Annotated in this window: 93 protein-coding genes and 1 tRNA gene; 46 read left to right on the top strand and 48 right to left on the bottom strand. The window is 66.6% G+C overall.

Going from position 1 to position 102986, the window contains the following annotated elements:
* Positions 1–2132: beta strand repeat-containing protein (locus tag L880_RS0119200; protein ID WP_425389201.1), on the bottom strand; the 2132-nt coding region annotated here is incomplete at its 3' end.
* Positions 2133–4339: 2207 nt separating this feature from the next.
* Entirely contained in the window at positions 4340–4501 is a 162-nt protein-coding gene (locus L880_RS0119180; RefSeq protein WP_157462986.1) for a hypothetical protein, read from the bottom strand.
* A 401-nt stretch (positions 4502–4902) separates the two neighbouring features.
* Here L880_RS0119180 and L880_RS32890 point away from each other — a divergent pair, with 401 nt between their 5' ends.
* The 5 genes from L880_RS32890 (at position 4903) to L880_RS0119150 (ending at position 8926) form a co-directional block, all read left to right on the top strand.
* A complete protein-coding gene (locus L880_RS32890; protein ID WP_051443429.1) occupies positions 4903–5436 on the top strand; it encodes a DUF6622 family protein in 534 nt (177 codons plus the stop codon).
* 105 nt (positions 5437–5541) lie between these two features.
* Positions 5542–5853 carry a 2TM domain-containing protein gene (locus L880_RS0119165; protein WP_027477045.1) on the top strand — a complete coding sequence of 104 codons (312 nt, stop codon included), beginning with the start codon at positions 5542–5544 and terminating at the stop codon, positions 5851–5853.
* A 13-nt stretch (positions 5854–5866) separates the two neighbouring features.
* A complete protein-coding gene (locus L880_RS0119160) occupies positions 5867–6916 on the top strand; it encodes an alpha/beta hydrolase family protein (protein WP_084461448.1) in 1050 nt (349 codons plus the stop codon).
* On the top strand, positions 6913–8055 hold the full coding sequence (locus tag L880_RS0119155) for a sensor histidine kinase (RefSeq protein WP_027477043.1): 1143 nt from the start codon (positions 6913–6915) through the stop codon (positions 8053–8055). The genes L880_RS0119160 and L880_RS0119155 overlap by 4 nt, the downstream gene beginning before the upstream one ends.
* Positions 8048–8926, top strand: coding sequence for a LytR/AlgR family response regulator transcription factor (locus tag L880_RS0119150; protein WP_027477042.1), 879 nt, complete (start codon positions 8048–8050; stop codon positions 8924–8926). Before L880_RS0119155 ends, L880_RS0119150 begins: the two co-directional genes overlap by 8 nt.
* A 30-nt stretch (positions 8927–8956) precedes the next feature.
* Here the strand turns inward: L880_RS0119150 and L880_RS0119145 are convergent, their stop codons facing one another.
* The 3 genes from L880_RS0119145 to L880_RS0119135 form a co-directional block, all read right to left on the bottom strand.
* Positions 8957–10492 carry a SpoVR family protein gene (locus L880_RS0119145; protein ID WP_027477041.1) on the bottom strand — a complete coding sequence of 512 codons (1536 nt, stop codon included), beginning with the start codon at positions 10490–10492 and terminating at the stop codon, positions 8957–8959.
* The gene (locus L880_RS0119140) at positions 10489–11763 is read right to left on the bottom strand and encodes a YeaH/YhbH family protein (RefSeq protein WP_027477040.1); all 1275 of its coding nucleotides are present in this window, start codon (positions 11761–11763) and stop codon (positions 10489–10491) included. The genes L880_RS0119145 and L880_RS0119140 overlap by 4 nt, the downstream gene beginning before the upstream one ends.
* Before the next feature lie 79 nt (positions 11764–11842).
* Positions 11843–13765 carry a PrkA family serine protein kinase gene (locus L880_RS0119135; protein ID WP_027477039.1) on the bottom strand — a complete coding sequence of 641 codons (1923 nt, stop codon included), beginning with the start codon at positions 13763–13765 and terminating at the stop codon, positions 11843–11845.
* Between the two features lie 467 nt (positions 13766–14232).
* Here L880_RS0119135 and L880_RS0119130 point away from each other — a divergent pair, with 467 nt between their 5' ends.
* Positions 14233–14457, top strand: a complete 225-nt coding sequence (locus tag L880_RS0119130; RefSeq protein ID WP_027477038.1) for a hypothetical protein — start codon at positions 14233–14235, stop codon at positions 14455–14457.
* A gap of 98 nt (positions 14458–14555) precedes the next feature.
* On the opposite strand, the gene L880_RS0119125 is transcribed toward L880_RS0119130, so the two are convergent.
* The 7 genes from L880_RS0119125 to L880_RS0119095 all read right to left on the bottom strand — a co-directional run bounded on the left by L880_RS0119125 (position 14556) and on the right by L880_RS0119095 (position 22256).
* Positions 14556–15647, bottom strand: a complete 1092-nt coding sequence (locus L880_RS0119125) for an XdhC family protein (protein WP_027477037.1) — start codon at positions 15645–15647, stop codon at positions 14556–14558.
* 52 nt (positions 15648–15699) lie between these two features.
* Positions 15700–16293 carry an SRPBCC family protein gene (locus L880_RS0119120; RefSeq protein ID WP_027477036.1) on the bottom strand — a complete coding sequence of 198 codons (594 nt, stop codon included), beginning with the start codon at positions 16291–16293 and terminating at the stop codon, positions 15700–15702.
* 49 nt (positions 16294–16342) lie between these two features.
* Complete coding sequence (locus L880_RS0119115) at positions 16343–17533, bottom strand: vWA domain-containing protein (protein ID WP_027477035.1); 1191 nt, start codon at positions 17531–17533, stop codon at positions 16343–16345.
* 12 nt (positions 17534–17545) lie between these two features.
* Positions 17546–18448, bottom strand: coding sequence for an AAA family ATPase (locus L880_RS0119110; protein ID WP_027477034.1), 903 nt, complete (start codon positions 18446–18448; stop codon positions 17546–17548).
* A 27-nt stretch (positions 18449–18475) separates the two neighbouring features.
* Positions 18476–19270, bottom strand: coding sequence for an FAD binding domain-containing protein (locus L880_RS0119105; protein ID WP_027477033.1), 795 nt, complete (start codon positions 19268–19270; stop codon positions 18476–18478).
* Positions 19271–19314: 44 nt separating this feature from the next.
* Entirely contained in the window at positions 19315–21690 is a 2376-nt protein-coding gene (locus tag L880_RS0119100) for a xanthine dehydrogenase family protein molybdopterin-binding subunit (protein ID WP_027477032.1), read from the bottom strand.
* Positions 21691–21782: 92 nt separating this feature from the next.
* Positions 21783–22256: a (2Fe-2S)-binding protein gene (locus L880_RS0119095; protein WP_027477031.1), complete on the bottom strand. Its 474-nt coding sequence runs from the start codon at positions 22254–22256 to the stop codon at positions 21783–21785.
* Between the two features lie 236 nt (positions 22257–22492).
* Here L880_RS0119095 and L880_RS0119090 point away from each other — a divergent pair, with 236 nt between their 5' ends.
* Entirely contained in the window at positions 22493–23674 is a 1182-nt protein-coding gene (locus L880_RS0119090) for a helix-turn-helix domain-containing protein (protein WP_027477030.1), read from the top strand.
* 15 nt (positions 23675–23689) lie between these two features.
* Here the strand turns inward: L880_RS0119090 and L880_RS0119085 are convergent, their stop codons facing one another.
* Entirely contained in the window at positions 23690–24496 is an 807-nt protein-coding gene (locus L880_RS0119085) for a TOBE domain-containing protein (RefSeq protein WP_027477029.1), read from the bottom strand.
* 122 nt (positions 24497–24618) lie between these two features.
* Here L880_RS0119085 and modB point away from each other — a divergent pair, with 122 nt between their 5' ends.
* Positions 24619–25284 carry a molybdate ABC transporter permease subunit gene (modB, locus tag L880_RS0119080; RefSeq protein ID WP_027477028.1) on the top strand — a complete coding sequence of 222 codons (666 nt, stop codon included), beginning with the start codon at positions 24619–24621 and terminating at the stop codon, positions 25282–25284.
* Positions 25285–25327: 43 nt separating this feature from the next.
* Entirely contained in the window at positions 25328–26035 is a 708-nt protein-coding gene (locus L880_RS32885) for a sulfate/molybdate ABC transporter ATP-binding protein (protein ID WP_211245340.1), read from the top strand.
* 22 nt (positions 26036–26057) lie between these two features.
* On the opposite strand, the gene L880_RS0119070 is transcribed toward L880_RS32885, so the two are convergent.
* Complete coding sequence (locus L880_RS0119070) at positions 26058–27311, bottom strand: SUMF1/EgtB/PvdO family nonheme iron enzyme (RefSeq protein WP_027477027.1); 1254 nt, start codon at positions 27309–27311, stop codon at positions 26058–26060.
* Between the two features lie 28 nt (positions 27312–27339).
* Positions 27340–28578: a putative Na+/H+ antiporter gene (locus L880_RS0119065; RefSeq protein WP_043329947.1), complete on the bottom strand. Its 1239-nt coding sequence runs from the start codon at positions 28576–28578 to the stop codon at positions 27340–27342.
* A 247-nt stretch (positions 28579–28825) separates the two neighbouring features.
* Between L880_RS0119065 and L880_RS0119060 the strand changes: the two genes are divergently transcribed.
* From L880_RS0119060 to L880_RS0119050, 3 genes are read left to right on the top strand one after another with little or no spacing between them, the layout of a single operon-like run.
* Positions 28826–29365, top strand: coding sequence for a TRAP transporter small permease subunit (locus tag L880_RS0119060; protein ID WP_027477025.1), 540 nt, complete (start codon positions 28826–28828; stop codon positions 29363–29365).
* A gap of 57 nt (positions 29366–29422) precedes the next feature.
* Positions 29423–30937, top strand: a complete 1515-nt coding sequence (locus L880_RS32880; RefSeq protein ID WP_043329943.1) for a TRAP transporter large permease — start codon at positions 29423–29425, stop codon at positions 30935–30937.
* Between the two features lie 58 nt (positions 30938–30995).
* A complete protein-coding gene (locus L880_RS0119050) occupies positions 30996–31529 on the top strand; it encodes a hypothetical protein (RefSeq protein ID WP_027477024.1) in 534 nt (177 codons plus the stop codon).
* A gap of 81 nt (positions 31530–31610) precedes the next feature.
* Here the strand turns inward: L880_RS0119050 and L880_RS0119045 are convergent, their stop codons facing one another.
* From L880_RS0119045 to L880_RS0119035, 3 genes are all read right to left on the bottom strand, one after another.
* Entirely contained in the window at positions 31611–32690 is a 1080-nt protein-coding gene (locus L880_RS0119045; RefSeq protein ID WP_027477023.1) for a TRAP transporter substrate-binding protein, read from the bottom strand.
* 205 nt (positions 32691–32895) lie between these two features.
* A complete protein-coding gene (gene dxs, locus L880_RS0119040) occupies positions 32896–34773 on the bottom strand; it encodes a 1-deoxy-D-xylulose-5-phosphate synthase (RefSeq protein ID WP_027477022.1) in 1878 nt (625 codons plus the stop codon).
* Positions 34774–34845: 72 nt separating this feature from the next.
* Positions 34846–35754 (bottom strand): polyprenyl synthetase family protein, encoded by a 909-nt coding sequence (locus tag L880_RS0119035; RefSeq protein ID WP_027477021.1) that lies wholly within the window; start codon positions 35752–35754, stop codon positions 34846–34848.
* A gap of 453 nt (positions 35755–36207) precedes the next feature.
* Between L880_RS0119035 and L880_RS0119030 the strand changes: the two genes are divergently transcribed.
* The 6 genes from L880_RS0119030 (at position 36208) to flhC (ending at position 42598) form a co-directional block, all read left to right on the top strand.
* Positions 36208–37344, top strand: a complete 1137-nt coding sequence (locus L880_RS0119030; protein ID WP_027477020.1) for an aromatic ring-hydroxylating oxygenase subunit alpha — start codon at positions 36208–36210, stop codon at positions 37342–37344.
* Between the two features lie 118 nt (positions 37345–37462).
* On the top strand, positions 37463–38374 hold the full coding sequence (locus L880_RS0119025) for a DMT family transporter (protein WP_027477019.1): 912 nt from the start codon (positions 37463–37465) through the stop codon (positions 38372–38374).
* A 365-nt stretch (positions 38375–38739) separates the two neighbouring features.
* On the top strand, positions 38740–40329 hold the full coding sequence (locus L880_RS34475; protein WP_051443427.1) for a hypothetical protein: 1590 nt from the start codon (positions 38740–38742) through the stop codon (positions 40327–40329).
* Between the two features lie 71 nt (positions 40330–40400).
* Positions 40401–41258 (top strand): sulfurtransferase, encoded by an 858-nt coding sequence (locus L880_RS0119015; RefSeq protein WP_027477018.1) that lies wholly within the window; start codon positions 40401–40403, stop codon positions 41256–41258.
* Positions 41259–41534: 276 nt separating this feature from the next.
* Complete coding sequence (gene flhD, locus L880_RS0119010; RefSeq protein ID WP_019574875.1) at positions 41535–41864, top strand: flagellar transcriptional regulator FlhD; 330 nt, start codon at positions 41535–41537, stop codon at positions 41862–41864.
* A 125-nt stretch (positions 41865–41989) separates the two neighbouring features.
* The gene (gene flhC, locus L880_RS0119005) at positions 41990–42598 is read left to right on the top strand and encodes a flagellar transcriptional regulator FlhC (RefSeq protein ID WP_084461446.1); all 609 of its coding nucleotides are present in this window, start codon (positions 41990–41992) and stop codon (positions 42596–42598) included.
* A gap of 204 nt (positions 42599–42802) precedes the next feature.
* On the opposite strand, the gene L880_RS0119000 is transcribed toward flhC, so the two are convergent.
* The 3 genes from L880_RS0119000 to L880_RS0118990 all read right to left on the bottom strand — a co-directional run bounded on the left by L880_RS0119000 (position 42803) and on the right by L880_RS0118990 (position 44675).
* A complete protein-coding gene (locus L880_RS0119000) occupies positions 42803–43342 on the bottom strand; it encodes a FlgO family outer membrane protein (RefSeq protein WP_027477016.1) in 540 nt (179 codons plus the stop codon).
* Complete coding sequence (locus L880_RS0118995; protein ID WP_245615251.1) at positions 43339–44055, bottom strand: hypothetical protein; 717 nt, start codon at positions 44053–44055, stop codon at positions 43339–43341. Before L880_RS0118995 ends, L880_RS0119000 begins: the two co-directional genes overlap by 4 nt.
* 95 nt (positions 44056–44150) lie before the next feature.
* Positions 44151–44675, bottom strand: coding sequence for an Lrp/AsnC family transcriptional regulator (locus L880_RS0118990; protein ID WP_027477014.1), 525 nt, complete (start codon positions 44673–44675; stop codon positions 44151–44153).
* Between the two features lie 203 nt (positions 44676–44878).
* Here L880_RS0118990 and L880_RS0118985 point away from each other — a divergent pair, with 203 nt between their 5' ends.
* Together L880_RS0118985 and L880_RS0118980 are read left to right on the top strand one after the other, a co-directional pair.
* On the top strand, positions 44879–45895 hold the full coding sequence (locus tag L880_RS0118985) for a 1-aminocyclopropane-1-carboxylate deaminase (protein WP_027477013.1): 1017 nt from the start codon (positions 44879–44881) through the stop codon (positions 45893–45895).
* A gap of 189 nt (positions 45896–46084) precedes the next feature.
* Positions 46085–47059, top strand: a complete 975-nt coding sequence (locus L880_RS0118980) for a Bug family tripartite tricarboxylate transporter substrate binding protein (protein ID WP_027477012.1) — start codon at positions 46085–46087, stop codon at positions 47057–47059.
* Between the two features lie 34 nt (positions 47060–47093).
* On the opposite strand, the gene yccS is transcribed toward L880_RS0118980, so the two are convergent.
* Both yccS and ppc read right to left on the bottom strand, forming a co-directional pair.
* Positions 47094–49295, bottom strand: a complete 2202-nt coding sequence (yccS, locus tag L880_RS0118975; RefSeq protein WP_043329941.1) for a YccS family putative transporter — start codon at positions 49293–49295, stop codon at positions 47094–47096.
* 161 nt (positions 49296–49456) lie between these two features.
* Positions 49457–52279: a phosphoenolpyruvate carboxylase gene (ppc, locus tag L880_RS0118970; RefSeq protein ID WP_027477010.1), complete on the bottom strand. Its 2823-nt coding sequence runs from the start codon at positions 52277–52279 to the stop codon at positions 49457–49459.
* A 132-nt stretch (positions 52280–52411) separates the two neighbouring features.
* On the opposite strand from ppc, the gene hemC reads away from it, so the two are divergent.
* From hemC to L880_RS0118935, 7 genes are all read left to right on the top strand, one after another.
* On the top strand, positions 52412–53380 hold the full coding sequence (hemC, locus tag L880_RS0118965) for a hydroxymethylbilane synthase (protein WP_027477009.1): 969 nt from the start codon (positions 52412–52414) through the stop codon (positions 53378–53380).
* Between the two features lie 24 nt (positions 53381–53404).
* A complete protein-coding gene (locus L880_RS0118960) occupies positions 53405–54202 on the top strand; it encodes a uroporphyrinogen-III synthase (RefSeq protein ID WP_027477008.1) in 798 nt (265 codons plus the stop codon).
* Positions 54199–55305: a uroporphyrinogen-III C-methyltransferase gene (locus L880_RS0118955; protein WP_027477007.1), complete on the top strand. Its 1107-nt coding sequence runs from the start codon at positions 54199–54201 to the stop codon at positions 55303–55305. The genes L880_RS0118960 and L880_RS0118955 overlap by 4 nt, the downstream gene beginning before the upstream one ends.
* A 16-nt stretch (positions 55306–55321) precedes the next feature.
* The gene (locus tag L880_RS0118950; RefSeq protein ID WP_027477006.1) at positions 55322–56599 is read left to right on the top strand and encodes a heme biosynthesis protein HemY; all 1278 of its coding nucleotides are present in this window, start codon (positions 55322–55324) and stop codon (positions 56597–56599) included.
* 170 nt (positions 56600–56769) lie between these two features.
* Positions 56770–57336, top strand: coding sequence for a cytochrome b (locus L880_RS0118945; protein ID WP_027477005.1), 567 nt, complete (start codon positions 56770–56772; stop codon positions 57334–57336).
* Between the two features lie 80 nt (positions 57337–57416).
* The gene (locus tag L880_RS0118940; RefSeq protein WP_425389200.1) at positions 57417–57995 is read left to right on the top strand and encodes a YceI family protein; all 579 of its coding nucleotides are present in this window, start codon (positions 57417–57419) and stop codon (positions 57993–57995) included.
* Positions 57996–58063: 68 nt separating this feature from the next.
* The gene (locus L880_RS0118935) at positions 58064–58639 is read left to right on the top strand and encodes a YceI family protein (RefSeq protein ID WP_027477003.1); all 576 of its coding nucleotides are present in this window, start codon (positions 58064–58066) and stop codon (positions 58637–58639) included.
* A gap of 96 nt (positions 58640–58735) precedes the next feature.
* Here the strand turns inward: L880_RS0118935 and L880_RS0118930 are convergent, their stop codons facing one another.
* Together L880_RS0118930 and L880_RS0118925 are read right to left on the bottom strand one after the other, a co-directional pair.
* Positions 58736–59815 (bottom strand): adenylate/guanylate cyclase domain-containing protein, encoded by a 1080-nt coding sequence (locus L880_RS0118930; RefSeq protein WP_027477002.1) that lies wholly within the window; start codon positions 59813–59815, stop codon positions 58736–58738.
* A gap of 13 nt (positions 59816–59828) precedes the next feature.
* The gene (locus L880_RS0118925; protein WP_245615249.1) at positions 59829–60704 is read right to left on the bottom strand and encodes a hypothetical protein; all 876 of its coding nucleotides are present in this window, start codon (positions 60702–60704) and stop codon (positions 59829–59831) included.
* Between the two features lie 192 nt (positions 60705–60896).
* Between L880_RS0118925 and L880_RS0118920 the strand changes: the two genes are divergently transcribed.
* The gene (locus L880_RS0118920; RefSeq protein WP_027477000.1) at positions 60897–63788 is read left to right on the top strand and encodes a valine--tRNA ligase; all 2892 of its coding nucleotides are present in this window, start codon (positions 60897–60899) and stop codon (positions 63786–63788) included.
* Positions 63789–64676, top strand: coding sequence for a UTP--glucose-1-phosphate uridylyltransferase GalU (gene galU, locus L880_RS0118915; RefSeq protein ID WP_027476999.1), 888 nt, complete (start codon positions 63789–63791; stop codon positions 64674–64676).
* Between the two features lie 112 nt (positions 64677–64788).
* Here the strand turns inward: galU and L880_RS0118910 are convergent, their stop codons facing one another.
* The 3 genes from L880_RS0118910 to cysM all read right to left on the bottom strand — a co-directional run bounded on the left by L880_RS0118910 (position 64789) and on the right by cysM (position 66613).
* Positions 64789–65016, bottom strand: coding sequence for a sulfurtransferase TusA family protein (locus L880_RS0118910; protein ID WP_019578212.1), 228 nt, complete (start codon positions 65014–65016; stop codon positions 64789–64791).
* 65 nt (positions 65017–65081) lie between these two features.
* Positions 65082–65615, bottom strand: coding sequence for an NUDIX hydrolase (locus L880_RS0118905; protein ID WP_027476998.1), 534 nt, complete (start codon positions 65613–65615; stop codon positions 65082–65084).
* Between the two features lie 95 nt (positions 65616–65710).
* Positions 65711–66613 carry a cysteine synthase CysM gene (cysM, locus tag L880_RS0118900; protein WP_027476997.1) on the bottom strand — a complete coding sequence of 301 codons (903 nt, stop codon included), beginning with the start codon at positions 66611–66613 and terminating at the stop codon, positions 65711–65713.
* Positions 66614–66652: 39 nt separating this feature from the next.
* Here cysM and L880_RS0118895 point away from each other — a divergent pair.
* From L880_RS0118895 to L880_RS35770, 4 genes are all read left to right on the top strand, one after another.
* Positions 66653–66737, top strand: a tRNA-Leu gene (locus L880_RS0118895).
* Positions 66738–66948: 211 nt separating this feature from the next.
* Entirely contained in the window at positions 66949–67326 is a 378-nt protein-coding gene (locus L880_RS36460; RefSeq protein WP_245615248.1) for a hypothetical protein, read from the top strand.
* Between the two features lie 78 nt (positions 67327–67404).
* Entirely contained in the window at positions 67405–67683 is a 279-nt protein-coding gene (locus L880_RS36455; RefSeq protein WP_245615247.1) for a hypothetical protein, read from the top strand.
* The gene (locus tag L880_RS35770) at positions 67684–69348 is read left to right on the top strand and encodes a hypothetical protein (protein WP_157462985.1); all 1665 of its coding nucleotides are present in this window, start codon (positions 67684–67686) and stop codon (positions 69346–69348) included.
* Between the two features lie 79 nt (positions 69349–69427).
* Here the strand turns inward: L880_RS35770 and L880_RS35115 are convergent, their stop codons facing one another.
* The 4 genes from L880_RS35115 to L880_RS35765 all read right to left on the bottom strand — a co-directional run bounded on the left by L880_RS35115 (position 69428) and on the right by L880_RS35765 (position 71763).
* Positions 69428–70453 carry a reverse transcriptase family protein gene (locus tag L880_RS35115; protein ID WP_084461444.1) on the bottom strand — a complete coding sequence of 342 codons (1026 nt, stop codon included), beginning with the start codon at positions 70451–70453 and terminating at the stop codon, positions 69428–69430.
* Positions 70416–70724, bottom strand: coding sequence for a helix-turn-helix domain-containing protein (locus L880_RS35110; protein ID WP_084461442.1), 309 nt, complete (start codon positions 70722–70724; stop codon positions 70416–70418). Before L880_RS35110 ends, L880_RS35115 begins: the two co-directional genes overlap by 38 nt.
* A 48-nt stretch (positions 70725–70772) precedes the next feature.
* The gene (locus L880_RS0118860; protein ID WP_027476994.1) at positions 70773–71006 is read right to left on the bottom strand and encodes a hypothetical protein; all 234 of its coding nucleotides are present in this window, start codon (positions 71004–71006) and stop codon (positions 70773–70775) included.
* 427 nt (positions 71007–71433) lie between these two features.
* Complete coding sequence (locus L880_RS35765) at positions 71434–71763, bottom strand: hypothetical protein (protein WP_157462984.1); 330 nt, start codon at positions 71761–71763, stop codon at positions 71434–71436.
* A gap of 298 nt (positions 71764–72061) precedes the next feature.
* Between L880_RS35765 and L880_RS0118855 the strand changes: the two genes are divergently transcribed.
* Positions 72062–74230, top strand: a complete 2169-nt coding sequence (locus tag L880_RS0118855; RefSeq protein WP_157462983.1) for a hypothetical protein — start codon at positions 72062–72064, stop codon at positions 74228–74230.
* Positions 74227–74922: a hypothetical protein gene (locus tag L880_RS0118850; RefSeq protein WP_157462982.1), complete on the top strand. Its 696-nt coding sequence runs from the start codon at positions 74227–74229 to the stop codon at positions 74920–74922. Before L880_RS0118855 ends, L880_RS0118850 begins: the two co-directional genes overlap by 4 nt.
* 442 nt (positions 74923–75364) lie before the next feature.
* On the opposite strand, the gene L880_RS0118845 is transcribed toward L880_RS0118850, so the two are convergent.
* Together L880_RS0118845 and L880_RS0118840 are read right to left on the bottom strand one after the other, a co-directional pair.
* Positions 75365–76489 (bottom strand): Acg family FMN-binding oxidoreductase, encoded by a 1125-nt coding sequence (locus L880_RS0118845; protein WP_245615245.1) that lies wholly within the window; start codon positions 76487–76489, stop codon positions 75365–75367.
* Between the two features lie 112 nt (positions 76490–76601).
* Positions 76602–77063, bottom strand: a complete 462-nt coding sequence (locus L880_RS0118840) for a DUF1569 domain-containing protein (protein WP_245615243.1) — start codon at positions 77061–77063, stop codon at positions 76602–76604.
* Positions 77064–77347: 284 nt separating this feature from the next.
* Here L880_RS0118840 and L880_RS0118835 point away from each other — a divergent pair, with 284 nt between their 5' ends.
* A complete protein-coding gene (locus tag L880_RS0118835; RefSeq protein ID WP_027476989.1) occupies positions 77348–78925 on the top strand; it encodes a methyl-accepting chemotaxis protein in 1578 nt (525 codons plus the stop codon).
* A 51-nt stretch (positions 78926–78976) separates the two neighbouring features.
* On the opposite strand, the gene L880_RS0118830 is transcribed toward L880_RS0118835, so the two are convergent.
* Complete coding sequence (locus L880_RS0118830; protein WP_169737783.1) at positions 78977–80068, bottom strand: GGDEF domain-containing protein; 1092 nt, start codon at positions 80066–80068, stop codon at positions 78977–78979.
* A 658-nt stretch (positions 80069–80726) separates the two neighbouring features.
* Here L880_RS0118830 and L880_RS0118825 point away from each other — a divergent pair.
* Positions 80727–81584, top strand: coding sequence for a ParB N-terminal domain-containing protein (locus L880_RS0118825; RefSeq protein ID WP_027476987.1), 858 nt, complete (start codon positions 80727–80729; stop codon positions 81582–81584).
* 17 nt (positions 81585–81601) lie between these two features.
* Here L880_RS0118825 and L880_RS0118820 read toward each other — a convergent pair whose 3' ends face one another.
* The gene (locus L880_RS0118820) at positions 81602–82162 is read right to left on the bottom strand and encodes a DUF2889 domain-containing protein (RefSeq protein WP_342669182.1); all 561 of its coding nucleotides are present in this window, start codon (positions 82160–82162) and stop codon (positions 81602–81604) included.
* A gap of 196 nt (positions 82163–82358) precedes the next feature.
* Between L880_RS0118820 and L880_RS36065 the strand changes: the two genes are divergently transcribed.
* Positions 82359–82529, top strand: a complete 171-nt coding sequence (locus tag L880_RS36065) for a hypothetical protein (protein WP_169737782.1) — start codon at positions 82359–82361, stop codon at positions 82527–82529.
* Positions 82530–83078: 549 nt separating this feature from the next.
* On the opposite strand, the gene L880_RS32865 is transcribed toward L880_RS36065, so the two are convergent.
* Positions 83079–84026, bottom strand: a complete 948-nt coding sequence (locus L880_RS32865) for a dioxygenase family protein (RefSeq protein WP_245615241.1) — start codon at positions 84024–84026, stop codon at positions 83079–83081.
* 104 nt (positions 84027–84130) lie between these two features.
* On the bottom strand, positions 84131–85084 hold the full coding sequence (locus L880_RS0118800; RefSeq protein WP_027476984.1) for a LysR family transcriptional regulator: 954 nt from the start codon (positions 85082–85084) through the stop codon (positions 84131–84133).
* A gap of 172 nt (positions 85085–85256) precedes the next feature.
* On the opposite strand from L880_RS0118800, the gene L880_RS0118790 reads away from it, so the two are divergent.
* On the top strand, positions 85257–86453 hold the full coding sequence (locus L880_RS0118790) for an acyl-CoA dehydrogenase (RefSeq protein WP_027476983.1): 1197 nt from the start codon (positions 85257–85259) through the stop codon (positions 86451–86453).
* A gap of 191 nt (positions 86454–86644) precedes the next feature.
* The gene (locus L880_RS0118785) at positions 86645–87895 is read left to right on the top strand and encodes a CaiB/BaiF CoA transferase family protein (protein ID WP_027476982.1); all 1251 of its coding nucleotides are present in this window, start codon (positions 86645–86647) and stop codon (positions 87893–87895) included.
* 29 nt (positions 87896–87924) lie between these two features.
* Here the strand turns inward: L880_RS0118785 and L880_RS0118780 are convergent, their stop codons facing one another.
* Together L880_RS0118780 and ppk2 are read right to left on the bottom strand one after the other, a co-directional pair.
* Positions 87925–89484, bottom strand: coding sequence for an AMP-binding protein (locus tag L880_RS0118780; protein WP_027476981.1), 1560 nt, complete (start codon positions 89482–89484; stop codon positions 87925–87927).
* Between the two features lie 181 nt (positions 89485–89665).
* Complete coding sequence (gene ppk2 / locus L880_RS0118775) at positions 89666–90907, bottom strand: polyphosphate kinase 2 (protein ID WP_027476980.1); 1242 nt, start codon at positions 90905–90907, stop codon at positions 89666–89668.
* Between the two features lie 244 nt (positions 90908–91151).
* On the opposite strand from ppk2, the gene L880_RS0118770 reads away from it, so the two are divergent.
* Entirely contained in the window at positions 91152–91892 is a 741-nt protein-coding gene (locus L880_RS0118770; protein WP_027476979.1) for a TerC family protein, read from the top strand.
* 42 nt (positions 91893–91934) lie between these two features.
* Here L880_RS0118770 and L880_RS0118765 read toward each other — a convergent pair whose 3' ends face one another.
* On the bottom strand, positions 91935–92852 hold the full coding sequence (locus L880_RS0118765; RefSeq protein ID WP_027476978.1) for an SDR family oxidoreductase: 918 nt from the start codon (positions 92850–92852) through the stop codon (positions 91935–91937).
* A gap of 48 nt (positions 92853–92900) precedes the next feature.
* On the opposite strand from L880_RS0118765, the gene L880_RS0118760 reads away from it, so the two are divergent.
* The 3 genes from L880_RS0118760 to L880_RS0118750 all read left to right on the top strand — a co-directional run bounded on the left by L880_RS0118760 (position 92901) and on the right by L880_RS0118750 (position 95131).
* Entirely contained in the window at positions 92901–93941 is a 1041-nt protein-coding gene (locus L880_RS0118760) for a CDP-6-deoxy-delta-3,4-glucoseen reductase (protein ID WP_027476977.1), read from the top strand.
* A gap of 187 nt (positions 93942–94128) precedes the next feature.
* Positions 94129–94713, top strand: coding sequence for a nucleotidyltransferase domain-containing protein (locus L880_RS0118755; protein ID WP_084461437.1), 585 nt, complete (start codon positions 94129–94131; stop codon positions 94711–94713).
* Positions 94697–95131: a hypothetical protein gene (locus L880_RS0118750; protein WP_027476975.1), complete on the top strand. Its 435-nt coding sequence runs from the start codon at positions 94697–94699 to the stop codon at positions 95129–95131. The genes L880_RS0118755 and L880_RS0118750 overlap by 17 nt, the downstream gene beginning before the upstream one ends.
* 104 nt (positions 95132–95235) lie before the next feature.
* On the opposite strand, the gene L880_RS0118745 is transcribed toward L880_RS0118750, so the two are convergent.
* Entirely contained in the window at positions 95236–95535 is a 300-nt protein-coding gene (locus L880_RS0118745) for a hypothetical protein (protein ID WP_027476974.1), read from the bottom strand.
* Between the two features lie 136 nt (positions 95536–95671).
* On the opposite strand from L880_RS0118745, the gene L880_RS0118740 reads away from it, so the two are divergent.
* The gene (locus L880_RS0118740; RefSeq protein ID WP_019574616.1) at positions 95672–96655 is read left to right on the top strand and encodes a Bug family tripartite tricarboxylate transporter substrate binding protein; all 984 of its coding nucleotides are present in this window, start codon (positions 95672–95674) and stop codon (positions 96653–96655) included.
* Positions 96656–96716: 61 nt separating this feature from the next.
* On the opposite strand, the gene folK is transcribed toward L880_RS0118740, so the two are convergent.
* Genes folK through L880_RS0118715 form a run of 5 tightly spaced genes read right to left on the bottom strand, consistent with a single transcriptional unit; the run spans position 96717 to position 101365 of the window.
* Positions 96717–97193 carry a 2-amino-4-hydroxy-6-hydroxymethyldihydropteridine diphosphokinase gene (gene folK / locus L880_RS0118735; RefSeq protein WP_027476973.1) on the bottom strand — a complete coding sequence of 159 codons (477 nt, stop codon included), beginning with the start codon at positions 97191–97193 and terminating at the stop codon, positions 96717–96719.
* Positions 97194–97219: 26 nt separating this feature from the next.
* A complete protein-coding gene (gene pcnB, locus L880_RS0118730) occupies positions 97220–98863 on the bottom strand; it encodes a polynucleotide adenylyltransferase PcnB (protein WP_027476972.1) in 1644 nt (547 codons plus the stop codon).
* Positions 98860–99534, bottom strand: a complete 675-nt coding sequence (locus tag L880_RS0118725) for a histidinol-phosphatase (RefSeq protein ID WP_245615239.1) — start codon at positions 99532–99534, stop codon at positions 98860–98862. The genes pcnB and L880_RS0118725 overlap by 4 nt, the downstream gene beginning before the upstream one ends.
* A 47-nt stretch (positions 99535–99581) precedes the next feature.
* A complete protein-coding gene (gene hda, locus L880_RS0118720; RefSeq protein ID WP_027476970.1) occupies positions 99582–100268 on the bottom strand; it encodes a DnaA regulatory inactivator Hda in 687 nt (228 codons plus the stop codon).
* 26 nt (positions 100269–100294) lie between these two features.
* Positions 100295–101365: an AI-2E family transporter gene (locus tag L880_RS0118715; protein WP_027476969.1), complete on the bottom strand. Its 1071-nt coding sequence runs from the start codon at positions 101363–101365 to the stop codon at positions 100295–100297.
* Positions 101366–101460: 95 nt separating this feature from the next.
* On the opposite strand from L880_RS0118715, the gene purM reads away from it, so the two are divergent.
* Positions 101461–102507, top strand: a complete 1047-nt coding sequence (purM, locus tag L880_RS0118710) for a phosphoribosylformylglycinamidine cyclo-ligase (protein WP_027476968.1) — start codon at positions 101461–101463, stop codon at positions 102505–102507.
* Between the two features lie 73 nt (positions 102508–102580).
* Here purM and L880_RS0118705 read toward each other — a convergent pair whose 3' ends face one another.
* Positions 102581–102841 carry a MarR family winged helix-turn-helix transcriptional regulator gene (locus L880_RS0118705; RefSeq protein WP_342669181.1) on the bottom strand — a complete coding sequence of 87 codons (261 nt, stop codon included), beginning with the start codon at positions 102839–102841 and terminating at the stop codon, positions 102581–102583.
* Positions 102842–102986: the final 145 nt, after the last annotated feature.

Genomic DNA, 102986 nt, shown 5'->3' with positions numbered 1-102986 from the left:
GCAGCACTCAGAGCCGCGCCCGTGCCCGGTGCGCTGAAGCTGAAGGTGCTGGCCGCGCTGGTGTTCAGGTTGCCGTTGGCATCCAGCGCACTGGCTGTGATCGTATAGGCATCAGAACCGTTGGCGATCTTCGGGCCAGCGCTGATGGCCACACGAGAGCCGCCCGCCGTGACGGCGCCGGCCGTGAAGGTGCCCGTCACAGGGTTGGTGCCGCCCACGTTGGTGCCGCCCAAAGTGGCCGTGACCGAGTAGCTGCCTGCAGTCGTTGCTGTCAAGGTGACCGAGCACGTGCCTGCGCTGCCGCCCGTGGTCGCTGTCGTGCAAGTCGCGGCGCTCAATGCTGCGCCCGTGCCGGGCGCGCTGAAGCTGAAGGTGCTGGCTGTGCTGGTGTTCAGGTTGCCGTTGGCATCCAGGGCGCTGGCCGTGATCGTGTAGGCATCCGAGCCGTTGGCCACCTTCGGGCCAGTGCTGATGGCCACACGAGAGCCGCCCGCCGTGACAGCACCGGCCGTGAAGGTGCCGGTCACAGGATTAGTACCACCCACGTTGGTACCGCCCAGGGTGGCCGTCACGCTGTAGGTACCCGCCGTGGTCGCCGTCAGGGTGATCGAGCACGTGCCGGCGCTGCCGCCCGTGGTCGCTGTCGTGCAAGTCGCGGCGCTCAGAGCCGCGCCCGTGCCGGGCGCGCTGAAGCTGAAGGTGCTGGCCGCACTGGTGTTCAGGTTGCCGTTGGCATCCAGTGCGCTGGCTGTGATCGTATAAGCGTCGGTTCCATTGGCCGTCTTAGGGCCACTGCTGATGGCCACGCGCGCCGTGCCCGCCGTGACGGCACCTGCGGTGAAGGTGCCCACAACCGGGTTGGTGCCGCCCACGTTGGTACCGCCCAGGGTGGCCGTCACGCTGTAGGTACCTGCCGTAGTCGCCGTCAAGGTGACCGAGCAAGTGCCTGCGCTTCCACCCGTAGTAGCCGTAGTGCAGGTCGCGGCACTCAGCGCCGCACCCGTGCCAGGCGCGCTGAAGCTGAAGGTGCTGGCCGCACTGGTGTTCAGGTTGCCGTTGGCATCCAGTGCGCTGGCTGTGATCGTATAAGCGTCGGTGCCATTGGCCGTCTTAGGGCCACTGCTGATGGCCACGCGCGCCGTGCCCGCCGTGACAGCACCCGCCACATACACCGCACTGGCCGGGCTGCCAGAAATCGCCGTGCCGCCCAGGGTGGCGCTCACGCTGAAGGTGCCCGCCAAGGTCGAACTCAGCGTGACAGAGCAAGTGCCCGCGCTGCCACCGCTGGTGGCTGTGCTGCAGCTGGCCGCACTGAGGCTGCCGCCGGAGGTACTGAAGTTGTAGGTGTAAGCGCTGCTGGTGATCGGGGCGCCGTTCACATCCCGCGCCGTGGCGGTCACCGTGTAGCTGGCCGCGCCGGCCACCAGGGGCCCGGCTGGCGCCACCGTGAGCGTGGACTGGGCGGCCGAGGCCGGCAGCAGATAGGGCACGACGCAATTGATCTGCGCCCCTGCCAGCACATTGGTGGAGGCGATTTGGAACGACCCTGCAGCCGGCGTCGAAGGCGTGAACGCGCCCGAGGGGTTGCCACTGACGGCGTAGTTGGCGTCCGTGCAGGTGACAACGCCCATGCTGTAGGTCGCTGGAGAGGGTGTGATCTGGTTCAGGCGTGTGGCTGCACCCACAGCACTCAGTGTTTGCGCTGCCAAGGTCTGCGAGGTGGCCCCGCCACTCGAAAACGTGGCGGAACTGGCCGTCCAGCCATTGCCGAGGGTCGCATCAGGATTCAGCCCCAAGGTCACATTGCCACTGCTGGGCAAGGTGAAGGTCACGCTGAGCTTAGGCAAGCGGGTCAAGGTGACCGAGCACCTGACAAAATTGCCCGCGGACATGGCAGCCGCATTCAAGACAATGCTGCTGCTGGTATTCGAAACCGTGCCACTGCCCATATTTGTGCAACTGGCGGCACTGATGATGTAGCCAGAAGGGGAAGCGAGGCTCAAAGTGACGCTATTCCCAGAGGAGAGCGCCTGGGGAGTGCCAGAAACTGACACACCCGGTGCCGATGTCGTGAGGGTCTGGGAAGACCAGCCGTTGTTGCCCGTGAAGGTGAAGGCATCACTCCCCCCCACGCTCAGCACGGTCAAGCCCAATTGCACATCAGGCAAAACGTAGGGGCCTGGGGTCGATGATCCGTTCACCTGTCCGGCGTGATTGAAAATGGCTGCAGAGTTCGCCGTGCCAGATGCGCCATCACGCCCGCCACTCCCCGTCCCACCGACGCCACCGGACGCTGACAAGCCGGATGCCGCTGAATCCGTGATGACCAAGGTCCCGGCATTCACAAACACCGCCGGGCCGGCCGCTGCACCGCCGCCGCCGCCGCCAGGGGCGCCTGAGCCCCCCGCATTGCCCCCCTGCACCCCCGAACCCACTGAACCCAGTAAACCACCCGATCCACCGGCCCCGCCGCCGCTGCCACCTCCGCCGCCGCCCGGGCCACCGGCGCCGCCCAACGCGTTGTTGACACCAGTGCCACCACCACCGCCGCCGAAGCCACCAGCCCCGCCATCGAGGTAACTTCCGCCCCCGCCGCCACCGCCAAAGCCGCCGTTGCCACCCGCGCGGGTGCCAGACGTACCAGGGGCCGCACCGTTGCCACCGGGGTTTCCCCCGGAGTTGCCAGCGTAGGCAGAACCTCCGACGCCAACGACACCCGTGCCGGATCCGTAATATTTGCCGCCACCGCCACCACCGCCGGCGCCACCATCACCCCCACCGTTGTTACTGACATCGACACCATGGGCTACGACACCGCCGCCGCCGCCGCCGCCTGCTGCACCGCTCGAGCCACCCCCTCGAAATGCCAAGCCGCCGCCACCACCACCTGAGGGGACGGTGGACCCACCGAAATTGGCGCCCGCTCCACCCTGCACCGAATGGTTCAGGAACCGCATGCTGCTCAAGGTGACCGCAGCCCCTGCCTGGTTGACAAACACCCCAGCGCCAAGGCCGGCGCCACCGCCGCCACCGCCATTGCCCACGCCGCCCGCACCGCCCACAGCCTTGGCGTTCTGGACAGTCATGTTCTTCAAAGCCACGGTCCCCGTGTCCACAAAGAACACGCGGTAGCTGCTCGCCCCGTCGATGACGATGCTACCGAGCTGGCCACCGTCGATGGTCAGGCTGTCGGTGATGGGCGGCAGAGGGCCTCCCAGCGTGATGGTGCAAGGGGCCGAGGCACACGCGAAGTTGATGACATCCGCGCCGGCTGAGGCGTTGGCAGCCAGGATCTGTGCCCGCAAATCACCGGCGTTGCCGACGCCAGTGCCAGCAGCACCGCCGGATGCGGTGTCTGTGAAGGTGGTCACGGTGAATGTGGCGGCCTGACTGCCCGACGCGGCCAAGCCCATCATCAGGCCGGCCACAGCGGCAATGCCCCAGTGCCGGATCTGCACTGGGGCGCTGCTCAGCCGAGCCAGGAGCCGACGGACATTGCCGAGCCTCGCCGGCTGGCAAACAGCAGATATCACATTCACCATAAAACTACTCAAAACAAATTTAAACGATAAAAATGATCTCTTCCCCGAACTGATCCGATCCAAGAGAACCCTGAGAAACAGACAAACGGCAGCTCGTGTGCTCAAGGTCAAATGCCCGTACCCAGTCCAATCAGCCCTGGATGGCTTTCGCTGCTCGGCATGGACGAGTCACCAATCTGGACACTTCTGCCCGTTCAGCCTCCAAAACCCCACCTATAGCAACGAATAGCACGCGTTCATCCGCATGTCGCAGGCCACTGCGGAAATCTCTCCTGCCATGCAGCACACCATCACTTATGACTCTAATGATCATTAAATGTCATTATTCACATACATATCACGGCATGCGATTTTCAAACGAAAAAACGTCACAACGGTAGATATGATTGTAAAAAAATGGAACAATGTCAATTAAGTTATTTTTATCGTTTAACGGCATTCATTTCAAGCCACGGGCCCACCGACGTGCAGTCGGATGGGGGCTGGCCAGGCGAGGGGCCGTCCCAGGCCGGCAGCACACAATTCGCGCGGGATGGGGGGCATGTCGTCGCAAGGGGCTGTGGCTTGGCAAGCCCGGCGCAGTGGGTGGGTGCAGCGCAGGCCAAAACCAGGGGAATCGCCCGTTCTTGCTGAACCGGCATGGGCCCACCAGGCAAGGCAAGCGACGCGCTGTGCGACTCGAATGGCGCAGGGCGTCAAGGTGGGCGCCGCGGTGAGCGCAGCCGCAGGCATCAGCCACCCGCCTCGCACCGGGTTGTTGCCCACGGTCTGGCCACGCCCAGGCTGCCCGACACCAGTTAGCGCCCTGGCGTGGTCGCCCTCAGCGTCACCGGGCAACTGCCGGCCTGCGCACCACGGGTGACCGTGGTGCCGATGCCAGCGCTCCAGGCCGTCCGTGGGTTCGCCGACCTGGGGCTCACCACCTGCTTCAACACCTGGGTGCCCAGAAAGCGGCTCATGCCCCCTCGCGCCAGCAGAACCAAAGGCCAGTGGCAGGCAGGTATTCAGGTTGTCAATGGCATCCAGCTGTCATTGGCATCCAGCGTCCTGGCTGCGATCGGCCCATGATCTTGCTCGAATGACACGGGGCAGAAATCCCCCTGGGCGGCGGCCATTGGAGCGCTGAACGGGTCACGCGGACTGTTCATAGAAATTGAATTTGCAGTTTCAGAAAGGCATGACCTCGCAGGGCGAACCTGAACGGGTGTCAACGAAACACCTGATCGACCGTCATCTCGCGCCCCCAGCGCGCAGTTCGCGGCAGGCCTCTGGCGTTTCGTCGCAAGTGGATTTCAGTTCGATCCATCGGGGGGCACAGTGCGGATCCAAGCCCTCCCCTTGAACTCAACGGAGCCATTCCATGTTTTTGCAAATCCTTCAAAACACCCCACGCTGGGTATTCGCCTTGTTCATCGCCTTGCTGTGGCTGGGCCTGCGCCAGACCCTGACCCGGCAGATGGGGCTCAAGCGCGTGCTGCTACCCGCCCTGGGGCTGACGGCCTTCTCGCTGTATGGCGTGCTCAGCGCCTGGCCCACGCAAACCCTGACGCTGCTGTGCTGGCTGCTGGCCGCCGGCAGCACCGGCTGGTGGGTGCAGCGCCAGCCCCTGCCGGCAGGCACCCGCTACGACCCGGATCAGCAACGCTTCACAGTGCCCGGCAGTTGGGTGCCGCTGGCCACGATGTTGGGCCTGTTCATGACCAAGTACGTGGTGGGCGTGGCCCTGGCCGTGCAGGCCGGGTGGGTACATGAGGCCGGGTTTCCCATCGTGTGCAGCGCCGTGTACGGCGGCTTCAGCGGCCTGTTCATGGGCCGGGTCGCACGCCTTTGGGCCCTGGCCCTGCGCACCGACCGCGCCGCCCGGCAATGGGACGCCAGCAGCCCCGTGGCCTGACCGTCACATGCCAACCGGTAGAGCCCACCCAGGGCCCCGCCTTGATCGACAATGCAAGGGCTGCCCTGATCCAACCCAACCCGGCGTGTTGTACGCCCATTGACCATGAGACCTGACCGCCCCCCCGAAGACCTGGAACGCCTGGCCCAGCGCCGTGCCAGCGCCAAGATGGGCTGGTTCATCCACCTGGGGGTCTACCTGGTGGTGAATGCCGCACTGTTCATCCTGTCCACCCAGTTCGGCATGCACCGGTGGTCCATCTTCCCGGCGGCCGGCTGGGGCCTGGGCGTGCTGCTGCACGGGGTGTCGGTGTTTGTCCTGGGCTCGGGCAGCGGCCTGCGTGAAAAGCTGGTGGAGCGCGAGCGAGAGCGCCTGCGCCGCCAGTTCAACAACAACGACAACCCTCCCCAAGCCTGAGCGGAGCCTAGACATGCGACTGAAACCACTCCTGTGCCGCAGCCTGGCCGCCTCCGCCTTCTTTCTGAGCCCCTGGGCCCTGGCTTCGGTGGGGCTGAACGTGCTGCCAGGCCAGGGGGACGAAGGCCCGGTGACGGTGTTCTACCCGGCCCAGGCCGCCCCCGCGCCGCTCAAGCGCGGCAGCTTCACCCTCGATGTGGCCTGGCAGGCGGCCCCGGTGCCGGGCAATCACCGCCTGGTGGTGTTGTCGCACGGCTCAGGCGGCTCGCCCTGGCCGCAGGCCGATCTGGCCAGCGCCTTGGCCCAGGCGGGCTATGTGGTGGCCCTGCCCGAGCACCGAGGTGACAACTGGCACGACCACCGCCGGGTGGGCCCGCCGAGCTGGAAGATCCGGCCCCAGGAAGTGTCGGAGGCCATCGACCGGGTGAGCGCAGACGGCCGCTTTGGCCCCTTGTTCGATGCTCAGCGCGTGGGGGTGTACGGCATGTCGGCCGGCGGTTTGACGGCGCTGACGCTGGCCGGTGCGCGCTGGTCGCCAGCCCGCTTCGCCCAGCATTGCGACCAGCACGCCGACGACGATGCCGTGGCCTGCACCGGTGGCCTGGTGCACCGCAATGGCTGGGATGGCCTCAAGATCACGCTGGCGCGCTGGTATGTGAACCTGCGTTACGGCCACGACACCCAAGCCGAATCGCACACCGATGCCCGGGTGCAGGCCGTGGTGGCCGCGGTGCCCATGGCGGCCGCCATCGACATGGACTCGATCAGCCACCCCACCCTGCCCCACCCACCCGCGCTGGGCCTGGTCGAGGCGCGCCGGGACGAATGGCTGGTGCCGCGCTTTCACATCGACCGGGTGCGCGAGGCCTGTGGCGCCCGCTGCGAACTGGTGGCCGACCTGACCGAAGGCGGGCATGGGGCCGTGCTGTCGCCCTGGTCCAACGAACGGGCAGCGGAAGTCGATCGCTACCTGATGGACCCGCCCGGCTTCCGCCGCGCCAGCGAGGTGCCGGCCACGTTTGACAAGATCGTGACCTTTTTCAACCGCCACCTGCTGCCATGAAGCCCGATCTGCTGCACACCACACGACACCTGGTGCAGGTGCTGGCGTTTTGCCTGGTGATCTCGGCGCTGCAGTACCTGTTTCACCCTGAGCGCCCGTACGAGGTGCCGCTGGTCTATTCGCTGAGCATCGGCCTGTGCACCTGGTTCATCACCGACATGGGGCGCTTTGTGGTGGGCATGGACCCGATGACCTCCTGGCCACGCGGCTGGCGCGGGCCAGCCCTGGTGGCTTTTGGCATGGTCACGGGCTACACCGGGGGCACCTTGCTCTCGGACTACTGGTTTGGCTGGTCGACCTGGCACTCCGCAGCGTCCGGCGACCTGCGCGGCTCAGTGATCGTCACCGTGGTGGCCGGGGTGGTGATCAGCAGCTACTTCTACCTGCAGGGCAAGAGCATGACCCTGCAGCGCCGCATGAAAGTGGCTGAAAGCCAGGCCACCGAGGCCCAGCTGCGCCTGCTGTTGACCCAGCTGGAGCCCCACATGCTGTTCAACACCCTGGCCAATCTGCGGGTGCTGGTGGGCATTGACCCGGCACGCGCCCAGCACATGCTGGACCACCTGATCGCCTACCTGCGCGCCACCTTGAGCGCATCGCGCGCCACCGAGCACGGGCTGCAGGCCGAGTTTGACCGCCTGCGCGACTACCTGGCCCTGATGGAGGTGCGCATGGGCCCACGCCTGAGTTACACCCTGACGCTGCCCGACGCGCTGCGCCAGGCCAGCGTGCCCCCCCTGCTGCTGCAGCCGCTGGTGGAGAACAGCATCCGCCACGGCCTGGAGCCCAAGGTGGAGGGCGGCCACATCACCGTTGAGGCCCAAAGCCTGCCTGGCGCCGATGGGGCCCCGGCCCTGCTGCAGATCACGGTCAGCGACACCGGGGTGGGCCTGCGCAGCGATGCCCCGGCCCCACCTGCAATGCCCCACCAGACACCCCACCAGACGCCCGACCTGGGCCGGGGCTTCGGCCTGACCCAGGTGCGCGAGCGCCTGCGCACCCTGTACGGGCCGCAGGCCAGCCTGAGCCTGCAACATGGCCCGGGCGGCGGCACCGTGGTGCTGCTGCGCTATGCCCTGCAGGCCCTGCCCGAGAGCCCCACCACCCACCGCCTTGCCGACACCGCAGACCATGCCTGACATCACCGCCCTGATCGCCGAAGACGAACCGCTGCTGGCCCTGGCCCTGCAGACCGAATTGCAACGCCAATGGCCCGAATTGCGCCTGCTGGCCACCGTGGGTGACGGCCTGAGCGCCGTGCGCCAGGCGCTGCAGCTGCGCCCTGATGTGTTGTTTCTGGACATCCGCATGCCTGGGCAGAGCGGCATCGAGGCGGCGGCCGAGCTGGCCGAGCAATGGCCCACCGGGGCCGGTTCTCCGCCCTTCCCGGCGCTGGTGTTCGTGACGGCTTACGACCAATACGCGGTGCAGGCCTTCGAAGCCCAGGCGGTCGACTACGTGCTCAAGCCGGTGCAGGGCCCGCGCCTGCTCAAGACCCTGCAACGGGTGCAGCAGGTGCTGGCGGGCCGGCAGCCGATCGCCCCCCAGCCGCAGACCGTACCGGCCGACCTGGAGCCCGCCCTGGCCCAGTTGCGCCAGCTGCTGGCAGCCCAAATCGGCCAGCACGGTGCGCAAGCCCCAAGCGTGCAGGCGCAAGCGCCAGCAGCCCCCCCCGCAGGGGGGCTCAAGGTGATCCAGGCCAGCCTGAGCGGGGGCAGCAGCATCCGCCTGGTGCCCATCGAAGAGGTGGTGTATTTCGAAGCGGCCGACAAGTACGTGCGGGTGCTGACCGCCACCGACGAATACCTGATCCGCACCCCGCTGAAGGACTTGATCGGCCAGCTCGATGACGAGGTGTTCTGGCAGATCCACCGCGGCACCCTGGTGCGCGCCAGCGCCATCGACACCGTGACGCGCGACGAGGCCGGCAAGCTGCGCATCAGCCTGCGCGGGCGCGCCGAGCGCCTGGGGGTGAGCCGCCTGTACGCCCACCTGTTCAAGGCGATGTAGAGGCCCGGCCTGCCCCCCAAGACCCGCGCCCTAGCGCCGGCGTTCCATCACATGCTCGCCCAGCAGGGTGACATGCCCGTCGGCGGCCTGCTGCTCCAGGCGCACCTTGAAGCCCCACAGCGTGGCCAGGTGGCGCAGCAGCACGGGGGTCTGTTCTGACAAGGGGCGGCGCTGGTAGGGGAAGTAGCGCAGGGTCAGCGTGCGGTCACCGCGACGGTCCACGTTCCAGACCTGGATGTTGGGCTCCTGGCTGCCCAGGTTGTACTGGTCGGCCAGCTTGCGCCGCAGTTCGCGGTAGCCGGGTTCGTCATGGATGGCGCTGACCGCGAGCTTGCTGCTGCGGTCATCGTCGAGCACAGCAAACAGGCGCAGCTCGCGCATCAGCCGCGGCGACAGAAACTGGGCCACAAAGCTCTCGTCCTTGAACTCGCGCATGGCAAAGTCAAAGGTCTCGCGCCAGGGCTTGCCGGCGATGTCCGGAAACCACTCCCGGTCTTCACGGGTGGGTGACTCGCAGATGCGGCGGATGTCACGCCACATGGCAAAGCCCAGCGCATAGGGGTTGATGCCCGAATACCAGGGGCTGTTGTAGGCCGGCTGGTGGACCACATTGGTGTGCGACTGCAGAAACTCGAGCATGAAGCCATCGCCCAGCCGGCCCTGGTCGTACAGGGTGTTGAGCAGGGTGTAGTGCCAGAAGGTGGCCCAGCCTTCGTTCATCACCTGGGTCTGGCGCTGCGGGTAGAAGTACTGGCTGATCTTGCGCACGATGCGCACGATCTCGCGCTGCCAGGGCTCCAGCAGGGGCGCATGCTTTTCGATGAAGTACAGCAGGTTCTCCTCGGGCTCGGCCGGAAAGCGCGGCTCGGGGGTGATGGCGGTTTCCAGCGGGCGCGGCGGCAGGGTGCGCCACAGGTCGTTGACCTGGCTTTGCAGGTACTGCTCGCGCTCCTGCTGGCGAGCGCGCTCCTTGTCGAGTGACAGCGAGCCTGCGCGGCGGTAGCGGTCCACGCCCAGGTTGCTCAGCGCATGGCAGGCATCCAGCAGGCGCTCCACCTCATCGAGCCCATGGCGCTCTTCGCATTCGGTGATGTAGTTGCGCGCGAACACCAGGTAGTCGACGATGCTGTCGGCGCTGGTCCACTGCCGGAACAGGTGGTTGCCCTTGAAGAAGGAGTTGTGCCCGTAGGCCGCATGGGCGATCACCAGGGCCTGCATGGCCATGGAGTTCTCCTCCATGAGGTAGGCGATGCAGGGGTCGGAGTTGATCACGATCTCGTAGGCCAGGCCCATCTGGCCGCGCTTGTAGCGGTTCTCGGTTTCGAGAAAGTGCTTGCCGAAGGACCAGTGGTGGTAATACACCGGCATGCCGATGGCGGCATAGGCGTCCATCATCTGCTCGGCCGTGATGATCTCGAGCTGATGGCGATAGCCGTCCAGCCCATACTCGCGCGCCACGCGACCGATCTCGGCATCGCAGCGGTCCAGTTCCTCGAAGGTCCAGTCGCTGCCCTGGGCCAGCAGCGGGGGGGCGGGCATGGGGGAGGATTTGCGCGGGCGGCTCATGTCAGACGCTTTCTGAAAAGTTCGCGGAACACCGGGTAGATGTCGGCCGGCGTGCGGATGCGCTGCAGCGCGAAATGCCCGGGGTGGGCGCGGGCCAGCTTCTCGTACTCCTCCCACAGGTTCTGGGGTTCACCGTCGGTGATCTCGACGTAGGCGTGGTACTGCACCACGGGCAGGATGTGCTGCTCGACCCAATCGCGACACAGCTCCGAGTCGCCGCCCCAGTTGTCGCCATCCGAGGCCTGGGCCACGTAGATGTTCCATTGGCTGCCCGAGTAGCGGGCCTGCTGGATCTCGGTCATCAGCTTCAGCGCGCTCGACACGATGGTGCCGCCAGTGTCACGCGAATGGAAGAAGGCCTCCTCGTCCACCTCTTCGGCCGCGGTGTGGTGGCGGATGAACACCACCTCGATGTGCTCATAGCTGCGGTTCAGGAACAGGTACAGCAGCATGAAGAAGCGCTTGGCCATCTGCTTGCGCGCCTCGTCCATCGAGCCCGACACATCCATCAGACAGAACATCACCGCCTGGGTGGACGGCTCGGGCACCCGGATGCGGTTGCTGTAGCGCAGGTCGATCGGGTCGATGAAGGGGGCGGCACGGCGGCGCAGGCGCAGCGACTCGATCTCGCTGCGCAGCTGCTGCAGCACGGCCTCGTCCGGCGGGCTCTGGGCCAGGGCCAGGGCCAGCGCCTCTTCCAGCTCACGCAATCGGCTGTTGTAGGGGGCGGCGGCAGCCACGCGCCGCGCCGCGCTGCTGCGCAGGGTGCGCAGCAGGTGGATGTTGGTGGGCACGCCGCTCTGGGTGTAGCCGGCCCGCACCAGCTTGTAGTCGTTGATGCGCGCAAGCTGCCGCTTGACCATGCGGGGCAGCTCCAGTTCGTCGAAGAACAGCTCGAAGAACTCGTCGCGACTCAGGGTGAAGAGGAACTCATCCACGCCCTGCCCATCGGGGCTGGCTTGCCCACGGCCACTGCCCTGCCCGCCCCCGCTGGGCGGGCGGTCCATCTGGTCGCCATGGCTGAAACGGTCGTTGCCGGGGTGCACCGATTCGCGCACGCCGCCCCGGCCGTGGTGGAACTGGGGCTCGCCGATGTCCTGCCCCGGCACACCGATCTTCTCGCCGCTGTCCAGATCCCGGATGCTGCGTTTGTCGATCGCGTCCGACACGGCACGCCGCACCTGGGTCTTGAAGCGGCGCAGAAAGCGGCTGCGGTTGACGGAACTCTTGTTCCGGCTGTCCAGCCTGCGGTCAACGATTCGAACCGTCATGAGGCCTCTCCGGCAAGGGTGGGCCTACCAGCCATTGGGCCGTTTGGCCTCTGGGCCGCTCGGCCGCCCACCCGTGGGTTCACGAAGACTTGCGCACACGCATGTACCAGTCGCACAGCAGGCGCACCTGCTTTTCGGTGTAGCCCTTGTCGATCATGCGATCGACAAAGTTCTGGTGCTTCTTCTGGTCCTCGGCACTGGCCTTGGCGTTGAAAGAGATCACCGGCAGCAGGTCTTCGGTGTTGGAGAACATCTTCTTCTCGATCACCGCGCGCAGTTTCTCGTAGCTGGTCCACGAGGGGTTGTGCCCGTCGTGCTTGGCGCGGGCGCGCAGCACGAAGTTGACCACCTCGTTGCGGAAGTCCTTGGGGTTGCTGATGCCGGCCGGCTTCTCGATCTTCTCCAGCTCGTCGTTCAAGGCCCCGCGGTCCAGGATCTCGCCGGTGTTGGGGTCGCGGAACTCCTGGTCCTGGATCCAGAAATCGGCGTAGGTCACGTAGCGGTCGAAGATGTTCTGGCCATACTCGGAGTAGCTCTCCAGGTAGGCGGTCTGGATCTCCTTGCCGATGAACTCGGCATAGCGCGGGCTGAGGAACTCCTTCAAGTGGCGGCGGTAACGCTCCTCGACCTCGGTGGGGAACTGCTCGGCCTCGATCTGCTGCTCCAGCACATACATCAGGTGCACCGGGTTGGCAGCCAGTTCGCGGTGGTCGAAGTTGAAGACACGCGACAGGATCTTGAAAGCGAAGCGGGTCGACAGACCGGTCATGCCCTCATCCACCCCGGCAAAGTCGCGGTACTCGGGGAAGCTCTTGGCCTTGGGATCGGTGTCCTTGAGGTTCTCGCCATCGTAGACGCGCATCTTGCTGTAGATGCTCGAGTTCTCCGGGTCCTTCAGGCGCGACAGCACCGAGAACTGGGCCATCATGCGCAGCGTGTCGGGCGCGCAGGGGGCCTGGGTGAGCGAGGAGTTGGCCAGCAGCTTCTCGTAGATGTGCATCTCGTCAGTGACACGCAGGCAGTACGGCACCTTGACGATGTAGATGCGGTCGAGAAAGGCCTCGTTGTTGCGGTTGGTCTTGAAGGTGGTCCACTCGGCCTCGTTCGAGTGGGCCAGCACCAGGCCATCGAAGGGGATGGCGCCAAAGCCTTCGGTGCCTTTGTAGTTCTGCTCCTGGGTGGCGGTGAGCAGCGGATGCAGCACCTTGATCGGCGCCTTGAACATCTCCACAAACTCCAGCACCCCGCGGTTGGCCAGGCACAGGCCGCCCGAATAGGAGTAGGCGTCGGGGTCGTTCTGCGAGTAGTGTTCGAGCTTGCGGATGTCCACCTTGCCCACCAGGGAGGAGATGTCCTGGTTGTTCTCGTCGCCCGGCTCGGTCTTGGACACCGCGATCTGCGACAGCACCGAGGGCCGCATCTTCACCACCCGGAAGCGGCTGATGTCGCCACCGTACTCACGCAGCCGCTTCACGGCCCAGGGGCTCATGATGCCGCCCAGGTAGCGCCGGCCGATGCCGTAGTCCTGCTCCAGGATGTGGCCGTCTTCGTTCACGTTGAACAGCGACAGTGGCGACTCATGCACCGGCGAATCCTTGATGGCATAGAACGGCACCTTCTCGATCAGCAGCTTGAGCCTTTCGGCCAACGAGGATTTGCCGCCGCCCACCGGGCCGAGCAGGTAGAGGATCTGTTTTTTCTCCTCCAGGCCCTGGGCCGCATGACGGAAGTACGAGACCACATGCTCGATCACCTCCTCCATGCCATAGAACTCCTTGAAGGCCGGGTAGATGCGCAGCATCTTGTTGGCAAAGATGCGCGACAGACGCGGGTCCAGCCGCGTGTCCACCAGCTCAGGCTCGCCGATGGCCATCAGCATGCGTTCAGCCACGCTGGCGTAGGCCATTTTGTCGGCCTTGCACAGCTCCAGGTAATCCTGAAGAGACATCTCTTCCTCTTGCGCCGCCAGGTAAGCACTTTGGTATCGGGCCAGCAATGACATGGCACACCTCCATGGAGAACGAAATGGACAAGCTAGGGATTCAACGGCTGTCAGGCAGGGGGGGATGACAGTGGGATGGCGGACGACAACAGCTCGCACAGAGCGCCGGCGTGTCGGACGGGCGCCAGGCCCGCCATGGGCGCGGCCCTTGGGCAGACCGCATGAGGGGCTTCATCGACATCGGGTCAGGGCAGCAACTACGCATGGCGTCACTCCTTTGCCACCAGCAGCGGGATGGCTGTGCCTGCTTGGACTCCGGGCCGCTGGATTGGTTTCAGTTTGTATTGCAGCGCAAGCAGGTGTCAATGACTTTGCTACCAGTGGCCCTTGAAGCGTCACTCTGACGACACAGCCCGTGTGAAGCAGATCACTGAAGGGGGCTCTGCCTGCGACAGGATTTGGCAGGCCACCGGCCCAGCGTCACACAGGCGGTGCATACTGCTATCTTTCGGAGCAGGATGGCATCGATGACGCAAGCGACGAAGATTTGCCAGCATCAGAACTACGAGTTGAAGTGCAGCGCCAAAGTGCTGGACAACGGCGAGTACGTTCCCTTGCTGGTCATCACCAAACAGGTCTGGCCGACGCGCCCGCGTGAGATCGCGGTGCGTCGCGGCGACTACACCACCCCCGAGGCCGCGGTTGAAGCCGCCTATGCCCAGGGCCTGGAGTGGATTGCCAACTACGGTTGAACACAGCCGGTCAGCCGCCCGCGCAGGCGCTGCACCATGGGGCATGAAGCGCCGCGACCGAGGCGGCGGGTGGGGCTGTCGACGCTGAACCGGGGCCCTCAGGCGGCCCGGCGCGGCAGGCCGCACACCTGGGCCCCCGGGTCGTTGTGGGGTTTTTCGCGTTCGTTCTTGGCCTGGGCCACCGCCATGTCACGCGGTAGCGTGACGCCATTCTTCACGGCCAGGATCTCGGCCATCACACTGACAGCGATCTCGGGCGGCGTCTTGCTGCCGATGTAGATGCCGATCGGCCCGCGCAGGCGCGCCAGACTGGCCTCGGTCTGGTCGAAGTGCTCGATCATGCGCGCGCGTCGGGCCTCGTTGTTGCGGCGCGAGCCGATGCCCCCCACGTAAAAGGCCTCGCTGTCCAGCGCCTCCAGCAGCGCCAGGTCATCCAGCTTGGGGTCGTGGGTGAGTGCCACCACGCAGCTGCGCCGGTCGGGCGCAAAGGACCGCACCACATCGTCGGGCATGTCACTCACCACCCGTGCCCCGGGCACGCGCCAGGTGCTGCGGTACTCCTCACGCGGGTCGCACACCGTGACGGCAAAGCCGCTGAACAAGGCCATGGTGGCCAGGTACTCGGTGAGCTGCCCGGCCCCGATCAGCAGCATGCGGTACTCGGGGCCGAAGGTGTTGCTCAGCACCCCGTCGGCCACGGTCAGCTCGGCAGGCGCATCGGCGGCCAGCAGGCTCACCACGCCGTCGGCCAGGCGCACCCGGCGCTGCATCAACTGGCCGTGCTCCAGCGCCTCGATCAGTTGGCCCAGGCTGGCCGCATCGGGGTCGAATTCGAGCATCAGCTCCAGCGTGCCGCCGCAGGGCAAGCCGAAGCGGTGCGCCTCGTCGGCGCTGATGCCGTACTTCACAAAGGCCGGCGGGCCGCTGGGAATGGTGTGCTCATGGCGGCTGGCCCCCTCGGCTTGCGGGCTCTGGGCATAGGCCCGGGTGTGGCGGTCGATCAGGTCGTCTTCGATGCAACCACCCGACACCGACCCGACCACCAGCCCCTGCTCACTCAAGGCCATGATGGAGCCCACCGGCCGTGGCGACGATCCCCACGTCCGCACCACGGTGACCAGCATGGCCCGCAGCCCCTGCAGCCGCCATTCGCGCAGCTTGCGCAGCACCATCACATCCAGGTTTTCCATCTCGATCTCGCTTTCCGGGGGGCTCAGGGGCCCACCCGCCTTCCAGATTCCATCAACGCAGCCAGAGTACCAGGGCCGCCAGCACCACGGCGCCCACCCACCAGACCCAGACCGGCACCCCGCCCTGGCTCGCCACCGGGGCGGCTGCATCGCTCGGTGCCGCCTCGGCAGGCGCCTCGACCGCAAGCACTTCGGGGGCGGGGTAGCGGCGCTGCATCTCGTCGTCAAAGCGCTTGAAGAAGTCTTCGGCCATGCCCTTGGCCGCGCCATCGATGAGGCGCTGGCCCAACTGGGCGATCTTGCCGCCCACCTGGGCATTGACGGTGTAGCTCAGCTCGCACCCCCCCTCGGTGGGCTGCAGGCTGACCTGGGCCTTGCCCTTGCCAAAGCCCGCCACGCCCCCCTGCCCGTCAAAACCGATGGCGTAGCTTTGCGGCGGCACGATGTCGCTGAGCGTGATCTTGCCGCTGAACTTGGCCGACACCGGGCCGATCTTGACGGCCATGCCCACCGCGTACTGGTTCTCACCGGTGGGCTCGACCTTGTCGCAACCGGGAATGCACAGCTTGAGCACCTCCGGGTCGTTGAGCGCATCCCAGGCCTGTTGCTGGGTGATGGCCAGGGAGCGGCTTCCTTGCATGTCCATGATGGGTTCCTCAGGTTCTTATCGTCAGAAAAGGAGCAGCCTGCGGCGTTCAGCGCCGCAGCACCGCCGCGATGCTGCCGGCCAGATCTTCCAGCCGGCTCAGATTGTGGACCGCCAGCATGCCGTGCGCCTGGGCATGCAGCTCGATGGCCCCACGCGCCAGCGGGGCGTAGCCTTCGAAGCGCAGCAAGGGATTGAGCCACAGCAGGCGAGCACTGTGACGCCGCAGCCAGGCCAGTTCGCGCCCCAGCGCGGCCGGCTCGCCGGTGTCGAGCCCGTCGCTGATCAGCAGCACCAGGGTGCGCCGGCCCAGCAGGCGCCGCGCATGGCGCAGCCGCAACTGGGCCAGCGAATCCCCCAGCCGGGTACCCCCGGCGAAGTCGCTGATGCGGGCACTGGCCTGGGCCAGCATGGCATCGGTATCGGCCAGGCGAAAGGCCGGCGTGAGATCGGTCAGGCCAGTGCCGAAGGCGAACACATCACGCCGCGGCAGGCTGGCCGTGGCGGCATGCAAAAAAGCCAGCAGCAGCCGGGCATAGCGCTCCATCGAGCCCGACACATCCACCAGCACCAGCAGCGGCAAGGGCTGCTCGCGCCGGCGCAGGCGCGGCAGGCGCAGCAACTCGCCGCCGGTGCGGGCGGCCTGCTGCATGACCCCCGGCCAGTGGATGCGTGCGCCGCCCGAGCCCGCCCGTGTGCGGCGCGACTCGAACACCGGCACCGGCAGGGCGATCCGCCGCGCCAGGCGCTCCACCAGTTGGTATTCGGAGGCCGACAGGCCGTTGAAATCGGCCTGGCGCAGGCGCTCGGCCTCGCTGGCCGTCATGGCGGCATCGAGCTCGATCTTGTCGTCGGGGGCTTTGGGGGCGCCGGCCTGGGCGGCGGCCTTGGGCGGCGAGAGGGCTTCGTTCACCCGGGGGCGCCTGCGCGAGGGCTCGGCCCGCCCCTGGGCGGTGGGCAACATCTGGGCCAGCAGTTGGCGGGCCATGTCGGGGTCGCGGAAATAGGCGTCGAACAGCTCGCGGAACACGGCCCGGTCGGCCTCCCGGCTCACCAGCACGGTCTCGAGCGCGGCGCACAGGTCATCGCGCCGCCCCAGGTCGACCCATTGCGCCGCCTGCAGCGCCAGCGCCATGCGTGAGGCATCCAGCGGCACACCGGCCCGGCGCAAGGTGCGGCCGAAGCCGGTGATGTTGTCGGCCAGCTTGCCGCTGCGCGCATCACCCAACCGGGGGGTCATGGTCCACCCACCTCAAGCCTCGTCGGGCTTGAGCAATTCGGTGGCCAGCTCATGGGTCAGGGCGGCCACGTCTTCGCGCTGCTTGAACAGGATGCCAGCGGTATCGGACGCCAGCTCGGGGTCGATGGCCAGCGTGTCCAGCGCCACCAGGGCCTTGGCCCATTCCACGCTTTCGGCAATGCCGGGCGCGCGCTGGAAGGCATTGGCAAAGGGCGCGCTGCGCAAGCGCGCCACAAAGCTGGCCACCTGCTCGGCCAGCGCCGAACTGGCCTGGGGCACCTGGGCGCGCACGATGGCCAGCTCGCGCTCACGGTCGGGGTAGTCCAGCCAGTGGTACAGGCAGCGGCGCTTGACCGCATCGTTGAGGTCGCGTGTGCGGTTGCTGGTGAGCAGGGTGACGGGTTTGCAGGCCGCGCTGATGGTGCCCAGCTCGGGGATGCTGACCTGGTACTCGCCCAGGTACTCGAGCAAAAAGGCCTCGAAGGGCTCGTCGGCCCGGTCCACCTCGTCGATCAGCAACACCGCCCCGGGGGCCGGGGCCTGCAGCGCCTGCAGCAGCGGGCGCCGGATCAGGTAGCGGCCCTGGTAGACCTCGCGCTCGGCGTCATCGCCCTCCCCCAGGCCCTGGGAGCGGCCCTCGGCCACCCGCAGGTGCAGCAACTGGGCGGCGTAGTTCCACTCGTACAGGGCCTCGCGTTGTTCCAGGCCGTCGTAGCACTGCAGGCGGATCAGCTGCCGCTGCAGCACCTGGGACAAGGCCTTGGCCAGTTCGGTCTTGCCCACCCCGGGCTCGCCCTCCAGCAACAGGGGACGCTGCAGTTTCAGGGCCAGGAAAACGGCCGTGGCCAGGCGCCGGTCGGCCAGGTAACCGACCCCGGCCAGGGCTTGTTGAAGCGCGTCAATGGATGCCAGCACCGGGTGGGGTCTCCTTGGGTCGAAAGCTCAGGCCGCCAGGGCCTGGGCCACCGCGCGCTGGGTCTGCACGCTGATCAGGTTGGCCCGGTAGGCCGCGCTGGCGTGGATGTCGCTGTTGAGCTCGTCGGCCGCGATGGCCACGCGGGCGGCCGCCTCAGGCGTGAAGCTCTGGTTGAGCGCGGCCTCCAGGCCAGCATGGCGGAACACCGCGCTGGCCGCACCGGTCACCGCCACCCGCACGCCGCCCGAGGTCTGGGCCACAAACACCCCGACCAGCGAGAAGCGCGACGCCGCCTGCTTGAACTTCAGGTAGGCGGCCCGTTGCGGAATCGGAAAGCGCACCGCGGTGATGATCTCGCCGTCTTCCAGAGCCGTGGTGTACATGCCCAGGAAGAAGTCGTCGGCGGCGATCTCGCGCCGGTCGGTGATCACGGTGGCGCCCAGCGCCAGCAGGGCACTGGGGTAGCAGGCCGCAGGGTCGTTGTTGGCCACCGAGCCACCCAGGGTGCCCCGGGCCCGCACCTGGCGGTCACCGATGTGGGCTGCCAGATCGGCCAGCGCGGGGATGGCAGCCTGAAGCTCAGTGTTGGCGGCCACATCGGCATGGCGCGTCATGGCGCCGATCACAAAGGCCTGGCCTTCGCGCCGGATGCCGGCCAGCGAGGGGATGCGGTTCAGATCGACCACCTGCTCGGGCGCGGACAGGCGCAGCTTCATCGACGGCAGCAGGCTCTGGCCACCGGCCAGCAGCTTGCCACCGGCCTGGGCCAGGGCCGCGGCGTCGGCCACGGTGGCGGGGGCTTCAAAAGTGAAGGCATACATGGGGCGATTCTCCTTGTTCGGCGATTCTTTTGCTGGGGCCGGCTTCAGGCGCGCGCGGCCTGGATGGCGGCCCAGACCCGGGCCGGCGAGGCCGGCATGTCGATGTCCTGGACGCCCAGGGGCTTGAGGGCATCGAGCACCGCGTTGATCACGGCCGGCGGCGAGCCGATGGCCCCGGCCTCGCCGCAGCCCTTGGTTCCCAGCGGGTTGTGGGTGCAGGGGGTGCAGACATGGCCGAGCTTGAACTCGGGGAAGTCATCGGCCCGCGGCATGGCGTAGTCCATGAAGCTGCCGGTCAGCAACTGCCCGGTCTGGCGGTCGTACACGCAGTTCTCGATCAGCGCCTGGCCGATGCCTTGCACCAGGCCGCCATGCACCTGGCCTTCGACGATCATGGGGTTGATGATGGTGCCGAAATCGTCCACCGCCGCAAAGCGGTCCACCCGCACGCTGCCGGTGGCCGGGTCCACCTCGACCTCGCAGATGTAGGTGCCGGCCGGGAAGGTGAAGTTGGTGGGGTCGTAGAAAGCGGTTTCGTTGAGGCCGGGCTCCAGCTTGTCCAGGGGGTAGTTGTGCGGCACGTAGGCGGTCAGCGCCACCTGGCCGAAGGTCACCTTCTTGTCGGTGCCGCGCACGGTGAACTCACCGTTGGCAAAGTCGATGTCGACATCGCTGGCCTCCAGCAGGTGGGCCGCGATCTTCTTGGCCTTGGTCTCGATCTTGTCCAGCGCTTTCATGATGGCCGCACCACCGACCGAGATCGAGCGTGAGCCATAGGTGCCCATGCCGAAGGGCACGCGGCCGGTGTCGCCGTGCACCACGTCGACCTGATCCGGCGTGAGGCCCAGGCGGGCGGCCACCACCTGGGCAAAGGTGGTCTCGTGGCCCTGGCCGTGGCTGTGCGAGCCGGTGAAGACGGTGACGCTGCCCGTGGGGTGCACCCGCACCTCGCCGCACTCGAACAGGCCGGCCCGCGCACCCAGTGCCCCGGCGATGTTGGACGGGGCGATGCCGCAGGCCTCGATGTAGCTGCTGTAGCCGATGCCGCGCAGCAGGCCCTTGGCAGCGCTGGCTGTCTTGCGGGCCTCGAAGCCGGCGGCGTCGGCCAGTTGCTCGGCCTGGTCCAGGCAGGCCGGGTAGTCGCCGATGTCGTACTGCAGCGCCACCGGGGTTTGATACGGGAAGCTGGTGATGAAGTTGCGGCGCCGGATCTCGGCCTGGCTCAGGCCCAGTTCCCAGGCGCAGCGGGTGACAAGGCGCTCCAGCAGGTAGGTGGCCTCGGGTCGGCCGGCACCGCGGTAGGCATCGACCGGCGCAGTGTTGGTGAACCAGGCATCCACCTCCACATGGACCTGCGGCGTGGTGTACTGCCCCGCCAGCAAGGTGGCATAGAGGATGGTGGGCACGGCGCTGGCAAAGGTGCTCAGGTAGGCGCCCAGGTTGGCATCGGTGTGCACGCGCATGGCCAGGAAGCGGCCGTTGGCGTCCATCGCCATCTCGGCATGGCTCACATGGTCGCGGCCATGGGCATCCGACAGAAAGGCCTCGCTGCGGTCGGCCACCCACTTGATGTTGCGGTTGAGCTTCTTGGACGCCCAGGTCAGGCACACGTCTTCGGCGTACAGGTAGATCTTGGAGCCGAAGCCGCCGCCCACATCGGGGGCGATCACCCGCACCTTGTGCTCGGGCAGCCCCATCACGAAGGCGGTCATGAGCAGGCGCTCGACGTGCGGGTTCTGGTTGGACACGTACAGGGTGTACTCGTCATTGGCCCGGCTGTACGAGCCGATGGCGGCGCGAGGCTCCATGGCGTTGGGTACCAGGCGGTTGTTCACCAGGTCCAGCCGGGTCACGTGGGCGGCACCGGCAAAGGCGGCGTCCACCGCGGCCTTGTCGCCGATGGCCCACTTGAAGCAGTGGTTGTCGGGCGCGTTGTCGTGCAGCGCCGGGCCCTTGGCCGCGTCAGCCACCTGCACCACCGCGTCCAGCACCTCGTAATCGACATTCACCAGCTCGGCCGCATCGCGTGCCTGCTGCAGGGTCTCGGCCACCACCATGGCCACGTGGTCGCCCACATACCGCACCTTGCCCTGGGCCAGGATGGGGTGCGGCGGCTCCTTCATGGGCTGGCCATCGGTGCTGGTGATGAGCCAGCCGCAGGGCAGGCCGTTGATGCCCGCTGCCGCCACATCGGCCCCGGTGAACACGCCCAGCACACCTGGCGCGGCCTGGGCGGCCGCGATGTCGATGGCATTGATGCGGGCATGCGCATGCGGCGAGCGCACGAACACCGCGTGGGACTGGGCCGCCAGCACCACGTCATCGGTGTATTGGCCGGCCCCGGTCAGAAAACGGTAGTCTTCCTTGCGGCGCACCGCGGCGCCGATGTGCGGAAGGTTGGCAAAGTCTGAGGCACCCATGTCTTTGTCTCCTGCTGTTCGGGAATCGAAGCACCCGTCGCCACCCGGCGCGGGCAGAGGGTTGATGCGCTGTACCGGCTTGCCAGCAAGCCTCAGCCGCCGGCCGCCATGGCCTCGCGGCCCTGCACCACGGCCTTGACGATGTTCTGGTAGCCGGTGCAGCGGCACAGATTGCCTTCCAGCAACTCGCGGATCTCGTGCTCATCGGCCTTGGGGTGGTGCTGGCAGAGGTCGACCGCGCTCATCACCATGCCCGGGGTGCAGAAGCCGCACTGCAGCCCATGGCACTCCTTGAACGCGGCCTGCATCGGGTGCAGCGTGCCGTCGGGCTGGGCCAGACCTTCGATGGTGGTGACCTCGGCCCCCTGGGCCTGGGCGGCCAGCACGGTGCACGACTTGACGGCCCGGCCGTCGAGCAGCACGGTGCAGGCACCGCACTGGCTGGTGTCGCACCCGACGTGGGTGCCGGTGAGGGTGAGTTGCTCGCGCAGCAACTGCACCAACAGGGTATTGGGCGCCACATCCGCCCGGGCCGCACGGCCATTCACCTTGAGTTCAACCTGCATGGACCATCTCCTTGAAAAGTAGAGGCTTGGAACAGCAGGCATCTTTTCGCGCCCTCGGGCCAGGCTGGCTAGGCAAAACCCTAGGATGCCGACGGCACGAGTCGGATATTCTCAATTTGAGACAGACATGACCGATGGATGTCTGAAAAACACCGCTCGCCCACTTGCCTCCGCTGAAACGGGGGCCAATCGCCGAGCCCACCCACCCCAGTCACCCAGCCACCGCCCCAAGGCCCATGCCAGCGACTGACACCCCGCCCCTGCGTGCGGCCCATCCCTCCCACGACCGCCAGGCCCTGATCCGGCAGGCCCGCCAGGCCTGGCTGGATGGCGACGCCAGCCCGCGCCAGAGCCTGGGGCAGGCCCCCATCGAGTCCTGGATCACGCGCTCCTGGCAACGTTGCCTGGCAGACGGCCTGCGGCCGCACCACAGCGTGGAGTTCGGCCCGGTCAGCGCCGGCACACAGCGCCAACTGGCCGAGGACAACCGCGACCTGATCCAGGCCGCACGCCCGGTGCTGGCCCAGCTGTCGCGCGCCATCGCCGGCACCCGCTATTTCAGCCTGCTGACCAATGCCCAGGGCCTGGTGGTGGACGTGCATGGCCCCATCGACCCCCAGCAGCCGGCAGCCACCACGATTGCCCGCGTGGGGGTGGACCTGTCCGAGCGCCATGTGGGCACCACGGCCATCGGCGCGGCACTCAATGAGTTGCAGCCGGTGTGGCTGCACCAGGGGGAGCACTTCTTTGACCAGAATGCGGTGTACAGCTGCGCGGGTGCCCCCCTGATCGGCCCCGAGGGCCAATGCGTGGGCATGCTGGACCTGACCGGGGTGGAGGTGCCCGAGCGCCCCGAACTGCGCCACCTGGTCACGCGGGCGGCACGCCACATCGAGAACGCCCTGGTGCTGCAGTCGCCCTGGCACATCCTGCTGCGCCTGAACTGGCCCGGCGCCCCCATGCCCGAGGGCCCGGCGGCGGATGCCGAAGGCCTGTTGTGCCTGGACGCCGAAGGCACGGTGCTGGCCTGCAACCCGGCCGGCCGCCAGATGCTGCCGCGCCCGCTGCTGCGACCCGGCTCGCGCCTGCACGCCGACGACCTGTTTGCCCTGCCCTGGGGCATGCTGGTGGACCACGCGCGGCGCCAGGCGCCGCCGCTGGATGTGCCGCTGTGGTCCGGGCTGCGCCTGCAGGCCCTGGCCCGGCTGCGCAGCGTCACGCCCCGTGCAGCCCCCCCAGCCCGCCACGAGGGCAACACCGCGCCAGCCCGGCCGCTGCGCGATCTGGAAACCGCCCTGATCCGGCAGGCCGTGGACGAAGCCCGCGGCAATGTGGCCGAAGCCGCCCAGCGCCTGGGCATCAGCCGGGCCACCGTGTACCGCAAGCTGGGGCAGAAAACCCGCCCCGCCATGGACTGAGCAACCTCAGCACCCTCAGTCGGCCGAACCCAGCACCACGGCAGCCGGGTCGACCACGGCGCGGGCCAGGGCACCGCGGCGCAGCGCCCCGCCCGGGGGGGTCAGGCCCACCCATTGCAGCCCGCCCTCCGTGGTCAGCACCACCTCCTGCAGCTCGCCCGCGCGGGCGGTGCGGGCCACCCGGCCCGCCACGCTCGACACCGACTCGGGCAGATCCTCACCAGGGCCCCAGGGCAGGATGCGCACTGCCGTGGCCTTGCACAAGGCCAGCACCGGCAAGCCCTGGCGCAGGCCCAGCAGCTCGGCACTCTCGCGGGTCAGCGAGGCCAGCAGCCGATCCGACCCGGCCAGGCTCAACTGCGCCAGCACCACCGCGCCCTGGCGCCGCAGCGCCGTCACGGTGGCAGGCCACTGGTTGCGCATGCTGGTGCGCAGGCCCAGCGCGGGCGACGCCGTCGCCGTGGGGGCCATGCCCGCCGCCGCGCCCGCACCGGCCAGATCGGCCAGCACCTGCTGACGGGCCACGGCCAGGGCGTCGGCCACGCGCAGCAGCCAGGCCCCCTGCGGGGTGATCACGGCCCCACCGCCGCCGGCGCCGCCCACGGCCCGCTGCACCAGTTCGGCGCCGGCCAGATTGCTCAGGGTGTCGATCGCCTGCCAGGCCGCCTTGTAGCTGACACCGGCATCGCGCGCGGCCTGCGAGATGCTGCCGCCGGCCGCAATGCCACGCAGGATCTCCAGGCGTTTGTCACTGGGGCTGTGGCCCAGCGCCTCCGACCAGTGCAGGACCGGGGCGGGGGTGGGGACTGAGGGCGGGGGCATCGGTGTCTCGGAGCTGGCGACCATGCCCTGAACTCTAACCACTTCGGCAAGCATCCACGGCGGACGCTAAACTGGCACGAAATGCGCTATTCAAGTGCGGAATAGCGCAAACCACTTTGCCCATGCCCGAATCGACCCTGATCCCGCTCTGGCTGACCCTGAAGGTGGCCTGCCTGGCCACGCTGGCCAGTGGCCTGCTGGGCGTGGGCCTGGCCTGGTGGATGGCGAGGCGCCGCTTTGTCGGCCATGCCTTGCTGGACGCCCTGCTGATGCTGCCCATGGTGCTGCCCCCCACCGTGCTGGGCTACTACCTGATCGTGCTGGTGGGTCGCAACGGGCTGCTGGGGCGCTACCTGGACCAATGGCTGGGCATCAACCTGATGTTCACCTGGCAGGGTGCCGTGCTGGCCGCGGCGGTGGTGTCGCTGCCCCTGATCTACAAGGGCGCCCGCGCCGCCTTCGAGGAGACCGACCCGCGCCTGGCCCAGGCGGCCCGCACCCTGGGCGCCGGCGAGCTGGAGGTGTTCTGGCGCATCAGCCTGCCCATGGCGCTGCGCGGCATCACCGCCGGCCTGATGCTCACCTTTGCCCGGGCCATGGGTGAGTTTGGCGCCACGCTGATGATCGCCGGCAACCTGCCGGGCAAGACCCAGACCCTGTCGATCGCGGTCTACGACGCCGTGCAGGCCGGCAACGACGCCCAGGCGCTGTGGCTCACAGGCGTGATTTCCGCCGTCTGTGTGTTCGTCCTGGTCGGCTCCGGTCGGCTGCTGCAGACCCGGCACTGAGCCCATGACACCCCCCATGCCGACACCCCAGACCTCCCCTGCCCTGCCGCCCGTGCTGGACATCCAGCTGCATCTGCAGGCCCATGCCCCGGGCCGGCACTTCTCGCTGGGGGTGGCGTTTTCATCGCCCAGCCTGCGCACGGCCTTGCTCGGGCCCTCGGGCGTGGGCAAGTCGATGACACTGCAGGCCGTGGCGGGGCTGATCGAGGCGCCGGGCCATGTGCATGTGCAAGGCCAGGTGCTGCAGGACAGCCAGCGCGGGCTGCGCCTGAGCGCGCGCGAGCGCGGCGTGGGCTATGTGTTCCAGGACTACGCGCTGTTTCCGCACATGACGGTGCGCCAGAACGTGGCCTTTGGCGTGCGCCGGCCCGGCCAGCCGCGCAACCCCCAGGCCGAAGACCGGGTCAAGGAGATGCTGGCCCGCTTTCAGCTGGAGGAGCTGGCCCAGGCCTGGCCCCGGCACCTGTCGGGCGGCCAACGCCAGCGGGTGGCCCTGGCCCGGGCCATGGCAGCGCAGCCACGCCTGCTGCTGCTGGACGAACCGCTGTCGGCCCTGGACACCGAGCTGCGCGGGCGCCTGCGCGACGAGCTGCAAAGCCTGCTGGAGCAGATCCGCATCCCGGTGCTGCTGGTCACCCACGACCCCCAGGACGTGGCCCAGCTGGCCCAGACCGTGATCCGGCTGCGGCCCGGCGAAGCGGCCCGGCCTGAAAGCGTGGCCGAGCAGCCGGCTGCCGTGCGCCTGGCCTGAGCCCGATCGCCAGCAACCTCACTCAGACCGCGCAGGAACGAAAGCCTACAAAAGCATCGTCTTCGTGCGGCAGGCCGAACCAGCGCCAGCCCGGGTCGCGCAGGCGGGCCCGGCTGGCCAGCGAATGCCCGCGCTGCACCCGGGCCTGCTCCATCAGCGGCCAGGCGTAATCGCGCCAGGGGCCGGGCTGGGCACCAGGCCAGGGGCGCAGGCGGGTGGCGGTCCACTCGTGCACCTCGCCCCAGCGCCAGCCACGGCGGGCTGCGGTGTGCGCGGCCAGATCCCATTCGACCTCATCGGGCAGGCGCCGGCCGGCCCAGCGGCACCAGGCGTCGGCCTCCCACCAGCTCACATGCACCACCGGGTGGGCCGCGGCCAGCCGCACCCGGCGACCGAAGCGGTTTTGCAACACCGCGCCGCTGCTGCCCTGACGCGCCACCCCCATGTGTTCCACATGGCGGGGGGCCGAGCGGCCCGCCTGGCCCTGCAGCCAGGCCCAGCCCTCGGGCTGCCAATGCTCGGCCTGGTCGTAGCCGCCATCGTCGACAAACTCGATGTACTGCGCCCAACTGACCGCCTGGGCATCGATCTCGAACTCGGGCACGGCCACGCTGAGCTGGCCGGGCTCGCCCTCGGGGTGGAAGCCGCCGCTGCGCTGGGGCAGCGTCCAGCGGGTGGCCGGGATCAGCAGCGGGTCGCGCGCCGCCAGCACCGGGGGTTCGGGCAGGTCCAGCGGCACGCCCTGGGCCTGGGCCAGGCGGATCAGGCGCTCGCCGATCAGGTCTTCATGAAACAGGGCCAGGCGAAAGAAATACAGCGAGGGATCGTCTTCGGGCAACCGGTCCAGCAGATCGAGCGTCGCCTCCAGGGTGTTCAACAGCCAGGCGCGCACCGCAGCGCGCTGCGGCAGGGCTTCGGCCGCCCGCTGCGCCGGGCTGCGCCAGTGCGGGTCCCACAAGCGATCGGCGGCCGGATCCAGCGAAGGCAGGCGCAAGGGATCGGGCGGGCAGTCCGGGCCCAGGGAGCGCCGGGTGTTGCGCCCCACCCAGTATTCGGCAAACCAGGCGGCATGCCCGGCCAGCCAAAGTGGCGGCTCCTGCCCCGGACCGGGCTGCCAGCGCCAGTGCCCGCTGTCCTCGGCCTCTTCAAAGCGCGCCAGCAGGGCCAGCGTGTGGTTGCGGGCGTCCATCAGCGCCAGCGACAACAAAGAGGGCCCGGCCGCCCAGAGTTGGGGAGAATCGATGGCAGCCGAAGGGTTCAGAGTGGGGTGAGGCATGGCCGGGGTGGCGGGTCAGGCCACAGCTTCAGAGGAAAAAGAACGCCAGGGCCGCCACCAAGGTCGGTGCCAGCGCCCCCAGCAGCAGGCCGCCGGCGCTGATGGCACCATCGGGGAAGCCGCTGCGCAGCAAGGCCACCCCCGCCGGGTTGGGGGCATTGGCGATCACGGTGAGGCCGCCACCGGTGACGGCACCGGCCACCAGCATGTATTTGGCGCTGTCAGAAATACCCTCGATCAGCGAGCCCAGGTAGGTGAGTGCGGCGTTGTCGGTGATGGCGGTCAGGGCGGTGGCACCGACAAACAGCGCCGTGGGCGACAGGCCTGATACCAAGGGCTGCAACCACCATTGCTGCAAGCCCCCCAACACCACCAGACCGGCCAAGAAGAAGCCCACCAGCAGCCCCTCCTTGATGATCAGGGGCGACTGGAAGCGGCTGTAGGCCTGGGTGTAGCCCAGGAACATCATGAACAGCCCCATGAAGATCACCGGATGGTGGGCCATCAACACCACCGCGGCCAGAAAGCCCAGGTGCACCGCCGTCACCACCCAGGGCACGGCCACACTGAGGTCGCGCGGCAGGCGAGGCGCCTCGGGTTCCTGCAGCGAGCCCTGGATGACCGCCACCAGCACCGTGGCGTTGAGCAACACGGCCACGGCGGCCTTCCAGCCGAAGTGGCTCAGCATGAAGGCCGAATCCCACTGCCAGGCGCCCGCCACCATCAGCACCGGAGGCGCCGCATACGAGGTGAGGGTGCCGCCGATGGAGACATTGACGAACAACACCCCGAGCGCCGCGTACTTGTGCCGCACCGGCACCTCCGGCCGGAACACCGTGCCGGCCAGGGTGAGCGCGGCAATCGTCATGGCGGCAGGCTCGGTGATCAGGGAGCCCAACAGGGGCACCCCGGCCAGCACCAGCCAGGCCTGGGCCACCGGGCGGCGCAGCGGCAGCACACGACTGAGGGCCTGCAGCACCGAGGTCACGGCCTCCAGCACCGGGCGCGAGGCGGCCACCACCATGACCACGAACACGAACAGGGGCTCGGTGTACTGGCGCGACTCGGCATAGGTCACGGCACTGGCCGTGCCCTGCACCAAAGCCATCAAGCCCAACAGCACGAAGGCCCAGAAGCCGAACACCACCTCGACCTCGCCCAACAGGTGCAGCAAGCCGGCGTGGCGCGGGTAGCGGTGGGCCAGATGTTCGATGGCGCTGGCAGCAAAGGTATGGACCAGCGCGATGGCGAACACCGCGGCGGCCATCAGGTGAATGGGATCAGGCGACAAAAATACTCCTTGCTGCAGACCCCTGACGGCGGTCGGGGCGGTGATGGGTTCGGGTACAAACCCAGGCAGGCCCGGCCCATCCTGGGGGAAACCCGGCCTCAGGTAGTCAGGGTTTTTTCAGTGAGCTGGCGCTACCATTGCCCACCCGCCAAGGTTGCAGACTTGGTGCACCCGCCCGACGGGGTGCGGGGGGAACAGTTCAAAAAATCACTGGAGACACCACGTGTCAATCTTACTCAAACTCTCTGCGCTGGTGGACTGGATCAGCGTGCGCATGTCGCAGGTGGCCGCCTGGACCGTGCTGTCCGCCGCCCTCATTTCAGCCGGCAATGCCTTCATCCGCTACGGTTTTGACATCAGCTCGAACGGCTGGCTCGAAATCCAGTGGTACCTGTTCGCCGCCACCGTGATGCTGGGCGCGCCCGCCGTGCTCAAGTTCAACGAGCACGTGCGTGTCGACATCCTGTACGGCAAGCTGCGCGGCAAGGGCCCGGTGGTGGTCGACCTGCTGGGCCTGGTGGTGTTCCTGCTGCCGGTGATGGGCCTGCTGGCCTACCTGAGCTGGCCGCTGTTCATGAAGATGTACCTGACGGGCGAGATGTCGGGCAACGCCGGGGGCCTGATCCGCTGGCCCGCCATGCTGCTGCTGCCCACAGGTTTCGGCCTGATGTTCCTGCAGGGCCTGTCCGAGGTGATCAAGCGCGTGGCCTACCTGACCGGTCACCTCGAGCTGGACACCCGTTACGAAAAGCCGGTGCAGTGATGCCAGCCCCGCGCTGACACCCTCACCCTCAACCACCGGATTTCAGGACTCACAAAAATGCAGATGGAAAACTTCGCGCCCTTCATGTTCGGGGGGCTGGTGCTGGTGATGCTGATCGGCTTCCCGGTCGCGTTCTCACTGGCCGCTCTGGGCCTGGCCTCGGGCTTCTTCGCGATCAGCCAGGGCTGGTTCCCGGCCAGCTACCTGTCGAACCTGCCGCTCAACATGTTCGGCATCCTGTCGAACGACCTCTTGCTGGCCATTCCCTTCTTCACCTTCATGGGTGCGCTGCTCGAGAAGTGCGGCCTGGCCGAAGACATGCTTGACTCGATGGGCCAGCTGTTCGGCCCCGTCAAGGGCGGGCTGGGCTACTCGGTGATCATCGTCGGCTTCATCCTGGGTGCCATCACCGGCACCGTGGCTGGCCAGGTGATCGCCATGGCGCTGATCTCGCTGCCCGTGATGATCCGCTACGGCTACAACATGCGTTACGCCACCGGCGTGCTGGCCGCCTCGGGCACCATCACGCAGCTGGTGCCGCCGTCGCTGGTGCTGATCGTGATGGCCGACCAGCTCGGCCGCTCGGTGGGCGACATGTACAAGGGCGCCTGGGGCCCCTCCATCCTGCAAGTGCTGATCTTTGCGGGCTACACCTTTGCACTGGGCGTGATCAAGCCCTCGTACGTGCCCGGTGTACCCAAGGAGGCCCGCACCCTGGTGGGCTGGGCGCTGTGGGCCAAGTGCCTGCGCGGCATCATCCCCTCGGCCGTGCTGATCTTCGCCGTGCTGGGTTCGATGGGTGGCCTGCCCGGCATCGACACCGCCATCGCCACACCGACCGAAGCCGGCGCCATGGGCGTGGTGGGGGCCATGGTGCTGGCCGCCATGCACAAGCGCCTGAGCCGCGGCCTGATCTGGGAGGCCATGCAAGGCACCATGCGCCTCACGGCCATGGTGGTGTTCATCCTGATCGGCGCGCGCGTCTTCTCGATGGTGTTCCAGGGCGTGGACGGCGCCAAGTGGGTCGAGCACATGCTCAGCGGCCTGCCAGGCGGCCAGACCGGCTTCCTGATCGCCGTGAACGTGTTCATCTTCTTCCTGGCCTTCTTCCTCGACTTCTTCGAGATCGCCTTCATCATCCTGCCCATGCTGGGCCCGGTGGCCGACAAGCTCGGCATCGACCTGGTGTGGTTCGGTGTGCTGCTGTGCGTGAACATGCAGACCAGCTTCATGCACCCGCCCTTCGGCTTTGCGCTGTTCTACCTGCGCGGCATTGCCGACACGCTGTTCAAGGAAGGCCGGATCAAGGCGCCCATCAAGTCGGCCGACATCTACATGGGCTCGATCCCCTGGGTGGTGATGCAGCTGATCCTGGTGGCCGTGGTGATCTTCGTGCCGCAGACCGTCACGATGTTCATCCCCAAGGAGGCCGTGATCGACGTCAACAAGGTGCAGATCGATGCCCCGCCGCCCGAAGCCGACGACCCCTCGGCCGAAGATGCCGATGCCGAGCAGAAGAAGATGGAGGAGCTGTTCAAGCCCTCGACCGACAAGCCGGCCGAAAGCAAGTAAGCCCCGACGACTCTCCCCACAGCCCCTGCCCGTCAGGGGCTTTTTCTTGGACCGATGCATGAGCGACCTGACGCCTCAATCCCAGCCCCTGCCCGCCACGGACACGCCGCCCGAGCTGCCCCGCATGGGGCCCCCGCCCTTTTGTTTCCAGCCTGCCGGTGGGGCGGTGGAAGGGCCCGCCTTCCCGCGTCTGGTCAAGGCCCTGGCCTTGCTCGTCACCGTGGGTTGCGGGCTCTGGCTGGCCCAGCTGTGGTGGCAGGACCAGCCGGTGCTGCACAGCCGCTCGGCCGGCCTGTGGTTTCTGGCGGCCCAGGCCATGATCAGCTGCACGGCCTGGTTCATCGTGGTCAGCCGCACCCGACTCGACAGCACCGAGTTGCGCCAGCGCTGGGTGGGTGACAAGGTGATGCCGCTGGCCGACCTGGCCTATGGCAAGCTGATCCGCGTGCGCGGGCTGGAGTGGCTGATCGCCCCCCGGCTCTACGTGCGCACGCTGGGTGGCAAGTTCGCGGTGTTCTACGCAGCCTCGCCTGAGCTGCGCAGCGAGTTCGAACGCCTGCTGCGTGAACTGGCCGAGTTCCGCCGCATGTGACCCGTCGGAGCTGATCAAAAAAAAACGCACCCGAGGGTGCGTTCTGCATGCGGGATGCCAGCCGGGCCGGCACCTTGCGCTTTACAGCTTGGCGGTCTGCATGAAGCTGTCGAAGCGCGCTTCGGCGAAGCGGAACCAGAGGATCTGGTCCTTCTGGAAAGCACGGTAGTCGGAGTAGATCTTCTTCCAGTCGGGGTTCTTGGCCTCGAGTTCGGAATAGATGGTCATGGAGGCATCGAACGAGGCCTGCAGCACTTCCTTGGGGAAGGACACGACCTTGGTCTTGGCACCCACCAGTTGCTTCAGCGCGGTGGGGTTCAGGGCGTCGTACTTGGCCTGCATGTCGACGTGGGCATAGGCCGAGGCGGCTTCGATGATGGCCTTGTTTTCGGCCGACAGGGCGTCCAGGGCCTTGTTGTTGATGAAGAAGTCGACCTCGGGGCCGCCTTCCCACCAGCCGGGGTAGTAGTAATACGGGGCCACCTTGTTGAAGCCCAGCTTCTGGTCATCGTACGGACCCACCCACTCGGCGGCGTCGATGGTGCCTTTTTCGAGGGCCTGGTAGATCTCACCGCCAGGGATGTTCTGGGGCACGCCACCCATGCGTTCGATCACACGGCCGGCAAAGCCGCCGATGCGGAACTTCAGGCCCTTGATGTCGGCCGGGGTCTTGATCTCCTTGCGGAACCAGCCACCCATCTGGGCGCCCGTGTTGCCGCCGGCGAAGCTCACGATGTTGTACTTGGCGTAGAACTCGTTCATGAGCTTGCGGCCGTTGCCGTGCATCATCCACGAGGTCATTTGACGCGAGTTCATGCCGAAGGGGATGGCCGCGCCGATCGCGAAGGCTTCGTTCTTGCCGAAGTAGTAGTACGGCACGGTGTGGCACATCTCGACCGAACCCTGCTGCACGCCATCGACCACGCCCAGCGGGGGCATCAGCTCACCACCGGCATGCACCGAGATCTCGAACTTGCCACCCGACAGTTCCTTGACCTTCTTGGCGAACACTTCGGCGGCGCCATAGATCGTGTCCAGCGACTTGGGGAAGCTGGAGGCCAGACGCCAGCGCACGGCCGCCTGGGCGTGCACGGCGGGGGCGGCACCAGCGGCCAGAACGCCTGCGATGCCTGCGTTTTTGAGGATTGAACGACGATCCATTTGGTTTTGACTCCGAACTGTGTGAAAAACCCGCAGGCCACTGCCGCGCGCGACAGACGGTCCTGCAATGAGGAGTCTGGATTGTAGAAAGCGCTCACGCCCCCCTGGCACGGGTTTACCCTGCGATCAGGCTCTGCCTGCGCAAGGCTTCAGGGTTTTGCAAGGAATTGGGTGACACCCCACCCCCACCCTGCACGCGATCGGATCAGTTCTGATCGGGCTGCAGCACGTAGCGGCGTTCAATGGCCTGTCGGATGCCGGCAGCATCCAGCCCCTGCAGGCTGAGCAGCTTGGCCGGGTCGCCGTGTTCGATGAACTCGTCCCGCAGACCCAGTTGCAACACGGGGCGCACCACGCCGGCCGCCTGCAGCGCCTCCAGCACGGCCGAACCGGCCCCGCCCATGATGGCGCCCTCTTCCACGGTCACCAGGGCCTCGTGGCTGCGCGCCACCTGCAGCAGCAAGTCGGTGTCCAGGGGCTTGGCCCAGCGCATGTTGACCACGGTGGCGTCCAGGGCTTCGGCCGCTTCAAGCGCGGGGTACAGCAAGGTGCCGAAGGCCAGGATGGCGATGCGCTGCCCCTGCCGGCGCAGCTCACCCTTGCCGAAAGGCAGCGCCTGCAGATCGCTGGCAGGCACCGTGCCCACGCCGGCGCCACGCGGGTAGCGCACCGCGACCGGGTGGTTCTGTCCGTAGGCCGTGGTCAGCAGCTGGCGGCACTCGGCTTCATCGGCCGGGCAGGCCACGCTGACCTGGGGAATGCAGCGCAGGAAAGGGATGTCGTACGCCCCCGCATGGGTGGCCCCGTCGGCGCCCACCAGGCCGGCGCGGTCCAGTGCGAACACCACGGGCAGGTTCTGCAGGGCCACGTCGTGGATCAACTGGTCATAGGCCCGCTGCAAAAAGGTGGAGTAGATCGCCACCACAGGCTTCAGGCCCTCGCAGGCCAGGCCGGCAGCGAAGGTGACGGCATGCTGCTCGGCAATGCCCACGTCGTGGTAACGGCCCGGGAAGCGCTTCTCGAACTCGACCATGCCCGAGCCCTCGCGCATGGCGGGGGTGATGCCCACCAGGCGGGTGTCGGCGGCGGCCATGTCGCACAGCCACTGGCCGAAGACCTGGGTGAAGGTGGTCTTGGGCGGCGTGCTGGGCTTTTGCAGGCCCACGGCCGGGTCGAACTTGCCCGGGCCATGGTAGGCCACCGGGTCGGCCTCGGCCAGCTTGTAGCCCTGGCCCTTCTTGGTGACCACGTGCAGGAACTGCGGGCCGCGCAGGTGACGCAGGTTCTCCAGCGTGGGGATCAGCGAGTCCAGGTCGTGGCCATCGATGGGGCCCACGTAATTGAAGCCGAACTTCTCGAACAAGGTGGCCGGCACCACCATGCCCTTGGCCTGTTCTTCGAGGCGCTTGGCCAGTTCGAACAAGGGCGGCAGCGGCTTGAGCACCGATTTGCCCACCTCTTTGGCGGCCGCATAGAACTGCCCGCTCATGAGCTGGGCCAGGTAGCGGTTGAGGGCCCCCACGGGCGGGCTGATCGACATGTCGTTGTCGTTCAGGATCACCAGCAGCTTGCAGTCGTGCTGCACACCGGCGTTGTTCAGGGCCTCAAACGCCATGCCCGCGCTCATGGCTCCGTCGCCGATGATGGCCACCGAATGCCGGTCTTCGCCCTTTTGCCGTGCGGCAATCGCCATGCCCAGGGCTGCCGAGATGCTGGTCGAGGAGTGCGCCGTGCCAAAGGTGTCGTACTCGCTCTCGGCGCGCTGCGGAAAGCCCGACAAGCCCCCCAGTTGGCGCAGCGAGGCCATGCGATCACGTCGACCCGTCAGGATCTTGTGCGGGTAGGTCTGGTGGCCCACATCCCACACCAGCCGGTCTTGCGGGGTGTTGAACACCGCATGCAGAGCCACCGTGAGTTCGACCGTGCCCAGGTTGGAGCTGAGATGCCCGCCCGTCTTGGACACACTGTCGATCACATAGGCCCGCAGCTCATCGCTGAGCTGCTTGAGCTCGCTGCGCGTCAACCGCCGGAGATCGGCCGGATCGTTCACCTTCTGCAGCAGGGGGTAGCTCGTGGATTGCATCGCGGATTGCTATTCGTTGTTCGAGTTGCCCGGGTGTCCATCACCAGGGCCCATGGGGCAACTCGTGTTGATTCAGTTGGAGCGGTTCACCACCATGTTGGCCAGCGCCGCCAGCGCCTGCGTGTCGGGCAGGCCGCTGTCTGCCAATGCCGCCAGCGCCTCCTGCAGCAACTGGGCGGCGTAGGCACGCGAGGGCTCCAGGCCCAGCAGCGAGACATAGGTGGGCTTGTCCTGGGCGGCATCCTTGCCGGCCGTCTTGCCCAGCGTGGCCGAATCGGCGACCACGTCGAGGATATCGTCCACCACCTGGAAGGCCAGACCCATGGCGGCGCCATAGCGGCGCAAAGCCTGCAGCGCATGCGGCGGGCAGGGCCCGCAGGCCGCGCCCATCAGCACGCTGCCCTGCAGCAGGGCCCCGGTCTTGAGGCGGTGCATGCGGCGCAGGCTGGCCTCGTCCAGGGCTTTGCCCACGCTGGCCAGGTCGATCGCCTGCCCGCCGGCCATGCCCTCGCTGCCGGCCGCCCGGGCCAGCAGACGGCACAGCACCGCCTGCATGGCATCGGGCACGCTGCCGTCATCCGGGGTCAGCAATTCAAAGGCCAGCGCCTGCAGCGCGTCGCCGGCCAGCAAGGCACCGGCCTCGCCATACTGCACATGGACCGTGGGCTTGCCACGGCGCAGCACGTCGTTGTCCATGCAAGGCATGTCGTCGTGCACCAGGGAGTAGGCGTGGATCAGCTCCACCGAGCAGGCCGCCCGCAGACCGGCGGCCGGCAAGCCTTGCACGGCCTCCTGGGCCGCCAGCACCAGCAGGGGCCGCAGGCGCTTGCCACCATCGAGCACGGCATAGCGCATGGCATCGCCCAGGTTGGCCGGCGCGTCCCGCCCCACCCAATCGCCCAAAGCCTGCTCGACACGCGCCAGGTGAGCCTGGCTCCAGGCTCGAACATCCCACTCCACCGTCGACACCGCAGCAGTCATGCCTGCTCCCCCTGTTTGAATTCTTCACCATCCAGCACATGTTCCCGTCCAGGCCATGACCACGCGCCCTCGAAAGCCAACGAACGATGCAAGGGCAAAACAGGCAGGACCGTCTGAAGAAAGGCTGGAGGCATGTCAGAGAGCATTAACGGGCAAACCCTGAATTCTAGGCGGTGTCAGCCCCCGCCAGTGCTGCAGGCCTGCGCCATGAAGGTGCATGTCACGCCATGGTGGTCCGAGAGTGTTCAGGACGCCGCCTTTGCGCTGGGTCAGGAAAGCCGTACGCCGACGGAGCGCGATTGGCGAACTGAGCACCCCCAGGGTACAATCCGCGGTTCCCCTCGCCGGCAATGCCGGTTCCCACCACCGCGCTTCAGCCCGTGGCCTGGCCCCTGGCCAAATGCCCCGGCGCGCTTTTACCTCCCTGTGGGGAGTCTTTAGGTCAGGTCACCCATGTCTGATTTAAGTCTTCAACTGCAGCAGGCCGCAAGCCAACTACCAGTTTCAAGCTATTTTGACGATGCGCTGTTCCAGCGCGAGATGGACATCATCTTCCAGCGCGGGCCCCGTTATGTGGGGCACCGTCTGAGCGTGCCCAATGTGGGCGACTACCATGCCTTGCCGCAGGAAAACGGCGGCCGTGCGCTGGTGCACACCCCGACCGGCATCGAGCTGGTCTCCAACGTGTGCCGGCACCGCCAGGCCATCATGCTCAAGGACCGCGGCTCGCTGCACGACACCGCCCCGGGCAGTGCCGGCGGCAACATCGTGTGCCCCCTGCACCGCTGGACCTACAAGGCCAGCGGCGAACTGCTGGGCGCCCCCCACTTTGCGCACGACCCCTGCCTGAACCTCAACAACTACAAGTTGCGCGAGTGGAACGGCCTGCTGTTTGAAGACAACGGCCGCGACATCGAGGCCGATCTGGCCCACATGGGCCCTCGTGCCGAGCTCGACTTCACGGGCTTCTCGCTCGACCGCGTCGAACTGCACGAGTGCAACTACAACTGGAAGACCTTCATCGAGGTCTACCTCGAGGACTACCACGTCGGCCCCTTCCACCCCGGCCTGGGCCAGTTCGTCACCTGCGACGACCTGCAGTGGGAGTTCAAGGAGCATTACTCGGTGCAGACCGTGGGCGTGTCGGGCGGCTTCAACCGACCCGGCTCCAGCGTGTACCAGCGCTGGCACGAGGTGCTGCTCAAGTACCGCGAGGGCAAGCTGCCCGAGCGTGGCGCCATCTGGCTGACCTACTACCCGCACATCATGGTCGAGTGGTATCCGCACGTGCTGACCGTGTCCACCCTGCACCCCATCAGCCCGCAGAAGACCCTCAACATGGTGGAGTTCTACTACCCCGAAGAGATCACCGCCTTCGAACGTGAATTTGTCGAGGCCCAGCAGGCCGCCTACATGGAGACCTGCATCGAGGACGACGAGATCGGCGAACGCATGGACGCCGGCCGCCGTGCCCTGCTGGCCCGCGGCGACAACGAAGTCGGCCCTTATCAAAGCCCGATGGAAGACGGCATGCAGCACTTCCACGAGTGGTATCGCAAGACCATGGGCGCCCAGGGCGCTCGGTACTGAGGCCCAGCCCAGCGTTGACACACAAGCGACCCACGGGTCGCTTTTTTTTCGTAACATCGTACGTTTTGGACAAAGGCCCACCGGGCCCGCGCCCGGACAACTCTCGAAAGCGAACCCGATGCAGGCGATGTGGATGGTGGTGGCGGCGTTCTTCTTTGCCTCCATGGGGGTGTGCGTCAAGATCGCATCCAGTCAGTTCAACGCCGCCGAACTGGTGTTCTACCGGGGCCTGCTGGGCATCTTCTTCATGTGGGCCCTGGCCCGCTACAGCGGCATCAGCCTGCGCACCCGCTACCCCTTGATGCACGCCTGGCGCAGCCTGGTCGGCGTGACCTCGCTGGGGGCCTGGTTCTATGCCATCGGGCACCTGCCCCTGGCCACGGCCATGACCCTCAACTACATGAGCAGCGTCTGGGTGGCGGCCTTTCTGGTCGGTGGCGCCTTGATGTCCTGGCGCCCCTCGGCCACCGAATCGCGCCCCATGCTGCAAGGCCCGCTGGTGCTCACCGTGCTGGCCGGCTTTGCCGGCGTGGTCATGATGCTGCGCCCCTCGCTGCAGGGCGACCAGATGTTTGCCGCCCTGATCGGCCTGCTGTCGGGCATGTGTGCCGCCTTTGCCTACATGCAGGTCATGGCGCTGTCGCGCATCGGCGAGCCCGAGACCCGCACCGTGTTCTATTTCGCCGTCGGCTCGGCGCTGGCCGGGGGCCTGGGCATGGGCGTGGCCGGGGCCTCACCCCTGAGCTTTCCGGGCGCGCTGTGGCTGCTGCCCATCGGGGTGCTGGCCTCGCTGGGCCAGCTGTGCATGACCCGCGCCTACGCCACCGCCAGAAACCAGCGCGGCACGCTGGTGGTGGCCAACCTGCAGTACTCCGGCATCGTCTTCGCCGGCCTCTACAGCGTGCTGCTGTTCGGCGACCACCTGCCCCTGGTGGCCTGGGCCGGCATGGCGCTCATCGTGGGCAGCGGCATCGGCGCCACCGTGCTGCGCGGCAAAGCCGCTCCGAACGCCCCTGCAGAAGAGCACTGAACCCGATGGCCGGTGCCCGGCCCCAGTTCATGGGCTGGTGCAACAACAAATCCGTACCTAACTTTCACGGCACACAAACCACTTACAGCACTTACATCTAAAAAGTCGATTTTTGGCGCTACCTTGTTCACCCCCGATGCCCAGACGGCCACCGAGCCGCATACCTCTCGGACATGAACCCAAGGCCCAAGACCTGCCGCACTGCCAGCGGTACGCCAGACCCGACCCCCTCCCAGCGCAGAGGCCTGGCCGGCCTGACGCCGGAGCCCGGACATCGCCCCCTTCCACACGCCCTTGCTCGCCCCCTTACTCGCCCTCTTGCTCGACCCGTTCCCGCCGCCGCCCCCCCCAAGAATCCTCGTGCCATGACGCAGCGCGGTGCGCCGCAGCAGACGCCGCGCCCGGCGCGCCAGATGCTGTATGGCCTGCTGGTCTGGGCTTGCAGCACGGCCCAGGCAGCATTGCCCGTGCAGCAGAAACAGGCACTGATCGAGCTCTACCAGGCGACCCAGGGTCCACTCTGGCGCCAGGCTGCCAACTGGTTGCAGGGCGATCCCTGCCAGCAACGCTGGCAAGGCGTGAGCTGCAGGGCCGACGGCCAGGCGGTGATCGGCCTGCACCTGCCGGGCAACCGCCTGCAAGGGGCCCTGCCCGACTCCTTCACCGCCCTCGACACCCTGGAGTCGCTGGACCTGCGCGGCAACCTGGGCCTGGCCGGGCCCTTGCCGCGCCTCAACGCCCTGCCGGCCCTGACCCAGTTGAACCTGAGCTTCAACCAGTTCAGCGGCCCCTTGCCAGCCCCCTTGCGCCTGCCCAGGCTGCAAAGCCTGGTGTTGAGCAACAACCTGCTGACAGGCCCGTTGCACGAGCTGTCGGGTCTGCCCGCACTGCAGAACCTGCGCCTCAACCACAACCAGCTCAGCGGGCCACTGCCTGCCCTGAGCCCCCTCAGCGCCCTGCAGGCGCTTGACCTCAGCTTCAACCAGTTCAGCGGCCCCCTGCCAGAGCTGGGTCCGCTGAGCCAGCTCACCACCTTCCTGGCCGACTGGAATCACTTCCAGGGCCCGCTGCCCAACCCCTCCGGCCTGCTCCAGCTCCACACCCTGAGCGCCACCGGCAATCAACTCTCGGGCCCGCTGCCACCCTTGCGCAACCTGCCGGCCTTGTCGGTGCTGGCACTCAACCACAACCAGCTGTCGGGGCCCTTGCCGCGGGTGCTGGACCTGCCCCAGCTGAGCCAACTGAACCTGGCCTACAACCTCTTCACAGGCCCCCTGCCCGATCTGTCTGCGCTGCAACAACTCAGACGCCTGCAGGTCGAGGGCAACCAACTCGGCGGCCCGCTGCCCGCACGCCCGGGCCAGTTGGTCCAGGCCAGCCTCTGCCCCAATCGCCTGCAGGATGCCCACCCCGCTGAAGCCTCCGAGTCCGGCGAAGTCGAACCCGACTGGCGCGGCTGCGAAGAGCCTGTGGCCCTGGCCACATCACCCGGAACCTCACCCAACACATCACCCAGCACAGCGCCCGGAGCCGACCCCGGCAAAGTGCGGCGCAGCTCCGCCCCCGGCCGCACGACCGCCGCCCCCCTCAAGGCCGACACGCGCTGCAGACCCAGCCCCTCGGCCGACCCGACCCAGCCGCCCCCTCACCGCACGGACTGCCCGGCCGCCCAGGCGCCACGCCGGGGGGGTGCCACCGGCAAGCCCCTGTCCGAACCCAGCGTGCTGCCGCCCTGGAGCGAATGGATCATGGCGCTGAGCGCCCTGCTGGCCCTGGTCACCATGGGCCTGATCTGGCGCCTGAGCTGGCTCAGCCAGGAGCGCCCCACGCCCGACACCGAGGACAGTGCGGAGGGCCCGCCCAGCGCACAGGACAGCTGGCTCAACAGCCAGGCACCCGCCCCCAGCGAAAACACACGCCGCTTCCGCCCGCGACCGAGCTGGCCTCCGGCCTGAGGCCTCTGTGGCGCAAGGCTTTTCGCTATACGATCACAGCCTCATTGCGTTCCAGGTCCGCCTCAGCAGCCATGTACTCCACCCTCATTTCCGCCGCACAGCTTCAACAGTTGCAAGCCCAGGGCCACCCTCTGCTGGTGTTCGATTGCAGTTTCGATCTGGCCCAGCCAGAGGCCGGCCGGGCCCAATTCGCCCAGGCCCACATCCCGGGTGCGCTGCACGCCGACTTGGATCTGCACCTGAGCGTGCACGATGCCAGCCCCACCGCCTCGGGTGGGCGCCACCCCCTGCCCACGCGCGAGCACTTTGCCGCCTGGCTGGCCGGGGTGGGCCTGAACCAGAACATGCAGGTGGTCGTGTACGACCGCAGCAACAACAGCTACGCCGCCCGCCTGTGGTGGATGCTTCAATGGGCCGGCCACGGCGCCGTGGCCGTGCTCGATGGCGGTCTGGCGGCCTGGCAGGCCCAGGGCGGCGCCGTCGAGGCAGGCCCGGCTGCAGCCCTGCCTGCTGGCAACTTCGTGCTGCGCGCGCCCCTGCGCCGCCTGGTCACCGCCGCCGAGGTGCTGCAGGCCCTGGGGCACCCCGAGCAGACCTTGATCGACGCTCGCGCCACACCGCGCTTCAAGGGCGAGGTCGAGCCCCTGGACCCGGTGGCGGGCCACATCCCGGGCGCCCTGAACCGCCCCTTCACCGACAACCTCACGCCCGAAGGGCGCTTCAAGCCGGCCGCCGAGTTGCGCACGGCCTTCGAAGGCCTGCTGGCCGGGCGTGCCCCGGCCACCGTGGTGCACCACTGCGGCAGCGGCGTCACCGCCCTGCCCAACCTGCTGGCCATGGAAGTGGCCGGCCTGGGCGCCACCGGCCTTTTTGCCGGCAGCTGGAGCGAGTGGTGCAGCGATTTGCAACGCCCCATGGCCAAAGGCTGAAAAAAAAGCGATTTATTTTTGGCAATCCTCAGAAAACCGGCCCTTGTGGCCGGTTTTTTTTGGCATCGCCTCGCAGCAGGTCCGCTCCAATGGCGGGGCCAGCTGTCCCTGCGTGCCATGTCAGAAAAAACCTGACAAGCCAGGTAAAAAACCAGACAAAGCACACATCCGTTACCTGACTTAATTTTCTTTTACGGGATCTTCACAATCCATTTCAACGGATCGCGAAACCCTGCATGAGGCAGCGACAGCGGCTCCGTACAAAGGAGTTTGACCATGACCAGCGAACAAATGCTTGCCGAGATCCGCGAAGCCAACCTCACCTACCTGATGCTGGCCCAGTCCCTCATCCGCCTGGACAAGGCCGAAGCCATCTTCCGCCTCGGCCTCAACGAAGAGTCCGCCGACATCCTCTCCGCACTCTCCCCCTCCCAGGTCATGAAGCTCGCCTCGCGCAACACCTTGCTGGCACGCTTCCGCGTCGACGACGAACTCGTCTGGAGCCTGCTCACCAACCACAACACCCAGCAAAAGGTCGGCAACGAAGCCACCAACAAGCTGCACGCCAACATCTTGATGGCCGGCCGCCTGGCTGAGATCTTGTGAGCCCCCACGCTCCCTCACTGCGTGTGGTCGCTGCCCCCCAAAGGGGGCCCCAGCCGCCTTGGGGCGGCCCGGCGGCGGCTGGATCGCCGCCCTCTTTTGAAGTTTGAGTTTGTTTGGAGACCCCCATGAGCACCTCTATCGCCACCGCCGTCGAGCCCAGCACCGCAGCTTCCGTAGCTCCCGCCGCCGCCGCCAAGGCCCCCGCCAAGAGCGTGCTCAATGAGTCGCGCCAGATCGAGCGCGCCGCCATGCTCATCCGCATGGGCGCCCGCATGCAGGTGCTCGAGTCCGAAACCACCCTCTCCTACGAGCGCCTCATCCGCCTGTACAAAGAGATCGCCGGCAAGTCCCCCTCCAAGGGCCAGCTGCCCTTCTCCACCGACTGGTTCCTCACCTGGCAAGAGAACATCCACTCCTCGCTGTTCCTGAACATCTACGAGTACCTGTCCAAGGCCGCCGACATGGACAGCATCGACCTGCTCACCAAGGCCTGGCGCCTGTACAACGAGCAGGTCCAGGCCGCCGAGATCGAGCCCCTGCTGTCCTTCACCCGCGCCTGGCGCCTGGTCAAGTTCGTCGACGCCGACATGCTCACCATGACCAGTTGCTCGCGCTGCAGCGGCAAGTTCGTCACCGAGCCCTACGAGAACGCACGCCACTTCCTGTGCGGCTTGTGCAATCCGCCCGCACGCGCCGGCAAGAGCAAGGCCAGCGGCGCGCTCATGGTGCATTGAAATATGGCCCCCACGGTCGTGCACTTCGTGTCACTCCCTGCCCCCCAAAGGGGGCCCAGCCCGCCTTGGGGCGGCCCGGCGGCGGGCTGACCTCTTCGTTGAAGGCTGACTGAATTCAGAAAGGGGCCTGATGGCCCTTCATTTCGACAAAACGCCCCGCCGGCTCGCGCCGCGGGGCGTTTTGTCTTGGGGCCGAGGTACGGTCTATTTCAGCAGGCCCTTGATGTTGGCGTCGATGGGCATGGCGTAGTCATGGGCGGCCAGCACCACATTGCCCTCGGGCACCACCAGCTTCACACTGAGGTAGAGCATCTTGCCCGACGAGGTGTAGGTGCCCACGATGACGGCCTGGGCCGACTGGGTCTGGCTGATGTCCTGCACCTCGCGTGACAGCAGCAGCGCGCCTTGCGAGGCTTTCATGAACAGGTTGTCGCGCAGCTTGAGTTCTTTCACCGCGTAGCCGCGCTGGGCCAGGCGCCCGCCCACCAGCTCGGAGAACAGCCGCCCCAGCCGCGAGGACTCGGTCAGCACCTCGAGGTTCACAAAGGTGGCCACCAGCAAAGGCTGCTTGCGGTCCAGTTGCAGCCCGGCCACCAGGGCATCGGCCGCCTTGTAGTTGACGTCGATCAGGTCGGTGCGCACGTTCTCGTCCACCGGCGGGGTGGATGAGCAGGCCGCCAGGCCCAGGGCGGCCACACCCGCCGCGGCCAGGCCAAGCACCTGGCGACGTCGAGCCTGCGTCATGGGCCCACCACCTTCCAGTTGCGTGTGGCCACCGGGGGCGGGCCGGCATCGGCCGCCTTGATCGGCTTGGGCACATACAGGCCGCCGTCTTCACCATCGATGTAATAGACGTCGGACGTGCGGGCCAGAAAGGTGTCCTCGCGCTCCAGGGAGGTGGTGATCAGCACCTCGGTGCGGGTGGGGCCGCCGGCGGCCGTGCCGTCACGCCAGCGGCGCGACAGATCGGTGATCGCCCCCAGCGTCAACAGGCTGCCCACGTAGTTGCCGGTCACGTGGTCATAGGCATACAGGTCGCGCACCACCGAGATGCCCGCGGCCAGGCCCAGGGCGGGCATCGGGCTCTGGTTCTCCACCCCGCTGGGGTGTTCGATCAACTGGGTTTCAAAGCGCACCACCAATGGCCCGGGTTGGCGCGACACGATGGCGCCATGGTCCACCAGCCGGGTCAGCAGCAACTCGCGAAAGCTCTGGTTGAACGAGCCCGGGGCCGCAGGCACCACATACACCGCCGGCAAGGCCATGGGGTAGCTGCGGATCTTGTCGGCAATCCGGCGTGCCGAGTCGTCGGCCAGCACATCCCAGTGGTGCACCGAGCGGGCTTTTTTCTGGCTGCTGATCGGGTAGTTGTCGGCGCGCGGCACGTCCAGCGAACTGCAGCCGCTGGCCAGCAGGGCCGTACCCAGCACCAGAGGGGTCCAACAGCTTGGCTTCATGCTCACACACCTTTTAACGCTTGTCATCGCACCCGATGCTAAAGGCCCGGCACCCGCCGCATCGGCCAAAGAAAGCCGGGAATGCCCGCCATTCTTCAAGACAGGGGCAGCTGGGTGGTCGACAGCACCTGCTTGAGCCCCATGAACGAGCGGATCTGCCGCACCCCGGGCAGGTACAGCAGTTGCTCGGCGTGCAACTGGTTGAAGGTCTCGCTGTTGCGCGTGCGCACCAGCAGGAAGTAGTCGAACTCGCCGGTGACCACATGGCACTCCATGCAGCCCGAGATCTTGGCGGCCGCCTTCTCGAAGGCCTCGAAGGATTCGGGCGTGGAGCGGTCCAGCACCACCCCGATCAGCACCACCATGCCGGCCCCCAGCGCCTGGGGGTTGAGCAAGGCCACCGTGCGCTGGATGTAGCCGGCCTGGCGCAGGCGCTCGACCCGGCGCAGGCAGGCGGGCGGGCTCAGGTGCACCTTCTCGGCCAGGGCCACGTTCGACAGCGAGGCATCGCGCTGCAGCAGCTTGAGCAAGGCGCGATCGGTGCGGTCCAGCTCGCTGTTCACCGGGCTGGAGGCGGGCGTTTCAAGCGCATTCTTTGGACGAACTTTTGTTGCAGTCATATTTGATTTCAAGAAATATTTGAATCAACAGATTCAAGAATGCAAATCATCTGGCCAATTATCAGATTTATTTCGCAATCCTGTTAATCCATCAATTTCATAACATTGTCACACCAACCCAGCCGATGAAAGGTGTGTCGATGCCTAGCCTGTTCGCCAGCTTCGAGGCCTGGGTCGCCACCCTTCAACCCCGTGAGAAAACCATGAACCTGCAGAAATTCCCCCGCTATCCCCTGACCTTCGGCCCCAGCCCGATCCAGCCCCTGAAGCGCCTGAGCGCCCACCTGGGCGGCAAGGTCGAGCTGTACGCCAAGCGCGAGGACTGCAACAGCGGCCTGGCCTTCGGCGGCAACAAGACGCGCAAGCTCGAATACCTGATCCCGGAGGCGATTGCCGGCGGCTACGACACCCTGGTGTCCATCGGCGGCATCCAGTCGAACCAGACCCGCCAGGTGGCGGCCGTGGCGGCGCACCTGGGCATGAAGTGCGTGCTGGTGCAGGAAAACTGGGTCAACTACAGCGACGCGGTGTACGACCGGGTGGGCAACATCGAGATGTCGCGCATCATGGGCGCCGACGTGCGCATGGACGATGCCGGCTTTGACATCGGCATCCGCCCCAGCTGGGAGCAGGCCATGGAAGACGTGCGCCGCGCCGGCGGCAAGCCCTTCCCGGTGCCCGCAGGCTGCTCCGAGCACCCCTACGGCGGCCTGGGCTTTGTGGCCTTTGCCGAAGAAGTGCGTGCCCAGGAAGCCGAACTGGGCTTCAAGTTCGACTACATCGTGGTCTGCTCGGTCACCGGCAGCACCCAGGCCGGCATGGTGGTGGGCTTTGCCGCCGACGGCCGGGCACGCCGCGTGATCGGCATCGACGCCTCGGCCAAGCCTGAGCAAACCCATGCCCAGGTGCTGCGCATCGCCCAGAACACCGCCAAGCTGGTCGAGCTGGGCCAGGAGATCACGGCCGAAGACGTGGTGCTGGACACCCGCTACGGCGGCCCCGAGTACGGCCTGCCCAACGAGGGCACGCTGGAGGCCATCCGCCTGTGCGCTCGCCAGGAAGGCATGCTGACCGACCCGGTGTACGAAGGCAAATCGATGCACGGGATGATTGACATGGTGCGCAACGGCGAATTCCCCGCCGGCTCGCGCGTGCTGTACGCCCACCTCGGCGGCGTGCCCGCCCTCAACGCCTACAGCTTTCTGTTCCGCAACGGCTGATCGATGGGCAGGCGGCCAGCCAAAGCCGCCCCCCCCCGGCGCGCGGAGCCCCGACGGACCGCGCAGCGACAAGGAGACATGTGTTCGATGGCCCGACAAGGCTCGATCCACGAGCCCGGGCCCGTCTCGCCCTGGCACGGCGGGCCTGAGTCCCTCACCCCCTCAAGACCCTCTCTTCGCTGCCCCACCATGAACCTCACCAAGCGTCAGTTCACCCAGGCCCTGGCCGCCTCCCTGCTACCCCTGGGCCAGGCCCGGGCCCAGGCCTTTCCCAACCACCCCTTGCAACTGGTGATTCCCTTCCCGCCAGGCGGCGCCACCGATGTGGCCGGCCGCCTGATCGGCAAGAAGCTGGGCGAACGCCTGGGCCAGGCCGTGGTCATCGACAACCGGGCCGGTGCCGGCACCGTGGTCGGTGCCACCGTGGTGGCCAACGCCCCGGCCGATGGCTACACCCTGCTGCTCAGCTCAGGCTCCACCTTCACCCTGAACCCGGCCCTCAACCCCCGCCTGCCCTATGACCCGGTGAAAAGCTTCGAGCCCATCGGCATGGCGGCGCGCGTGCCCATGGCGGTGCTGGTCAACAAGCAGGTGCCGATCGACACGCTCAAGCAACTGGTGAGCGCCGTGAAGCAGGCACCCGATCGCTATGCCTACGCCTCGTTCGGCAGCGGCACCAGCTCGCACTTTGCCGGCGAACTGGTGTGGAACGCCCTGGGCATCAAGCTGCTGCACGTGCCCTACAAAGGCAGCGCCCCCGCCATGACCGACCTGATCGGGGGCCAGGTGCCCATCAGCATCGACACCGTGGCCGCGGCCCTGCCGCATGTGCGCAGCGGCAAGATCAAGGTGATCGCGCTCACCGGCCCCCAGCGTTCCCCCCTGCTGCCCGAAGTGCCCACGGTGGCCGAAAGCACGGGCACCGATTTCGCCTTTGACGCCTGGCTGGCCCTGATGGCCCCGCGCGGCCTGCCGGCCGACGCACGCCAGCGCCTGCAGGTGGCCCTGGCCGAGACCATGAGCGACAACGACCTGCGCGACAAGCTGCTGGCCGCCGGCATGCAGAAGGACTGGGCCTCGGCCCAGGCAGTCAGCAAGCTGATCGACGCCGAACTGCCCCGCATGCGCGCCATTGCCCTGCGGGCCGGCATCCAGGCCGAATAGGCCGGCGCCCCCCGCACGATCCGGGGGAAGGTCTTCAGCGCCCGGCCAACGCCAGCGCCTGGCGTTGCAACTCGGGCACCAGGCTGAGCGCCAGATGCAGCTGCGAGCGCAGCACCAGATCAGGCCCGACCTCGGTCTCGGTCGGCGTGGCCAGCACGGCCGCATCGACCGGGGCCAATGGCAGCACCCCACCCTCAATGGCCGCGGCCGTGTCCGCCAGCGTGTTCAGCAACAGCTCGACCGCCTGGGCCACATCGGGCGCGAACTCCTGGGCCTGGCCCTCCAGACGGTGTGCCCCCAGGGCCGACAGGTAGTTCAACAGCGTGTGGGCCTGCACCATGAAGCGCATGCCGGCCGCGCCGTGACGGCGCAGATACGCCGGCTCGTCAAACACCTCACGCAGGGCACCGGACAGCGCCGCATCGGCATTGTGGGCATTGCGCCGCGCCAGGCGGTAGTCCAGGTGCTCGCGCTTGCCCGACTGGTACTGACGGGCGATCTCGCGCAGGTAGGCCGCCTGGCTGCGCAGCAGTTGCGCGGCCAGCCTGGGCAGCTGCCGTGACTGCCAGTTGGGCAGCACCAGCCACACCGTCAGGCCGGCGATCAGGGCACCGATCAGGGTGTCCAGCAGGCGCGGCAGGATCAGGTCGAAGCCATTGCCCACCTGGTTGAAGGCCAGCAGCACCAGGATGGTGATGGCCCCCGAGGCCAGGGTGTAACGGGTCTGGCGCGCCGCCACAAAGACCACCCCGGCCGCCACGGTGAACACCGACTGCAGCAACACCCCCGGAAACAGCTTGAGCAGGGCCCAGCCCACCATCAGCCCCAGCACCGTGCCGCCCACCCGCTGGCCCAGGCGGCGCAGGGTGTCGCCGTAATGGGGCCGGCACACGAACACGATGGTGAGCAGGATCCAGAAGCCGTGCTCGTCGCCGCTCACCGTCATCCAGACAAAGGCCACCATCAGCGCCACCGCCAGGCGCAGGCCATGGCGCAGCAACACCGAGCTGGCACTGAACTGCTGGCGGATGCGCCCCCAGGCCTCGGCCAGGTTGCGCGGGCCCCGGTCCAGCAGGCTGGTGTCGGCCTGCAGCAAGGGGTATTGCTCGGGCCACAAGGCGCTGCGGATCACCTTCTGCATGCCCGCCAGGTTGCGCGCCAGCGCCCGCAGCGAGCGCAGGCGCAGGGGCAGCGCGACCGGCGCGCCAGCGCCCTGCTCACGCTGCGCCCAGGCCAGCTCGGGCAAGGCCTCCAGCAAGGCGATCGAGCCCTGCAGGTCTTCCAGGGCCGGCTGGCTGTCGCTCACCGCCTCCACCGGGCCCTGCAGGCGCAGCGCCTGGGCCAGCCGGGTGCAATCCTGCCCCACCCCGGCCAGCACGCGCTGGCAGCGGTACAGCACATCGCTGTGGAAGAAGCTCTGCGCCAGCAAGTCATAGTTCTCGTGTGAAGAGCTGGCCCGCTCGTGCAGGTCCTGCGCCACCAGGTACTGCTGCAAGGCCAGGCGCAGCCAGCGCGGGCCGGCCGTCTCCAGCGTGGGGCCGGCATGGCGCGGGCGCCGGCTCAGCAGGCTTTCCTTGGTCTGGTTCAGGGCCTGCACCACGCGGCCGTTCTGCAAGGCCAGGCCGACGCGGCGGCGCTCGATGTCCACCCCGCGCACGGGCTCGAACAGGCGCGACTTCAGGCGCAGGTACTCGCCCAGGGCCTCGTACAGCAGGGCCAGGTTCTGCACCACCTGCAGGTTGGGAAACCAGGCCGCCCAGCACACCGACAGCAGCCCATACCAGGCCGCGCCGGCCAGCAACAGCAGCGCGTGCGGCAGGCCCGGGGCGGCAGCCTCGTCGCCATGCGCGGCCAAGGCGGTGTACAGGCCCAGGATCAGGGTGGCCGAGCCGATGGCCCGGTAGCTCTCGCTCAGCGCCCCCAGCAGGGCCAGGCCCACCGCCGCCAGCGCCAGCACCGCCATCAGGGCCGGCTTGCTGTGCAGGGTGAACTGCACCGCCAACGCCATGGCGGCAAAGCACAGCAAGGTGATCAGCAGCGCGCGCAGGCGCCCGCGCCAGCTGTCATCGGTCTCGGCCAGGGCGCTGGCGTTCACGCCCAGCACCAGCGGGATCAGCGCCGCCGTCTCGTCCAGCCACCAGGCGCCGGCCACCACCGTGCCCAGCGCGATCAGGGCGCGCACGCCCTTGAGCAGAAATTTGTAATGCCAGCCGGACTGCCAATTCCAGTGCCACATCGGACTCCACATCGGGCCCACCATGATGAATACCTTGTTGCAAAAAACAGAAACGCCCAGAACAAAAGCAGGCCCGAGGGCCTGCTGTGTTTCACTGCAATTTGCGCGCCAGTGTGCACCCAAGCGGCCTTCAGCCGGCCGGGGCGCCCTCCATCACACCCTCAACCGGTGTTGCGCAAACCGGCCGCAATCCCGTTGATGGAGATGTGGATACCGGTCTGCACGCGCTCGTCCGACTCGCTGCCCGAGCGGTAACGCCGCACCAGTTCGACCTGCAGGTGGTGCAGCGGGTCGATGTAGGGGAAGCGGTGCCGGATGGAGCGCGCCAGCGCCTCGTTGTGCGCCAGGCGCTGCTTGTCGCCGGTGATCTGGGTCAGGGCCTCGGCGGTGCGGTGCCATTCGGCCTCGATCATGGTGAACACCTTCTTGCGCAGGCGCGAATCGCTCACCAGTTCGGCATAGCGCGAGGCCAGGGCCAGATCGCTCTTGGCCAGCACCATGTCCATGTTCGACAGCAGGGTGCGGAAGAAGGGCCACTGGCGGTACATGCGTTGCAGCAGGGCCAGCGCCTCCTTGCGACCGTCCTTGCCGGCAGCGGCCGGGCGGGCCAGGAAGGCCTCGACGGCCGAACCGAAACCGAACCAGCCCGGCAAGGTGAGGCGGCACTGGCCCCAGCTGAAGCCCCAGGGGATGGCGCGCAGGTCTTCAATGCGCTGGCTGGCCTTGCGCGAAGCCGGGCGCGAGCCGATGTTGAGCTCGGCAATCTCACGGATCGGGGTGGAGCCGAAGAAATAGTCGGTGAAGCCGTTGGTTTCGTAGACCAGGGCCCGGTAAGCCCCCATGCTGGCCTGCGACAGCTCGGCCGCGGCCTGATGGAAGGCCTTGGTGGCGGGCTTGGTGGGCTGCAGCAACGTGGCTTCCAGGGTGGCGGCGACCAGGGTCTCGAGGTTGCGCCGGCCGATCTCGGGGTTGGCGTACTTCGAGCCGATCACCTCGCCCTGCTCGGTCAGGCGGATCTGGCCACGCACCGTGCCGGGGGGCTGGGCCAGGATGGCCTGGTAGCTCGGGCCACCGCCGCGCCCCACCGTGCCGCCACGGCCATGGAACATGCGCAGCTGGATGCCATGGCTGGCGGCCAGTTCCTCGAACAGCTCGACCAGGGCGATCTCGGCGCGGTAGAGCTCCCAGTTGCTGGTGAAGATGCCGCCATCCTTGTTGCTGTCGGAGTAGCCCAGCATGATGTCCTGCTCGCCACCGCTGCGCTGCACCAGTTCGGCCATGCCCGGCAGGGCATAGAACTCGCGCATGATGGGCGCGGCATTGCGCAGGTCTTCGATGGTCTCGAACAAGGGCACCACGATCAGGTCGCTGACGGCGGGCGTCACGCCGGCCGTGGTCTCCTGCAGCAGGCCGCGCACCAGGCCCACCTCTTTTTGCAGCAGCATCACCTCCAGCAGATCGCTGACGGTCTCGGTGTGGCTGATGATGTAGTGGCGGATGGCCTGGTGGCCATAACGCTGGCGCATCACGCGGGCCGCCTCGAAGATGGCCAGCTCGCTGCGGGCATGGGCCGAATAGCTGGCCCCCATCACGCGCAACGGGCGGGCGTCGTTGAGCAGCTTGACCAGCAGGGCGCGCTTGGCCGCCTCCTGCAGGCTGCTGTAGTCGGGCTCGATGCGGGCCGTGGCCAGCAGCTCGGCCACCACCTCTTCGTGCTTGTCCGAGCTCTGGCGCAGATCGACCGTGGCCAGGTGAAAGCCGAACACCTCGACCGCGCGGATCAGCGGGTGCAGGCGCTCGTTGACCAGGGCCTCGCCATGGTGGGCGTTCAAAGAGGCCTCGATCACGCGCAGATCGGCCAGAAAATCGGCCGCATCGGGGTAGGCGTTCTGCGGCGCCACGGCGTGGCGGGCGGCATCGCCCCCGGTCAGGTCCTTCAGGCTGGCGGCCAGGCGGGCGTAGACGCCGGTCAGGGCGCGGCGGTAGGGCTCGTCCTGGCGGTGTTCATTGGTGTCGGGCGAGCGCTCGGCCAGGGCCTGCATCTCGGGCGTCACGCCCACCAGGCGGGCCGACATCGACAGCTCACCCCCCAGGTAGTGCACCTCGGTCAGGTAGTGGCGCAGCGCCACCTCGGCCTGGCGCTTGAGCGCGTACTCCAGCGTGGCAGCGCTGACATTGGGGTTGCCGTCGCGGTCGCCGCCGATCCACTGCCCCATGCGGAAGAAGGTGGCCACCGGGTGGTTGCCCAGCTCGCGCTCCAGGTCGGCATACAGCTTGGGGATCTCGCGCAGGAAGGTGGCTTCGTAGTAGCTCAGTGCGTTCTCGATCTCGTCGGCCACGGTGAGCTTGGAGTAGCGCAGCAGCCGGGTGTGCCACAGCTGCATCACGCGGGCCCGCAGCAAGGCCTCGTTGGCGGCCAGCTCGCGCGGGGTGAGGGCATCCTTGGAGGTGTTGTAGACCAGGGCACGCAGCCGGATCTCGTCGCGCGCCGTCAGCAGCTGCGCAATGTCGCGCTCGGCGTCCAGGATGCTCTTGCGCTGCACCTCGGTCGGGTGGGCGGTGAGCACCGGCGCCACATAGCTCTGCGCCAGGGTCTGCGAGATGGTCTTGGGGGCGATGCCGGCCCAGCGCAGGCGCGCCATGGCCACTTCGATGCTGCCCTCCTGCGTGTCGCCGGCGCGCTCGTGCACGGTGCGGCGGCGGATGTGGTGCCGGTCTTCGGCCAGGTTGGCCAGGTGACTGAAATAGGTGAAGGCGCGGATCACGCTCACGGTCTGGTCGCCCGACAGCGACTTCAGCAGCTTCTTCAGCGCCCGGTCGGCCTCCTGGTCGGCATCGCGGCGGAAGGCCACCGACAGCTTGCGCACCTGTTCCACCAGTTCGTAGGCGGCCACGCCCTCCTGCTCCCGGATCACGTCCCCCAGGATGCGCCCCAAGAGGCGGATGTCGTCAATCAGGGGCTGGTCCTTGTCGGATCGTTTCATGCGTCTGTCTCCAAGAGGGTGTGGCGGGCGCGGGTGGGAGCCGGGCGCCCAGGGACGGGCGGTCGGCTCGGAGTGGAATGCGGGGCATGCTAGCATCCAAGACCGCTTGAAGATTACAAAAAGGTTACGAGCTTGAGCCAGCCAGCCGCCCCCATCGTCGCACCCCATCCTGCTCCGATCGTGATCGCCACGCGCGAAAGCCGGCTCGCCCTGTGGCAGGCCGAACACGTCAAGGCGCTGCTGGAGGCACACGGCCACACCGTGACCCTGCTGGGCATGACCACCAAGGGCGACCAGATCCTGGACCGCTCGCTGTCCAAGGTGGGCGGCAAGGGCCTGTTCGTCAAAGAACTCGAGGTGGCCCTCGAAGAAGGCCGCGCCGACATCGCCGTGCATTCGCTCAAGGATGTGCCCATGGACCTGCCCGAGGGTTTCGAGCTGGCCTGCGTGATGGAGCGCGAAGACCCGCGCGACGCCTTTGTGTCGCCCCAATACGCCTCGCTGCACGAGCTGCCCGAAGGCGCCGTGGTGGGCACTTCCAGCCTGCGCCGCACGGTGCTGCTGCGCGCGCTGCGCCCCGACCTGCGCATCGAGCCCCTGCGCGGCAACCTCGACACCCGACTCAAGAAGCTCGACGACGGCCAGTACGCCGGCATCGTGCTGGCGGCCGCCGGCCTGAAGCGCCTGGGCCTGGCCGCACGCATCCGCACCGTGTTCGAGCCCGACCACATGCTGCCGGCCGCCGGCCAGGGCGCCCTGGGCATCGAGATCCGCAGCGGGCGCGCCGACCTGCGTGCGGCACTGGCCCCGCTGGCCCACCCCCGCACCTGGCTCACCGTGACGGCCGAACGCGCCATCAGCCGCGCCATGGGCGGCAGCTGCTCCATGCCCCTGGCCGCCCACGGCGAATGGCATGGCGACGAGCTGCGCCTGCGCGCCGCCTGGGGCGACCCGGACAGCGCCAGCGTGGCCCTGGTGCGCGCCAGTGGCCAGCGCAGCCTGGATTCGCTGGCCAGCGCCGCCGAACTGGGCGACGAAGTGGCCGAGCTGCTGCAAGCCGGTGGCGCACGCCGCGTGCTGCCCACGCCTGACACGCCCTGACACCCCCTGAACACCTGTCACCCCATGCCCGCCCCGCGCGTCCTGGTCACCCGGCCCGAGCCCGAGGCCAGTGACTGGGCCCGGCAACTGGGCCTGCGCGGCCTGCAGGCCGAGGCCCTGCCCCTGATCGAGATCGCCGCCCCGCGCGCTGGCCTGCAGCACCTGACCCAAACCCGCTGGCGGGCCCTGATGTTCGTCAGCGGCAATGCGGTGCAGCACTTTGCCAGCACGCCCGGCGCCCAGGCCTGCCTGATTCAGGCCCACTGCTGGGCCCCCGGGCCGGGCACGGCCCGCGCCCTGCTGGCCGCCGGCGTGCCCCCCGAGCGCATTGCCACCCCGCCCGCCGAAGCCGGCCAGTTCGACTCGGAACACCTGTGGCCCCTGGTGCAGGCGCAGATCCGCCCCGGCGACCCGGTGCTGATCGTGCGCGGCGTCGACGCCCCCGCCGACCCCGCCGCCGCCCTGCCCCCGGAGCAGGCCGGCCAGGGTTCCGGGCGTGAATGGCTGAGCCAGCGCATCACCGAGGCCGGCGGCCAGGTCAGCCACCACGTGGCCTACGAACGCCGCCCGCCGGCCCACGGTGGGGTCTTGCGCGAGCGCGCCCTGGCGGCGGCCAGCGATGGCACGGTCTGGCTGTTCAGCAGTTCGGAGGCGGTGCGCAACCTGCAGAGCTGGTTGCCCGAGGCCGGCTGGGAGCGGGCCCGCGCCCTGGTGACGCACCCGCGCATCGCCGAAGCAGCCGCCCGCGCCGGCTTCGGCCAGGTCCATGCCACGCGGCCGACGCTGGATGACGTGGCGGCCTCGATAGAATCCCTGACATGAGTTCTGTGCCCCCGATCGACACCCCGCCCGACGAGTCCCGTCAGCCCCAGCCCGCCGCACACGCGCCGGCAGCGCCGCGCGCCGCCCGCAGCCGGCCCGGCCAGGCCTTGACCTGGGCCGCTCTGGCCGTGGCCGGCCTGGCCCTGGTGGCCAGCGTTTCGCTGTGGCAGAAGATCGGCAACCTGCAGGAGCAGCTGGCCCGCCAGTCTGCCGACAGCAGCAGCCAGGCCATCGAAGCCCGCGCCCTGGCCCGTCAGGCCCAGGAGCTGGCACGCGATGCCTCGGCCCGGGTCAGCCTCAATGAAACCCGGCTCAGCGAAGTGGCCCTGCAGCGCACCCAGCTCGAAGAGCTGATGCAAAGCCTGTCGCGCTCGCGCGACGAGAACCTGGTGGTCGACATCGAGTCCTCGCTGCGCCTGGCCCAGCAGCAGGCCCAGCTGACCGGCAGCGTCGAGCCCATGCTGGCCGCCCTCAAGACCGCCGACCAGCGCATCGCCCGGGCGGCCCAGCCCCGGCTGGCCCCCTTGCAGCGCGCCATCCAGCACGACAGCGACCGCATCAAGTCGGCCAGCGTGACCGACACGCCCGGCCTGCTGGCCCGCCTGGACGAGCTGGCCCGCCAGGTCGACGAACTGCCCGTGCTCAATGCCGTGGCCAACGCCCCGGGGCGCCGCCCCGCCCCGCCCGCCAACGGCAGCGCGCCGGCCGGCGCCGCAGCCCAGGCCCAGGACTGGTGGGACAACACCGCCGGCAAGGCCCTGGCCCTGGTGCGCGACGAGATGCGCAACCTGGTGCGCGTGAGCCGCATCGACCAGCCCGAGGCCGCCCTGCTGGCGCCCGAGCAGAGCTTTTTCCTGCGTGAGAACCTCAAGCTGAAGTTGCTCAACGCCCGCCTGGGCGTGCTGGCCCGCCAGACCGAATCGGCCCGCGCCGACCTGGCCGCCGCCGCCACCCAGATCAACAAGTATTTCGACCCGGCCTCGCGCCGCACCCAGAGCGCAGCCACCCTTTTGCAGCAGCTGCAAGGCCAGCTCAAGGCGGTGGAGTTGCCGCGCCTGGACGAAACCCTGACCGCGCTGGCCACCGCCGCCGCGGGCCGCTGAGGAAAAGAGGCCCACCATGCGCGCAGCCTTGTGGTTTCTGGCCCTGTTCGGCATTGCCGTCGCCATGGCCTTGTTTGCCGGCAACAACCAGGGCACGGTGACCCTGTTCTGGCCGCCCTACCGGATCGACCTGTCCCTGAACATGGTGTTGCTGCTGCTGGTCGGCGGCTTCGTGGTCCTGCATGCGGCCCTGCAGGCCCTGGCCGCCCTGTTCGAAATGCCCCACCAGGCACGCCGCTGGCGCCTGCAGCAGAAAGAGCGCGCCATGCACGGCGCCCTGCTGGACGCCATGACCCATCTGCTGTCGGGCCGTTTCGTGCGGGCCAGCAAGGCCGCCGAGGCGGCACTGGCCCAGGAGCAGTCGCTGAGCGCCAGCGCCCATTACGGCGGCGCCGGCCTCCAGCTGCGCACCCTGGCCCACCTGGTGGCCGCCGACGGCGCCCACGCGCTGCAAGACCGCAACCGGCGCGACGAGCACCTGCGCCAGGCGCTGGAGGAAACCGCGCTGCGCCAGAACGCCCAGACCCAGGAGCTGCACGAAGGCGCCCAACTGCGCTCGGCGCGCTGGATGCTGGACGACCGCGACGCCTCCGGGGCCCTGGCCCGGCTCGAAGAGCTGCCCCAGGGCGCCTCGCGGCGCACCATCGCGCTGCGCACCCGGCTCAAGGCCGCGCGCCTGGCCGGCCAGACCCTGATGGCCCTCGAAACCGCCCGCCTGCTGGCCAAGCACCGCGCCTTCTCCACTGCGGCCGCGCAGAGCATCGTGCGCGGGCTGGCGGCCGAACTGCTGAACTCGGCCCACGACCCGGCCCAGCTGCAACAGGTCTGGCAGCAGCTCGACCCGGCAGAACGCCAGATGCCCGAGCTGGCCCTGCAGGCCGCGCACCGCCTGAGCCAACTCGGCGGCGACGACGCACACGCCCGCCACTGGCTGCTGCCGGTGTGGGAGCGCATGGTCAGCCTGCCCGACTCGCTGCCGGAGCACCTGCAGCAGAAATTGGTCGAGGCCCTGGAAAACAGCATGGAATCGCTGGATGCCCCGTGGCTGGCGCGCATCGAGAATGCCCAGCAGGCCAACCCGCGCAACGCCCGGCTGGAGTACCTGGCCGGCGTGGCCTGCCTGAAGCGCCAGCTGTGGGGCAAGGCCCAGCAATTGCTGACCCAGGCCAGCCAGCACCTGGAAGCCGGCCCCATGCAGCGCAACGCCTGGCGCGCCCTGGCCCTGCTGGCCGAGCGCCGTGGCGACGAGCCCGCCGCCGCCGCGGCCTGGCGCAACGCAGCGCTCTGCCCCTGAGGACGAGCCGCCCATCCCCCAGCTGCAGCCGCTGGGCATTCAATTTTTTTGAATTGAAGCGTCAATCACGCTGAAACCCGGAGGCAAACCCGCTTCCTACACTGCAGACAGTTCAGGAACTTGTTGTTGATCAAACAGTCCACACACCGTCTTCAATCCGGGTTTCATCCATGACCTCTGTTTCAAACGGCTCTCCCCAGCGCTACAGCGCGCTGGCCATGGCCCTGCACTGGCTGCTGGCGGCTGCGCTGCTGGGCACCTTCTGCCTCGGCCTGTACATGGCCGATCTGCCTTTCTCTCCCCAACGCCTCAAGTACTACAGCTGGCACAAATGGGCCGGCATGTCGATCCTGATCCTGTCGGTGCTGCGGCTGCTGTGGCGCATCACCCACCGCCCGCCTGAGCTGCCGGCGGCCATCGAACAGGCCATGCCGGCCTGGCAGCGCGTGGCCCACCATGGCACGCACCACCTGCTGTACCTGCTGTTCTTTGCCGTGCCGCTGATTGGCTGGGCCTACAGCTCGGCTGCGGGCTTTCCGGTGGTGTTGTTCGGCGTGCTGCCTCTGCCTGACCTGGTCGGCCCCGACAAGGCACTGGCCGAGCTGATCAAGCCCTGGCACGAAATCGCCGCCTGGGCCCTGGCCGGCCTGGCTGCGCTGCACGTGGCGGCGGCGTTCAAGCACCAGTTGATCGACCGTGACGGCCTGATCAACCGCATGCTGCCGGGCCGTGGCTGAAGCACGCCCCCGTCCCCCTTTTTCGGCTCTCTGATTTCCATTTTTTCCAGCCGGCCCGCGGGCCGCAACAGGAGTGAACCATGACCATGATTTTCAAACGCGCCCTCGCCGCCTCCCTGGCCCTGAGCGCCATCGCCGCCTTCACGCCCGCCCATGCCGACCAGAAGCTGGTGCCCGCCCAGAGCGAGATCGTTTTTGTGAGCAAGCAGATGGGCGTGCCGGTCGAAGGCCGCTTCAAGAAGTTCGATGCCCAGCTCAGCTTCGACCCGGCCAAGCCCGAAGCCAGCAAGATCGCCATGACGGTGGATGTGGCCAGCGCCACCCTGGGCGTGCCTGAAAGCGATGCCGAGCTGCCCAAGGCCCCCTGGTTCAACACCGCCAAGTTTCCGCAGGCCACCTTCCAGTCCACCTCGGCCAAGGGCTTGGGGGGCGGCAAGTTTGAGATCAGCGGCAAGCTGAGCATCAAGGGCCATGCCCAGGACGTGGTCGTGCCCGTGACCCTGACCCAGAACGGCGCCACCACCCTCGCCACCGGCGTGCTGCCGATCAAGCGCCTGGTCTTCAAGATCGGTGAAGGCGAGTGGTCGGACACCGGCATGGTGGCCGACGACGTGCAGGTGAAGTTCAAGTTTGCCCTGACCGGTGTGAACAAGCTCTGATCCGCACCGTTCTCTGAATCCCGTCTGTTTTTCTTTTTTCCACCCATTCCCAACAGGAGTTTTCAACCATGCGTATTTCGATGATCGCCCTGGCCGCTGCGGCCGCCCTCTCTGCCGGCCTGGCCCAGGCTGAAACCGCCACCTACGGCATTGACCCGACCCACACCTTTGCGACTTTCGAAATCAGCCACTTCGGTGCTGCCGTGAACCGTGGCCGTTTCGACAAGAAGGAAGGCACCGTTCAACTGGACAAGGCCGCCAAGACCGGCAAGGTCGAGATCACTTTCGACGCCACCTCGATCAACAGCGGCACCGCTGCCTTCGACAAGCACCTGCAAAGCGCCGACCTGTTCAACGCACCGCAGTTCCCCACCTTCAAGTTCGTGGGTGACAAGTTCAGCTTCGAAGGCGACAAGGTGACCAGCGTGGCCGGCAACCTGACCCTGCTGGGCAAGACCGCCCCCCTGACGCTGACTGCCAAGCAGTTCAACTGCTACCAAAGCCCCATGCTCAAGCGTGAAGTGTGCGGCGGCGACTTCGAAGCCACCATCGACCGCACCCAATGGGGCATGAACTACGGCATCGACTGGGGCTTCCCGAAGAACGTGCACCTGGTGGTGCAGGTCGAAGCCGTCAAGCAGTAAACGGCCCGCTGGCCTCGCAGTGGCCTGCCTGACCAAGCCGCCGCAGCCCACCGGGCGCCGGCGGCTTTTTTGCGCCTGCCGGGCGCTGGCGCGGCCTCAGCGCACGGCCACCAGGAGCTGGACAAAGGTCTGCAAGCGGGCGCTGCTCTCGACCCCGATGGCGGTGAACTCCAGGCCCGCGCGCCAACGCCCCTCGCAGGGGCGGCACTTGACCACCTTGGCGTACACATCGCTGACGGTGAAGTCGACCAGCAGCAGGGCAAACTCCAGCTTCAGCTCGGCAAAGGGCTGCAGCGGCTGGTCGAGCTCGATCTGCAGCCCGTGGTAGCCCACATCGATGATCACGGCGGCCACGGGGTGCGGCAGCACCACCTTGTGCTGCAGTTCGTGCAGGGTGCAAGGCAGGCGCACCTCCACACGGTGGCTGCGCCGCACTTCGGCACGCGGCACGTGCAGCCCGCGCGCCGGGATGGCCACCACCTCGCGCACGCGCACGGCTTCGCTCTTGCCCTTGACGTGCACCTCCATGGGGCCGGAGGCCTCCACCAGGTGGGCGCAGCGCTGGTAGGTGTGCTCGCTGACCAGCACCTGCCCGCGCAGGCTGAAGGACTCGATGCGCGAGGCCAGGTTGACCTCATCACCGATCACCGTGTACTGCGAGTAGGCGGCCGAGCCGAAGCGGCCCGCAATCACCTGGCCGGTGTTGATGCCGATGCCCATGTACAGCTCGGGCAGGCCCTGCTGCAGGCCCTCGCGGTTCAGGCCCGCCATCGCAAGCTGCATCTCGACCGCGCACACCAGGGCCCGCTCCACGTCGTCCGGGCGCCCCTGCGGCGCACCGAACAGGGCCATCACCGAATCGCCCATGAACTTGTCGATGGTGCCGCCGTGGCGCAGGATGACTTCGCTCAACACGGCCAGGCAGCGGTTCAGCAAGGCGATGATCACGCCCGCAGGCTGGGTGGCCGTGAGCGCGGTGAAGCCGCGCAGATCGGCCAGCACCACGGTGACCTCGCGCTGCTGCACCGGGTCGCTCCAGGAGGCGGCGCCACCATGGCCGGTGAGCGACAGCAGCTCGTTCAAGCCCGCCGGGCTGAGCACCTGCCCGGTTTCGCGCTGCAGCAGCGCCTGCACCTGCAAGGCCAGGGGCGAGTGCCCGTCTGCGATGGGGTTCATTGCACGGAGGCCCTCAAAACCGCCAGCCGGTGGACAGGCGCCACATGTTCTGGCTGCTGAAGTTGACGTTCGGATCCCAGGCCAGGTGCACAAAGGTGCGCCGCCCGTCCAGCCCCAGCGACCAGCCCAGGCGCCGGATGCCCTGCCCGTCCACCAGGCCGGTCTTGCGCAGCACATCCACCGTCAGCCGCAGGCCGTCGGCCACGGGGCCGCGGTAGACCAGGTGCATGTGCTGCTGGTCGGGGTTCTGACGGTTGTCGCGCACCACCAGCACCGACAAGGACTGCGACTCGGTCGGGTGGTAGCCCGCCCACAGCATCCAGGCATCGTTGGGGTCGAAATTGAGGTTCACATACGGGCGCAGATTGGTGCGGCCCAGGCCCGCGCCCGCCACCCAGCGCTCACCCCGCTCCAGGCCCAGGCTGCCGCCCGCAAAGCCGCCCGAGGCCAGCTGCAAAGAGGGCTGCAGACGCCAGCCACCGGGCAACGGCACCGAGCGGTCCCAGCCACCCCGCCATTGCGTGCCCTGGCCCTCGGCCTCGTAGCGGCCCAGCCAGACATTGCCGCTGCCGTAGCCGTACCGCAGGTTCAGGTCGGCCCCGGTGCTGGCAGGCTGCCCGCCCCCGCGCATCGGGTACAGGCCAAAGGTGAGTTTGTAGGGGTGCTCGGCGGGCGTGGAGGGGCTGGCTTCGGGGGCAGGGGCCGATTCAACCGGCGCAGCCGCCTCAACCGATCCAGGGGCTGCGGCCGGGGCCTCGGCGCCATGCGCCGCTGCGCCGAGGAGCGCCAACAGGGCCAGCAGGGCCGGAGAACGGCCAGCCCAGCCACGGCGCCATGGCGCCGCTTGATGGCCGCGGGAGCACAAAAAAACCAGGGCGGAGTCGTTCATGGCTTCGCATTATGGGACCGTGCCCTGGCGTCCGGGCCCCGGGTGCCAAGGGCCCCGGCGCCCAGGCTGGCCGCCCCATCGGAGCGATTCTGCACACGGCCCCCGGGAGGGCTGCGCCGCACCGCTAAAATCGGCCTCATCCTGCAACAGTCTCCAACGGCACCCCAGGGTGCCGTTTCCATTTGCCACGCCATGAGCGACACCATTCAACAGCCCGGGCTGAACAGCCTTTCGAAATCCTTTGAACCTGCTGCCATCGAGGCCCAGTGGGGCCCCGAATGGGAAAAGCGCGGCTACGGTGCCGCCGGCTTCCGCGGCACCGGCGCGGCCCAGGCCGAGGCCCCCTCGTTCGCCATCCAGCTGCCGCCGCCCAACGTGACCGGCACGCTGCACATGGGGCACGCGTTCAACCAGACCATCATGGACAGCCTCACGCGCTACCACCGCATGAAGGGCTTCAACACCGTCTGGGTACCCGGTACCGACCACGCGGGCATCGCCACCCAGATCGTGGTGGAGCGCCAGCTGCAGGAGCAAAAGCTCAGCCGCCATGACCTGGGCCGCAAGAACTTCGTCAGCAAGGTGTGGGAGTGGAAAGAGAAATCCGGCAACACCATCACCACCCAGATGCGCCGCATGGGCGACAGCGTGGACTGGAGCCGCGAGTACTTCACGATGGACGACAAGCTCTCCAGCGTGGTGACCGACACCTTTGTGCGCCTGTACGAGCAAGGCCTGATCTACCGTGGCAAGCGCCTGGTCAACTGGGACCCGGTGCTGATGTCGGCCGTGTCCGACCTCGAGGTGGAAAGCGAAGAGGAAGACGGCAGCCTGTGGCACATCGCCTACCCGCTGGCCGACGGCTCGGGCAGCCTGACCGTGGCGACCACCCGGCCTGAGACCCTGCTGGGTGACGTGGCCGTGATGGTGCACCCCGAAGACGAGCGCTACACCGCCCTGATCGGCAAAATGGTCAAGCTGCCGCTGACCGACCGCGAGATCCCGGTGATTGCCGACGACTACGTGGACCGCGAGTTCGGCACCGGCGTGGTCAAGGTGACCCCGGCGCACGACCAGAACGACTACGCCGTGGGCCAGCGCCACAGCCTGCCGATGATCTGCGTGCTGACGCTCGAAGCCAAGATCAACGAGAACGCCCCCGCCAAGTACCAGGGCCTGGACCGCTTTGTGGCCCGCAAGGCCGTGGTGGCCGACCTGGAAGCCGCCGGCGCCCTGGTCGAGGTGAAAAAGCACAAGCTGATGGTGCCGCGCTGCACCCGCACCGGCCAGGTCATTGAACCCATGCTGACCGACCAATGGTTTGTGGCCATGAGCAAGGTCAGCGAGCAAGACCCCACCGGCAAATCGATCGCCCAGAAGGCCATCGACGCCGTGGCCAGCGGCGAGGTGAAGTTCGTGCCCGAGAACTGGGTCAACACCTACAACCAGTGGATGAACAACATCCAGGACTGGTGCATCAGCCGCCAGCTGTGGTGGGGCCACCAGATTCCGGCCTGGTACGACGAAGACGGCCACGTGATCGTGGCCCGCAACGAAGCCGAAGCCCAGGCCAAGGCCCCGGGCAAGACGCTGCGCCGCGATGAAGACGTGTTGGACACCTGGTACTCCTCCGCCCTGGTGCCCTTCTCGACCATGGGCTGGCCCGAGCAGACCGACTCGGCCACCGACGACTTCAACCTGTACCTGCCCAGCACCGTGCTGGTGACGGGCTACGACATCATCTTCTTCTGGGTCGCCCGGATGATCATGATGACCACCCACTTCACGGGCCGGGTGCCCTTCAAGCACGTGTACATCCACGGCCTGGTGCGCGATGCCCAGGGCAAGAAGATGAGCAAGTCGGAAGGCAATGTGCTCGACCCGGTGGACCTGATCGACGGCATCTCGCTCGAGCCCCTGCTGGAGAAGCGCACCACCGGCCTGCGCAAACCCGAAACCGCCCCCCAGGTGCGCAAGAACACGCAAAAAGAGTTCCCCGAAGGCATTCCGGCCTATGGGGCCGATGCGCTGCGCTTCACCTTTGCCGCGCTGGCCTCGCTGGGGCGCAGCATCAACTTCGACAGCAAGCGCTGCGAGGGCTACCGCAACTTCTGCAACAAGCTCTGGAACGCCACCCGCTTCGTGCTGATGAACTGCGAAGGCCATGACTGCGGCCTGCTGGAGCACACCAAGGCCGACTGCGCCCCTGGCGGCAAGGCCCATGGCTACATGAGCTTCAGCCAGCCCGACCGCTGGATTGCCTCGGTGCTGCAGCAAGTCGAGGCCGATGTGGCCAAGGGTTTCGAGGAATACCGCCTCGACAACGTGGCCAACCGCCTGTACGACTTCGTCTGGAACGAATTTTGCGACTGGTACCTGGAAATTGCCAAAGTGCAGATCCAGACCGGTGATGAGGCACAACAACGGGGCACCCGCCGCACGCTGATCCGCACACTGGAAGCCATCCTGCGCCTGGCCCATCCCATCATTCCTTTCATCACCGAAGAACTGTGGCAAATCGTGGCCCCCGTGGCCGGCCTGAAGGGCGAATCGATCAGCGTGGCGCGCTACCCCGAGTCGCAGCCCGCCAAGATCGACCCCGCTGCCATTGCGCATGTCGAGCGCCTGAAGGCCCTGGTGGACGCCTGCCGCAACCTGCGCGGCGAGCTGGGCGTGTCGCCCGCCACCCGCCTGCCCTTGCTGGCCGTGGCCAGCCAGCCCGAAGAAGCCACCTTCTTGCAACAATCGGCCGCCATACTGCAGGCGCTGGCCAAGCTGAGCGAAGTGAAGCTGTTTGCCACCGAAGCCGAATGGGCCGAAGCCGCCCAGGCCGCGCCGGTGGCGGTGGTGGGGCAGGCCCGTGTGTGCCTGTTCGTGGAAATCGATGTGGAAGCCGAGAAGGCCCGTCTGGCCAAGGAAGCGGCCCGCCTCGAAGGCGAGATCACCAAGGCGCAGGGCAAGCTGTCCAACGAAGCCTTTGTGGCCAAGGCCCCACCGGCGGTGATTGAACAAGAGAAAAAACGCGTGGCCGACTTCTCAACCAAGCTGGCCGGCATCCAGGATCAACTCAGGAGGATGAAATAAATGAACATCAAGCAGACTGTCCGCAAGGCGGTTTTTCCGGTCGCAGGGCTGGGCACGCGTTTTCTGCCGGCCACCAAGGCCAGCCCCAAGGAAATGCTGCCGGTGGTGGACAAGCCGCTGATCCAGTACGCGGTTGAAGAGGCCCATGCCGCAGGCATCGACCACATGATCTTCGTCACCGGCCGCAGCAAGCGCGCCATCGAAGACCACTTCGACACCGCCTACGAACTCGAAGCCGAACTCGAAGCCGCCCACAAGACCGAGATGCTGGCCCGGCTGCGCGAGCTGCGCCCCGAAGGCATGACCTTCTCGTATGTGCGCCAGCCCCGCTCGATGGGCCTGGGCCACGCCGTGCTGTGCGCCGCCCACCTGGTGGGCAACGAGCCCTTTGCCGTGCTGCTGGCCGACGACCTGATGTCCGCCCCCGCCGGTGGCGAGCCCGTGATGGCCCAGATGACGCGCCAGTTTGCCAAGCTGGGCCGCTCGATCCTGGCGGTGCAAGAGGTGCCGCTGGAGCACGTGCGCCGCTACGGCATCGTGGTGGGCGAGCCCGTGGACGACCGCGTACTCAAGGTCAGCCACATCGTGGAAAAGCCCATGCCCGAAGTGGCGCCCTCGCGCATGGGCGTGGCGGGCCGCTACGTGCTGACCCCGGCCATCTTCGACATGCTGGCCAACCAGCCCCGTGGCGCCGGCGGCGAGATCCAGCTGACCGATGCCATCGCCCGCCTGATGACCACCGAGGCCGTGTACGCCTGGCAGTACGAAGGCAAGCGCTACGACTGCGGCAGCAAGGAAGGCTTTCTGGAAGCCACCGTGGAACTGGCCCTGCAACACCCCGAGGTGGGTGCAGGCTTCCGCGAATACCTCAAGAGCCTGTCGCTCTGAGTGAGGCGGGCTCAGCCAGGCCCCGGCCTGGCCCCCTGACGCAAAAACAGCCACCCGGGCTCACGCCCGGGTGGCTGTTTTGCTTGGGGTTTGGCGTGGAGGGCCACCCGCCTCAGCGGCGGCGCAACACGTGGATGAACTCTTCGCCCTGGGTCTTCTGCTCGACCAGCTCGTTGCCGGTCTGCTTGGCAAAGGCCTGGAAGTCGCGCGTCGAGCCCGGGTCGGTGGCCACCACCTTGAGCAGTTGGCCGCTCAGCATGTCCGTCAGCGCCTTCTTGGCCTTCAGGATGGGCAGCGGGCAGTTCAGGCCGCGGGTGTCGATTTCTTTGTGGATGTCCATCTGGGTTCCTCAGGTCTTGGGCAATTCTACGCAGGACCGGGCCCGCGGGTCGCCATCCAGGCCCATCAATCTTCGCGCCGTGGAAACTCAATGAAGCGCGGCTCGATGCCACGGCCCCGCAACCACTGGGCCAGCGCGAGCCCGGTGCCCGCGGGCCAGCACATCACATCCTGCGGATCGAGCAGCTTGTACTCGACCAGCTCGGGCGACAGGCTGATCTCGCCCTCGGCCACCGCGTGGTAGGTGATGATGACCTGGTTCATGCGCTGAAAATCGGCCACACCCACCAGATCCAGTGACAGCACGTCGAGGTTGGTCTCTTCCTTGATCTCGCGCGCAATGCCTTCTTCAGGCGTTTCGCCGGCCTCCATGAAGCCCGTGATCAAGGCAAACATGCGCCCCGACCAGGCCGCATTGCGGGCCAGCAAGACCTGCCCGCGGTACTCGATGATGGCCGCCAGCACCGGAGTGGGGTTGTTCCAGTGCGTCCAATCGCAGGCCATGCAGCGCAGCCGGAGCTTGTCGCCACCGTCTTCAGCCCGTGAGACCCATTCGAGCGACGTGGCGCATTGCGGACAAAAACGGAAATCTGCGGCCATGAAAAAACCCCTCCTCGGGCAATCAGCGATCAGCGATAGGCAAGCGGTGTGAAACGGCGCCGGCCCGCACAGCAGGCCGCTGGAGGCCCGCCTTGTCAGGCCGGAAACACGCCGGTGGACAGGTAGCGATCGCCCCGGTCGCACACGACAAACGCGATGGTGGCGTTTTCGCAGCCGCGTGCAATCTCTTGCGCGACCCAGCAGGCCCCCGCCGCCGAGATGCCGGCAAAAATGCCTTCTTCACGCGCCAGGCGGCGGCAGGTTTCTTCGGCATCGTCTTGCGACACATAGACCAGCTGATCCACCAGGCTGGCGTCGTAGATGCTGGGCAGGTAGGCCTCGGGCCATTTGCGGATGCCCGGAATGCGCGAACCCTCGCTGGGCTGGGCGCCGATGATGCGCACCGCTGGGTTCTTTTCTTTCAGGAACCGCGCCACGCCCGTGATGGTGCCCGTGGTGCCCATGGCGCTCACGAAGTGCGTGATGCGCCCGCCCGTCTGCTCCCACAGCTCGGGGCCGGTGGTCTCGTAATGGATGCGGGGGTTGTCGGCATTGCCGAACTGGTCCAGCACCCGCCCCTTGCCCTCACGCTGCATCTGCTCGGCCAGGTCACGGGCGTATTCCATGCCCCCGCTCTTGGGCGTCAGCAGCAGTTCGGCGCCAAAGGCCTTCATGGTCTGCGCGCGCTCGATGGACAAGTCCTCGGGCATGATCAGCACCATGCGGTAACCCCGGATGGCCGCCGCCATCGCCAACGCGATGCCGGTGTTGCCCGAAGTGGCCTCGATCAGCGTATCGCCCGGCTTGATGTCGCCCCGCTCTTCAGCACGGCGGATCATCGACAGCGCCGGCCGGTCTTTCACAGAACCCGCGGGGTTGTTGCCCTCCAGCTTGGCCAACACCACATTGCCACGCCGCTGGTTGTCGGCCACACCGATGCGCTGCAGCGCGATCAACGGGGTTTTGCCGACTGCATCTTCAATGGTTGGGTAATTCATGCCCAACACTGTGCCATAATTTCGCTCTAGCGTTTTTTTGCCCGGGTGGTGAAATTGGTAGACGCAGGGGACTCAAAATCCCCCGCCGCAAGGCGTGCCGGTTCGATTCCGGCCCCGGGCACCACTTACACATCAAGCAAGCACTCAGGTGCGGCAGATGGGTAAGAGCAAAAAGACCTTGAGCATGATCAGCCACCCCTTGAGGTGGCTTTTTTGCGCCCTCGCATATCGCATATCGCCATGCGGCCCCGCTGGCAGCAACACGCAACGCCTACACGCCCGATCCAACTGAAGTCAGTTCAGGCCACACGGAAATCCTGCGCACCATACGCCGGGTGTTCAAAGACTCGACCTGGGATCAGGCCGATCTGCCAGCGATCAAGTCCTATTTGAAGGCCCATACGGCCAAGACCCAGGGCAACCGAGAAATGTCGCTGCTGTCGATCATCTGGAACTGGGCCCGAGGTGAAGGCCTCACACGCCAGCCCTGGCCCGCGGCCGGTATGGAACGATCCAAGTGGAAAAACAAGGAAACGCCACGCCGCATGGTCGTATTCGATGAGCTATTCGAGGCCGTCTACAACGAGGGCGACCAGTTGCTACGCGACTGCATGGACCTCAGCACAGCCACCGGCATGCGCCTGACCGATTGCATCAATGTGCTGATGCCGCAGAAGGAGTCCTTACGACTGGAAGCTAGCAAAACAGGATAGGAGGCGGACTACGACCTCAACGTCAGCCAGGTGTTGCCTAGCCTGATTGCCCGCCGCAAATCGATCAAGACCACGCACATGTTCCTGCTGTCCACTATGGACGGAAAGCGCGTGACTCATGGCATGCTGCGCTACCGGTACGACCAGGCGCGGAACAAGGCCTATGTCAAAGCGGCCATCGCCAACGATGACGAATTCATGCGCCAGATACGGCGCATGGTGCTGCGCGATATGCGGAAGCGGGCTGCGCAGTTGGCGGGCGGATTGGACGAGGCCAGTGCACTGCTTCAACATGACGACAAGCGGCTGACGCAGCGGCACTATGGGGCCGTCGCGAAGCTAAAACCTACCCGTTGAATGTTGCGCAAACCCTCATTTACGGACTCCCTTGCACCGGCCCCAGGCCCAGATCAATCTAACCTTGACCAGAAGTACACTCCCTTAAAACTCAGCTGGGTTTTGCTAGGAGATGCAAATGAGCTGAGCAGTCCTTCAGACAATCTCTGGTTCAGCGGAATAATTGACCACAAGGGAGAACAAATGACACGATGGGTACAAGAGTTTGACAATAGTCCGTTCAAGCGACTTTGGTCAGATTTACTGGAGACGGTTGGTCAACTCGAAGTTGATGACAAAACTGTCGCAACGACTGTTGAAGAGCTTGCCCGCTTAAAAAAGGTTCTGATCTTCATCGACAAAGTTGTGGCCAATGCAGATCTGGAACTCACGCCTCGGTCCGTATGGAGCAATTGCGCCGGCCAAACCGAAGGTTGCCTTGCGCAGGTTCGAATGTATAGAGATACGCGAAATGAAGCACACCTCGCCACAGCAAACGAAAATGCCGACAACCTACTGACATACGTTCGCCCATACATGGTGGCTCCAGAGCAGGTAATGGATTCGATCGGTGCAGCAGTGCACGCTTTCGCCGAGCAAGTCAACGGATATACACGTGCGTTTCAAGAGCGCGGCTCACAAGCGCAAGCTGTCCTCGCTACTGCAACAGGAGATGCCAAGGCGCGGCTAGACGTTCTCGAGGAAATTCAGCGCAAAGCCCGTAACATCGAAGCATATTTTTTCACAGGAGTTGACGGCAATGATGCTGTTGACATCAGCGTGAAACGCTTGCTGGCTCAGATTGAAAAGCGAAATCAGGAGATCGAAGCCATCCATGACGCGCTCATGATTGGGCCTACTTCGACTACCGCGGTAATTGCGACCACGGAGAAGCAAATTCAAGATGCCCACGAACGAATCAAGTCCTTACTTGCCTCTGTTGATGCTGAGTACAAAGATCTTGATCGCTTCTATGATCGCATCTTTGGAAAAAGAGAGGACGATACTGATGGAATACCGGAAGGTGGGCTTAAGGAGGAGTTGGATAACCGGATGACTCAACTTACAAAGTTCGAGTCGGAGCACCAAAAAAGGCATGATGCCCTTTTTGAGAAAGTCGAAGCCCTATTGCCTGGTGCCGCAAGCGCAGGATTGGCTTCTGCTTACACAAAGATGAAAGACAGCTTTTCAACACCAATCACTTGGTACACGCGCGTCTTCTATGGAGCTATGGGAATGCTTTTGCTAGGAGGGCTTACTGTTGTGACGGATTCGATTAACCTTTGGCCACTCGAAATTAAGCTGGTTCAAACCCACGACTGGGAAGAGCTGCTCCGGACGATACTTATGCGTATTCCGGTTATTGCACCAGTACTCTGGGTTGCAATATTCTCCGCCACACGTCGCAGCCAGTATGAGCGACTGCAACAAGAATATGCTCATAAGGAGGCACTTGCCTCCTCTTATGAAAGCTACAAAAAGCAACTCCAAGACCTTAAAATTAATGCCGAGGAACTCCAGCAGACGCTGATTGCAAAAGCGATCGACGCTGTCGCTTATAACGCATCAGTCACACTGGATGGCAAACATACAGAGAAGCCACCGGCATTCCAACTACTCGAGAAGCTTAGTATCGATGACGTCAAAAAACTAATTGATATCGTTCGCCAAAAGTCCACCTCATAGCGACAGAGGCAAGTCAAAGGATAAGCACTAGCATATGAACAAGGAAAAACGGGCAACGGCGCCAAGTTGCCTAGTTTTTCTACTTCGAAGACAAACTACCCGTGCTTAGCTCCTGACTAAGTGGAGCATTGGATGGCGCTGTTATTATAGATGGGTGTTCGATTGGTAAGGTGCCGCGAACAATTGCGATACGATTCCTGAGGTGTTCAGCCTGAGTCTTGTGGAAACGGCCAAGCTGACCCACTTGTTGCGCCGCCTTATTTGCAAGATCTCGGAGCTCCTCCGCGTCTAAGCCAGTTCCGACCGCAATCTCTAATTGCCGAACTTGAGCCCGTACTTGAGACCGTTTTTTAAGACTCAACGACGGCTTACGGTTGACAATCAGCTTCGTCGCAATCATCGGCTGAGTAGCCGAGAAAACTTCGTGCTTCTTGCGACTTGCCTTCAAGTTATGCCGAGCAAGCATTCCATAAACTTGGGCGATAACCCAGGTCTGTGTTGCCTTATCCAAATGGGTAGCTGCCGACATCACCATGTCGTCTACATAGCGGGAATAGGTGATGCCACGTTGTGCCAACTTTGCATGCAGCAAAGGCTCGTGCCGCCATAGCACAAGATTTGCCAAAAAAGAACTCGCGATACAACCTTGTGGAAGACATCCATCCTTCGTTGTGAGCTTTGTTAGGAGTTTGGCAACGTCAGGTGCAAATCCAAAGAAGCCACACCAGACATCCTCAACATAGGCAGCACCAACAGAAGGAAAGAATCCCTTCACGTCTTCGCAAATTAGTATTTGCTTATCTTTGTGGAGTGATGCGTTGGAGACGTAGTCACGGCCCTTCAAGCTCCCCTGCAAGTATTCAGGGAAATCCACCTTGGAGAAAATATTGAGCTTCAGGCTTTGATGAATTTCTTTAAGTGGCCCCATTGCATCGAATGTCTGCCTAATTGATCCCGGCTTAGGCTTCACAGTGCGCCACATACCATTGGCTCGCTCGGCCATGTCCACCAATGCTAGCGCATCCCAACGAAGGCTTCGTGCCAACGCAGCAATGCTTCGGATAGGACTAGCTCGATATCTCGGTTTGATCAGGAAGAGGTCCATTCAGAAGCTCCAGCGCTGTGAGTGCAAGTTGACCAGCGAGGTCTCGATTCAATTGCCCAAGGTCTCCTTCTTCTGCACCCAAAAAGAAAAGAATCTCTACAGGCATACCGAGCGCAGCAGCAATCCCTTGAATAGTAGATACAGGCGGATCACGTCGACCCCGCTCAAGCAGTGAGAGGTATGAAACTGAAATACCAGCCCGCTTCGCCAGCACAGCCTGTGAAAGCTTGCGCTTTGATCTAGCGAGCTGAATGGCTTGTCCAATGTTCATGTGCAATCTCGAAAAACAAAGAATGGGCTTGGGGCGCCCATGACGGCCTCACAGCCAGTCTCGGATGTTCGTCACGATAGTGACGAACGCCGCGATGGCTTGGAGGACGCGCAGCTTATGCGTTTCCGCGTCTACTGCGCCCTGGGGATGATCACGAAGCTTCTCCAGCGTCGTAATTGCACCCTCCAGTTCCTTCATAGCACCAGTGTCGAGTTGGCTTCTGCATGCATCGCGGGCCTTCTTCAAGCCGTTGATGTGGTTTTCCAAGATTTGTTTGTCCATTCGGACCTCCTTTACAAGGCACCATTGCCCTGCTTCCCCGTTTCAAGGCAGCGCCGTAAAGGAGCCAACTCGACACCTACCAAGCCCACCACAGTTGCACGCTGCTAGCTCAACCTTCCCCACCAGAGTTGGAAGCCGAACTGGACTTCGCACTCCGCAGGGTTTGGTTGTCCTGCAGGTCGCCGCTAGCTGAGCTAGCTGCGCCGCGTTACAAGCCACGCATACTGTCTGCGTAGCGGACTTCATCAACTGAAGCCCTGATCACTGAGCCTTTGCCTTTCCGGGTCAGACGTAACAAATCTTTTTAACCGCAGCAGCACGATGACGTGCCGCCGTGACCGAATTATAAGCACTATTCAGATCGGAATTTGACTGACAGTACGTTTTTATGCTTCCGACTCAGAGACAAGGGGGCGTTCGGTACGCGTCACCCCGCAACCCCCTGTACCCCAGGCACTAGGCGCTGATTTAGGGCATCGGTATGCAGCCGAGCCTGGTTGGTCAAGGCACAAGCACCATGGCGGTCGTTTGCAACTTGTGTTCGCTCCTCATTCATATGCGTCACGCTATCCTCCGCAAGGATGGCCAATTCGGTGTCATTGGTGGTGTCGCCTGCCGTCGCCCGCCAGGAAAGTTGAGCTTGTTGATTCCGACGCGAACCCGGCCCAGCGGAGCGTTTCAAAGAATACAAACATGTTCCGCCTTCCATTTTTTCACCTGCAAAGCAACAGCAGAAGATGCGGAACATTTTCAACATAGGTGATTGATTTCATTGAGTTTTCATCCGGACTCAAAATCCCCCGCCGCAAGGCGTGCCGGTTCGATTCCGGCCCCGGCAACACTTACACATCAAGCAAGCCCCCAGGTGCCGCAGATGGGTAAGAGCAAAAAGACATTGAGCATCATCAGCCACCCCTTGAGGTGGCTTTTTTGCGCCCTCGCCAACACAGCAGCGCGACGATGCAGCGCATCTCTGCACCCCAAACACCAACTTGACAAAAATTTACGATTTCCCCTACCCTGCCGAAAACACCATACAAGGAGCGGGGGGAATCATGAAATCCATCAGGTCTGCGGCGGCTGCGGCGTGCCTTTTTTCTGTGTTTCTGGCGGGCTGTGGCGGGGGCTCTTCGGGCACGGCGGTGAGTGATCCGCTGGCACCGACTGAGCTCAAGGCGGCGGTGATCGAGGGGTTTGACACGCAGGATGGCCTGGTTCAGGTTGATGCGGGCGGTACGCAGCGGCTGAGCGCTGGCGAGGCTTCGACCATCGACCTTTGGGGCACGAACCTTCGCCTGGGGCTGACCGTGACGTTGGGCTCCAGCCCTTGCCTGGTCCATGACCTGATTTCGTTTGATGATCTGGAAGAAGACAGCGAAGTCATGCAGATCAGTGCGGATTGCCCGGCGCAGGCCCTGGGCAGCGCTGTGTTGGCGGTGTCGGACAAGGGCACCTCGATCTTCCGGGCGCCGGTTCAGATCGTGGCGGGCAGCACGCGCTCGGCCCAGGCCGCCTTGCTTGAACGGATGCGGCCCAAGTTCACCAGCCTGCCGGTGGCGGGCCGGCTGTTGTCGCGTGAGCAGATCCGTGCGGCCTTGGTGGCCAGCCCCGGGGTGCTCACCGGGCAGATCACGGCGGATGCGCCGACCATCGACTCGGCCTCGGGCGGGCTGATCTATTCGGCGCTGCGAAACTTCAATGTGCGTGGGGTGGTGGTTCAGTTGCTGGATGCGGACAATGCCAATGCGGTGTTGGCCACCACGGTGACAGACGCCAATGGCCTCTATATTTTCAATGGCGTGCCCTCGGGGAAGAACGTGGTGGTGCAGGTGAGCGCCCAGGTTTCAGCCACCCGGGGTGCGGCCACCACGGGGCCGCAGTACAACTTCATGCTGCGCGACAACACGGTGGCGGGGTCCATCAAGCCGCTGTACACGCTGTCGTCGCCGACGGTGCAGACGGTGGCGGCCGGCAATGTGGTGTCGCTCAATGCGGCGCTGGGGTTTGATGCCAATGGCAATGTGACCGGGGCCAGGCAGTCGGCACCGTTTTCCATCCTGGATGTGGTCTACAACGCGGCGACGATGATTGCCGCCACCAACCCGAATGTCAGCCTGCCTGACCTGAATATCTACTGGAGCCCCAACAACGCGCCCCAGCGTGGTGACCTGGCACAGGGCCAGATCGGCACCTCGCATTTCAGCTCCAACGGCGATTACCCCGGTGTCTATATTCTGGGCAAGGCGAATGTCGACACGGATGAGTTTGACCAGGGTGTGGTGGGGCATGAGTTCGGACACTATCTGCAATATGCAGCGTCCTATTCAGACAACCCGGGCGGCAGCCATTCTTCGAGAGAATTCAAGGATGCCTCGCTGGCCTATGGCGAGGGGTTTGGCACGGCCATCGGTGGTTTGCTGGCCAAGTCGAAGTACTACTCTGACTCCAGTGGGCCCAACCAGGCCAGCGGTTTTTCAACCGATATTTCCCAGCCCCTTGCGCTGGGTGCCGGCAACACCGTGGGTTTCTATGCCGAAAATGCGATTGCCTATCTGCTGTACTCCCTGGGGACGCAGTATGGGTTCAACAATTTCTGGAACGCGACGACGGCACTGGCCAATGGCCACACGTCTGCCACGATCTTCAGTTTCCTCAATGGCTTCGTGAGCCAGAATCCGGGCCTGGCCGGGGCGGTGCAGGCCCTGGCTGCAAGCCAGAATATCCGCACCGTCGATGCCCTGGGGCAGTTGCCCTCCGGTGCCACGGCCGATGCCGCGATCGGCAGTGCCGCAAGCGGCGGGGCCGCCGACCTGGAGGTCTTGTACCTGGCGCTGGCGGCCAATGCCAGCAACGGCGCCAAGGGCGTCAACCTGACGCCGTCGGCCCCCAGCTTCTGCCTCAACAGCAATCTTGCCGGGGCCAAGAACTCGAATGGCCTGGGCATGAGCAAGCGCTTCACCGTCACGGCTGCGCAAACCGGCCCTCTTGGGGTCCGGATGACCGACGCCTTGGGCAATGCGGTGTCGGGGGGCCTGGTGTTCGCCAATGCCCGCGGCAGCGATGGCAAGTCGGTGCCGATCTACGGCTGGAATGAGGACATCGGCCAATTCAACGCCAATGCAGGCACCACCTACACGCTGAAGATCAATCTGGCCAACCCGGCCGCGCTGACCAATGGCAATCAGTGCGGGCTCACGGTTTCCTTGTGGGCACCCGCGTCTTGACGCCGCAAGTGCACGCCCTGCTGCCGGCGCTGGGGATGTCACTGGCGATGGCGCTGGGGGTTGGCGCTTCGCCTGGCCTGGCTGCAGCACCGCCCGCGGGGGCGTCCGAGCATGTGGCCGAGCATGTGGCCACGGGTGAGGCCGCGAATGATGCCGCCCGTGCCTGCCCGGCGCTGGCCGGCCCGTTGTCGCAAGCCCGGGCCGGGCGCCTTCTGAAGGCCCGGCCCGAAAAAGACATCCGTGGCGATGCGGCCTGGCAGCGCATCGACCATTTTGCCGATGGCAAGCAAGGCTCGGGCATCACGGTGTTCCGCCGCTTCGAGGCCGTCGGGGCGGCCGGCCCCACCAAAGCCTGGAAGCTGACGCTGGCCTTGGGTGAGGTGGAGCAGGCCCCTTCTCTTGTCACGCTCTATGGCATCGACGGTTTGCAACTGGCCCCCCGTGATCAGCACCGCTTCTGGCGCCTGCAGCCCGAGGGGATGAACCTTTTGACGGTCACCGTCCGGCCGCAGCCTGGTGGCGTCGGGGGCATCGCGATCGCGACCTGCCAGGCCGGTCGGATGTCGATCCTGGTCACCACCGTGCCCCAGGGCTCATTGCGCCAAGAGCCCGCAACAGGCCGCCTGGACCAGAACGCGGCCCATCAGCCCATTGTGGACATGCGCGCGCCCCTGGTCAGCCCCAAGCCCTGACGCGGGTGCTGGTGGCTGCGGCTGAGGGTGCGGCCACGCCCCAGCATTCACCGCAGACGAGGTCAGTCCGCCCCAGTCAAGGGCCACCAGATCAGACAACAGGGCCTTGCAGGGAGGCCCAGAGGGCGAGGGGTCAGCCCATCGGTTTCCAGGGCGCCACATCCCTCTCGGGGTAGTCCCGAGGCGGTGGCAGCGCGGCCTGGCGCTGGGCCTGTCGTTTGATCTGCCGCCGGGTTTGCGGCGCTTCATCGCGGGCTTGCCTTGTGTGCATGGATCTAGACTAGCGCCCCCTGAATCGCGGGTCTACCGCAGGATGAAGGGCGTGGCGCGGGCGCATCACTCATTGCCTCGGCGAGCCTTTGTCAGGGTTTTGACATGGCTTGCCTGGCCGTCCTGGGCCGCCCACGCGCTCGGGTCGGGCCCAGCCTGCGGCCAGAGCGATTCACACCAGCACGGCCTCCACGGGCCGACGCATCGACTGCGGCAGCCCCGGCCCGCGCCCGAAGCGCACCACCAGATCCGGTCTTTGCGGGCCCAGGCCCAGTGCAGCGCTCAATTGCGGTCGCAGCGCAGCGACTTCGACCGGTTGGTTCACCATGGCATTGCGCAGGCCGAGCGCGGTGGCCTGCAGCGCAAAGCGCTCGTAGCAGCGGCCGGCCTCGATCCAATGCGCCGGGTCGCTGCGCTCTGACACAAAAACGGCCAGGCCCGCAGAGCTGCGGATCTGCTGGGCATAGCGGTCGTTTTCAGAATGGGCCGTGAGGAACAGGTCCATGGCGCGGCTGCCCAGCCAGCGCGGCAGCGCAGGGTTGCCGGATGCGCCGGCAAAAAGGCCGTCGCCCGTGCTCTCGGCCTCGGCGGCGCTGAATCGGATCCAGGCCTTGAGCTCGGCCATGAAAGCGGCACTCTCCATCTGTGCGGTGTTGCCGGCGATGACGAAATCCAGCACCTGCTCCATGGCGGGGCGTTCGGTCAGCAACAGCACCTGCACGCGCTCGCCGGTGCCTGCTTGCTGCAGCAGGCGCAGCTCCATGTTGGCCAGGGGTTTGCCGTCGTAAAGACCCCGGGTGCACTGGCGCTGCGTGATGGCGTGGAACAACGGTGTTTCGCTGGGGCGGGTGGGGGTGAACCGGGCGTGGAGGGTGCCCAGGCCGGCGGGGTCGAATTGGATGTCGGGCTGCAGGCCGGCGGCCAGCGCCGCGTGGGCCAGGTTTTCGGTGGCGCAGCCGAGCGATACATACAGATGGTGGTCATCCGGATCGACCACGGTACACCTGCGGGACAGATCCGGGGTGATGGCCAGCGCCCGATCCTGCAAGTGGAAATGCCAGCACTGGGTGTTGTGGCTGGACGGGGCCAGGGTGGCATACCGCACCAGCTCACGCATGCGCAGCACCGGGTCACCGATGTGGGCGGCCAGCGGCCGCCTGAGGGCGCGGGCGGCTTCTTGCTCGCCCACACTTGAAGTACAAGCCACCGAGCCGGCCAACCATGAGGCCACAGCGCCCGAACCGAGGATGATTTGCCTGCGCGTCACCATGGGCACCATGGTGTTCGATTGGCGCACCGGCCTTTTGATGCATGGCAACACCCGGCCAGTTCGGCAGCCTCGGCAGCCCGCCTGGACGTCAGCCGCCATGTGTGCCCAGCACACCCAAGGGTGGGCTCAGGTGGGGCCCTCAGGCCACCACGATCGCGTCCTGGTGGTTGGCGATGTGGAAGGTGTGGGCCAGGGCATAGTCGGCGCGGCTCAGGGCGCCGTAGGCAAAGTGGGGCTGCAGCGGGCCGGTGTGGGCCTGGAAGCGGGCGATGGCCGCGCGCAGGCGCAAGGCGCCGGGTTTCCACGCATCTTGCTGGGTGAGCGCGGGCGCACCGGGAATGGGTTCGGTGAGGCCATGGCTCATGTGGCCGCGCCATTTGAAGAACGAAAAGGCCAGCGTGCCGGCGGTCTGCTGAAACAGCGCGCTCTTGGGCTGCGGAAAGCCGTCCAGGCTCATTTCGATGCTTTGAGCCAGGTGCTCGAAGACGGCCAGCATCTTCCAGTCGGTGCTGCTGCGCACGCTGCCGGCCTGGTCCACCTGATCGAGCCAGCGCAGGGCGTCGTCGAGTGATTGAACCTGGGTGATGGGGCTGCTTGCCATGGCCATTCCTGATAAAGCGCCCACTTGCAGGGCCAAAAAGTGTCTGCGTTGCATGGCGCAGATGCTAGCGTTCAATGCCGCGTTTCACACGCCTGGGCCCCCGCCAGGCCCGCCGGTCCGGCGTCAATAGACAAGTACGCGACAAAGAAAACGCAGTTTCATAACCAAAACGCTCACAGCGTGTTGCATTGCACCAATCCGGTGCTCACGCAGGCACCGGTTTGTGGCACATTCAAATGTTCTTTTCGAACACTGTCTGCCACCGTACGCCACCGATTGCCATCATGTTCCTCACACAACTCTCCATCGGAAAGCGCCTGGCGCTGGTTTTGGGCTTGATCCTGGCCCTGTCGCTGCTCAGCAGCCTGGTCGCGGTGATCAAGCTCAAAGAGATGGGCGAGGTGTCCGAATCCATGCTGGCCATCAACCTCAAGACCGAGCGGGCCACCTCGGACTGGCTGCGCCACACCACGGCAGGCATCCAGCGCGCGGCGGCGATTGCCAAGAGTGGCGACGCCGCCCTGATCGAGTACTTTGCGCCCGCCACGGCCGAGTCGATCCGCCTGACCAATGACCTGCAGAAGCAGGTCGAAGCCCAGATGACCGCGCCCGACGACAAGCAGTTGATCGACAAGGTGGCGCAGCTGCGCAAGACCTACCTGAGCGCCCGCGAAGAGGTCAGCAAGCACAAGAAATCGGGCGATGCCGATGCCGCGGCGCGTGCCTTCACCGAGGTGTTCGAGCCCACCTCGCGCCAGTACCTGGCCTCGGTGCAGGAGGTGGCCGACCGCCAACGCAAGCGTCTGGACGAATCGGCCCAGCGCAGCGAGGCCTTGCGCTCGCAGACCAGCATGCTGCTGGTGCTGTGCGCCGGCCTGGGCCTGGTGTTGGGCTCGGCCCTGGCGTGGTCCCTGGCGCGCAGCATCACCGTGCCGCTGCGCAAGGCGCAGGCCATCGCCCACCAGATTGCCGACATGGACCTGACGGGCCAGCCCCAGGCCAGCTACAGCAGCGATGAAACCGGCCAGTTGCTGCAGGCCGTCGACCGCATGCGCTCGGCGCTTCAGCAGGCGCTGCGCGAGGTGCACGGGGTGGTCAACAGCATCTCCACCGCCAGCAGCGAAATCGCATCGGGCAACCAGGACCTGAGCGCACGCACCGAACAGACGGCCAGCAACCTGCAGCAGACGGCCAGCGCCATGGAGCAGCTCACCAGCACCGTGCACCAGAGCGCGGCCGCCGCTTCGCAAGCCGCCAACCTGGCCGGCTCGGCCGCCCAGGTGGCCGAGCGCGGGGGCCATGTGGTGTCCGAGGTGGTGCGCACCATGGACCAGATCAATGGCAGCTCGAAGAAGATTGCCGACATCATCGGCGTGATCGACGGGATCGCCTTCCAGACCAACATCCTGGCCCTGAACGCAGCCGTGGAAGCGGCCCGCGCCGGCGAGCAAGGGCGGGGTTTTGCGGTGGTGGCCGGCGAGGTGCGCTCGCTGGCGCAGCGCTCGGCCCAGGCCGCGCGCGAGATCAAGGCGCTGATCGGCTCGAGCGTCGAAAACGTGGAGACCGGCGCCCGCCAGGTGGGCGATGCGGGCCAGACCATGAACGACATCGTGAGCAGCATCGAGCGCGTGACACTGATGATGCGCGACATCACCACCACCACGGCCGAGCAAAGCCAGGGCATCGACCAGGTCAACACCGCCGTGTCGCAGCTGGACCAGATGACGCAGCAGAACGCCGCGCTGGTGGAGCAATCGACGGCTGCCGCCCACAGCCTGAGCGAGCAGGCCCAGCGCCTCAACCAGGTGGTGGCACGCTTCCGGCTGGAGGCCTCGGGCAGCCGGCACGCGCTGCTGAACTGAGCCCGGCCCTCCCCTCGCCGCCCCTCACCGCATCCGCAGGCCGGGCCAGCACTAGGCCCCGACCGTCTCGATCCGGTTGCGCCCGGCGTTCTTGGCCAGGTAAAGCCCTTTGTCTGCGCGCTGGATCAGCGCCGCCAGGGTTTCGAGATGCCCCTGTACCGAGCTGGCCACCCCGATGCTGACATGGCACACCGGCACCTCCGGCAGGGCCACCGGGCCGCTCCTGATGCGCTCGGCCACCTGCTCGGCGTCTTCGGGCGTGGTGCCCGGCAGCACCACCACGAACTCGTCGCCGCCGTAGCGCGCCAGCATGGCCGGGCGGCGCAGAATGCCCTGCACCCAGTCGGCAAAGTGCTTCAGCACCAGGTCGCCCACGTGGTGGCCTTGCAGGTCGTTGATCTGTTTGAAATGGTCCAGGTCCAGCAGCAGCACCGACAGCGGCTGGCCGCGACGCTGGCAACCCGCCAGGGCGCTGTCGCCCAACTGAAACAGGGCGCGGCGGTTCAGGGCCCCGGTCAGGCTGTCGCGCAAGGCCATGTCCTCGAGCATCAGCCGGATGTTTTCGTGGGTCATCAAGATGGCGCAGATGGGGATCAGCACATCGGCCGATGAAAAGCCCACGGCATAGACCACCTGCATGATCTCGACGGAATCCACCCCATCGCTTTCCGGCACCAGGTAGCCCACCACGGCGCGGGCCGAGATCAACAGCAGCAACATCAGCAGCGACCCCAGGGTCAGGTACCTGGCAAAGGTCTTTTCCTGCCGATGAATCACCCAGGCATGGTAGGCATACAAGGCCACCAGAACGCTTCTGGCAAAGATGCGCCGGTGAATGGGGCCTTGTTCATAGCTGGCAAAGACCACCATGGCTGCCGAGGCCACAGCCACCAGCGACCACAGAAAGCGCCGCGGCAAGGGGCGATCGAAAAACTCGCAGGTGCCGGCCAGAAACAGCGCCGCCGTCAGGATCAGGCACACATTCTGCGCACCGATGGCCACGGCATCGGAGGTGAAGTTGCGCAGCAGGATGCGGGTCAGGGTGCCCAGCCCGGCCACCAGCGTGGCGGCCGCCCAGAAATTCAGGCCCTTGATGGAGGCCGTGCGGTCCCGGCCGATGAAGCCCAGGATCAAGCCCATCATGCAACTCATGACGCCCGCATAGGCAATCACAGTGGGCAGATCGAAGCGGATCACAGATTGGCCAGGGCACAAGTGGACATCGAGCAAATGTAGCGTTTACTTACAAATATGCCAGGGGGTAGACGCGTGCTGTGGTGCCCCCCACGAAAGCAGCGCAAATGCATCCAAATGGGGGATTGACGGCACAGTCAGCGCACACAGCGCACACAGCGCACACGCTCTGGCGGTGAGGCGGGGGCTTGGGGGGGTTGCAGGCAGGGCCGAGGCATAGCGCGGGCCCAGAAAGAAAAAATCCCCAAGGTTTTGGGCCTTGAGGATGAACGATCAACAGGGTTGACCGGGAGACAAGGCTCGATCTTAACATCTAGGGAAAACCCGCACAAGCCCCCACCCCTGATGGAGTGGCAGTGCCGCTCATGCCCTTGTCCACCACAGCGCCGGACACGGCCGACGGGCCGGCGCTTGGGGCTATACTCCGCACCCCGCCGGCGCCCCCGGCCCGGCCACCCTCTGCAGCGCGGCCGGCCGAGCCCGGGCCACCGCCCAGGGCGCCGACACGCCCGGACGACGGCCCTGGGCAGGCTGATGCCGGCCGCTCCACCCCATCCCATCCCCCGCGCCGCCCGGCGGCGCGCCTCCCGCGAAGCTATTGACCGCCATGGACATCATCGTCAACGAAGAACTGCTGGCCTACATCGACCCCCTCACCCCCGACGAACACGCCGCGCTGGAGCGCAGCATCCTGGCCGAGGGCTGCCGCGATGCCCTGGTGCTGTGGGGCAACGTGCTGGTGGACGGCCACAACCGCTACGGCATCTGCCAGAAGCATGGCATTGCCTTCAACACGGTGCAGAACACCCAGTTCAAATCCATGGATGACGTGCGCCTGTGGATGATCGACCAGCACCTGGGCCGCCGCAGCCTCAGCGACTTCCAGCGCGGCGTGCTGGCCCTGCGCAAGAAAGAGATCATCGCCAGCCGCGAGACACCGCCTGCCGCCCCCACGCCGGCACCTTCGGCCCCGGCAGACCTGCAGCCCAGCGCCGAGACCGGCACCGACACCCCGCCCTGGGAAGGCGACGCCACGACAACCGCCGCCACCCCCACCAGCGCAGCCACCCCGGCCGAGCCCGATGCCGCCCTGACCCGCGAAGCCCTGGCCCGCGCGGCCCGGGTGAGCAATGCCACCATGGTGCAGATCGAGAAGATCCAGAAGGCCGCCGCGCCTGAGCTGGTGGCCGCCGTCAAGTCGGGCACCATCTCGATCAATGCGGCCGCCACCGTGGCCACGCTGCCGGTCGAGGAACAGGTGGCCGCCGCAGCCGGGGGCAAGAAAGAGTTGCAGCAGGCCGCGCGCAAGGTGCGCGCCGCCAAGGCGGTGGAGCGCACCGAGCCCGAAACCCCCGAAGGCGTGATCGCGCGGCTGCGCCAGACCATCGTCGAGCTGACCGCCGAAAACAGCACGCTCAAGGCCGAGGTCGCACGCCTCAAGGGCCTGCGGGGCGAAGAGGTCTGATCCTGGGGCAGCCCGCCTCAGGCCTGAGGCGGTGCCGGCTTCTTGGGTTTGGGTTGGTAGCCGAAGAACACGGGGTGGTGCTTCTGCACCAGCGGCCCGTCGAAGTCCCAGGCCTTGCAGCGCCCCAGGTGCAGCGGCGGCCGTTCGGCATCGCCCGAAAACGCATTGGGCAGGGCCTGGAAGGCCACGGTGGCCATGTTGAACAGCAGCTCACGCAGGTGGGCGCAGCCCTGCACGCCGCCCAGATGGCGCTCGATGGTCTGGCGCCAGCCCCCCGACAAGGAGCAACCCACCATGCGCCGCATGGTGGCCTGGGCCGAAGGACACTCGCCGTGCGGCACGCTGTCCATGGCCACGTGGATGTCCTGCACCACGAAAGCGGTGTCCAGCGTCAGGCGGATGTGCATGTGGTGGATGGCCTCGCCGGGCTGCCACAGGCCTTCGCCCGGGATGTCGAACACCTCGCTCTTGGTGTCGCGCATTTCGCCTTCGATGTCCCACAGGCCATCGTCGCGCTGGAAAGCCCTGTAGAGCACCTCGCGGGTGTGCGAGGGGCGGCGTGGGCTGGGTTCGGGCAAGGGCAAATCGGCACCTCTGTTGGCTGAAGAAAACAACGGGCCGGGGCCCGCGGGCAGCGCGATTCTAGTGAGACTGCCCGGTGCGCAAGGTCACCTGCGCATCAAGCCGGCCCCCTGGGCCAGGTCAGAGTTTGGCTTGGGGACTTTCGACCTGTGGCCTAATAGGGGGTTTCAACCTTTTGTACAGAAGAACGCCATGGGCAACAAAATCGTCACCGAAGCTGATCGCAAGCGCACTCCCGCCCCCACCCCCCTGCCGGGCATGCCCAACCCCACCGGTGGCCGCGGCCAACGTGTGAGCCTGGAGCGTGGCGTGGCCACCCGCAGCAAGAAGAACCCTGGCAAGCGCTCCAAGAAGGGCGGCTGAGGCCTCCTTCCCCGAGCCACTGGGTGCAGGCCCCTGCCCCAGGCCCCAAAAGCCCTCGCGAGCCCCGTGCCCGAGGGCTTTTTGCATGGGGCAGCGCCATTTTCAGGGCCCCAGACGAACGCGTTTGCGCCCCAGCCCGGTTCCGGCCGGCGCCCCCACCGCGCCCCCGCGCCAGCACTGCCCGTTTTTTGAGCAGCGCAAGAACAGCGCTTTGAAATCAACAACTTAGCCCAGTTGATAGGGCTCGCCACACGGCTTGTCCACAGGGTTCTCCTCGTTTGACAGGGACAACACGGCCGCACGCTGCCCGCAGCTCATGCCGGCCCGGCAAACGGTGCGGTGCAGCCCGTTTTCAACGGGGACGGGGCGCAACAAGCGCTGTTTCGATGCCGTTTCAAGGCCTAGGAGGGCCTGAATCATCCACCTGCTCAATGTTTGAGCAGCGCAAGGCTTTCCCAATGGAATCAAGGGCTTAGACAGCCCCTCCCCGCCCGCCCCACGGCTTGTCCACAATGTTGTCCAGCGTGGGCGGGGATAGATCGTGCAGGGTCAGCGGCGCAGGCCCGGCACCAGGGCCTGACGGCGCTCGGGGCTGTCGATGTCCAGGCGCAAGGCGTTGGCTGCGGCGCCGGGCGCGGCCGCATCGGTGGCCTCGGCGGGCAGACGGGCCGAGCGGTCCACCGCCACGGCCAGGGTCAGCACATATTGCTCGCGCTCTTCACGCACCGAGCCCACCACGCTGTTGCCGGCCTGCAGGGCCACGGCATCGGTGCTGTTGAGGGTGTCGCGCAGGCGGGTGCGCAGGTAGGCGTCTTGCTGGCTGTACAGGTATTCGCTCAGCGCATCGGGCAGGAAGAGCTGCGAGGTCAGCACCGTGCGCTCACCGTTCCAGATCTTGAAGTGGATGTGGGCCGTGCGCCCGGCATGCCAGCCGGGGTAAATCGTGCGGAAGGCGGCCACGCCATTGCGGTCGGTGGCCTGGCGGCCGCGCAGAAAGCTGCGCCCCCGGGCGTCGATGTCGCCGTTGTCGCCCTGCCCTGCAAAACCGGAGTACACGCCCCGCGCATCGCAATGCCAGACATCGACCAAGGCCCCGGCAAAAGGCATGGCGGTCTGGTCGACCACCACGAAACGCAGCTCCAGCGGCACGCCCGGCAGGCCTTCGCTGATGTCGGCGCGCATCAGGCCCGAGGCATCGAGGTAATGCGGCCCCTCGGGCGCGGCCGAGGTCAGGCGCGGCACCAGGGCCGGCTCCCGCTGCACGATGCGGGGCGCCGGGGCCGGCGACGCCGCGGCTGCGGGCGCTGCGGCCCGTCCGCCGCGCACCGGTGCCGCCTTGCCCTTGGCTGCAACCGCCTTGCCGGCCGGCGCCGCATGGCCCTTGTTCTTGGAGGGCGACGCCAGCGCCGGCGCCGCCAGCAAGGCCGCCGTCACCCCCAGCAGACGGCGACGCAACAGGACAGAGGTCAGGGGGACTTCGGGGCAATTCGGGTTCAAGGCAGCGTCCTTGGCAAGCGGTTCGGGCAAAGCTCAAAAGCCTAACGGAAACCTGTCAGCCGCGGATGAACAAAGCGCTTGTAAATGCTAAAAAAACGCAGTTTTCAAGCGGCCGCGCCCTGCGCCTGCTGCAGCGGGGTCGCCCCACCCGCCTGGGCCACCTGCCCCATCAACCAATCGCGAAAAGCCGTCAGCACCGGCGGGTCGTCCTGCGCGGGGGTGACCAGGTAATAGCCCCGCTCACCCTGCAGCGAGGCGGTGCAGGCCAGCACCAGTTCACCGCGCGCCAGCTCGGATTCGATCAGCAGCGGCGGCATCAGCGCCACCCCCAAACCATGCGAGGCGGCCACCGCCAGCATCGAGAACAGTTCGTAGCGCGGCCCCTCCATGGCCCGCGGGGCCTCGGCGCCCTGGGCATCGAACCACTGCCGCCAGCCATAGGGCCGAGTGCTTTGCTGCAGCAGGGGCAGGCCGGCCAGGGCCTGCGGTGTGAGCCCGCCCGGGCTCAGGCCCCGGCGGCGCAACCAGTCGGGGCTGCAGACCGGCACCACGTCCTCGCTCAGCAGGTGAACGGCCCGCACCCCGGGCCAATTGGCCACCTGCTCGGGGGTGCCGGCGTACAGGGCGGCATCGAACTCGGTGTCGGCAAACAGAAACGGGCGGGTGCGGGTTTCGATGTGCACCACCAGGTCGGGGTGGCGCTGGGCCAGATCCGGCAGCCGCGGGATCAGCCAGCGGGTGGCAAAGGTGGGCACGGCCGCCAGCACCAGCCCCCCGCCCAGGCCCTGGTGGGCCATCACGTCCAGCGTGTCACGCTCCAGGCCTTGCAGGCGGCGCGACACCTGGCGCCAGTAGTTGGCGCCGCTGGGCGTCAGCGCCACACCGTGCCGGGTGCGGCGGAACAGGGCCACGCCGAGAAAATCTTCCAGGGCCGTCACCTGGCGCGAGACGGCGCTTTGCGTGAGGGCCAGTTCCTGCGCGGCGCGGGTGTAGCTCTCGTGCCGGGCCGCGGCCTCGAAGCAGGCCAGGGCCTGGGTGGAGGGGATTTTGCGTTTCATGCTGTTATGGAACTTGTGAAGCGGATTGAAGGCATTTTCAGGGTTTTTTTGAAACAAGAAATGCATTTGATGAATATCTGGATGTCAAATACTCGTTTGCGCCAAGCCAGGCTGCCCGCTACGATGCACAGCATCAAGCAAACGCTTTTCTGCCACTGACCGGAGACCCCTCATGAGCCGTGCCGCCTTCCAATGGGCTGACCCCTTTCTTCTCGACCAACAGCTCACCGACGACGAGCGCATGATCCGCGACGCTGCCGCCGCCTACTGCCAGGACAAGCTGGCACCGCGCGTGCTGGAAGCCTTCCGCCACGAGAAGACCGATCCGGCCATCTTCCGCGAAATGGGCGAGCTGGGCCTGCTGGGCCCCACCATCCCCGAGCAGTACGGCGGCCCCGGCCTGAACTACGTGGCCTACGGCCTGATCGCCCGCGAAATCGAGCGCGTGGATTCGGGCTACCGCTCGATGGCCAGCGTGCAGAGCTCGCTGGTGATGGTGCCCATCTATGAATTCGGCACCGAAGGCCAGCGCCAGAAGTACCTGCCCAAGCTGGCCACCGGCGAATGGATCGGCTGCTTCGGCCTGACCGAACCCGACCACGGCTCCGACCCCGGCAGCATGGCCACCCGCGCCTACAAGACGGCCGGTGGCTACAAGCTCAAGGGCAGCAAGATGTGGATCTCCAACAGCCCCATCGCCGACGTGTTCGTGGTGTGGGCCAAGGAAGTGTCCGAAGGCGGCGCCGTGGGCCCGATCCGCGGCTTTGTGCTCGAAAAGGGCATGAAGGGCCTGAGCGCCCCGGCCATCCACGGCAAGGTGGGTCTGCGCGCCTCGATCACCGGCGAAATCGTGATGGACGACGTGTTCGTGCCCGAAGAAAACGCCTTCCCCGAGGTGCAAGGCCTGAAGGGCCCCTTCACCTGCCTGAACAGCGCCCGCTACGGCATCGCCTGGGGCGCCCTGGGTGCCGCCGAGTTCTGCTGGCACACCGCACGCCAATACACCCTGGACCGCAAGCAGTTCGGCCGCCCCTTGGCTGCCAACCAGCTGATCCAGAAGAAGCTGGCCGACATGCAGACCGAGATCGCACTGGGCCTGCAAGGCTGCCTGCGCCTGGGCCGCATGAAGGACGAAGGCACGGCCGCGGTAGAAACCACCTCGATCATCAAGCGCAACTCCTGCGGCAAGGCCCTCGACATCGCCCGCCTGGCGCGCGACATGATGGGTGGCAACGGCATCAGCGACGAGTTCGGTGTGGCCCGCCACCTGGTGAACCTGGAGGTGGTGAACACCTACGAAGGCACCCACGACGTGCACGCCCTGATCCTGGGCCGGGCGCAAACTGGGATCGCCGCCTTCGCGAATTGACCCACCCCTGTCGGGCTCACTGCGTGTAGCCCGTCCCCCCTCAAGGGGGCGATACCTGCGGACTGGCAGAGCCAGCTCCGCGGTATCCTGGAACGGGCTTCGCTGCGCTTGCCGGTGCACAAACCGGGAGCTTCTGACCCAGTGGTTTGCAGCGCGCACCGCCGCTCTGAGCCCTTGTGAATGATGGATGTATGACTCAACTGCCCACACCCCAGCCTGGGGCCCTTGCGGGTCTCAAAGTTCTTGATTTGTCCCGTGTGCTGGCGGGGCCCTGGTGCACGCAGATCCTGGCGGATCTGGGGGCGGATGTGGTGAAGGTGGAGCGGCCTGGGGCGGGGGATGACACCCGGCACTGGGGGCCTCCCTTCCTGAAGGATGCGGCGGGGCAGGACACTGCTCAGGCCAGCTATTTCACGGCCTGCAACCGCAACAAGCGATCGGTGACGATCGACATGGCCAGTGCCGAGGGGCAGGCCCTGATCCGCGAGATGGCGCTGCGCGCCGACATCGTGGTGGAGAACTTCAAGGTGGGCGGCTTGCAGCAGTACGGGCTGGACCACGCCAGCCTGCTGGCGCTGAACCCGCGGCTGATCTACTGCTCGGTGACCGGGTTCGGCCAGGACGGGCCTTATGCCGAGCGGGCCGGCTATGACCTGATGATCCAGGCCATGAGCGGGATGATGAGCATCACCGGCCGGGCCGACGACCAGCCCGGCGGCGGCCCGTTGCGGGTGGGTGTGGCACTGACCGACCTGTTCACCGGCGTCTATGCCTCCACCGCCATCCTGGCCGCGCTCAACGTGCGGCACCAGACGGGCAAGGGCCAGCACATCGACATGTCACTGCTGGACGTGGGCATGGCCATCCTGGCCAACCAGGCGGCGGGCTTTCTCAACACCGGCAAGGTGCCCGGGCGCCAGGGTAACAGCCACCCCAGCCTGGCCCCTTACCAGGACTTCCCGACGGCCGACGGCGCCATGCTGCTGGCCATCGGCAACGACGGTCAGTTTGCCCGCTTCTGCGCGGCCTCCGGGCGGCCCGAATGGGCCCAGGACGAGCGCTTTGCCACCAACACCTTGCGCGTGAAGCACCGCGACACGCTGATCCCGCTGATGGCGGAGCTGACCCGCAGCCGCAACACGGCCGACTGGATCACCCTGCTCGAAGACAAGGCCGTGCCCTGCGGCCCGATCAACGACATCGGGCGCGCCTTTGACGATGCCCAGGTGCAGGCCCGCGGCCTGGCCGTGACGCTGCCGCGTGAGGCGGGCGACGGCATTGCGCAAATTCGCGGCGTGGCCAGCCCGCTGCGCCTGGCCGACAACCCGCCGGTGCTGCGCAACGCCCCGCCGGCCCTGGGCCAGCACACCGACGAGGTGCTGCGCGAGCTGGGGCTGGATGCCGCCCGCATCGCCGAGTTGCGCGCCCAGAAGGTGCTCTGAGCGCCAACTGAGCCCGAACCCAGCGCCCCTCAGGCCTGAAAGTGCTGCTGGTACTGCTGGCGCAGCACGTTCTTCTGGATCTTGCCGGTGGCCGTGGTGGGCAGCGCCGGCAGAAACACCACCGCCTTGGGCACCTCGTGGCGCGCCAGGCGCTGCCGGCAATGGGCCAGCACGGCCTCGGCATCGGCGGCCTGGCCGGGCTTGAGCACCACGAAGGCGGTCACGGCCTCGGTCCAGTGTTCATGCGGCAGGCCCACCACCACGGCGTTGCCCACCGCAGGGTGGCCCAGCAAGGCGGTCTCGACCGTGATGGACGCCACGTTCTCGCCCCCGGTCTTGATCATGTCCTTCTTGCGGTCCACAAACACCAGCAGGCCATCGGGGTCGTAGAAGCACAGGTCGCCGGTGTGGTGCCAGCCGTGGCGGCAGGCCTCGGCCGTGGCCTCGGGGTTCTTGTAGTAGCCGTTCATGACATTGGGGCCGCGCACCACCAGCTCGCCCACCTGCCCCTGGGGCAGCAGCTGCCCCTCGTCGTCCATGATGGCCATGTCGTTGATCAACGCGGGCGTGCCCCAGTAAGGCCCGGGCTTGCTCAGTTGGTACTCGGGCTTGAAATAGGTGGTGCCGGGGTAGGTTTCGGTCTGGCCGCTGGCCAGGGCGAAGCGCGGGCAGATCTCTTGGGTCAGGCGGCGCAGCAAGGCCGGCTCCATGGGCTGCATGGCATACAGGCACAGGCGCAAAGAGCTGAGGTCGAACCCGGCGCGCTCGGGGTGGTCCAGCAGGGCCCGGTACATCATGGGCAGCAGGAAGATCCAGCTCAGGCGGTGCTGCTGCACCGTGCGCATGAAGGCCACGGGCTCGAAGCGGCGCACGATGACCAGGGTGGCGCCCAGGTGCACAAAGGCGGCCACCAGCGAGTGCTCGGCACAGTGGAAGACCGGCATCACCACGCCGGTCACGTCGTCATGCTGGATGCCGCCTTCGATCGCCCCGCTGAGCGAGGCCACAAACACGGCCAGGTGGCTGATCGCCACGCCCTTGGGGTGGGCCGTGGTACCGCTGGTGAACATGATCTGGGCCAGATCGCGGTCGTCGATCTGCACCTCGGGCTCGCTGCTGGGGGCGGCCTGCAAGGCCTCGTGCAGCCAGGGGCCGGCCACCCCAGGCGGGCTGCTGACGCGGTTGACCAGCACGCCGGGGCACACGGCCTCGATGGCGGCGCGCACCGGGGCCAGCAGCTCGTCGTCGGCGATCACCAGCCGGGCCTCGACCTGACCCAGGATGTACTGGATCTGCTCGCCCGCCAGCATCACGTTCATGGGCACCCAGACCAGGCCGGCCTTGGCAATGCCGAAGGCCATCACCACCTGCTCGATGCTGTTGAGGCACAGCGTGGCCACCGCATCGCCTTTTTTCAGGCCCTGGGCCAGCAGGTGGTTGGCCAGCTGGTTGCAGCGCTGGTCGAGCTCGCGGTAGCTCAGGCGGCGTTCGCCTTCGATGAGGGCGGTCTTGCCCGGCGCTCGGGCGGCGGCACGGCGCAGCATGTCGCCGATGGCGATGCGCTGGATGACAGAGGGCTGGAAAGGCATGGCTTGTCTCCGGTACGGTGGTTGTATCGAACAAGACCCCGTTGGCCTGCCAGCCGGCCGGTGCGCAGGCGCCCGGTGCCCAGCCGATGGGCCCGGGGACCCGTCGGCCATGCTATCGACGCCAGAGACCGCCGAGGACACCTCGGCGACACACCGGGCCCTGGATGCCCCTCAACGGCGCCTACAGCAGCGCGCCGCCCGGGCGTTCGCCGCGCTCATAGACCACATGGGCGCGGCCGACGATCAGGGGGTCGAGCTTGCCGATGTGATCGCTGTCCTTGTTGCCATAGGGCAGCATGTGCAACACATAGCGCATGGCATTCAGGCGCGCGCGCTTCTTGCAATCGCTCTTGATCACCGTCCAGGGGGCATCGGCGGTGTCGGTCTCGAAGAACATGCCCTCTTTGGCCCGGGTGTAGTCGTCCCATTTGTCGAGCGAGGCCTTGTCGATGGGGCTGAGCTTCCATTGCTTGAGCGGGTGGGCCTCGCGCTCCTTGAAGCGGCGGCGCTGCTCGCTCTGGCTGACCGAGAACCAGAACTTGATCAGGTGCACGCCGCTGCGCACCAGGTTGCGTTCGAACTCGGGCGCCTGGCGCATGAACTCGGTGTATTCGGCATCGGTGCAGAAGCCCATCACCCGCTCGACCCCGGCGCGGTTGTACCAGCTGCGGTCAAACATCACGATCTCGCCGCGCGTGGGCAGGTGCTGCACATAGCGCTGGAAATACCACTGGCCGCGCTCGATCTCGGAGGGCTTCTCCAGGGCCACCACGCGCGCGCCGCGCGGGTTGAGGTGCTCCATGAAGCGCTTGATGGTGCCCCCCTTGCCGGCGGCATCGCGCCCCTCGAACAGGATCACCACGCGCTGGCCGGTCTCCTTGACCCAGGCCTGCAGCTTGAGCAGCTCGACCTGGAGCTTGAACTTCTCGCGCTCGTAGCTGGCGCGGCGCATCAGATGGCGGTAGGGGTAGCCGCCCTGGCGCCAGTCGCGGGCCAGTTCCTCGTCGGGGTTGCCGGTGTCTTTTTCGCCGGTCAGGGCCTGGTTGGGGCGCAGTTCCTGCAGCAGCATCTGCAGGTCATCCTGGGACACGCCATCGAGCATGGCACGCAGGGAGGCGGTGCGTTGCTCGATCGACGCCGCGGCTTCAGCCGGATCGCCCGCCCCACCCGCCACCAGCGACTTCACCACCGACAGCTGCTTGTGCTGCGCCGCATCGGTGGCCTCGCGGGCCACATGGCGGGCCAGGGCGCGCGGTGCCACCGAGGGCGCCACATCGCCACGGCGCGTGCTGCGTTCACTGCGTTCGCTGCGTGGGGTTCGTGGAGTGCGGGCTTTGGCCGCAGCAGCCGTGTTGCTGGGGGCGGCTTGGGCGCCTGCTGCGGGCGCGCTGGCCGCTCGGGGGGTCGATGGGCGTTCTGTCATGTCTGGGTCTCCGCAAAAACATCGTGGCCGTGCTCAGAACCTGTCTGGGGTAGCACCACGGAGGCCACCCCATCGGTCATCAAAATGTCATTTTCGACCTGCGCACGGCACTCAGGCTTGACCCGCATCAATGGACATCGGCCTGCTGTCCGCCGCCCATCCGTGGGCCAGGCTTTTACATCTGGCCCTGCCCAGCCGTGCCAAAACCAGCTACAAACGGCTTTTCGCAACGAGACAACACACCATGATGGAACTCCTGAGCTCTCCCCAGGCCTGGCTGGCCTTTGCCACCCTGACGGCCCTGGAACTGGTGCTGGGCATCGACAACGTGATCTTCATCTCGGTGCTGGTCGACCGCCTGCCCGAAGCCCAGCGTGACCGGGCCCGGCGCCTGGGCCTGTTCATGGCCATGTTCATGCGCATCGGCCTGCTGCTGGTGCTGTCGTGGATCATCGGGCTCAACGCCCCGGTGTTCAGCGCCTGGGGCCAGGACATCTCGGGGCGCGACCTGATCCTGATCGCGGGGGGCCTGTTCCTGATCTGGAAAAGCACCGGCGAGATCCACCAGACCCTGGAGGGCGAAGAGCACCACGACAGCGCCGGCGGGCGCAGCAGTTTCGGCTCGGTGATCGTGCAGATCATGCTGGTCGACCTGGTGTTCTCGCTCGACTCGATCATCACCGCCGTCGGCATGGTCGACAACGTCACCGTGATGATCGCCGCCGTGGTGGCCTCGGTGGGCCTGATGATGGTGTTTGCCAGCGCCATCGGGCGCTTTGTGTCGCAGCACCCCACGATCAAGATGCTGGCCCTGTCCTTCCTGGTGGTGGTGGGGGTGGTGCTGATTGCCGAGGGCTTTGACCACCACGTGCCCAAGGGCTACATCTACTTCGCGATGGCGTTTTCGGTGGCGGTGGAAATGCTCAACATCCGGCTGCGCCGCCAGGTCTCCAAGGCCGAGGTGGAGGCCCGCACGCAAGACTGAACCCCGCAAGAGCCCGCGCGCCAAGGTCAGCAGCGCAGCGGATCAGGCCAGACCCTCGCGCACGGTGGGGTGCTGCAGCGCCAGCCGCAGCTCGGTCTTCAGCCGGGTGTTGAGCAGCCGGCGCGACTCGCTCATGAAGCTCAGCAGGCTCACGGGCAACTGCTCGCGGGCTTCGTTGCGGGCCACCCGAGGCGGGCGCGGCAGGCCGTACAGGTCGGCCGCCAGGTCAAAGTAGTCGCCCATCAGCAAGCGTGTGTCGTCGCACACGTTGTAGATCCGTTGCGGCCGGCCGCGCCACAGCGCCAGCTGGCAGGCGGTGGCCAGATCGTCGGCATGGATGTGACTGGTGTAGACATCGTCTTCGGGCCGCAGCACGGGCGTGCCACGCAGCAGGCGGGTGCGCGGCGTACCGCCTTCGCGGTCGGGGGCGTAGATGCCGGGGATGCGCAGGATGCTGACGCGCAGGCTGCGGCCCAGGTGGCGCATCACGCGCTCGGCATCCACCCGGCGCTGGGCCCGTGGCGTGGTGGGTTGCAGGCTGCGGGTTTCGGCCACCAAAGCCCCGGCGCAGTCGCCATACACCCCGCTGGTCGAGCCATACACCAGGGCACTGGGCAGGCTGCGCCGGCGCAGGCTGCGCGCCAGGGCCAGCGAGCGCGGGTCCAGCCACCACGCCCCAGTGGCCTGGGCCGGCGGTGGCGCCAGGTGCAGCACCCGCTGGCCCAGGCCGGCCAGGCGCCGCAGGGTGGCGGCCTGGTCCAGATCGCCGAGCAGGGGCGTGATGCCCTGGGCGCGCAATGCGGCCACGCGCTCGGGCGAGGAGGTCAGGGCCAGCACGCGCACACGCCCCAGCAACTGCCGCGCCACGCGTTGACCCACGTCACCGCAGCCCACGATCAACAGGCGTTGGCGCCGGAACCGCGCGGGCAAGGCGCCGAGAGGGCTTTGGTTTGAAGGCAAAATCGGGGCTTTCCTGTTTCTAAAGACGGCCCCGAGGATACCGAAAAGATGAGCTTCAACATCACCGTGCAGCCCAGTGGGCGAGCCTTCACCGCCAACCCCGAAGAAGCCGTGCTGGCCGCCGCGATCCGCCAGGGCGTGGGCCTGCCCTATGGCTGCAAGGACGGCGCCTGCGGCTCGTGCAAATGCAAGAAGCTCGAAGGCGAGGTGGTGCATGGCGAACACCAGAGCAAGGCCTTGAGCGCCGAAGAAGCGGCCCAGGGCTTCATCCTGACCTGCTGCGCCGTGCCGCAGACCGATCTGGTGCTGGAGTCGCGCCAGGTGACCGACGAGAGCGCCTTCCCGATCAAGAAGATGCCGGTGCGCGTGGCGGCCCTCGAAAAGAAGTCGGCCGACGTGGTGCAACTGCGCCTGCAGCTGCCAGCCACCGAGACCTTCCGCTACCACGCCGGCCAGTACATCGAGTTCATCCTGCGCGACGGCGCCCGCCGCGCCTACTCGATGGCCAACGCCCCGCACACCCAGACCGAGGCGCCCGGCGTCGAACTGCACATCCGCCACATGCCCGGCGGCAAGTTCACCGACCACGTGTTCGGCGCCATGAAGGAAAAGGACATCTTGCGCGTGGAAGGCCCCTTCGGCAGCTTCTACCTGCGCGAAGACAGCGACAAGCCCATCGTGCTGCTGGCCTCGGGCACCGGTTTTGCGCCGATCAAGGCCTTGATCGAGCAGCTGCAGTTCAAGGGCAGCACCCGCGCCGTGACCCTGTACTGGGGCGGCCGTCGCCCGCAAGACCTGTACCTGCACGACTGGGTGCTGGCCCGCGCGGCCGAAATGCCCCAGTTGCGCTACGTGCCCGTGGTGTCTGACGCCCTGCCCGAAGACGGCTGGAGCGGCCGCACCGGCTTCGTGCACCAGGCGGTGCTGGACGACTTTGCCGACCTGTCGGGCCACCAGGTGTATGCCTGCGGCGCCCCCATCGTGGTCGAATCGGCCCGGACGGCCTACAGCGCCCAGCGCGGCCTGCCTGCGGAAGAGTTCTACGCCGACGCCTTCACCAGCGAAGCCGACAAGCACGCGGCCGCCTGAGTCGGGTCGAGCGGGGTGGGCCCACGGCCCACAAGGGGCTGGATCACATGCCCGCTCCACAACCCGGCTGTTGAATCGACAACAGGCCGGCTTGCGATCGCTTGTTGCCGATTGAGCAACGCATGATGCAGAATAGGCAACATAGCCATCCCCATCGCCCAGCACGCCCCTCACGCAAGCCCACATCATGAACCAGCAACTCATGGCCGAACTTTTCGGGGGCAGCGCCCGCTACAAGGCATTGCGTGTTCTTTTCGAACACCCAGGTCGGGGCTATGGGGCCCGAGAATTGGCTGCGGTGGCGACCATTGACCCGGGCGCGACGTCCCGCTGGCTTCGTCGATGGGCCGAAGTGGGCCTGCTTGAAAAACAAGGTCAAGGTCGGTCTGTCAAATATGCGGCAGCGACAGGGGGTGAATTGGCCCCCCTGGCTCAATTGCTGCGACAAGACAGCGACATGGTGCGTGTTTTGCGTGACCGCTTGGCCGAGCTTGACCAGCCTGTGCAAGCAGCTGCCATTTTTGGCTCGGTCGCAAGAGGTGAAGAACGCACAGACAGCGATATCGACCTGTTGCTCATCACAGCAAATTCACGCCTGCAAATGCAGGCACATTTCAAGCCCGCAGGTCGCCTGCTGGGGCGTGCAGTGAACGTGCTGACGTTCAGCCCCCAGGACTGGGAGGAAGCCCCCGGCAACAGTGAGTTGATTGGCGAAATCCTGAGAAACCCCATCATTCCTATTGAAGGGACTCTCCGTGCTGAGAAAACCTGAAGACTTCCAAAAAGCGGGCAGCAAGGTCTTTCAGAAGGCCCCCATCCATCGCAGAAGCATCGACGGCTGGATTGTCATCAGCAAAGGCAAGGTGGCAGACGCTCAGCGCGAAAGCAATTCCCCAACGACGCGGATTGGTGCGGCTTACGACGCCTTGCTCAACCTGAGCCTGGCAGTGCTGTCGAGCCAGGGCTGGCGCGCCGGCAGCGCGGACGGGCACCACATGCAGACGCTGGAGGCAGCCTGTGCCTACGCCGGAATCACGGAGTCCGTGCACGATCAGGTCGACGCGATCCGCGACCTCCGCAATCACCAATACCAAGGAATTGAACCCTCTGCGGATGACATCCTTTTTGCGCTAAAAGTGCTCGACAAGGTCGCTCCGGCACTGCTCTCGCTGCTTGGCTGCCCGCCATGAGCTGACATGGGGGCCTCCAACAAAAAAAGCCACCCTGATGCTCATCAGGGTGGCTTTTTCGCATCCGCCCGAACCCCCTCAGGCTGGGCGGACTGGTTGCCGACTTACTTGGCCGGCGCAGCGGGGGCTGCAGGGGCTGCCGGGGTGGCAGGAGCCGCGGCGGCGGCAGCATCCTTGTGATGCTTGTGGTGGCGCTTGTGCTTGTGCTCGGCCTTGGCATCAGCTGCCGGGGCCGCGGCAGCGGGCTCAGCCACCGGGGTGACGGTGGAAGGCGTCTTCACGGTGGCCGTGGCGGGCGCCGGGCCGACAGCCGGTGCCGCAGCGGGAGCCTGGGCAAATGCAGCACCGGACACACCGGCAGCCAGGGCAACGATCACGGCGGAGACGAGAGCTTGGACTTTCATGATGACTTCCTTCATTGACATGGAGACAACCTCCATGTGGATGACAACGCCCCGGGCTGTGCGAGGGCATGACGCCTGAATTGCAAAGGGATGTAAGCATTTGTTTGCACGCCCGACACGGTACGACAATCAGGCCATGAAGCGCAGAAACGTCCTCCTCAGCCCGCTGGCCGCCCTGCCGGCGCTTTCCAACCTGCCGGCCCTGGCCCAGACCGGCGCTGCCGGGCGCCCGATCCGCATCATCGTGCCGTATGCCCCCGGGGGCCCCATCGACGTGACGGCCCGCGTGCTGGCCGAACGGGTGAAAGACTCGCTGGGCCCGGTGATCATCGAGAACAAGCCGGGCGCAGGGGGCAACATCGGTGCCGACCAGGTGGCCAAGGCGGCCCCTGACGGGCTGACGATTGGCATCGCAGCCACCGCCACCCATGCCGTCAACCCCTGGCTGTACAGCCGCATGCCCTTTGATGCGCTGCGTGATTTCAGCCCCATCACCCAGATCGTGCGCGTGCCCAATGTGCTGGTGATCAATGCCGACACCGCACGGCGCCTCAAGATCAACACCCTGGCCGACATGGTGGCCTATGCGCGGGCCAATCCGGCCAAGCTCAATTTCGGCAGCGGCGGCAGTGGCAGCGCAGGCCACCTGGCCGGCGAGATGTTCAAGGCCCAGGCCGGCATCTACGCGCTGCACATTCCGTACAACGGCGGCAACCCGGCACAGCTGGCCCTGCTGGCGGGCGAGGTCGACTTCAACTTCGACAACCTGGCCACGGCAGCGCCCAACATCCGCTCGGGCAAGCTCAAGGCCCTGGCCGTGACGACCGCCCAGCGCAGCCCCCTGCTGCCCGAGGTGCCCGCCGTGGCCGAGACCTACAAGGGATTCAGCATCGACACCTGGTGGGGCCTGGTGGCCCCGGCGCACACGCCCAAGGACGTGATCACGCGCCTGAACCAGGCCTTTGTGGCGGCCCTGAATTCACCCGAGACCAAGACCCGCTTTGCGGGCCTGATGGCCGAGCCGGTGCCCACCTCGCCCGAGCAGTTCGGCGCCTTCATGAAGGGCGAACTGGCCAAGTACGAGAAGGTGGTGAAGGCGTCTGGCGCCAAGGTGGATTGAGGGCTGGCCCGGCTCGGTGCCGGGCACTCACAGCCGCATCACAGCCTACCTCACAAACGCCTCACAGCCGCGTGATGGCCTGATCAGCCACCGCGGCCAGCTCGGCCGCGCTCACCTGCTCGGGCCAGACCTCGGCCAGCGGCTGCAACACAAAGGCACGCTGGCGCATGCGGGGGTGCGGCAGGGTCAGTTCGGCGCTGTCCAGCCGGGCGTCACCATGGCTGAGCAGGTCCAGGTCGAGGGTGCGTGGGGCATGGCGGTAGGGCCGCTCGCGCCCGGCGGCCTGCTCCAGCGCCTGCAGCGCGTGCAACAAGGCCAAGGGCGCCAGATGGGTCTGCAGCAGGACCACGGCATTGATGAAATCAGGCCCCCCGGCATCCACCGGGGCGCTGCGGTACAGCGAAGAGGCCTTGAGCAGCTGGCTGTGCGGCAGCCGGGCCAGATCGGCCAGGGCCTGGCGCACGGTGGCCTGGGCATCACCCAGGTTGCCACCCACGCCGATGCAGGCCAGCGCGGGCGCAGCAAGGAGGTCGGTCATGGCGTTCAGCAGGGGGCGGATGGGCCTCAGCCCTGGGCGTCGCCGCCGCTGTCGGACTGGCCGCCACCCTGGCCACCGCCTTGCCCTCCACGCGCACCCGAAGGCTTGCGGCGGCGGCGTTTGCGCGGCGCGGGCGTGGTGCCCTCGGAACCCTCACCCTCCGGCAGCCGCTCTGAAGGGCGCTCGGACGGTTCGCGGCTGGCCGGGGCGGGCTGGGCGGGTGCGCCCTCGCCTTGCGGCTCGGCCTGGCGCGGCACGCGGCGCACCTTGGGGGCCGTGGCCTTCTGGCGGGCGCGCTGCTCTTCACGCACCTGCTCCAGCAGGTCTTCGCGGGTGGTGTCGTCACCGGTGCTGAACTCTTCCCACCATTCGGCCAGGGCTTCGTCCACCTCGCCGATGTCGGCGCGCAGGCGCATGAAGTCGAAGCCGGCGCGGAAGCGGGCCTGCTCGACCAGGCCATAGGGCGCGCTGCCGGTGCGCTTTTCAAAGCGTGGCTGCATGACCCAGATCTCGCGCATGTCGGCGGCCAGCTTGCCGCGGCCCGACACATCGCCGATGCGGGCGTTGAAGACCTCGTCGATGGCATCCTGCAGGGCCGGGAAGGGGTGTTGGCGCTGTGCCAGACGCTGTTCCCAGCCGTCACGCACGTCTTGCCACAGCACGGTGGCCAGCAGGAAGCTCGGGGCCACCGGCTTGCCTTCGCCCACGCGCCGGTCGGTGTCTTGCAGGGCCGCGGTCACAAAAGGTTGGTCGGCACGCTCGACCACCACGTCCAGCAGCGGGTAGATGCCCCGCTGCAGCCCCAGCTTCTTGAGGGTGGCGATCGTGGCCAGCGCATGGCCGGTCTGCAGCAGCTTGAGCATCTCGTCGAACAGCCGGCTCTGCGGCACATCGGCCAGCAGAGTCTGTGACGACAGCAGCGGGGCGGCCGTCTTGGGCTCGATCTCGAAGCCCAGCGGGCTGAGCTTGGCGGCGAAGCGCACGGCGCGGATGATGCGCACCGGGTCTTCGCGGTAGCGCGTGGCCGGGTCGCCGATCATGCGCAGCACCTTCTTCTTGGCGTCCTGGATGCCCTTGTGGTAGTCGACCACCACCTGCGCCTCGGGGTCGTAGTACATGGCGTTGATGGTGAAGTCGCGGCGCACGGCGTCTTCTTCCTGCGGGCCCCAGACGTTGTCGCGCAGCACGCGGCCACTGGCATCGACCGCATGGGTCATGCCGGCCAGGGCCTGCTTGCTGGTGCGTTCGTTGCCGCTGACCTGCTCGGCTGCGGCGTTGTCGAGGTAGGCGCGGAAGGTGGAGACCTCGATTACCTCATGCTCGCGGCCGCGGCCATGCACCACGTGCACGATGCGGAAGCGTTTGCCGATGATGAAGGCGCGGCGGAACAGGCTCTTGACCTGCTCAGGCGTGGCATTGGTGGCCACGTCAAAGTCTTTGGGGCGCAGGCCCAGCAACAGGTCGCGCACCGCACCGCCCACGATGTAGGCCTCGTAGCCGGCCGACTTCAGGGTGTGCACCACGTCGTTGGCCCGCCGGTCGACCAGATCGGGGTTGATGCCGTGCACGCTGAAGGGCACCTCCTCGCGTTTGCCGAACTTGGGGCGGCCCGCCTTGGGGGCTGCCGCAGCGCCCTTGCCCAGCAATTTGTCGATGAACTTCTTGATCATGGTGTCTCGGTGAACAGGTCCAGAATGCGCCAGCCGCGGCTTTGGGCCAGGGCGCGCAAGCGGTCGTCAGGGTTGGTGGCCACAGGGTGATTCACTCGCTCCAGCAGCGGCACATCATTGGTGGAATCGCTGTAGAAAGTGCTCTCGACCTGCGTCCAGTCGAGCTGGCGCGCAGCCAGCCATTGTTCCATGCGCCGCACCTTGCCCTCGCGCATGGAGGGAACACCGTCGATTTCGCCGGTGAACCAGCCCTGCTCGTCGCGGGCCAGTTGCACCGCGATCAACTCGTCCACGCCCAGGGCGCGGGCGATCGGGCGGGTGACGAATTCATTGGTGGCGGTGATGATGAGCACGGTATCGCCGGCGGCCTGGTGCTGGCGCAGCAGGGCCAGGGCCTGGGGCGTGATGGCCGGCTGGATCACCTCTTGCATGAAGCGCTCATGCGCCTCGGCCGCGGCCTGCGGCCCCTTGACGCGCACGGCCTCGATGGCAAAGCGCACGTAGTCGTGCACATCCAGCGTGCCGGCCTGGTAGTGGGCAAAGAACTCGTCGTTGCGGCGGGCGAACTCGACCGGGTCGGTCCAGCCGATGCGGGTGGTGAACTGGCCCCAGGCGTAGTCGGAGTCGATGGGCAGCAGGGTGTGGTCGAGGTCGAACAGAACCAGTTTCATGCGGGGCTGACTTGGCATTCGGGATGCGTTGGGTGCGGGTGGCGGCCTCACTCGGATTCGAGCATGGCCTTGATGAGGGGAATGGTGATGGCGCGCTGGGTGCGCAGGGCGTAACCGTCGAGCTGGTCGAGCAGTTGCATGAGGCTGCCCAGGTCGCGCGAAAAGCGGTTCAGCATGAAGTCCATCACCTCGTCGCCGAGGAAGATGCCCCGGGCATCGGCCTCCTGGCGCAGCACGGCGCGCCGCTCGGGCTCGCTGAGCACGTGCAGGTGGAACACATGGCCCCAGCCCAGGCGGGTGCGCAGGTCTTCGCGCAGTTTCAGGTCGGCCGGCGGCAGTTCGCCCGCGGCCAGCACCCAGCGCTGGTGCGTGTGGGCGTTGACGAACCAGTTGAAGGCCGCATGCTGCTGCACCGCGGTGTACAGGTGCACCTCGTCCATCAGCACGGCAGCCCAGGTTTCGTCGAATTCGGGGGGTTCGTGGATCGAGGCATCCAGCCAGCCCACGCGCGCGCCCTGCTCGCGCAGCGCGGTCTGCACGCTCTTGAGCAGGTGGGTCTTGCCGCTGCCGCTGTCGCCCCACAGGTAGGTGGGCACGGGCGAGCGCTGGGCCTCGTGGGCGCCGTCGCCGGTCCACAGCTGCAGGTGGCGCAGGGCCGCTTCGTTGGGGCCGGCAAAAAACCGGTCCAGGGTGGGACCTGTGGCCAGGCCGATGTCGAGTGCCAGTTGCTTCATCATGACGCGTGTTTCCCAGCCCCTCTTCAACCCGTGTAGAGCCGGCTGGCCAGGTAGCCCGAGCGCACTCGCCGCACGGCCACCAGCAGCACGGCGCTGGCAGGCAGGGCGATCAGAACACCCACAAAGCCCAGCACCTGCCCGAAGGCCAGCAATGCAAAAATCACGGTCAGCGGGTGCAGACCGATGCGCTCGCCCACCAGGCGGGGGGTGAGAATGAAACTTTCAACAAACTGCCCCAGGCCGAACACCACCGCCACCATGATCAGCGCCTTCAGCGAGGCGAACTGCATCAGGCCCGACACGGTGGCCAACACCAGTCCCAGGCCAAAGCCCAGGTAGGGCACGAACACCGCCAGCCCCGTGAAGATGCCGATGGGCAGGGCCAGGTCCAGCCCGAACGCCGCCAGGCCGGCGCTGTAGAAGATGGCCAGCAGCAGCATCACCAGCAGCTGCCCGCGCAGGTACTGGCCCAGCACGGCGTCGGCATCGTCCATGAAGCTGTCGTAGCCCTCGCGCAGGCGCGGGGGCACCAGTTCGACCAGGCGCAGCACGAAAGTGTCCCAGTCCATGAGCAGGTAGAACAAGGCCACCGGGATCAGCACCGCATTGCCCACCAGGGCCAGGGCCACGCTGCCCCCCAGCTTGAGCGAGGACAGCACCGGGCTCAGCAGGTCTTCGGTGTTGGTGTTGAGGTACTTGAGGACCAGGGCCTTGAGCGTGTCCACATCCACCGCCAGGGTGACCCCGAACTGCGCCGCCAGCGGCTTGAGCAAGGCATTGAGCCGGTCGAACAGCTGGGGCACCTGGTCGCGCATCAGGGGCAGCTCTTTGGTGAGGATGGGCACGATCAGCATCACCAGGCCCAGCGCCAGCAGGATGAACACCACCTCGACCAGCACCACCGCCACCACCCGGGGCATGCGCCCGCGGCCCAGGTTGTCGAGCCAGTTGACCATGGGCGTCAGGGCGTAGGCCAGCACGGCCGCCACCACGAAGGGGGCCAGCACGGGCTTGAGCGCCCACAGCAGCAGCCAGGCCGCCAGGGCCAGACCGACCCAGGTGAAGGCACGTTTTTGAGTGGTGGAAAAATGCATGAAGGTGGGGGTTGCAGGCTGCCCGGTCGGGGCACCCCTTAAAATCACCTCAAATTCTAGTCGCCGTGCACGCCTGTCCGTGCCGTCCATTTCAAATGAGCTCCTCCAATACCTCCTCCACACCCCTGTCCTACAAAGACGCCGGCGTTGACATCGACGCTGGCGACGCCCTGGTCGAGCGCATCAAACCGCTGGCCAAGAAAACCATGCGCGAAGGGGTGCTGGCCGGCATCGGCGGCTTCGGAGCCCTGTTCGAAGTGCCCAAACGCTACCAGGAACCCGTGCTGGTGAGCGGCACCGACGGCGTAGGCACCAAGCTCAAGCTGGCATTTGAATGGAACATGCACGACACCGTGGGCATCGACCTGGTTGCCATGAGCGTGAACGACGTGCTGGTGCAAGGCGCCGAGCCGCTGTTCTTCCTCGACTACTTTGCCTGCGGCAAGCTGCACGTGGACACCGCCGCCGCCGTGGTGGGCGGCATTGCCCGCGGCTGCGAGCTGTCGGGCTGCGCCCTGATCGGTGGCGAAACCGCCGAGATGCCGGGCATGTACCCCGATGGTGAATACGACCTGGCCGGCTTTGCCGTCGGCGCGGTTGAAAAGTCCAAGATCCTGACCGGCCAGAACGTGAAGCCCGGTGACGTGGTGCTGGGCCTGGCCTCGGCCGGCGTGCACTCCAACGGCTTCAGCCTGGTGCGCAAGGTGATCGAACGCGCCGGCACCGACCTGCCCGCCACCCTGGACGGCCAGCCCTTCAAGCAAGCCATCATGGCCCCGACCCGCCTGTACGTGAAGCCGGTGCTGCAAGCCCTGGCCCAGCACCCCATCAAGGCGCTGGCCCACATCACGGGCGGCGGCCTGCTCGAGAACATCCCCCGCGTGCTGCCCGAAGGCACGGCCGCCCACCTGCAAAAGGGCAGCTGGCCGCAGACCGAGCTGTTTGCCTGGCTGCAGAAGGTGGCCGGCATCGACGACATCGAGATGAACCGCACCTTCAACAACGGCATCGGCATGGTGGTGGTGGTGGATGCGGCCGAAGCCGAAGCCACCGCAGCCACGCTGCGCGCCGCCGGTGAAACCGTCTACACCATCGGTGCCATCGCCGAACGCGGTGACGGCGCCGCCGTCGTGGTGGCCTGAGGCCCCGCCCTTCTGAACCGAGCGGGCCCGGCGCGGCCACGAATGAATCAACCAGCCCTTGCGGCTGGTTTTTTCATGGGGCTGGCTCGAGCGAGGCCAGCAGACGGGCCAGTCCGTCATCCAGCACCTGCTGATCGGTCACCGACAGCGCAGCCAGCAGCGCCCGTTCGTTGTCGACATGGGCCGACACCGCCTGATCAATCAATGCCAGGCCGGCGTCGGTGAGCTGCACCAGCGTGCTGCGCGCATCCTCGGGGTTGGGCACCCGCTGCACCCAACCAGACGATTCCAAGCCCTTGAGGCGGTGCGTCATGGTGCCCGAGCTGACCATCACAGCAAGAGCAATGCACTTCAGCGGCCAAAGTAGATCCCTAGCGCTCACTTCTAAATCAGGCTGCCCTCGAGACCACCGGGCTAGTGCGACATCGACCACATCATGGACGATTTCTTTCGCTGGAGTGGCCCAACACCGAACGGGG

This window comes from Curvibacter gracilis ATCC BAA-807, assembly GCF_000518645.1.
Classification (GTDB): domain Bacteria; phylum Pseudomonadota; class Gammaproteobacteria; order Burkholderiales; family Burkholderiaceae_C; genus Curvibacter; species Curvibacter gracilis.
The sequence above is the reverse complement of the archived record's forward strand: the minus strand, read 5'-3'. Positions and strand labels throughout refer to the sequence as shown.

What these genes read in the sequence shown, in the direction of transcription:
- L880_RS0119180 (WP_157462986.1), bottom strand. Translation starts at nt 4,501, where the DNA reads ATGAGCCGCTTTCTGGGCACCCAGGTGTTGAAGCAGGTGGTGAGCCCC.
- L880_RS32890 (WP_051443429.1), top strand. Translation starts at nt 4,903, where the DNA reads ATGTTTTTGCAAATCCTTCAAAACACCCCACGCTGGGTATTCGCCTTG.
- L880_RS0119165 (WP_027477045.1), top strand. Translation starts at nt 5,542, where the DNA reads ATGAGACCTGACCGCCCCCCCGAAGACCTGGAACGCCTGGCCCAGCGC.
- L880_RS0119160 (WP_084461448.1), top strand. Translation starts at nt 5,867, where the DNA reads ATGCGACTGAAACCACTCCTGTGCCGCAGCCTGGCCGCCTCCGCCTTC.
- L880_RS0119155 (WP_027477043.1), top strand. Translation starts at nt 6,913, where the DNA reads ATGAAGCCCGATCTGCTGCACACCACACGACACCTGGTGCAGGTGCTG.
- L880_RS0119150 (WP_027477042.1), top strand. Translation starts at nt 8,048, where the DNA reads ATGCCTGACATCACCGCCCTGATCGCCGAAGACGAACCGCTGCTGGCC.
- L880_RS0119145 (WP_027477041.1), bottom strand. Translation starts at nt 10,492, where the DNA reads ATGAGCCGCCCGCGCAAATCCTCCCCCATGCCCGCCCCCCCGCTGCTG.
- L880_RS0119140 (WP_027477040.1), bottom strand. Translation starts at nt 11,763, where the DNA reads ATGACGGTTCGAATCGTTGACCGCAGGCTGGACAGCCGGAACAAGAGT.
- L880_RS0119135 (WP_027477039.1), bottom strand. Translation starts at nt 13,765, where the DNA reads ATGTCATTGCTGGCCCGATACCAAAGTGCTTACCTGGCGGCGCAAGAG.
- L880_RS0119130 (WP_027477038.1), top strand. Translation starts at nt 14,233, where the DNA reads ATGACGCAAGCGACGAAGATTTGCCAGCATCAGAACTACGAGTTGAAG.
- L880_RS0119125 (WP_027477037.1), bottom strand. Translation starts at nt 15,647, where the DNA reads ATGGAAAACCTGGATGTGATGGTGCTGCGCAAGCTGCGCGAATGGCGG.
- L880_RS0119120 (WP_027477036.1), bottom strand. Translation starts at nt 16,293, where the DNA reads ATGGACATGCAAGGAAGCCGCTCCCTGGCCATCACCCAGCAACAGGCC.
- L880_RS0119115 (WP_027477035.1), bottom strand. Translation starts at nt 17,533, where the DNA reads ATGACCCCCCGGTTGGGTGATGCGCGCAGCGGCAAGCTGGCCGACAAC.
- L880_RS0119105 (WP_027477033.1), bottom strand. Translation starts at nt 19,270, where the DNA reads ATGTATGCCTTCACTTTTGAAGCCCCCGCCACCGTGGCCGACGCCGCG.
- L880_RS0119100 (WP_027477032.1), bottom strand. Translation starts at nt 21,690, where the DNA reads ATGGGTGCCTCAGACTTTGCCAACCTTCCGCACATCGGCGCCGCGGTG.
- L880_RS0119095 (WP_027477031.1), bottom strand. Translation starts at nt 22,256, where the DNA reads ATGCAGGTTGAACTCAAGGTGAATGGCCGTGCGGCCCGGGCGGATGTG.
- L880_RS0119090 (WP_027477030.1), top strand. Translation starts at nt 22,493, where the DNA reads ATGCCAGCGACTGACACCCCGCCCCTGCGTGCGGCCCATCCCTCCCAC.
- L880_RS0119085 (WP_027477029.1), bottom strand. Translation starts at nt 24,496, where the DNA reads ATGCCCCCGCCCTCAGTCCCCACCCCCGCCCCGGTCCTGCACTGGTCG.
- modB (WP_027477028.1), top strand. Translation starts at nt 24,619, where the DNA reads ATGCCCGAATCGACCCTGATCCCGCTCTGGCTGACCCTGAAGGTGGCC.
- L880_RS0119070 (WP_027477027.1), bottom strand. Translation starts at nt 27,311, where the DNA reads ATGCCTCACCCCACTCTGAACCCTTCGGCTGCCATCGATTCTCCCCAA.
- L880_RS0119065 (WP_043329947.1), bottom strand. Translation starts at nt 28,578, where the DNA reads ATGGCCGCCGCGGTGTTCGCCATCGCGCTGGTCCATACCTTTGCTGCC.
- L880_RS32880 (WP_043329943.1), top strand. Translation starts at nt 29,423, where the DNA reads ATGCAGATGGAAAACTTCGCGCCCTTCATGTTCGGGGGGCTGGTGCTG.
- L880_RS0119050 (WP_027477024.1), top strand. Translation starts at nt 30,996, where the DNA reads ATGAGCGACCTGACGCCTCAATCCCAGCCCCTGCCCGCCACGGACACG.
- L880_RS0119045 (WP_027477023.1), bottom strand. Translation starts at nt 32,690, where the DNA reads ATGGATCGTCGTTCAATCCTCAAAAACGCAGGCATCGCAGGCGTTCTG.
- dxs (WP_027477022.1), bottom strand. Translation starts at nt 34,773, where the DNA reads ATGCAATCCACGAGCTACCCCCTGCTGCAGAAGGTGAACGATCCGGCC.
- L880_RS0119035 (WP_027477021.1), bottom strand. Translation starts at nt 35,754, where the DNA reads ATGACTGCTGCGGTGTCGACGGTGGAGTGGGATGTTCGAGCCTGGAGC.
- L880_RS0119030 (WP_027477020.1), top strand. Translation starts at nt 36,208, where the DNA reads ATGTCTGATTTAAGTCTTCAACTGCAGCAGGCCGCAAGCCAACTACCA.
- L880_RS0119025 (WP_027477019.1), top strand. Translation starts at nt 37,463, where the DNA reads ATGCAGGCGATGTGGATGGTGGTGGCGGCGTTCTTCTTTGCCTCCATG.
- L880_RS34475 (WP_051443427.1), top strand. Translation starts at nt 38,740, where the DNA reads ATGACGCAGCGCGGTGCGCCGCAGCAGACGCCGCGCCCGGCGCGCCAG.
- L880_RS0119015 (WP_027477018.1), top strand. Translation starts at nt 40,401, where the DNA reads ATGTACTCCACCCTCATTTCCGCCGCACAGCTTCAACAGTTGCAAGCC.
- flhD (WP_019574875.1), top strand. Translation starts at nt 41,535, where the DNA reads ATGACCAGCGAACAAATGCTTGCCGAGATCCGCGAAGCCAACCTCACC.
- flhC (WP_084461446.1), top strand. Translation starts at nt 41,990, where the DNA reads ATGAGCACCTCTATCGCCACCGCCGTCGAGCCCAGCACCGCAGCTTCC.
- L880_RS0119000 (WP_027477016.1), bottom strand. Translation starts at nt 43,342, where the DNA reads ATGACGCAGGCTCGACGTCGCCAGGTGCTTGGCCTGGCCGCGGCGGGT.
- L880_RS0118995 (WP_245615251.1), bottom strand. Translation starts at nt 44,055, where the DNA reads ATGAAGCCAAGCTGTTGGACCCCTCTGGTGCTGGGTACGGCCCTGCTG.
- L880_RS0118990 (WP_027477014.1), bottom strand. Translation starts at nt 44,675, where the DNA reads ATGACTGCAACAAAAGTTCGTCCAAAGAATGCGCTTGAAACGCCCGCC.
- L880_RS0118985 (WP_027477013.1), top strand. Translation starts at nt 44,879, where the DNA reads ATGAACCTGCAGAAATTCCCCCGCTATCCCCTGACCTTCGGCCCCAGC.
- L880_RS0118980 (WP_027477012.1), top strand. Translation starts at nt 46,085, where the DNA reads ATGAACCTCACCAAGCGTCAGTTCACCCAGGCCCTGGCCGCCTCCCTG.
- yccS (WP_043329941.1), bottom strand. Translation starts at nt 49,295, where the DNA reads ATGTGGCACTGGAATTGGCAGTCCGGCTGGCATTACAAATTTCTGCTC.
- ppc (WP_027477010.1), bottom strand. Translation starts at nt 52,279, where the DNA reads ATGAAACGATCCGACAAGGACCAGCCCCTGATTGACGACATCCGCCTC.
- L880_RS0118960 (WP_027477008.1), top strand. Translation starts at nt 53,405, where the DNA reads ATGCCCGCCCCGCGCGTCCTGGTCACCCGGCCCGAGCCCGAGGCCAGT.
- L880_RS0118955 (WP_027477007.1), top strand. Translation starts at nt 54,199, where the DNA reads ATGAGTTCTGTGCCCCCGATCGACACCCCGCCCGACGAGTCCCGTCAG.
- L880_RS0118950 (WP_027477006.1), top strand. Translation starts at nt 55,322, where the DNA reads ATGCGCGCAGCCTTGTGGTTTCTGGCCCTGTTCGGCATTGCCGTCGCC.
- L880_RS0118945 (WP_027477005.1), top strand. Translation starts at nt 56,770, where the DNA reads ATGACCTCTGTTTCAAACGGCTCTCCCCAGCGCTACAGCGCGCTGGCC.
- L880_RS0118940 (WP_425389200.1), top strand. Translation starts at nt 57,417, where the DNA reads ATGACCATGATTTTCAAACGCGCCCTCGCCGCCTCCCTGGCCCTGAGC.
- L880_RS0118935 (WP_027477003.1), top strand. Translation starts at nt 58,064, where the DNA reads ATGCGTATTTCGATGATCGCCCTGGCCGCTGCGGCCGCCCTCTCTGCC.
- L880_RS0118930 (WP_027477002.1), bottom strand. Translation starts at nt 59,815, where the DNA reads ATGAACCCCATCGCAGACGGGCACTCGCCCCTGGCCTTGCAGGTGCAG.
- L880_RS0118925 (WP_245615249.1), bottom strand. Translation starts at nt 60,704, where the DNA reads ATGAACGACTCCGCCCTGGTTTTTTTGTGCTCCCGCGGCCATCAAGCG.
- L880_RS0118920 (WP_027477000.1), top strand. Translation starts at nt 60,897, where the DNA reads ATGAGCGACACCATTCAACAGCCCGGGCTGAACAGCCTTTCGAAATCC.
- galU (WP_027476999.1), top strand. Translation starts at nt 63,789, where the DNA reads ATGAACATCAAGCAGACTGTCCGCAAGGCGGTTTTTCCGGTCGCAGGG.
- L880_RS0118910 (WP_019578212.1), bottom strand. Translation starts at nt 65,016, where the DNA reads ATGGACATCCACAAAGAAATCGACACCCGCGGCCTGAACTGCCCGCTG.
- L880_RS0118905 (WP_027476998.1), bottom strand. Translation starts at nt 65,615, where the DNA reads ATGGCCGCAGATTTCCGTTTTTGTCCGCAATGCGCCACGTCGCTCGAA.
- cysM (WP_027476997.1), bottom strand. Translation starts at nt 66,613, where the DNA reads ATGAATTACCCAACCATTGAAGATGCAGTCGGCAAAACCCCGTTGATC.
- L880_RS36455 (WP_245615247.1), top strand. Translation starts at nt 67,405, where the DNA reads ATGTTCCTGCTGTCCACTATGGACGGAAAGCGCGTGACTCATGGCATG.
- L880_RS35770 (WP_157462985.1), top strand. Translation starts at nt 67,684, where the DNA reads ATGTTGCGCAAACCCTCATTTACGGACTCCCTTGCACCGGCCCCAGGC.
- L880_RS35115 (WP_084461444.1), bottom strand. Translation starts at nt 70,453, where the DNA reads ATGGACCTCTTCCTGATCAAACCGAGATATCGAGCTAGTCCTATCCGA.
- L880_RS35110 (WP_084461442.1), bottom strand. Translation starts at nt 70,724, where the DNA reads ATGAACATTGGACAAGCCATTCAGCTCGCTAGATCAAAGCGCAAGCTT.
- L880_RS0118860 (WP_027476994.1), bottom strand. Translation starts at nt 71,006, where the DNA reads ATGGACAAACAAATCTTGGAAAACCACATCAACGGCTTGAAGAAGGCC.
- L880_RS35765 (WP_157462984.1), bottom strand. Translation starts at nt 71,763, where the DNA reads ATGTTGAAAATGTTCCGCATCTTCTGCTGTTGCTTTGCAGGTGAAAAA.
- L880_RS0118855 (WP_157462983.1), top strand. Translation starts at nt 72,062, where the DNA reads ATGAAATCCATCAGGTCTGCGGCGGCTGCGGCGTGCCTTTTTTCTGTG.
- L880_RS0118840 (WP_245615243.1), bottom strand. Translation starts at nt 77,063, where the DNA reads ATGGCAAGCAGCCCCATCACCCAGGTTCAATCACTCGACGACGCCCTG.
- L880_RS0118835 (WP_027476989.1), top strand. Translation starts at nt 77,348, where the DNA reads ATGTTCCTCACACAACTCTCCATCGGAAAGCGCCTGGCGCTGGTTTTG.
- L880_RS0118830 (WP_169737783.1), bottom strand. Translation starts at nt 80,068, where the DNA reads ATGATGGGCTTGATCCTGGGCTTCATCGGCCGGGACCGCACGGCCTCC.
- L880_RS0118825 (WP_027476987.1), top strand. Translation starts at nt 80,727, where the DNA reads ATGGACATCATCGTCAACGAAGAACTGCTGGCCTACATCGACCCCCTC.
- L880_RS36065 (WP_169737782.1), top strand. Translation starts at nt 82,359, where the DNA reads ATGGGCAACAAAATCGTCACCGAAGCTGATCGCAAGCGCACTCCCGCC.
- L880_RS0118800 (WP_027476984.1), bottom strand. Translation starts at nt 85,084, where the DNA reads ATGAAACGCAAAATCCCCTCCACCCAGGCCCTGGCCTGCTTCGAGGCC.
- L880_RS0118790 (WP_027476983.1), top strand. Translation starts at nt 85,257, where the DNA reads ATGAGCCGTGCCGCCTTCCAATGGGCTGACCCCTTTCTTCTCGACCAA.
- L880_RS0118785 (WP_027476982.1), top strand. Translation starts at nt 86,645, where the DNA reads ATGACTCAACTGCCCACACCCCAGCCTGGGGCCCTTGCGGGTCTCAAA.
- L880_RS0118780 (WP_027476981.1), bottom strand. Translation starts at nt 89,484, where the DNA reads ATGCCTTTCCAGCCCTCTGTCATCCAGCGCATCGCCATCGGCGACATG.
- ppk2 (WP_027476980.1), bottom strand. Translation starts at nt 90,907, where the DNA reads ATGACAGAACGCCCATCGACCCCCCGAGCGGCCAGCGCGCCCGCAGCA.
- L880_RS0118770 (WP_027476979.1), top strand. Translation starts at nt 91,152, where the DNA reads ATGATGGAACTCCTGAGCTCTCCCCAGGCCTGGCTGGCCTTTGCCACC.
- L880_RS0118760 (WP_027476977.1), top strand. Translation starts at nt 92,901, where the DNA reads ATGAGCTTCAACATCACCGTGCAGCCCAGTGGGCGAGCCTTCACCGCC.
- L880_RS0118755 (WP_084461437.1), top strand. Translation starts at nt 94,129, where the DNA reads ATGAACCAGCAACTCATGGCCGAACTTTTCGGGGGCAGCGCCCGCTAC.
- L880_RS0118745 (WP_027476974.1), bottom strand. Translation starts at nt 95,535, where the DNA reads ATGAAAGTCCAAGCTCTCGTCTCCGCCGTGATCGTTGCCCTGGCTGCC.
- L880_RS0118740 (WP_019574616.1), top strand. Translation starts at nt 95,672, where the DNA reads ATGAAGCGCAGAAACGTCCTCCTCAGCCCGCTGGCCGCCCTGCCGGCG.
- folK (WP_027476973.1), bottom strand. Translation starts at nt 97,193, where the DNA reads ATGACCGACCTCCTTGCTGCGCCCGCGCTGGCCTGCATCGGCGTGGGT.
- pcnB (WP_027476972.1), bottom strand. Translation starts at nt 98,863, where the DNA reads ATGATCAAGAAGTTCATCGACAAATTGCTGGGCAAGGGCGCTGCGGCA.
- L880_RS0118725 (WP_245615239.1), bottom strand. Translation starts at nt 99,534, where the DNA reads ATGAAACTGGTTCTGTTCGACCTCGACCACACCCTGCTGCCCATCGAC.
- hda (WP_027476970.1), bottom strand. Translation starts at nt 100,268, where the DNA reads ATGAAGCAACTGGCACTCGACATCGGCCTGGCCACAGGTCCCACCCTG.
- L880_RS0118715 (WP_027476969.1), bottom strand. Translation starts at nt 101,365, where the DNA reads ATGCATTTTTCCACCACTCAAAAACGTGCCTTCACCTGGGTCGGTCTG.
- purM (WP_027476968.1), top strand. Translation starts at nt 101,461, where the DNA reads ATGAGCTCCTCCAATACCTCCTCCACACCCCTGTCCTACAAAGACGCC.